This is a genomic window from Pseudomonas sp. R3-56, from assembly GCF_051132075.1.
Lineage (GTDB): Bacteria > Pseudomonadota > Gammaproteobacteria > Pseudomonadales > Pseudomonadaceae > Aquipseudomonas.
This window is the reverse complement of sequence record NZ_CP071657.1, coordinates 1,643,775-1,759,117: the sequence shown is the minus strand read 5'-3', so window position 1 is coordinate 1,759,117 and position 115,343 is coordinate 1,643,775. Positions and strand designations below refer to the sequence as shown.

The window sequence follows — 115,343 nt, the reverse complement described above, 5'->3', positions numbered from 1 at the left end:
GTGGCATGGGCATAACTGGCGGTGTCGTTGCCAGTGCCGCCGTCGAGCAGGTCGTTACCGGTACTGCTGTAGAGCAAGTCATCGCCAGCCCCGCCATGCAAGGTGTTGTTGCCCGCGCCGGTGCTGAGGATGTCGTTGCCGTCGCCGGCGTTGAGCACGTTGTTGCCATTGCCGGCCAGCAGTACATCGTCGCCCGTGGTCCCCGTCAGGGTGTGGCCCGCCTGGTAGCTGATGCCCACCCCGGCGGAGTCACTGCCGCCGTGGTTGTCGCTGGCAGTGTAGCTGCCGTGATAATCGGGAGTAGTGTCCTGGGCACCGGCGTAGTTGACGGTCAGGGTCAGTTGGTAATTTTCCGAGGCATTGGCGTTGCCATTGCCGGGGTTGGGAATGTTGGTGACATGGATCTGATAATTGCCATCCGCCGCCGCGGTGAACGAGGCGCCATCGTTGATTGCGATGAAGGGGCCGCCGTTAAGCGAATATTCCATGGCGATGCGACCGGCCGTGAGATTGTGATCCAGGGTCAGGGTTTCGCCTTGCTTGAGGCTGATGTTGAGCCGGTCCTCATCGTTGGCGTTGTTGTTCGACACCGCTCCCAGCGCCCCGCTGACCACCAGCACTGCGGTCATGCTCGCGGTATTGGCGACGAAGGCACTGCGGTTGAGGCTGATCGACTGGGCGTTGTTGCCAGTGAAACTGGCGGTACCGGTGCTGCCGGTGAAATCCGCGCCCCTGGCCACCCAGCCGGTATTAAAACTGGTCGGCGATGCGGAGAGCGGGTCGCCGTTGGCGTCGCTGTCATTGCCCAGCAGCAGTTCACCCGGAACCACGATGTTGCCCGAGAGCACGTTGGTGATGACGTTGTCATCGACCGCCACCGGAGCGCTGTTGGGTTGGACTTTGATCACCAGGTTGGAGCCCGCCAGGTCACCATCGTTATCGCTGAGGGTGTAGCCGATGTTCTCGGTGATCAAGGTGCTGGTGGTGGTCTGGGAGGTGTAGCTGAACGCGCCGGTATCAAGATTCACCACGAGCATGCCGTCATGCCCGGTGGCGATGCTGACGGTGTTGGTCGCGGTGTTGAAGGTGCCGTGGTTGGCCCCGCCGCTGATGGTCAGCGCCCCCTGGCCACCGTTGGCATCGGGGTTGTAGCTGTAGGTCGTGCCGTCCACCACCAGGCTTTTGATAAACCCGCCGTCGGCGCCGAACGAGCCGCCTTCGCCAAACAGGCTGCCGGTAACCGGCACGCCTTGCACAGTGCCGGAAAGCACCGAATTGAGCTGGTTCAAGTCAGTCACCACCACCGCGTTGGTGTTGGTGTGGGTGCTGCCGTCGTAGGCCAGCGGGTCAAGATTGACGTTTCTGGCGCCGCTGCCCAGGCCGACGGCGTAATTCTTGATGCTGTTGGCGTCGAGGAAGGCCTTCCACGCGGCCTCGTCCGCCGGGCCGATATCGCCCTTGGTCGGCTTGCCGTCGGAGAAAAAATAGCCAACGTTCTGGGCGCCGGTCAGTTGCCCCGGTGTTGCGAACGCCGTCTTGGCCATCTCCACGGCCGCATCGTAATTGGTGTCACCGTGCGCCTTCAGCGCGGCGATCAGTGTCTTGGCGGTTGCCACGTCCACCCACACGGCACTCTGGCCGGTGGCGCTGCCGCTGAAGGTCACAAGCTGGACTTTCACGTCGCCCATGTCGTCGTATTTGTCGAGCAAGGCGCTGATCGCCTGTTTGGCCAGGTCCATTCGCGAGAGGCCCGGCACACCGGAATCGTCTTTCATGCTGCCGGACACGTCGAGCACGATCAGCAGGTTCGAATCGATCTCCACCGCCGTGACCGAACGCTCGGACGCGACAGCCTTGGGCACATCGTCGACGATGCTCACCACCAGGTTGCCGGTGGTGCTGTTGCCCAGGGAATCGGTGGCCTGATAGGTGAAGCTTTCGGTCAATACGTTCGGGCCATTGTTGGCATGCGGCGTGGTATTCGCCGGCGAGGTCAGCGTATAGGTGTAAGAGCCGTCGGCATTGAGCAGCAACTGGCCGTGGGCGCCATTGGCGTCTCCCACCAAGGCAAATGTCACGGCGCCGGTTGCACCGCTGACCGAACCGACCAAGGTGCCGGTGGCGGTTTCGCCGGTGCTGCCCGGCTCGCTGCCGGTGGCGGTGCCGGGGGCCAGGTCCTGGCCATCCTGTTTCAGGTCCAGGGCTTTTTCGTAAACGGTGACGTCATGATCGGTTTCAGCCACCAGGCAACTGTTGTGCACGTCGATGGTGATGGTCGTGGTGCTTTCATCCCCATCGGCGTCGCGCACGGTGTAGGTGAATACATCGGTGGCACCCGGTATGCCAACGGAGTCCGGATTGCTGTGATAGACCGCGTTGCCATTGGCATCCAGGGTCAGGTAGCCGTAGGTGCCGTTGATCTGGCTGTTCAGGCCGCCGTTGGCCGGGCTTGACGTATCGTTGCCGGACCGCACGCCGATCACCACGCCACCGTCGGCGCCGAGCACGTCGTTATCCAGCACGTTGCCGCTGACCGTCCCGCCCTCCACCACCGCCGCGGTATCACAGTGCGCCTTGGGCACATCGTCGACGATGTTGATAACGATGGTGCTGGTGACGCTGTTACCGAGTGAGTCCGTAGCTTGATACGTGAAGCTTTCGCTCAACACGTTCGGACCATCATTGGCGGCGGGCGTTGTCGTGGCGGGCGACGTCAGGGTGTAGGTGTACGAACCGTCCGGGTTGAGCAACAGTTGTCCATGGGCGCCAGTGGCATTGCCGATCAGGGCGAAGGTGACGGCGCCGACGGCACCGGTCACCGAGCCGACAAGGCTGCCGCTCGCGGTTTCACTGCTGGCATTCGGCGCACTGCCGGTGACGGTGCCGGGGGCCAGGTCCTGGCCATCCTGGTTGAGATCCAGGGCTTTTTCATAGACGCGGATTTCCTGGTCAGGGGTTGCGGCCAGGCAGCTGTTGTAGACGTCAATGGTGATGGTCGTGGTGCTCTCGTCGCCATCGGCGTCGCGCACGGTATAGGTGAACACATCGGTGGCGCCCGGTGCGCTGACGGCATTCGGGTTGCTGTGGTAGACCGCGTTGCCGTTGGCGTCCAGGGTCAGGTAGCCGTAGGTGCCATTGATCTGGCTGTTGAGGCCGCCTACGGCGGAGGTCGATGTATCGCTGCCGGCGCGTACGCCGATCACTGCGCCGCTGGCGGCAGGCCCGTCGGCGCCGCCCTCGTCGTTGTTCAGCACGTTGCCGCTGACCGTCGCGCCCTCTTCCACCGAGGCGGAGTCGGCGTGGGCCTTGGGCACGTCATCGACAATGTTCACGTCCAGGTTGCCGGTGGCCGTGGTGCCGTTGTCATCGGTGACCACCACGCTGAACTGCTCGCCCAGGCTGTTGGCGCCGTTGGCATTTGCATGCGCTTCGTTGTCGAGCAAGGTGTAGCTGTAGCTGACCACGCCCGTGGCGGCGTTGAAGCCGGTGACGGTCAAGGTGTTGCCCAACGCGGTGGTGATCGATTGCGGGAAACCGGCGGCGACGCCACCGCTGACCACAGTGATGCCGCCGACGCTCAGGGTTTGCACGCCGTCCAGCGCGGTGATGGTGAAAGTGCCGCTCTGGGTCAGCGCCGAGGTGTCCGGGTTGCTGCCGTCGCCGAGGTTTTTCTCCTGCACTGTCAGCTCGCCGCCCTCGGTGTCGAGGCCGTTGATGATCACCGGGTCGTCGTTGTTGTGCACTTGCAGCACCAGGTTGGCGGTGCTGGTGTCGCCGTCGGCGTCGGTCAGGGTGTAGGTGAAGGTTTCGCTGCCATTGCCGCCGCCGTGCAGGCCTTTGAAATCGGTGTCGCCAGGGTTGAGCGTGTAGGTGTAGGAGCCGTCGGCGTTGAGCACCAGCGTGCCGTAGGTGCCGGTGAAAGTGCCGGGAGTAATCGGCCCGGACGCCACCTGATCGGCGCCTTGGCTGTCGTTGGGCAGCACGTTGCCGGTCAGGGTCAGGTTGTTTTCCGAAGCAGTACCGGCGTTGCTGTCGTCCACGGCCTGAGGCACGTCATCGACAATGTTCACGTCCAGGTTGCCGGTGGCCGTGGTGCCGTTGTCATCGGTGACCACCACGCTAAACTGCTCGCCCACGCTGTTGGCGCCGTTGGCATTTGCATGCGCTTCGTTGTCGAGCAAGGTGTAGCTGTAGCTGACCACGCCCGTGGCGGCGTTGAAGCCGGTGACGGTCAAGGTGTTGCCCAACGCGGTGGCGATCGATTGCGGGAAACCCGCAGCGACGCCACCGCTAACCACAGTGATGCCGCCGACGCTCAGGGTCTGCACGCCGTCCAGCGCGGTGATGGTGAACGTGCCGCTCTGGGTCAGCGCCGAGGCGTCCGGGCTGCTGCCGTCGCCGAGGTTTTTCTCCTGCACCGTCAGCTCGCCGCCCTCGGTGTCGAGGCCGTTGATGATCACCGGGTCGTCGTTGTTGTGCACTTGCAGCACCAGGTTGGCGGTGCTGGTGTCGCCGTCGGCGTCGGTCAGGGTGTAGGTGAAGGTTTCGGTGCCGTTGCCGCCGCCGTGCAGGCCTTTGAAATCGGTGTCGCCAGGGTTGAGCGTGTAGGTGTAGGAGCCGTCGGCGTTGAGCACCAGCGTGCCGTAGGTACCGGTGAAAGTGCCGGGAGTAATCGGCCCGGACGCCACCTGATCGGCGCCTTGGCTGTCGTTGGGCAGCACGCTGCCGGTCAGGGTCAGGTTGTTTTCCGAGGCAGTACCGGCGTTGCTGTCGTCCACGGCCTGAGGCACGTCATCGACGATGTTCACGTCCAGGTTGCCGGTGGCCGTGGTGCCGTTGTCATCGGTGACCACCACGCTGAACTGCTCGCCCAGGCTGTTCGCGCCGTTGGCATTTGCATGCGCTTCGTTGTCGAGCAAGGTGTAGCTGTAGCTGACCACGCCCGTAGCGGCGTTGAAGCCGGTGACGGTCAAGGTGTTGCCCAACGCGGTGGTGATCGATTGCGGGAAACCGGCGGCGACGCCACCGCTGACCACAGTGATGCCGCCGACGCTCAGGGTTTGCACGCCGTCCAGCGCGGTGATGGTGAAACTGCCGCTCTGGGTCAGCGCCGAGGCGTCCGGGTTGCTGCCGTCGCCGAGGTTTTTCTCCTGCACCGTCAGCTCCCCGCCCTCGGTGTCGAGGCCGTTGATGATCACCGGGTCGTCGTTGTTGTGCACTTGCAGCACCAGGTTGGCAGTGCTGGTGTCGCCGTCGGCGTCCGTCAGGGTGTAGGTGAAGGTTTCGCTGCCGTTGCCGCCGCCGTGCAACGCAACGAATTGCGGGTCGCTGGTATTCAGGGTGTAGGTGTACGTACCGTTGGGGTTGAGCACCAGCGTGCCGTAGGTACCGGTGAACGTGCCGCCGATGATCGGCCCGCTGTCGGGGCCGGTGGGTATGCGATCAGCGCCCTGGTCATCGTTGGGCAACACGTTGCCAGTGAGGGTGACGAGGGTCTCCGATGCGGTGCTGGCGTGGCTGTCATCGATTGCCTGGGGTACGTCGTCGGTAATGTTGACGTCCAGGGTTCCGTTGGCCGTATCGCCGTCGTTATCGACGGCCACGACCGGGAATTGCTCGCTGATGGTATTGGCACCACCGCCCGCCGGATGGGTTTCGTTGTCGGTCAGGGTATAGGTGTAGCTCACCACGCCAGTGGCGGGGTCATAGCCGGTGATGGTCAGCGTGTTGCCCAGCGCCGAGGTGACGGACTGCGGGAAACCTGAAGCCACGCCGCCAGCGATCACGCTGATACCGCCGATGCTCAGGCTGTTCAAGCCGTCGGGAGCGGAAACGCTGAAGGTGCCGCTTTGCACCAGCGCGCCAGGATTGCTGGCGGTTCCGTCGGCAAGGTTGGCCTCGTTGGTGCTCAGCTCTCCGCCGTCCACGGTCACGCCATCAAGGGTGACGGGGTTGTCCGGCGTTTCAGGAATGACCGGCGGCACGGTTCCATCGCCATCATCGCCGTCGTTGGCGTCCGGATCAGCCGCCAGCTCCAGTTGTGGAAACTCGGGAATCCCGTTGAACCCGGCGGTTGGGAAGCCAATCAGAGGATCAACCTCCCCGGCCACCTCCTCCAGCAGCACAAAGCTGTGCCCACCGCCCACTCCGCCCGGGTTGCCGCCCTCGGCGCCCGCCGCCGTGGCCTCGCCCGTCTGGGTCGGGTCGGCGCCGGCGGCGATGGCTTGCTGCAATTGCTGCACATCGGTCAGTTGCGCATTACTTGGCACTGGCGCTTCGGGCGTGTCGACAGGCGCTGCCTGGTTGGCGAGCAGCTGCGGGGTCAGGGTCAGGTCACTTTCGCGGCCCAAGGTCAGTTCCTGGCCGTTCTGCAAATGCACGGCTACTGCGCCCTCAGCGCCGGTGATCAGGTGCTCACCGGCGTACAACCGATCACCTTCGATCAACGGGCGCCGCAGCCCACCGGCGGCCTCTGCGAAAACCTGCCCTACGACCTTACTGACGGTACCGATGAGCGCTGCCATGTGCATTTCCTCCGTTGCCAACCGTAGTCGGCACCTGTGCTGAGTGAAGAAGCGAGACTTAGGCTGGCCGTCAGAATCTGGAAAATCTGCCAGCTTTCGCGAGATCGGAAGGTAGCGGATTTTCGCCGCAACGACAAAAAACCGTCACGCATGCCGCCTCGCTTTTAAATCTTTTTGCCCTTCTTCACATCGTTTCGAAATTTATCTGGAACTTTTTATTGACGTCTGGAATCCGTCAAGAGCCTTAAATACAAAGGCTTTCGCGTTGAACAATGTGCCGGTTTTTTCCTAGCTCATAGGTTTTTTTTGGAATAAGCGTTATGAGAAATTCTTCTTAGGATTTTCCTGGAATGTTCTTAGCTGTGTTGTTACAAGGTTGAAACGGTTTTGATCTTTTACACGTCAATATTCTGGCGACAACGAAGCACAACAGACCTCAGGAGATGCATCCCATGCGCGTTCTTACCCCTCTCTGCAGCGCGGTTTTGCTGGCCATGGCCTGCTCTTCTCAAGCGCAGGCCATGTCCTTGACCGAAGCGATACAGAGCACCATCGCGACCCACCCGGAACTCGCACAGCGGGTGGACAGCCGTTTGTCGGCCAATGAAGACGTCAAGGTCGCCCGGGGCGGTTTTTTCCCGTCGGTGGATTTGAACGCCGGCTATGGTCGGGGCTACAGCGACAACACCAACACCCGGGCGCTGGGCAACCATCACACCAATATCCTCACCTACACCCAGTCGGAGCTGCGCCTGCGCCAGATGATCTTTGACGGGTTCAATACCGCAAACGAAGTGGAACGCACCAAGGGTGTGGTCAACTCCCGCGCCTATTACGCCCAGGGCACCGCGCAGGACCTGGCCCTGCGGACCATCGAGGTCTACCTGGAAGTACTCAAGCGTCGCGAGCTGGTAACCCTGGCCAAGAACAACCTGCAGGCGCACCTGCGCGTCAACGACCAGATCGGCCTGCGCACCGAGCGTGGGGTGGGCAGCACGGCCGACTCCGACCAGTCCAATGCCCGTCGGGCCCTGGCGGAAAACAACTACGACACCGCTCAGGTCGACCTGGCCGATGCCGAGGCGAACTTCTACAGCGTGGTCGGGCGCATGCCCGATGAGCTGGAAGCCCCGCCGTCGACCAAGGGCGAAATCCCGGTTGACCTGCGCGAAGCCCAGCAGAGCATGGTGGATAACAACCCGTACCTGAAATCGGCCCAGGCCGACATCCAGTCCGCCGAAAGCCAGTATGAAGTGGCGAAATCGCCGTTCTACCCGCGCTTCGATGCGGAAGCGGCGGTGGGCGCCAACAACAACCTCGGCGGCGAAGAAGGCCACGACAACAACTGGCGGCTGGGCGTGGTGATGAACTACAACCTGTTGCGCGGTGGTAGCGACAAGGCCCGGCTGGCCTCCAACGCCCACCAGATCAACCAGGCCATGGACATCCGCAACAACGCCCTGCGCCAACTCAACGAAGACACGCGCCTGGCCTGGAACGCGATGCTCAACGCCCGCAAACAGACCCCGACGGCCCGTGAGTACGCCGACACCACCGCCCGCGTGCGTGCCGCTTATCAAGACCAGTTCGGCCTCGGCCAACGGACCCTGCTCGACTTGCTCGACAGCGAAAACGAGCTGTACAACGCCAACCGTCGCTACACCGAGGTGCGCTACACCGAGGAATACTCCATGTACCGCGTGCTGGCGAACATGGGCCTGTTGTTGAGCAAACAGCGGATCGTGCTGCCGGCCGACGCCGTCGCCCAGACCGAAGTCAAGAACCAGGCACGGCTGCCGGAACTGAAGTAGTCCATGGGAGCGATCGACATGACCCGCATGGAACCGGTAATCCCCGGCGCCGACCCGCGCCTGAACTTCGATGACCCGTTGCTGGACGGCTTGTTGATCCTCTGCAAACTCCATGGCGCGACTGTCAGCCGCGCCAGCCTCAGCGCCGGGTTGCCAATGGCGCACCAACGCCTGAGCCTGGACCTGCTGCCTCGCGCAGCGGCCCGGGCCAGTCTGCAGGCGCGGCTGCTGCGTCGCGACCTGGCGGACATTTCAGCGCTCAATCTGCCGGTGATGCTGATTCTGGCCGGAGGTCGCTGCGCGATATTGCGCCGCTGGGGTGACGACGGCCAGGCGCTGATCCTGCCCAGCGAAGCCGATGGCGGCGAACAATGGGTCAGCCGCCAGGAGCTGGCCGCCGACTACAGCGGCCAGGCCTTGTTCGCCCGACCGCGCCACGAACTGGAAGATTTGCGCGCGCCGCTGGTGCCGCGAGTCGAGGCCTGGTTTCGTGACACCTTGAAACTGTCGCGCTGGCTGTACAGCGACGCGATCCTGGCGAGCTTCCTGATCAACCTGCTGGGATTGATGGTGCCGCTGTTCGTAATGCAGACCTACGACCGCGTGGTGCCGAACCAGGCCACGTCGACATTGTGGGTGCTGGCCGTCGGGCTGCTGATTGGCACCGGCTTCGAACTGGTGTTGCGGGTCGTGCGGGCTCATCTGCTGGACAGCGCCGGCAAAAAGACCGACGTGATTCTCTCCGCCACGCTGTTCGAACGCATCACCGGCATGGCGATGAAAGCCAAACCGGTGACCATTGGCGGCTTCGCCCAGAGCATCCACGACTTCCAGGGCCTGCGGGAATTTCTTACCGCCGTGACCCTGACCAGCCTGATCGACTTGCCCTTTGCCGTGCTGATGCTGGTGGTGATCGGCCTGCTTGGCGGCTGGCTGGTGGTGATACCCGTGGTGGCGTTCCCGATCACCGTGGTTTTCGCCATGATCATCCAGGCGCGCCTGCGCGACACCGTGCAGAAAAGCCTGGCCCTCGGCGCCCAGCGCCAGGCCTTGCTGATCGAAACCCTCGGCGGCCTGGAAACCCTCAAGGCCTGCAGCGCCGAAAGCGAACGCCAGCATCAGTGGGAAAGCACTCATGGCGCCCTCACCCGCCTCGACAGCCACGCCCGCAACCTTTCGGCGCTGGCAACCAATGGCACGCTGTTCCTGCAACAACTGGCCGGCATGGCAACCATCGTCGCCGGCGTCTACAGCATCATTGCCGGCAACCTCAGCGTCGGCGCACTGGTGGCGACCTACATGCTCGGCAGCCGGGTCCTCGCGCCGCTGGGCCAGATCGCCGGGCTGATCACTCGCTACCAGCAAGCCCAGCTCACCATGCGCAGCACCGATGCCTTGATGGCCCTGCCCCAGGAGCGCGACGCCAGCCAGCGTCCGCTGGAGCGCACCCAATTGCAGGGCGCCCTGGATGTCAGCGGCGTGACCTTCCACTACGACGGCCAGAGTACTCCGGCGTTGGCGAACGTCAGTTTCAGCCTCAAGCCTGGCGAGCGCGTCGGGATCATCGGCCGCAGCGGCTCGGGCAAAAGCACCCTGGCGCGCCTGGTGATGGGTTTTTATGCCCCGCAGGAAGGTCAGTTGCTGCTCGATGGCCTGGACCTGCGGCAACTGGACGTCGCCGACCTGCGTCAACAGATCGGCTACGTCGCCCACGACCTGCCGCTGCTGGCCGGCAGCCTGCGCGACAACCTCACCCTTGGCGCCCGCTACATCAGCGACGGCCGCATGCTGGAGGTGGCGGAACTCACCGGCGTGACCGAACTGGCGCGCCAGCACCCGCAAGGCTTTGATCGCCCGGTCGGCGAGCGCGGCCAGCTGTTGTCCGGCGGCCAGCGCCAGGCCGTGCTGCTGGCTCGGGCCCTGCTGCTCGACCCGCCGATCCTCTTGCTCGATGAACCCACCAGCGCCATGGACAACAGCAGCGAAGATACCTTGCGGCAAAAACTTCACACCCATGTGCAGGGCAAGACCGTGCTGCTGGTCACCCACCGTACCTCGATGCTGAGCCTGGTGGATCGCCTGGTGGTGCTGGAAAACGGACGGATCGTGGCGGACGGACCGAAGGACGCGGTGATCGATGCGCTGCGCAAAGGGCGGGTGGGGTCTGCGGCGGTGTAGAAGCCGACACATATCCTGTTTGGTCCGGGGAAACATGGCGAGGGAGCTTGCTCCCGCTGGGCTGTGAAACAGCCCCAAGGCCATTCACCTGGTTGTGTCAGGCAGACCGCGTCGGCAGGTTTTACGACGGCTTCGCCGCCGAGCGGGAGCAAGCTCCCTCGCCACAAAAAGCAGCACTGTGAATCTATTAATCAACGGGTACCGTCCATGCCAGCTCAAACACCTGATTCAGCCGCCCGAAGCTACTTCGGCAGTTTCAGCAAAAGCGCCGAAAGCGAGTTCATGCCGGAAACTGCCAGCGCGACGTTGCAGGACTCGCCCCGGCGTTCGCGCATCACGGTGTGGCTGGCCGCCGGGCTGATTGTCAGCGGGTTGGTCTGGGCCAAACTGGCCGTGCTGCAGGAAGTCACCACGGGCGAAGGCAAGGCGATTCCATCAAGCAAGATCCAGGTGATCCAGAACCTGGAAGGCGGCATTGTCACCGAGATTTTCGTGCGCGAAGGCCAGATGGTGAACAAGGGCGAGACCCTGCTGCGCCTGGATGACACGCGGTTCCTGTCAAACAAGGGCGAGAGCGAGGCCGATCGTTATGCCCTCACGGCCCAGGTCGAACGCCTGTCGGCCGAGGCTGAAGGGCGACCGTTCGCGCTGTCGGCAGAGGTGACCGCCAAGGCCCCGCAAGTGGCCGAGGACGAACGTTCGTTGTATCAACAACGCCAGAGGCGCCTGGCCAGCGAGCAACGCACCCTCACCGAACAGCTGCGGCAGAAAACCCAGGAACTCGCCGAGTTTCGCTCCAAACAAGGCCAGTTCAGCTCGGCCCTGTCCTTGCTGCAGGAAGAAATGAACATGTCGGCGCCGCTGGTGCGCACCGGGGCGGTTTCACCGGTGGAAATCCTCCGGCTCAAGCGCAGCGCGGTGGAGGCGCGCGGCTCACTCAACGCCACCACCCTGGCGATCCCTCGGGCCGAGTCGGCGATCAACGAGATCAAGAGCAAGATCGACGAATCGGAGCAGTCCTTCCGCTCCGACGCGGCCAAGGAGCTCAACGAGAAACGCACTGAACTGTCGAAAATCACCGCATCGAGCATCGCCATCGATGACCGGGTGACCCGCACCACCGTGGTCTCGCCGGTGCGCGGGGTGATCAAGCAGCTCAAGGTCAATACCATTGGCGGCGTGGTCCAGCCGGGCAGCGACATGGTCGAAATCGTCCCACTGGAGGACAACCTGCTGATCGAAGCCAAGGTCCGTCCGCAAGACGTGGCCTTTCTCCACCCGGGTCAGAAAGCCATGGTCAAGTTCAGCGCCTACGACTACACGATCTATGGCGGCCTGAGCGCCAAGCTCGAACTGATCGGCGCCGACACCATCACCGATGACAAGGGCAACAGCTTCTACCTGATCCAGGTGCGCACCGATAAAAACCATTTGGGCGGCGATGCCAAACCGTTGCTGATCATCCCGGGGATGGTGGCGACGGTGGACATCATCACCGGGGAGAAAAGTGTGCTGGATTACCTGCTCAAGCCGGTGCTGAAGGCGCGGACCGAGGCGATGCGTGAGCGCTGAGCCGGATTCCATTCAATCCGTGGCGAGGGAGCTTGCTCCCGCTGGGTTGCGTAGCAGCCCCGAGACCATTCACCTCGTTGGGTCAGGCAGACCGCGCCAGCAGGTTTTACGACGGCTGCGCCGCCGAGCGGGAGCAAGCTCCCTCGCCACAGGGTTCTTCTAACCTCCATGGTTTTTTTGGAAGATCTCCTCCCCCATCGCCGCGATCTGCCCCTCGATCAGCGCCTCGAACGGCCTCAGCAACGGCTCGAAACTTGTCGGTGCTTCGAGGATTTGCAGTGCCTGGACAATCGCCTCCACCGTCGACAACGCGCCCGGCCCGGGCGCCTTGCGCAAGCGGTAACGGGACACGCCGCCGTCGGCCAGGGTGACCCTCGGCAGCGCCGCCAGCAACGGGTTCAGGTGCAGCAGCTTGCGCGCCTTGCGCCAGGTGCCGTCGGGGACGACCAATAGCAGCGGGTCATCGCTGGGACCGTAGGCTTGCATCGGCTGCGCATCGTCGGCGGGAAACAACAACCGCGCCTGATAACCCGGTTGATCGAGCAACCTGGGCAAATCCTCGAACACCTCGCCGACGATCAATTCGGCGTTGTTCAGGCCCAACGCCGCCAACCGCGCCGTGTTCAAGGCATGGTTCACCTCGCTGGGATGCTGCAACAGCAGAACGCGGGTGCGGCTGTCGAGACTGGGGATCAATGGGCACAGGCAATGGCTTTGCGGGCGGTGGCAACGCGGGCATTGAATTCTGGACATGGTCAGGCCTGGTTCAGTTGAGCTTTGAGCAGATCACGGAAGGTCTGGATCAGCGGCTCGCGGCTGCGGCCACGGCGCACGATCATCGAAAACGGCGCCTGATAGCCAAAGGTTGCCGGCAGCAGCACGCGCAGATCGCCCTTGTCGACCCAGGCCTGGGCGTAGTGCTCGGGCAGATAACCGATGTAGGCACCGGACAGCACCAGAATCAGTTGCGCTTCCATACTTTCTACTGTCGCCGCGCTGTGCTTGAAGCCGTGGCGCGCCAGTTCGGCCTGGCTCCAGTAACCGCGCCCGACCATACGCTGCTGGGTAATGAGTTGCTCGGGGATGCGCCGTTCGTTGAATAACGGATGCCGGTTGCTGCAATACAACCAGTGCTGTTCGCGGTACAGCGGCATATAGACCAGCCCGCTCATGCGCGTGGAAAACGCGCCGATGGCCAGGTCCAGGCGATTGTCCTGCACGCCGAGTTGCAACTCGTAGGGGCTCATGACCGACAGGTGCAAATGCACCGCCGGGTGTTCCTGGCTGTAGGCGCCGATGGCTTCGGCGAATGGCAACGCCTTGTCGCTGACCGTCGAATCGATCACGCCCAGGTTCAGCGTACCGCGCAACTCACCCTTGAGCGCCGCGGCGTATTGCTCGAAACCTTCGAGCTCGCCCAACAGGCGCAGGGTTTCCTGATGGAACAGCTCGCCTTTGCTGGTCAGGCTGAACCCGCCCCGCCCGCGATGACAGAGCACCAGGCCCAGGGCCGATTCGAGTTGGCTCATGTAGGTGCTGATCGCCGACGTGGAAAGGTTGAGCTCGTGCTGGGCATTGGCAAACCCCTGGTGACGGACCACGCTGACAAAAATGCGCAGCAGTTTCAGGTCGGGTAGAGCGTTGGCCATGGGGGTATCTCCAGATCACACATATACAGAGCCTGCCGTGCTTTTGTGGCGAGGGAGCTTGCTCCCGCTGGGCTGCGAAGCGGCCCCAAAACCATTCACCTCGATGTATCAGGCAGACCGCGTTGGCTGGTTTTGCGATGGCTGCGCCATCGAGCGGGAGCAAGCTCCCTCGCCACAGAGGTTAATCGTCTGCCTCGGGATTGCGCTGCTGCGAAGTCTATCGCCCCACCCACCATTAGTTTAGAAAAATCTGAACTAAGTATTTGCCACCAGCGATTCTTCACCGCCAAGGCTTTTCGCAGAATCGGCCCCTAATAAATAAAACAAACGATGAGGCCCTACCCGTGGACAAGATTCTTCACCAACCACTGGGCGGCAACGAAATGCCGCGCTTCGGCGGCATCGCCACCATGATGCGCCTGCCCCATTTGCCCACCGCCGCCGGCCTGGACGCTGCCTTTGTCGGCGTGCCACTGGACATCGGCACCTCCCTGCGCGCCGGTACCCGCTTCGGGCCCCGCGAGATCCGCGCCGAATCCGTGATGATCCGTCCCTACAACATGGCCACCGGTGCCGCGCCGTTCGACTCGCTGTCGGTGGCGGACATTGGCGACGTGCCAATCAATACCTTCAACCTGCTGGACGCGGTGCGGATCATCGAAGAGTCGTACCACAAGATCCTCGAACACAACGTCATCCCCCTGACGCTGGGCGGCGACCACACCATCACCCTGCCGATCCTGCGGGCGATCCACAAAAAGCATGGCAAGGTCGGCCTCGTGCACATCGACGCCCACGCCGATGTGAACGATCACATGTTCGGCGAGAAAATTGCCCACGGCACCACCTTCCGCCGCGCCGTGGAAGAAGGCCTGCTCGACTGCGATCGCGTGGTGCAGATCGGCCTGCGCGCCCAGGGTTATACCGCCGAAGATTTCAACTGGAGCCGTAACCAGGGCTTCCGTGTGGTCCAGGCCGAAGAATGCTGGCACAAGTCTCTGGCCCCATTGATGGCCGAAGTGCGCGAGAAAGTCGGTGGCGGCCCGGTGTACCTGAGCTTCGACATCGACGGCATCGATCCGGCCTGGGCGCCAGGCACCGGCACCCCGGAAATCGGCGGCCTGACCACCATCCAGGCGATCGAGATCGTCCGTGGCTGCCAGGGCCTCGACCTGGTCGGTTGCGATCTGGTAGAAGTTTCGCCGCCGTACGACACCACCGGCAACACCTCGCTGCTGGGCGCCAACCTGCTGTACGAGATGCTCTGCGTACTGCCCGGCGTGGTCCATCGCTGAGGCGCCGCCATGAGCCATCGAGATCAGGTTCTCAAGGCCGCCGCCGAGCTGGTATCGGCCTTTGCCTGCAATGACCGCGAGGCTTACTTCGGCGCTTTCAGCGCCGATGCGAGCTTCGTGTTCTACACCCTCGAACAGCCGCTGCTGTCACGCGAGGCCTACCAGGCCTTGTGGGACCGCTGGCGCGCCGAGGATGGCTTCGAGGTGCTGCGTTGCACCTCGAGCAACGCCTTCGTCAGCCTGCAAGGGGACGTGGCGATTTTCATTCATGACGTGGCCACCGAGCTGCGCATGCAAGGGGAGCTGCACTTTAGCCAGGAGCGCGAAACCATCGTGTTTCGCCAAGAACAACAAGGCCTATGGCTGGCCTGTCATGAACATTTGTCCGCAATGCCGGAAGGGCTGCCACCCCCTTAGCCAAACAGGCGACGTTCACATCCGATGAACGCGCCTCGATGATCGGAGCAGATCATGAATAACAATAACGATAAAAGCCTTACGCAAATTGAAACCAACGGGGTCGAACAGATCCCCGACCACCAACGAACCGCCGGCCCGGGGGATCTGTTTCGACTGATCTTCGGCGGCGCCAACACCTTTGCCACCGCAGTGCTCGGCAGTTTCCCCGTGCTGTTCGGGCTGTCATTCCAGGCCGGGGTCTGGGCCATCGTGCTGGGGGTACTGGTCGGTTCGATTATCCTCGCGCCAATGGGCCTGTTCGGTCCGCTCAACGGCACCAACAACGCCGTGTCCTCGGGTGCGCATTTTGGCGTCCATGGGCGAATCGTCGGCTCCTTCCTGTCGCTGCTGACCGCCATCGCGTTCTTCTCGCTGTCGGTGTGGAGTTCGGGCGATGCGCTGATCGGCGGCGCCAAGCGACTGGTCGGCGTACCGGAGACCGACCTGAGCCTGGGCCTGGCCTACGGCCTGTTTGCCCTGCTGGTATTGACGGTGTGCATCTACGGCTTTCGTTTCATGCTGTGGGTCAACCGCATCGCCGTATGGGCCGCCAGCCTGTTGTTCCTTTTGGGCATCTTCGCCTTCGCGCCGAGCTTCGACAGCCAGTTCGCCGGCACGGTCAGCCTCGGCCAGCCGGGCTTCTACGCCGCCTTCATCGGCGCGGCGCTGGTGGCCATGAGCAACCCGATTTCCTTCGGCGCGTTCCTCGGCGACTGGTCGCGCTATATCCCGCGCAACACGCCCAAGTCACGCATCATGCTGGCGGTCATCGCCGCTCAGTTGGCCACGCTGATCCCGTTCCTGTTCGGCCTCGCCACCGCCACCATCGTCGCGATCATGGCGCCGGACTACATCGCCGCGAACAACTACGTGGGCGGCCTGCTGGCGGTCTCGCCGGGCTGGTTCTTCCTGCCGGTGTGTCTGATCGCGGTGATCGGCGGCATGTCCACCGGCACCACCTCGCTGTATGGCACCGGGCTGGACATGTCCAGCGTGTTCCCACGACTGCTGTCGCGGGTCAAGGCGACGCTGCTGATCGGCGTGCTGTCGATCGCCTTCATCTTCATCGGGCGCTTCGCCGCGAACTTGGTGCAGAGCGTCTCGACCTTCGCCGTGCTGATCATCACCTGCACCACGCCGTGGATGGTGATCATGATCATCGGCCTGCTGGTGCGCCGTGGCTTCTACTGCCCGGACGACCTGCAAGTGTTCACCCGTGGCGAAACCGGCGGGCGCTACTGGTTCAGCCATGGCTGGAACTGGCGCGGCCTGGGGGCGTGGATTCCCAGCGCACTGGTGGGGCTGTGCTTCGTCAACCTGCCCGGGCAATTCGTCGGGCCGTTGGGAGAGCTGGCCGGTGGCATCGACATAAGCCTGCCGGTCACCCTGGGGCTGGCCTCGGTGGTGTACCTGCTGTTGCTCGGGCTGTTTCCGGAACCGGCGGCGGTGTATGGGCCGCAGGATCCGCGAGGCAAGGATGCTGTCTCGCCGAGCGCTGAACCTGTGGCGAGGGGATTTATCCCCGCTGGAGCGCGCAGCGGTCCCAAACCCTGACACCTTGGTGTGCCTGACGGATTGAGTTGACTGCCAAGGGGGCTGCTGCGCAGCCCAGCGGGGATAAATCCCCTCGCCACGACGGCATCGCTCGACCCCATCTGTCCATGGCGCCATCTCGACTTCCTATAAAAAAAGACAACCGGAGACACGCCATCATGGCCTTGGATTTAATCGTCGTTCTCATCTATGCCACCGGCATGATCGCCCTGGGCTGGTATGGCATGCGCCGCGCCAAGACCCGCGACGACTACCTCGTCGCCGGGCGCAACCTCGGTCCGGGTTTTTACCTGGGCACCATGGCCGCCACCGTGCTGGGTGGCGCGTCGACCATCGGCACCGTGCGTCTGGGCTATGTCCACGGCATTTCCGGCTTCTGGTTGTGCGGCGCCATCGGCCTGGGCATCGTCGGGCTGAGCCTGTTTCTCGCCAAGCCGTTGCTCAAGCTGAGGATCTACACCGTGACCCAAGTGCTGGAGCGCCGCTACAACCCGGCCGCGCGCCATGCCAGCGCGGTGATCATGCTGGTCTATGCGCTGATGATCGGCGCCACCTCGACCATCGCCATCGGCACGGTCATGCAGGTGCTGTTCGGCCTGCCCTTCTGGGTTTCGATCCTGGTGGGCGGCGGCGTGGTGGTTCTTTATTCCACAATCGGCGGCATGTGGTCGCTGACCCTGACCGACATCGTCCAGTTCCTGATCATGACCATCGGCCTGGTGTTTCTGCTGATGCCAATGTCCATCAGTGACGCTGGTGGCTGGGACGCGATGGTAGCGGCTTTGCCGGCGCGTTATTTCGATTTCACCGCCATCGGCTGGGACACCATCCTCACGTATTTCCTGATCTACTTCTTCGGCATCTTTATCGGCCAGGACATCTGGCAACGGGTGTTCACCGCCCGCAGCGAAGGCGTGGCGAAAGTCGCTGGCACCGCGGCCGGCCTGTATTGCGTGCTCTACGGCCTGGCCGGTGCGCTGATCGGCATGGCCGCCAAGGTCTTGCTGCCGGACCTGGAAAACGTCAACAACGCCTTCGCCAGTGTGGTGCAAACCAGCCTGCCCAACGGCATTCGTGGCCTGGTGATCGCAGCCGCGTTGGCGGCATTGATGTCCACCGCCGCAGCAGGCCTGCTTGCGGCATCCACCACGGTGGTCCAGGACTTGCTGCCCCGCTTGCGCCAGGGCCGTGAAAGCGGCGACGGCGACGTTCACGAAAACCGTATCGCGACCCTACTGCTGGGCGCGGTGGTATTGGCTATCGCCTTGGTCGTCAGCGACGTGATCAGCGCCCTGACATTGGCCTACAACCTGCTGGTCGGCGGCATGCTGATCCCGCTGATCGGGGCGATCTACTGGAAACGCGCGACCACCGCCGGCGCGATCACCAGCATGTCGCTGGGCTTCGTCACCGCGCTGTTCTTCATGTTCAAGGATGGACTGGATGCGAACACGCCGATCTACTACAGCCTGAGCGTGGCGTTGGTGAGCTTCGTGGTGGTGAGCCTGCTGTCGCCACGGTCGGAGGTGGTGGCCAAGGCGGTTTGATCAGGTAGCAGAAGAGTTTTCTTCGAGGGGTATGGCGTCGGCGGCCATGCCCCTTTTTTGCCAAATCGATCCCCGTGGCGAGGGAGCTTGCTCCCGCTGGGCTGCGCAGCAGCCCCAAGATGCATCTATCACCACGGTGTGTCAGACGTGACGCCGGGGCCCGCTGCGCAGGCCAGCGGGAGCAAGCTCCCTCGCCACAGGAGGGCTCATGACACAAATAAAAAAGATCGCAGTCTCGGGCCGTTTCAATTGAAACGGCCCGAGACTGCGATCTCTCCAAAAAAGTGGGTTTACCGGCGGCGCGGCTGGCGGCGGCGTTGCTCGTCGTCGGTGCGGATCGGGATCGGCTGCATGGGCGGTTCGATCAGGCCGAGCGCGACACCCAAGTCGTGAAGCCAGTTCTGGATTTTCTCTTTCATCGTGGTGCCCCCTCAGGGTGGTGCGAGCGGCAGATTTCTGTGGCCCCTTCGCACTGATAATAGTCCGAAGTCCTACGCAATGCTCGTTACAGATTGCAATGATCTGTTACTGAATTGATCCAAATCCCACGCTGGGAGTTCAAGCCGATTGCGCCGTGATCATTGGCGCCCGCGGCCACGCTTGTTGCTGCAACTCGATCCAGGCTTTCAGGTTGGCGCCGACCATGCCTTTGCGCCACATCAACCACGTCGTCGCGCTGGCAAACGGCTCGGCCAACGCATGCACACTTACCCGTTCCCGACCCGGCAGGCTGGCGAGCATCGACTCGGACATCAGCGCCACTCCGGAGCCGGCTATCACACAGGCCAGCATCCCCTGGTACGACTCGATTTCCATCGCCCGGCCCATGGTCGCATGATCATGGGCGAACCAGGCTTCCAAGCGCATCCGGTACGAACAGCCACGCCGGAAGGTGAATACCGCACGGCCTTGCACGTCCAGCGCGCTGCGCACCGGTGGATGGTCGGCCTCGGTGATGAGCACCAGCCGCTCGTCGCACAACGGCACGCCATCCAGCCCGGCCAACTCCAGCGGACCGTCCACCAGCGCCGCATCGAGGCGATTGGTGAGCAGGCCTTCAAGCAATTCTCCACTCGGCCCCGATTGCACTTGCAGGTTCACCGCCGGGTAGGCCCGGTGGTAAGCCGCCAGCAAGTCCGGCAGATGGGTCGCCGCCGTGCTGTACATCGTGCCCAACACAAAATCCCCGGCCGGCTGGCCGCCCTGCACCGCCGCATGGGCTTCGTCATGCAGGGCGAACAGCTTGGTCGCGTAGTCCAACAGGACTTTTCCCGCAGGCGACAACCGCAAACGCTGACGCTCGCGCAGGAAAAGATCCACGCCCAGTTGCTCTTCGAGCTGCTTGAGCCGGGTCGAGAGGTTCGATGGCACCCGGTGCAGGCGCTCGGCCGCCCGCGTGATGGAACCTTCCTCGGCCACGGCCTGGAAAATCCGTAACTGGCTGAACTCCACGACACTCTCCAAAAAAGAACAAGTTGCTCACTATTATTCATTTTTAATGAAAGTCAATCGGTTCTAGCCTGACGGTCAATCACCTCGACGCCGGAGATCGACCATGTCGCCCCTGATTCGCCTGCTCGCCAGCTTCATTGCCTTGATGATGGCCATGGGCATCGGCCGATTCGCCCTTACACCGCAGTTACCTCATTTGATCGGCGAAGGTCAGGTCGACTTGACCGCCGCCGGTCTGATTGCCGCCGCCAACTATCTGGGTTACTTCCTCGGCGCTCTGGACGCCATGTTCGCCCGTCGCGCCGAACAGGTTCAGCGACGGCTGTTGGGCGGCCTGTGGTTATGCGTGCTGCTGACGCTGGCGTCGTTCTGGGCCTGGGGCTTCTGGCCGCACCTGGCGCTGCGCTTTGGCACCGGCGTGGCGAGCGCCTGGGTGATGGTGATGATCACCGCGTTGAGCCAACCCTTGGCGGCGGCAGCGGGACGGCCTCGGCTGGGCGCGTTGGTCTTTGCCGGGCCGGGCATGGGGATTTTTCTTACGGGCTTGCTGGCCCTTGGCTCGAACCTGTTGGGCCAGACATCCGCCACCTTGTGGCTGGTGTACGCCGGCGCGGCGCTGCTGATGTTGCTGGTCATCCTGCCGGCCCTGCCGAAACCCGCTCCGGCGGCCACTCTCGCAGCGCCAGTCGTCACTTCCGGCAGCAGCGGCATCGCCCGGCTCTGCGTGGTCTACGCCTTGTATGGCGTGGGCTACATCATTCCAGCGACGTTCCTATCGCAGATGGCTTCGGCGCAATTTCACGGGCAATGGCAGGCCGACCTGTTCTGGCCCTGCTTCGGCCTGGCCGCCGCCACCGGTGTGCTGCTGGTGAGCCTGCGCCGGCCAAACCCGAACACCACCAGTCGCTGGCTGATGGCGACGTTGTGGCTGCAAGCCGCTGGCGTGTTTGCCTGCCTGCTGGGCAGCGGCACGGGCCTGGCCCTGGGCGTGTTTCTCTGTGGCGCGCCGTTCCTCGCCTGCATGCAGCTGATGGTGATGCGTGCCCGGGAACTGGCCCCCCACGCGACCCAGCGCAACATCGGCCTGCTGACCGCGTGTTTTGCCATCGGCCAGCTCAGCGGCCCCCTGCTGGCGGCGCTGAGCAGCCATTTCAGTGGCGGCCTGCAACCGGCACTGATCGTCGCCGGCAGCGGACTGCTGTTGGCCGGCGGACTGTTGCTGCGGCCCGCCAGACGTGGCGCGGCGAGCCCCTGCGCGCAGACCGCCCTGCGCTGATCAGGCCTGGCCAGCCGGGTTGAACGAGGTATTCAGTTGTAGGGCTGGCTCACGCCGCGCCAAGGCGAAATACAGCACCCCGCCGAGGAAACAACCGGTGAACCAGGCAAAGTTGGCCATCGGTTGCAGCAGCGGCGTGAAGGTGATCGCCACGCCCATCAGCGTCGCCGGAATCAACGCTTTGACCGCCGTCCAGTTGATGCCGCCGCTGTAGTAATAACGCCCGCTCGGCCCATCATTGAACAGCGCGTCGACGTCGATCTGCTGCTTTTTGATCAGGTAGTAATCCACCAGCAAGATGCCGAACAACGGGCCGATAAACGCCGCCAAGACGTCCAGGGTGTAGTGGATTACTTCAGGATTGTTGAACAGGTTCCACGGCGTGATGAAAATCGAGGCCACCGCCGCGATCATGCCGCCGGCGCGCCAACTGATCTTGCTCGGTGCCACGTTGGCGAAGTCGAAGGCCGGGGACACGAAGTTGGCGACAATATTGATGCCGATGGTCGCGGTCACAAAGGCAAACGCCCCCAGCAACACCGCTACGTCGTTGTCGATGCGCGCCACGGTGGCGATCGGGTCATGGAGCATTTCGCCGAACACTGGCAACGTCCCGGACACAATCACCACGGTGACCAGCGAGAAGGCCAGGAAATTTACCGGCAGCCCCCAGAAATTGCCCCGTCGCACATCAGACATGCTTCGGCAGTACCGGCTGAAATCACCGAAATTCAGGGTCGGGCCGGAAAAATACGAGACCACCAGGGCTGTTGCCACGATCACTTGGCCGAACGCCTGCCAGCCAGACAAGGATTTCTCCGCCAGGGTAAAGCTGATGTTACTCCAGCCGGCCTTCCAGACGATCCAGCCGGCCAACAGGAACATCACCGCATACACCACCGGCCCGGCCCAGTCGATAAAACGACGGATCGACTCCATGCCCGTCCAGAACACCAGCGCCTGGACAAACCACAACCCGAGGAAACCGAACCAGCCCAGGTAGGACAAACCGGCAAAATGCGGCGTTGCGTAGGCTTCCATCGACGGAAAGAACCGCAGCACGACAATGATCAGCGCGCTGGACGCCAGATAGGTCTGGATGCCATACCAGGCCACGGCGATCAGGCCGCGGATTACCGCCGGAATATTCGCCCCAAACACGCCGAACGCCAGCCGGCATATCACCGGATAAGGCACCGCCGCCTGTTGGCTCGGCTTGGCGACCAGGTTGGCGATCAACTGCACAATGCAAATCCCGCCGAGCAGCGCAATGAGTACCTGCCAACTCGCCAGGCCCAGAGCGAACAGGCTGGCGGCAAACACATAGCCGCCGACGCTGTGCACGTCGCTCATCCAGAACGCAAAGATGTTGTACCAATTCCATTTCTGCGGCAGCGGCCCCAGGTCTTCGTTATAGAGACGGGGGCTATAGCCGTTGGGCAATTGCTCGGACATTGCGGGGCTCCTTTTGAGTACCGCCGTGCCCCCGAATTGATTGTCCACCACACTGCGCACGGGAGCCGGCATGGTTTGTATACGGGTTGCTACGCAGAATGCGTGCCACAGGCGCAAGATCCGAGACAAACCGCGGTTTGCAGAGCAAGGGAAGGCCGAGCGAGCACCGGCATGCGCCCACGAACGGGGCGCGGGTGCATGCTTAGGGTGCAGATTTTTTTGTATACAGATAGCAGGTAAGCACTGCTTTTGTGGTGAGGGGATTTATCCCCGCTGGGTTGCGGAGCAACCCCAAGACAGCCGTCTCAATTTTTCTGGCAGATCACGGTGAGAGGAGTTAGGGGCACTTCGTGCCCCAGCGGGGATAAATCCCCTCGCCACAGGAAACCCTGCCAAGGTTCCATCGCTTTAAGTGCGATCAGCTCAACTCAATACGATCCGCATGAATAACAATCTGCCCATTCTTGTACAGCGCGCCAATGGCCTTCTTGAAGTTGCCCTTGCTCACGCCAAACAGGCTGCTGATCAGCGCCGGGTCGCTCTTGTCGCTGACCGGCAGCGTGCCGTTGTTATCGCGCAACTTGGCGAGGATCTTCGCATTGAGGCTGGTCGCCGCTTCCTGGCCCACTGGCTGCAAGCTCAGGCTGATCTTGCCGTCCGGGCGGATTTCCTTGATGAACCCCTTCTCCTGCATGCCGGCGCGCATGAACTTGAAGATTTCGTTCTTGTGGATCAAGCCCCAATGCTTGTTGTTGATGATTGCCTTGAAACCCATGTCAGTGGCTTCGGCAACCAGCAGATCGACTTCCTGCCCTGGCGTGTAGTTGGCCGGGGTCTTGTCCAGATAACGGTCCAGGCGCGCCGTTGCGGTGATGCGGCGGGTGTGTTTGTCGAGGTAGACGTGTACCACGCAGTATTCGCCGGCGGTCATCTGGCGTTTTTCTTCGGAGTACGGCAGCAGCAGATCCTTGGGCAGGCCCCAATCCAGGAACACGCCGATGCTGTTGACCTCAACCACTTTCAGGCTGGCGAACTCGCCCACCTGGACTTTCGGTTTTTCCGTGGTAGCGATCAGTTTGTCGTCGCTGTCGAGATAAATGAAAACATTGAGCCAGTCTTCATCTTCACTCGGAATATCCTTGGGGATATATCGGTTAGGCAGCAGGATTTCGCCGTCCGCACCGCCGTCCAGATATAAACCGAAGTTGGTGTGCTTAACCACTTGCAAACTGTTGTAACGCCCGACTAAAGCCATTTCCAGATACCCTCATTACGTGGGCGGCATTCTACCCGGTTTTGCCGCGTGATTCGTGGTCGCCGGTGCAGCCATTGATTTTCCTGGGTTTTCAGTGAGGGAGCGGCCATTCGTCAGACGCCGGCTAGGGCGAATCGCCCCATTTCGAGCCCGAACCACGTCAAAGGTTGTTATTTAAAACAGTGGCTTAGGGCGATAAACGTACATAAATCGGTAATATTTCCGGCCTCGCTGCGCTATATTCCGGAGGGATATTTACCAAGCAATTGTCAAGTATTTCCTGTACGATGCCTGGCCCAATTAATTATCCATAGGTTAATGGCCGTCATGCGCGTAAAAGCATCCAACAGCAAAGCAAAGCCAGCTCCAGCCGTTGAAACCAGCGAGTCGATCAACGACCAGATCGCTGCGTTCCTCAAGTCCGGCGGTGAAATCCAGCAGATTGCCAAAGGTGTCAGCGGCCAGACCTTCGGTCCGTCCAAGCAGATCAGCCTGGGCAAGAAGTAATCCCCGTTTCACCTGGTCCCAAAGCGCTTTGAATCTCGAAGCGCTTGGACTGGAACCTCCCTCGCTTGATCCCCTTCACGCATAAATCGACGAACGGCCATCGCTGCCGGGTATTCGCCGGTATGCTTGCACCTCTCTAGCTCAAGCGTTTCAGCTTGGTTACGATTCCCTGCTCCTCGCTATTCATGGAGTGAAGCATGCGCATTCCTGTTGTCCTGCTGACGTTCAGCCTGCTCGCTTGCCCCGCTTCTTATGGGCAGGTGTTCCAGCGCGAGCTAGGCGACTTCGATCTCAAACTCGGCACCACACCCAGCCGCAGCATGGCCCAAGGCCTGGTCACGCCGTCGAGCACCGGCTCGTTCCACGGTGGCCTGGACCTGAGCCATGACAGCGGTTGGTATGTCGGCCAGTGGTCACCCAGCGCCGGCGTATCCGCCGACCTTGAGATCGATTCCTACATGGGTTTCAAACAACCCTTCGACCAGACCCTGGGCTATGAAGTCGGCTTGATCCACTACAGCTACCCTACCGTCGACACCCTCGACAGCCAGGAATTCTACGGCGGCCTGACCCTGCTCGGCAGCCGCTTCGGCGCCGCCTTGAGCAACGACCCGGACAAACAGAACAGCACCCTGTTCGCCGACCTGGGCGGCAACGTGCCGTTCGGCATTGGCATCAGCGCCAAATACACCACCCACCAGCTCAACTCGCCTGTTTCCGTGGATAACGGCTACGTCAGCAGCTTCAGCGACTGGTCGTTGAAAATCTCCCGCCCATGGAAAGGCATCGACCTGGACCTGATCTACAGCGACTCAAGCCTCAGCGGCAGCAGCTGCTCCGCCTACTCCGGCCACAACAGCGAATGCGACAGCTTGCTGACCCTCAAGATGGCCCATCCTTTTTACTAAGCGTTACTTATTAATCGGCTGAACTGCCGCGCGCCTGCCATGCTCAAACAAAGCACCTCCGCCTTCGCAAGGACTCGCTCATGTCGCGCTGGTTAACACGCACCGCCATGTTCATCGCCCTGCTGCTGACACTCACCGCTTGCAGCCGCGTCGGCCTGGCCTACCGCAACCTCGACCTGATCATCCCCTGGACCCTCAACGATTACCTGGAGATCAACGGCGAGCAGAAAGACTGGTTCAACGACCGCCTCAAGGAACACCTGAGCTGGCATTGCACCACCCAACTGCCGGGTTACCTGGATTGGCTCGATCGCCTCAAAACCATGGTGCAGACCGACCAGGTAACCGACGAAGCCCTGCAGCAACGCACCCGCGAAGCCAAGGCCGCGATCGCCGAAACCGCCCGGGAAATCACCCCATCGGCCACCGAACTGTTACAAGGCCTGAGCGATGACCAGGTGGCCGACATGGACGCCGCCTTCATCAAGGATCAACGCAAACGCCAGCGGGACTACCTCAAGCCGACCTTGCAACAGCAGATCAAGGAACGTGCCGAGCGCATGGAAAAACGCCTGAACGACTGGATCGGCCCGCTCAACGACGCCCAGCGCCAACGCGTACAAGCCTGGTCCACCGCGCTTGGCGACCAGAATCAGCAATGGATCGCCAACCGCGCACACTGGCAGAACCAGTTCAGCGAAGCCGTCGCCCAACGCCACAGCCCCGACTTTCCAAAACGCATCGAGCAATTACTGGTGAACCGCGAAAGCCTGTGGACGCCGGCCTACCACGAGGCCTACAACAAAACCGAAGCCCAGGCCCGCAGCCTGTTGGTGGACCTGATGGCACAGAGCACCCCGACGCAGCGTGAACAGCTGTTGAAGAAGATTGACGGAGTGAAAAAGGATTTCAGCGATTTGAAGTGCCTGAAAGCAGCACGATCTTAAAGACCACTGAGATCCAATGTGGGAGCGAGCTTGCTCGCGATAGCGGTTCGACAGGCAACATATCTGTTGAAAGTTAGATCGCCATCGCGAGCAAGCTCGCTCCCACAGTGTTCAGTGAGCATATGTCAGGCAATCTGCGCCTTCGAAGCCAGATCATCAAAAGTAAACTCATCCAGCGCATCTTCCTGCTCATCCAGCACCTGGCGCGGATGATCATTACCCGGAATGCTGCTGTCGATCAGGCTCAACAACCGCGAGCCACGTGGCGTCAGCACAAAATTCTCGCCATTGCCGCCCTCTTCCTCCGGCCGCGGCTCGATATAACCACGCTCCAGCAGCAGTTTTTCATACTCCCCGGCAACCGCTTTCAGATGATCGAGGTTCTCGATGTCCTCGCCCTGAGCTGCCTTTTGCGCCGCGTACTGCTCCGCATAGGGCCGAGGGGTAAAACTGTGGCCGGCGCCGTTTTGCACTTCGTGCAGCAACCGTTCGATCAAGTCCCAGTTATAAGTCGTCATCCTGGTCCATCCTCTAGAGAGTGAGATGCCTACTCAGTTTGTGACCGAGGCGGTGCGGCGCCGTTCAGCCGGGTTTACCGGCGGCGTCTTTCCCACGCCGACCAACGGTTTGTCGAATCCGCCGGCCGCCAAACGACTAGCCAGTGCAATCGCCGATCAATGAGTCTCTGAGGAGAAGCCCCATGAACATCGAGCACCATCCGGTCGTCTCGCGGGAAGCCTGGCTCGCCGCCCGCCGCGAACACCTCGCCCACGAGAAAGCGTTAACCCGCGAACGGGACAAACTCAGCGCCGAACGCCGCGCTCTGCCCTGGGTAAAAGTCGAAAAACCCTACCGCTTCCAAGGCCCCCACGGCGAACTGAGCCTGGCCGACCTGTTCGGCGGCCGCAGCCAACTGATCATCTACCACTTCATGTTCGGCCCCGGCTGGACCGAGGGCTGCCAGGGCTGCTCGTTCCTGTCCGACCACATCGACGGCGCCAACCAACACCTGGCCCACCACGACGTCGCCGTCGTCGCCGTCTCCCACGCCCCGTTCGCCGAATTCCAGCCATTCAAACGGCGCATGGGCTGGGCCTTCGACTGGGTCTCCTCGGCAGGCTGCGACTTCAACTACGACTTCGGCGTAAGCTTCAACGCACAAGACAGCGCCGCCGGAACAGCCACCTACAACTACGAAAAAACCGACAGCGCCGAAAGCGAACTCCCAGGCCTGAGCGTCTTCTATCGCAACGAAGCCGGCGACATCTTCCACACCTACTCCACCTACGCCCGCGGCCTCGACATCCTCGTCGGCACCTACAACTACCTCGACCTCACGCCAAAGGGCCGCAACGAAGCCGAAATCATGGACTGGGTGCGCCACCACGATAAATACCAGGAAGCCAAGCCCCACAGCTGCTGCCATGGCTGACGCGCCAACCACCCGAAGTCGAGCACCGCCCCGTGGCGAGGGAGCTTGCTCCCGCTCGACTGCGCAGCAGTCGCCTTCTGTGCCTGGACGCAAATAGCGGAGCAATGAAGGGAGGCGACTCGTAGCGAGGCCATTTCCTAGCGCGAATAGTTCATTCCCGGCGGCCCTGCTGGGCCTGCATGTATTGGCGAAGGAGCTGATTAATGCGTGTCTGATAACCCGTGCCCTGCCCTTTGAACCACTCCAGCACATCAGCATCAAGGCGAATAGTCACCGCCTGCTTTACCGGTACCCGAAGCTCGGCACAGCGGAAGAAATCCTCACCCAGTTCCGGGATATCGCTGGTATCAATATCCGCGTCATTCAACTTGGCCAAGCGCTCCCAGTCAGTTTTCGACGTATTCGACATAACGTGTGGCCTCCGTTTCGTGGCTTTTCGGGCGAAGAGATGCGGAGCACATTGCCCCGCCGTTCGATGTACACAATCACGAGCCGAACAGTGCCGATCGTTCGACGCGGAGCCCCTCCTCTGGGCAAAGACTACTGGTGAAACCGGCCTTCTGAAATCAGACGCATCCCGTATGGAAGTACGAAAGATCCTGCACAGAGGTTGAAACATCCTACGAAACGGACAGATAACAACAGCTCGCAATGGACACGGAAACTTGTTCACCATCACAACGAATACCAAGACGCCAAGCCCTACGGCTGATCCGGTTAAGAACAATCGCAAATCAAGCACCGCGTCCGTGGCGAGGGAGCTTGCTCCCGCTCGACTGCGCAGCAGTCGCCTGCTTTAAGCCGAAAGATGCCAAGCGAAACGCCCTACATGAAGCTCGGAAAACGGTGTCTTGTGGCGATGGAGAAGGTCGGCCTATAGTCCTTCGTCGCCCACAAGGCGACTCGGGTTTGGCGACCCGATTACAGAGAATGCGAAAGCTACCGGCTGATTGCAGGTACCGACGCATCCGCAAAGCCGCTATATTCCACGGCGGCTGTGCGCGGGAGATCTTCGGATCTGCCGGTTTTCTCTGTTACCGGTTCGCCAACCTGCGCACAGCCACCACCCAATCGTTTGGCGACGACTGAGTGATGGCTTCACCCAATCAAACAGAGATATTCAAAATGAATCGATACATGCCCATCACTGGCGTCGACTGCACTCCCGCCACCCTGCTCATCGACACCGAAGCCCCACTCGATGTCCTTTTCGAAACCGCCGACTACCGCATCCGTTGCGTAACCCAAGTGCTGGAAAATATCGCGTTCCGCTCAGAAATCAGCTCCGATACCGTCGTGCTATCCGACTTTTGCAAGCTGTTGACGATTTCTCTGCGCGATGGATGTGACGTGATGGATGTGATCGGAAGACGGTTGCGGGCGCAGGCTGCCGGATAACGAAAACGGGCGACCTTCGGGGTCGTCCGTTTCACTTTCTGGGCACACGCTTGGCAGTCAGAGCCGCGTCATCGAACCGCCCACCAGAAAATGTAGGCGTGGAGACCACAAAATGACTGAGAGATTTACCAGATTCGATCTTGCGAAATACCTCAGCACTCCCGAGGCCATCGCGGAGTTCATGAGCGATGCCCTGGAAACCGGCGATGCAAGGTATATCGCCAAAGCGATGGGGGTAGTCGCACGAGCCAAGGGGATGACCGAATTGGCCAGGGAAACGGGCCTGTCGCGCGAACAGCTATACCGTTCCTTTTAGCGAACATGGTAATCCCACTCTGAAAACAATGCTGGCGGTTATGAAGGCACTTGGCGTCGACATGACGGCTCGGCCACACACACGCATTCGGGTCGTAAGAGGAAAAGAAAAAGGACACCCATTGGGACGGTCCCTGTCAGTAGAAAATAAATCCGTCCCTTTTACCTCATTTTTTCTCGTCCCCTTTTCTTATGTCCACAGAAAAAAAACCGTGCGATTTCTGCTGTCGGGACCAGGTAACATGTCTAAATACCAGACTATGGATATATGCCGGCCCGCTCAAGCTCACAGAAAAAAAATTCCATACCCTCACGTATGCTACCTGTATCTTTTCGTATCACAGGTCCATTGCTTGCCGACAAATTTAAAACAAATGTATAAATATCAGACTCTCTTTCACCATCCACTTTAAATATGAAAAACCCCTTACTCTTCATCGCCACCAACTCTAATATTTGAATAAACTCCTCCAACCCAACGCTATTCATACTTGGAGAGCCGAAACGGGCCGCATACTTTTCACATAGCTCATTAGAAGACATCAATCCAGCCCTCTTAATGCTTTCAAAAAGGGGACAGATTTATTTTCCGTTCTTCCCCCTTGGCCGCCCCTGACCTCGTTGTTCTACCCGAATACCAACAATTCGCTCTACCTCATCAACGAAGCGCCCTGTCCCGGTCAACTGACCTCGCTGCAATGCATCACGGATCAATCGGACCTGCTCTGTAGGTATGGCCTCATGCACGAAAGCCTTATATCTACGACGCCGCTCCACAGTCGTAGCGCCTAGAGCAACGAAGCAGGGATCGACATCCAGCCATCCGCTGTCAGGCCCATCACCCAACCGGCTTCCGTAGCTCGACCATTGGTAATCTGCTACGTCGGCCACCATTTGAGCGCGTACAGGATTCAATTCTATGTAACGACAACAGGCAAGGAGATAAGCATCTGACTGCACGACACTGGATTTGTAACGGCTTTCCCATAGCGTACCGGAGCGCCCTTCCAGCCGATTGCGGTAACGTGTGGCACGTGCCGCTAAAGCCTTCATCATCTGCCCCAACCCAGCGATCGACTCACCCGGGGCCAGCAGCAGATGGACATGATTGGTCATCAAACAATAGGCGTAGACCCGAACTCCAAAAGCATCCTTGAGCTCGCGCAGATCCGCCAGGTAGCGTTGATAATCCTCGGGAGCCGCAAAAACCACCTGACGGTTATGGCCGCGCTGCACGATATGGTGTGGATAATTCGGCAAAACAATACGTCCCATCCTGGGCATATTTGACCTCTCCTCCGTGGAAGCTTTCAGCGTAGCAAAGGTTCAGAAAATAAATCTGTCCCCTTTTTCCTTTAGACACCTGAAGCATCAATGACACCAGTATAGCTAGCGACTAAGCGTATATGTTCAAGCATTAGCTTTTCGTCTTCATCACTACTGCTACCCAACCCAAACTCAGGCAGCTTAGAGTACGCACCGCTGAGCTCTTCAAAAACATCATCTGTGAAAGGATCATTCCTAGCAAACTTCACCCCCCCCATTATCGCCACGAAAAATAAAGCGGTGAGGGCCTGAACCCTTACCCGGTGCGCTTTGGAATGCAAAAACGCATCCATCTCATCGTAAGCGTAAGCAAAGGCCTGATAGATTGTAAGACCTTTATTATGAGTAGCTTCACTATACGAAACCTGCATCTCATACAACATATCGGAATAACTCAAAGGACCTCCAATAAAACTCAATCACGCGTAAATACATTCAACTGGATATTTGGATAAAGCTCCCTAAATTGTAAGATCACCCCTGTACAGCTAGGACAAACTGCTTTTTCAGAGAGCAAGTTTATGCGCCCTGTTGCGCTAGTATTCTGACCAAGCCTCTGCGCAACTGTTTCCAAGATCTTAAATTCAGTATCCGCATCTCTCAAATATGCACCCGGCCCACCTATATATTTTGAAGTTGCGCTATCCGGCTTCAGAACCCAACTATCTAAGCTTCCATTTGGCTTTGGTAGAAAATCGTCGACACGCTGATCGTACCCGCTAAAAGACTTCATCAGCAATTGTTCACTGGATAGGGCAGGTATGTTGATTTCTGCAAAAGCAACATTACCTCTGTCAGGTAAATCCTGCCGGACATCCTGAACTGCTCCTATTAGCCGATTACGAATATCTGGAGAACTGTTGTTATCGAGATACACCAATACGGGTTTAGGCCCTTGCCCCACAATACCTACAGGTGTCTTCCCGGTTGTTAATCCAGAAAGCCCACCTTCCAGCGCAACCCCAATACCAACGCCTATAGCAGTGCTGGAGGCCTCATTCGACTGTACGACCGCAGCACCGCCACCCTGCATAATATGCAAGTTGTCCAAGTACCCCTTCAGCCGAAGCTCCTCCGGAATACTCAGGACTGCGTTCCAAGCCTCCTGCACCTCAGCCGCCGCACAGCTTGGACAGTTGGCCGCTCCCATTGCCCAAAGCGCCGCCTTCGACGGACCGCTTGCCATGCCTTCCACCGCCAAGGCAAAACCTTCCTGGCTACCTCGTCCCTTGGCGTCAAGCACTTCACGCATGTATCGTGCATCGGTTCGGTAGTCTAGCGGATCAACCAATGCGACGTTCTTGAGCATTTTATCGAGTGCGGTTTTGTCTTTAAACAACTCGACCAGGCCAACACGCTCATTGTTGTAATCGGCCAACGACACCTTGAACAGCGTGTCGCTCTTGTACTGGTTCAACTCCACTCGAAGATAATCTGCTGCTCTCGCCGTCTTACCTTCCGTCAGCACACTGTCCCAACCACGGTCCACCATGGCGGCAGCAGTGCGCAGCAGTTCCTGCTGTGCCTTCTCTTCGGTTAAGCCGTTCTGCGCAGCGTATCGCTTTACTCGCTCTTTATCGCTGGCAAATTCGATTTCGTCCGGGTGCAGTTGACGGTTGTATTGCGTACTGTTCTGCGCAGCCCATGAACCGGTTTGCAAGTCTGCCGCATCACCACCGCCTGCTGCGGCCGCAAGTACCCCGATCAACTGAGAGTTCATCACCAACAATCTTTGCTTCTGGTCAGGCTGCATGGCGTCGTATTGCTTGGCCAGAGTATCAACCAGAGCCTCGTTCAAGCCGGCAGCCAGTGCGCCAGTCTTGAAATCACCTCCAGCTACCTCAGCTGCGAGACCACCCATAACTGCATGCAAACCAACCTTAGCTAGACCGCCTTCCTTTAAATCGAACCCTTTACCAAGATCCCCTACCAGATTGAATCCCGCCGCAGCAAAGGTATTCGCTAAACTGCTACGCAGGGCATCGTCGAACTGGCTATTACCACCGAGCGCCCGGTCCAGCAAAGTTGACGTACCGTTCTGCAGCAGTTGGTTGGCACCAAATCGGCCAATACCTTCCAGGCTCCCCAAACCGCCTTGCGTAATTACCTTGCCGGCGTTAGGCAAGACGCCCTCCACCGTGGTGGTGGTACCGGTCATCTTGTCGAAGATGCTGGCTGTCAGACCCGCCGTTACCCCCGACACCACGTAACCGCGCAAGGCGTCCGAAGAAGTTACGTCCTTGAACACCGCTCCCAGGTTGCCACCGTTATTGATAAAGCTGATGGTGGCGTTGCTCGCGGCGCCGGTTGCGATAGCGGTGAGCGCCACGTTGGCCCAACCTGCGGCCACTGTTGAGCCAGCCAATGCGCCGCCGGCCACAGCTGATGTGGTAGCTGTTCCGGCTGCGGCCAAGGCTGCACCTGAACCAGCTGCTGCAGAACTCCCGGCCATGGTGCCAATCAAGCCACTGGCCGCGCCAGCAGTGAAGTAAACCACGAGAATAGCGATGATCATCTGCACAGCCGGCCCCATCCCGGAGTGGCTGTATTTGTAAGAGTCGTGAACCTCCTTGACCTTGCGCCAATCCACGTCGCCGCGTTTCTCGGCTTCGGCCAACCACGCCAGTTGCGGGTCCGCATCGACCATGGCTTTGATCGATTGGTGCACGCTCTCTTGGCTGACCTGCTTAATATCAATGTTCAGCCCATCGACAGCTTTGATCGCGATAGCACCAGCAGCAACCATCTGGGTCTGACGCAGGGTTTCGTCGGTACTGCCTTTACCCGACATTGAGCTCCAGGCCATGCTGCCTTTGCTTTTTGCATGGTCTTCTTTGTGCAAATCCTTCAAAGCTTCGAAAGTAATCGCGCCACCACTGTCGAGCGAAATATCCCCACCACTCTCCAGTTTCGCCACCTGATACCGCTGATCCCCCCCACTGACCAACTTCAAATCCCCCCCAGCGCTGATCTCGCTCCCGATGTTTTTCACATCCGTCACTTCATCGCGCTGAGTCTTCTTGCTCCCCCAACCGCCTTTCTTCTCCATGTCATACAGCGTGTAGTCGGAGTTCTGTGCGGCCAGCAGTTGCAGTTTGTTCTGCGCCACCAGATACGCTTCATTCGCGGCGCTGATGCGGCTGGCGATCAGGGTCATGTCGTTGCCGGCGCCCAGCACGACGTCGCCGCCGGCTTTCACGGTGGTGGCGACCTGGCTGACGTGGTCTTCCTTGCGGGTGACGCTTGAGCCTTTGTTGTACGAATGCACTTCATCCGCCGCCGACGCCAGGGTCATGTCGCCGCCGGCGCTCATGTCTACGTCGCGCTTGGCTTCGAGTTCGCTGGCGATGGCTGTCAAGTTGCGACCGGCCGTGACGTCCAAGTCCCGGCCTGCCGTCACTTCGGAAGCGAGCTGTTTGATCGCCGAGTCATCGTGATCGCCGTGGTCGGTGATGCGGTCGGCTTTCTGCGCCGAGACGATGTTGACGTCGCGGCCGGCTTCGAGGGTCAGGTCGTTGCCGCTGCGCACGACGCTGCCGATGGTGTTGAAGTCGCGTCCGGCGTCGATGCTCAGGTTGTTGCCGGCCTCGATCCGGGCGGCGCTGTCGGCAAAACCCATCGACCATGACCAGGCGCCGTTTTTGTCGTCGTAGTTGGTCACCGTGTGTTCGTTGACCACGTCGCCCCGCGCCGTGGTGAGCGACACATCGCGCCCGGCGATGATGCCGCCGGCCTTGTTGGTCAGGTCGTTGCCCGCCAGCAGGTCGAGGCGGTTGCCGGCTTCCATCAGGCCGCTGTTGGTCAGGTCGTTGGCGGCGGTGGCCGAGAGGTTGTTGCTGGCGCGCAGGGTGCCAGCGTTGCTCAGGTCCTTGCCGGCGATCAGCGTTACGTCCTGGCCCTGGATCAGCGCGCCGTTGGCGGCCAGGCGGTTGTTGGCGTTGGCCAGGTACAGGACCGGCGTGAGGACTTGCTCGCCGTTGACCTCGACGTTTTCCATCCAGACGATGTCGTGGGTCAGGGCGGCGACTTGTTCGGAGGTGAGGCTGACGCCCACGGACAGGTCGAGCGCCTGCTTGCTGGCGAGGGCGTTGTTCATCAGGTACTTGAACATGCCCTCGTTGGAGGTTTGGCCTTCGAGGAAGCGTTGCCCGGTGCGGGCGATGACGGCTTGCTGCACCAGGCGTTGTTCATAGAGGCCGTCGCCCAGGCGCTTGGCGCTCTGGTCGGGGTCGTAGCCGAGGGTCTGCAGCAGGTAGTCCGAGCTCATGAATTGCTTGAGTTCGGTGAGCGCCGGGTTGGTTTCGATCAGGTATTTGTGCGGGTTGGAGGTGACCGTCGCATTGGGCAGGGCTGCCACGCGCGCCACCGTCTGGCTGGCAACAGGCTTGGGAATTGCCACCGAAACATCAGTCGCACCAGCGCCTCCGATGGCGGTGCCTTCGTGGGTATGTCCAGGCAACTGAGGCATGCCCGTAGCGGGGTCCGTCGGGATTGCGGTCTGGATGGTTGAGGCGCCGACGGTAATGTCAGCACCTTCGCGAGCCAGTAATTGCAACTGCCGATCGGCCGCCGAAACCTGCCCGACGTCAGCAATCTGAAGGTTGCGCCCGGTGAGGGCCGGTATACCGGTGGTCCGGTCCGAGGCGCTCACGCTGGCGCCGCCTATCGTCCAGGTGGATGGCACCACCGGCGCCTGAGAGGCCGGCGCACTGCTGGTGCCCTGTCCGCTCAAGCGGAACAGGCCATTCTGGCCTTGGGGCATGACAAAGCCCGGCAAAGCCAGCGGGTCGATCCGTTGCTGGGCCAGGTCAGGTGGAAGCTGGCTGTTGAGATGAACAATGAACGGCGTGGTTGCCCGCAGCGTGCCGGTGTCGTCGACCTTGCTGTCGCTGGTGAGAATTGGCGCGTTGACGGTTTGTACGCTGTTGTTCAATGACGTTGAGGCAATGATCGTGGTGCTGCCGCCGGACTGAATCACCGCGTTGACGCTTTTGCCGGTACTGGCCGTCTGCGTTGCGGAGAAAACGCCGTACCGGGTGACTTCCACGGGCACGGGCATGTTTTTCGACGGGTCGTAATCCGGATTCAGCTCGGTGCTCAATCCGCTTTCCTGCTGGTAGAAGTAGCCGCCGTCGGCCCGTCGGTACAGCGGCACGTACTTGGCGCTGTATTTGTTGTATTCGTTGACCGCACCGCCCGGACCGATCAGCCCCAGGTAGATGCTGCCCGGCTCCCTGTCGGCCGGGTTCCGGTAGTTGCTGCGGTAGGTGATGGTCTCGAGGTTGACGCCTTCGTTCTTGAACGTATCGACCGTGATGTTGATGTTCTTCGCTGCCGACACCGAGCTGTACTGGTTGAGGAAGTTCGAGCCGGTGACGGTCAGGTTGCCGCCGGAGGTGATGAAGGCGGTCGGCGAATCCTTGTCGAGCGTGGTTTCGTAGACTTCATTGACGTAATACCAGACGTTCCACTCGTCCGAGCAATGGCTGCAACTGTGAGTGATGTAGCCATTCACCCGTTGCTGCGTGTACGTCAGCTCATCTTTGCGGTTGGTGATGGAAGTGGCGAGCAAGCGCATGTCGCCCGCGCTTTCCAGGGTGCCGGAAATGTTTTCGATCACATCTGCCCGGGCGCCTGCCGCGTTTCGGGAGATGGTCAGGTCACCGAAGCTGTAGATGTCCGCGTAGTTGTTTTTCAGCGTATCGCTGCGCAGTTGCATGCCCGCGCCGCTGAAGATCAGGCCCCTGTCGTTGAGCAATTGCGTGGCGTTGACGGTGAGGTCCTGGGCGCTGCCCAAAGTGCCGTAGTTGTTCAAGGACGACGTATTGAGCAGCAAGTCGTCATTGGCCGTCATGCGTCCACGGTTGATGATCGAGCCAGCGGTGATGTCGGTCGATCCGCCCCCGGTAATACGGCCGGCGTCAGGCAAGGACACACTGGCCGCTTTCAGCGAAAGACGCCCCAGGCTGCTGACTCGGCCAACACCCGAATAGGTCCCGCCCAGGCTCAACTGCAGGTCGCCATCACTGGCGATCAAGCCGTTGTTCACCCAATTTCCACCGGTACCCTCCAGCCGCGTCGAAGCCAGCAACTGGCCGGTTTCCGTCTGGGTGAAGTTGTTGACGTTCACGTTCAAGCGCCCGGCCTGGATGGCCGTGGTGTTGGTCCAGGTATCGGCGTTGAGCGTCAGGCCGCCGCGGGTGACGAGGGTGCCGCCGGCGCCGGTGACGTTCGGCAGGGAGATGTCGAACGTGCCGTCGCCCAGGTGCAGCAGCTGGCCGCCGCTGTTGAGAAAGCTGTTGGCGGCCAGGGTTAGGTTGGTGTTGGCCGTCTCCAGACTACCGTTGCGGTTATCGAAAAGACTGCCAATCTGGAAATCCGTCGTTCCGCTGGTACCCAAAGCGCGCAGTTTGCCGCCCTGGTTATCCACGCTCGCCGCGCGCAGCGCCATCGTGCTGTCGCTTTCGAGGATCCCACCGGCGTTGGTCAACACCCCGCTCAAGCCCAGCTCGATACGGTTGCCGGCGATCTGGCCGGCGCTGTTATCCAGGTTGGCGCCGCTGACATTGACCAGCCCGGTGGCGTAGAGGCCACCGTTGCGGTTGTTCAGGTCGGCGGTGTTGATGATGACATCGCCGGCCTGGGCCGCGATTCGTCCGCCGTTGTTGTTCAGGCCGGCCAAGGCGCGGATGTTCAGGCGCTGGCCCTGGATCACGCCGCCCTTGTTGTTCACGTCCAGACCGTTGCGCAATACGCCCACGGTGCGCGCTTCAATCGCGCCTTTAAGTGCGGCAAGGGTGCCGCCGCGGTTGTCGATGCTGGCGGCGCCAACGCTGACGTCGCCGGTCTGGGCGATGAGTTTGCCGCCCTGGTTGTCGAGGTTGCCGCTCAGTTCGAGGTCCAGGCCGGTCTGGCCCTGCATCTCGCCCTTGCCGTTGGCAAGGCTTGCGGCAGTGAGTTCGACATCAGCCGTCTGGCTGTAGATCAGGCCGTTGGTATGGTTCTGCACGGTGCCGGTGGCGGTGATCGCCAAGGCATTTTTTGCCGCGAGGGTGCCGGTGTTGCTGTTGTCCAGGGTGCCGGTGAGCAGGGTCAGTTGATCCTGGCTGGCGATCTGGCCGCCCTGGTTGTTGATCGCGGTCGCGCCTTTTACGGTCAGCGGACCGGCGCTGGCAAGCTTGGCGCCGCTGTTGTCGAGCACGCCATTGAGGTTCAGGTTGACGGCTGCGTTGCCGATCAGGCTGCCCTGGCGGTTATTCAACCCGGCGGTGTCGACTGTGAGTGCTTGCTGAGCATTGACCGCGCCACTGACGTTTGCCACGGAAGTGGCCTTGAGGGTCAGGCCCGCGCCGCTGTCGATCAGGCCGCCCTGGCCGTTATCCAACGCGCCGCTGAGGGTGAGGCTCTGCGCACCGCCGCTGCTGAGAATGCCCTTGGTGTTGTCCACCGAACCGGCCGTCACGCCCAGGCTGCCCTGGCTGACCAGCGCCCCGCCGTTGCCGTTGAGGAGGTTGCCCAGCAGGTTGAGGTTCACATTGCCGTTGCGGCTGGACAGTGTGCCGTTGTTGCGGTTATCCAGGCTCGCGCCGTTGACCAGCAGCCCCTGCCAGCCGGAGATCAAGCCGTTCTGGTTGACCAGCGCCTGGCCGTCGAGGCCCAGGTTCTGGCTGCTGATCAGCTTGCCGCCGCTGTTGTCCAGGGTCCGGCCTTTGAGGTTGAAACTCTGGCTGCTGGAGATTTCGCCGCCCTGGTTGTTCAGGTCGCGCAGGGCATTGAACGTCAGCGGACCTTTGCCGGTGATCAGGCCGTTGCGATTGTTCAGGTCGCCGTTGCCGAGGTTCAGGGTGACGGCTTTTTCGCCGAGCAGGCGGCCGCCGTCTTGCGTCAGCGATGCCAGGGTCAGGTTGATGTCGCCCTTGGCCGACACTTCGCCACCGTTGCTGGAATCCAGGGAATCGGCGCCGAGGCTGAGGTCGCCTTGGGCATTGATCAGGCCGTTGGCGCTGTTGTTCAGGGCTATGGCGTTGAGGACCAACGCACCGCCGGCCAACACGCTGCCGCCCTGGTTGTTCAGATCGCCACCGTTGAGGGTGAGCAGTTGCGCAGCGCTGATCAGGCCTTGGGCCTGGTTGTTCAGTTGTTGATCGACAGTCAGTTCAAGGCCGCCGCGGCTGGTGATCGTGCCGCCATTGTTGTTCAGGTTTTGCGCCTTCGCATCGACGCTGGCCGCGCCGATCATCCCCTTGACGTTGTTCAGCGCCTGGGCGATGCGCAGGGTCAGGCTTTGGCTGCTCAGCAGTTTGCCGCTGTCGTTGGTGAGGTTTTGCGCGGCCAAGGTAAAGGCTTGCGCACTGGAGATTTCGCCGCCCTGGTTGTTCACGCCGTTGAGGTTTTTCAGCAGCAGCGTGCCCGGTGCATTGATCAAGCCGTCCTGGTTGTTGAGCTGGCCGTTGTGCAGGTCCAGGCTCAGCGAGGTGTTGCTGAACAGCTGACCACCCTGTTGGTCCAGGCCAGTAACCGACGCGGTCAACGCGCCTTGGCTGCCGATGCGGCCGCCGTCCTGGTTGGTGACCTGGGCGGCCGTCAGGTTCAGCGTGCCGCCACTGTTGAGCCGGCCCTTCTGGCTGTTGTCGAAGGCACCGGTGGTGACGTTTACCGCACCTTTACCGCTGAGGTTGCCCTGCTGACGATTGTCCAGCGCCGCGCTGGTGAGCAGCAACGCGCCGTCGGTGAGCAGTTCGCCGCCCTGGTTGTCGACGCGACCCAGGCTGTGCACGGTCAGGTCTGCCGCGCTGGACAGGCTGCCGCCGGTGTTCGTCAGGTTGGCGGCGCTGACGTTCAGGGTGCCTTCGCTGCTGAGCTGGCCTTGGGTGTTGAGCAGGTCGCGGCTCAGGTTGATGCGCTGATTCTGCAGGCTGACCAGGTAGCCGCCGCTGTTGTCGAGCGAACCGCCGTTGAGTTCCAGTTCGGTCTTGGCGCTGAGCAGGCCTTTGGTGCGGTTGAGCAATTTGTCCACGGTCAACTTCAGCGCTTGTCCGGCGAACACCTGGCCGCCGTCGCTGTTGTCGAGGTTCTGGCTGACCAGCGTGACGTCGGCGTTACCCGACAGCTCACCGCCACGGTTGTCCAGCTCATCCACGTCGAGATCCAGCGCTTTTGTCGCGCCGACCAGGCCGGCCTGACGGTTGTCGAGGCTGGAGGCCTTCAGCGTCAGGGCGTCGGTGCTGATCAACGTGCCTTGACGGTTATCCACCGTGTTGACGCTGGCATCGAGCCCGGTCTTGCCGGCGATACTCCCGGCGCGGTTGTCCAGGCGATCGGCAGCCAACAGCAGCGCGCCGTCGGCGATCAGTGAGCCGCGCTGGTTGTCGAGCAAGGTGTCAACAGTCAGGTCGAGTCGGTCACGGCTGCTGATCAAGCCATCGCTGTTGTCCAGGCGGTTGCTGCGACTGTCGAGCGAGGCGGCCGAGATGACGCCGCGGGCGTTGTTGAGGACCTGGGCGGTTCTGAGCATCAGGCCTTGGCTGCTGAGCACTTTACCGCCGCTGTTATCCAGGTTTTGCGTCGCCAGGGTGAACGCCTGTTTGCTGGAAATTTCCCCGTTCTGGTTATTCACGTCCTTGAGGTTGCTCAACAGCAACGCGCCCGAGGCGTTGATCAAGCCGCCCTGGTTGTTCAACTGGCCCTGGTTCATGTCCAGGCTGAGGCTGGTGTTGCTGAAGAGTTCGCCGCCCTGTTGATCCAGGCCGGTGATCGACGCGGTTAAGGCTTGGCTGCTGGCAATACGGCCGGCGGCGTTGTTCACCTGCGTGGCGTTGAGCGTGAGGGTATTGCCCGAGGTCAGGAGCCCGCCCTGGCTGTTGTTGAGGGCCCCGGTGGTGACCTGGGTCGCGCCCTTGCCCGAGATCAGGCCTTTCTGGCTGTTGTCCAGGCTGGCGCTTTTGACGGTCAGTGCGGCGTCGGTGCTGATGGAGCCGCCCTGGTTGATCAACCCTGCACCGCTGGCAATCGACAACATCGCGGCGCTGCTCAGGCTGCCCGCGGTGTTGTCGAGGCTGCCCGCCTCGACAGTCAACTCGCCTTCGCTGCTGATCAGGCCTTTGCTGTTCAACAGTGAGTTATCGAGGGTGATCACCAGTCCGTTGAGGCTGTTGAGCAGGCCCTCGCTGTTGTCCAGCGAGCTGCCGCTCAAGGTCATGTGGCCTTGGGCATGGATCAGCCCTTTGCTCTGGTTGATCAACTCGGCAACTTTCATTTCCAGGTCAGTGCCGACGATGAGCTTGCCGCCCTCGCTGTTGTCCAGCCGCTGGCCGCCTATCGTTGCGCCAAGACCGGCGGACAATTCGCCGGCCCGGTTATCGATCTGCCCGACCTGCAGATCCAGTGCCTTTGTGGTGCCGACCAAACCGCCGTTGCGGTTATCCAGTGTGTCGGCACTCAGGCTCAGGTTGCCTTGAGCGACCAGCGCACCGCCCTGCTGTTGCAGGGCGCCGAGGTTGGCAGTGAGTTGGCCTTGGCTGGAGATGCGACCGAGGCCGTTCTGTACTTCATTGGCTTTCAAGGTCAGCGGGCCGACGCTTGTCAGCAACCCCGCGCGGTTGTCCAGGCGCGCGCCGTCGAAGGAGACGCTGCTTTTGCCGGAAATGACCCCGGCCTCCCGGTTGTCCAGTTGATCGACCGTCAACTGCAAGGCCTTGTCGGCACGCACGTTCCCGCCACGGTTATCCACGGAGTCGCTGTGCACGCTCAGCAGATCATTGCCGGCCAGACGACCGCCGCGGTTGTCGAGATGGCCGGTTTGCAGGTCAATCTCCCCCTTGGCAACCACTTCGCCCTTGTTCTGATTGTCCAGCACACCGCTGATGCGTGCGGTCAGGCTGCCGTCGCTGATCAACTGGCCGCCGGCGCTGTTGTTCAGGCTGGCCGCCTTGATCGCCACAGCCTTGCCCGAGCCGAGCACGCCGTTGCGGTTGTCCAGCGCACCGCCCACGTTAATGTCCAGGGCGTTATCGCCGAGCACCTGGCCGTTGCTGTTGTTCAAGGCCAGCGCGTTGAGCCGGGTCAGGCCGGCGCTGGAGATTTCGCCATCGAGGTTGGTCAATGTGCCGTCGATGTTTACGGTCAGGTCTGCATTGCTGCTCAGGTTGCCGCCGCTGTTGTCCAGGCTTGTGGCGTTCAGACTGAACGCCTGGTTGCTGGAGATTTCGCCGTCGCGGTTGTTTACGGCCGCGAGGTTTTTCAGCAACAGGCTGCCGGGGGCATTGATCAGCCCGCCCTGGTTGTTCAACTGCCCGTGGTTGAGGTCGAGCGCAACGCTGGTGTTGCTGAACAACTGGCCGCCCTGTTGATCCAGGCCGGTGACACTGGCGTCCAGCGCCTTGGCACTGGCGATGCGGCCGGCGGCGTTGTTCACCTGGCCGGCCTTCAACTGCAGCGTGTCGCTGCTGATCACGCTGCCCTGCGCGTTGAGCAGTTGCCCCGCCAGGTTCAGGTTCAGCCCTTGCTGGGTCGAAAGCGAGCCCTGGCGGTTGTCCAGCGACGCGGCGCTCAATTGGGCGTTCTTGCTCGCCGTGAGGCGCCCGCCCTGGTTGTTTATCTGGCCGCTGGCGCTGATGTCGAGCATCTGCCCCGCCGCCGCCAGACCCGCGACGTTATCCAGCGAGGCAACGCGCAACGTGACGTTGCCCAAGCTGCTGAGCTCACCGGCGTTGTTGATCAACTGCCCGACATTGGCCGTCAGGTTGCCGTTGCTGCTGACGGTGCCTTGGGTGTTGAGGAGTTTGTCGGCAGTAACGCCCAGCGTGCCGCTGCTCAGCACCCGGCCTTTGTTCTGGTTGTCCAGCGTTCCGGCTTTTACCGTGGCGGTTTGCCCGGCGCTGAGGGTGCCGCCCTGGTTGTTCAGCGTTTGCGCAATGTTGGCGGTGAGGTTACGGCTGGCGACGATGCTCTTGCCGTTGTTGTTCAGGCTTTGTGCCGTGAGGCTCACATCGCCCGAAGCATTACGCGTGTTATCCGCATTCACCCCGGCTTCGATAACGCCATTGTTGGTTAGCTGCCCACCGGCATTCAACGTGATGCTGTCCCGAGCGGCGAGGGTTTGTTGGTTAGTCAGGTTGCCCTGGGTCTGGGCGCTTAGGGTCGTGCCGGCATAGACCGGCCCCTTCGCGTCAAGACTCGCCGCCTTGACGTTGACCGCCCCGCTGGCCGAGGTATCGACCATGCTCAAATGCCCATTGGCATCGAGCTGGATATCGCCGCCACTGGCAATCAACTTGCCGTCCAGCTTCACCCCAACCCCAGCCTCGGTGCCCACCAGTTTGATCGCGCCGGCGTACATCCCGCCCAGCGCCGAGGAGTCGATCGCCAGTTCCGGCTTGGCGCTGCCGTCGTCGGCGCGGGCAGTAGCCTTGAGGGTGTCGGCGTTGACGTCGTTGCGCCCAGCGACAATCGTCAGGTTCCTGGCCTGGATCTCAGCGTTGATTTTCGCGCTGCGGGTGATGATTTCGAAGTGGTCAACGTTGGTCGCGTTAAGACCGGCGCCTTCGATGGCGACGCTGCCCTGGTCCACTTGATAACGATCCAGCCGACCGTTTTCGACGATTGGTTTGCCGGTGCTCAGGGTCACTTTCGGGCTGTTGATAAAACCGCAGCCATTGCAGCTGATGCCGTAGGGGTTGGCGACGATGACATGGGCCGATTGCCCGGCCACTTCGGTGTAGCCGCGCAACTGGCTGGGGCTGCCGCCGTTGACTTCGTTGAGGATGGTCGTGGCGGCCGCGCCTTGGAGGTTCGGGTTGCCGACGATGATCCCGCCCAGTTGCGTGGATTGGGTGCGCGAGGTGGCGTTGTTGAGGATTACGCCGTTGCTGCCGACGTTGTAGTCCTTGAACTGGTTGTGGGACAGACCGTTGGCATTCGGCTTGGCGATGTTGACGATGGGCACGCCATTGCCGGCCCGGTCCAGGCCGGTGCCCGGGGCGCTGACCACGATGCCGTCGGCCTGGGCCCACATCGGTTGCCAGAACATGACGTTGGCCAAGAGGAACGCCAGACCGCGCTTGGGCATGCCGAGAAACCGCTCGCGGTTTTTCAGGGCAGCGGAAGGTTGGCGGGCCAGGAAGGCGTGTTGGCGGTCGTCCATGATCAGGTCTCGTTGCAGCAGATTAAATGGATACGTCTACGCGGAAGTAGATCGGCGCTTCGCGCTCGGTCAGGGCATCCGGACGTTCCAGGGAATGGGCGAAGGTGACGCTGGCGCTCAGGTGCTGGCCACGTGCGAACAACTCCAGCGAGTTGCTCGACATACGCCCGTGCTGATCGTCGTTGTAGCGATCGCCACGGATCACGCCTTGGTCATAACCAAGGCTGGTGCCGTATTCGGCGAACACCGGGCGCAGCCATTCCAGCGTCACCGGGCGGCTCCAGCGCAGGTCGTTGCGCCAGTAGCCGCCGCTGTCGCCGGACAACGATTGGTCCTTGTAGCCACGAATCGACGACTGCCCGCCAAGGCTCATGCGTTGCGGGCTGAACAGCACGTCTTCGCTGCGCTGGCCGGTCATCAGGCTGCTGAAGCTGAACGACTCGCCCCACACCTTGAAGGGTTGCAGGTAGCTGGCGGTGGCCGTGTACTTGCGGTAACGCGCGTCGGCCTGGCCGGGGCCCGGGTCGTTATCACCCTGGGCATCGAAGGCGCCAATGCCTTGCTGCACGCCCAGGTCCAGGTTGACGAAGGCGTTGCCGATCCGGCGGCCATGGTTGATGCCAAATTGGCCTTCGCTGAGGCGATTGCTGCTGACATCGAGCTTGCTGTCTTCGATGAAGTTGTTGGTGCGCAGGTACGCCAGGCCCGTGTTGAGGGAGGTCTTGCTGACGGCGTCACGATGGATCACCCGCTCGACGCGCAGCTGATGGTTCTGGCTGTCGCCGGTCTGCTTGAAGTTGAAGCCGTTGGCCGGGATCTGCGAGCGATATTCGCTCTGGCTGTAGGTGTAGCTGAAGTTCCACCAGCCCCAGGGCAGGTTGTAATAAAGCATGGCGTTGTTGGAGGTGTGCTGGTGGTCGGTCATCGCGTCGTGACCGCCGCGCAACATCAACTGGTCGGCCAACCCCAGCGGGCTGTCCCATTCAAAGCTGGTGCCCCACTGTTGCTCGCCGGTGCTGCGCTGGCCGTCGTTGCTGCGGGACAGGCCGGCACGCCAGGGCTTTTGCGGGTCGTTGGTCACCTGTACTTCACTGCCACCGACGTTCTGACCGGGGGTCAGCTCCATTTTTGCCTGGTTCGAGGGCAGGCGATTGAGCTGGTCCACCAGTTGTTCGATTTCCCGCAGGTTGACTAACTCGCCGGTCTTGCCGGGAAACGCCATCGCCAACTCCAGCGGTGACAACCGGCTGTTCTCGGCGCCCTTCAGGCCTTCCAGACGCCCTTCCACCACCAACACACTCAAATGCCCGGCGGACAGATCCTGTTGCGGCAGGTAGGCGCGGCTGGTGACCAGGCCTTTCTCGATGTAATGGTCGGTGATGACTTTGAGCAGTTCGTTAAGCTGCGGCACGCCCAGGCATTGGCCGATGTAGGGCTTGAGCAACTGCTCGCGCTCGCTGGCGGACAGGCTGTCGGCGCCTTTGAGTTCGATGGTCTTGATCGTGAAACAGCGGGTCTCGGCAGGCGTCGTCGGCTGGGCCGGTTGCGCCTCCTTGCCGGGCAAGTCCTTGAGTTCCTCGAGACGCCGGCGTTGCTCTTCGAGCAAGCGGTTCTGGCGCTCGCGGATCAGGTCGGTATCACCGGGCGTCGGCGCGGCGAGAGCAAGGGTAAGCGGAGAGAGGCACAGCAAAGCCAGGCACAACCTCGCCCAAGGGGCGGGTGAGAACATGTTCGATCCCTCGAAATCAGTGGCATCAAAATAGTGGCGCGATATTAATGAGCCATCATTTTGACGTCAACCAACCGTTCGAGCTTTGAGCGGGGTGTCGCGACCATTCATCCGAAACCAGACGATCCTGAAAATCGGGAAACCTCGTTACCGGGAACCGCGCAAATGAACTTTCCCTGGCAGCCCGCCCTCAACCGTCTACCTGCCCAACAAAGGAATACGAGGCCCGAGCCATGAAAAACCTCATCCAACTCACCCTCGCCGCCACCCTCACCTGCGCCCTGCCCGCCTGGGCGACTTGCACCCCCGAAGAAGCGACCATCAAGCGCGAGCAACTGGCGGATAAGGTGACCAAGCTCACCGAACAGGATCCGGCCAAGGCCAAGGAAATGAATGAAGAATTGCAGGCGATGAACCTGGAAACGTCCAGCAAGGACGTACCGGACAAATGCCAACTGATCGATAAGCGCCTGAAGGAGCTTGAAGAGGCGCAGAACAAGGCCGAGTAATCGGCCTGGCGCGGATAAGAAAGGACTGCCCAGGCCGGTCGGGGTCGCCGGTCAATTCGCCGGGAGGCCGAGCGCAACCTCGGGCTGGGCCAACCTCAGGAACCGGATCAAGGCTTCGCGTTGCGCCAGGGCATCCTGTCGCCCCAGCTCGATCAGTTCGCTGCAATAACCTTTCTCGAACAACAGATAACTCAACACACTCGCACCGCTGGTCTTGGTCGCACCCGGCCCACGCAGAAATACCCGCAACGCGCGGGGCAGCTCCTGGCGATGGCGCGCGGCAATTTCGTCGATCGGCTGGCTTGGGGAAATCACCAGCACCTCCACCGGTGCCGCGCCGAGGGCGTGGGCCGGCATATCGTCTGGCAGCATGTGGCTGAACCTGTTCAGGCGCTCAAGCAGCTCGATGTCGCTTTCCAGGCTGTCGATGAACGTGCTGTTGAGCATGTGGCCGCCGATCTGCGCCAGGGTCGGTTGCAGGCCGGTGTAGCTGCGTTCCAGTGGATCCTGGGCCGACACGCCGCGCGGGTTGCCGCTGACGCCGATGACCAGCACGCGGTTGGCCCCCAGGTGCAGGGCCGGGCTGATGGGAGCCGATTGGCGCACCGCGCCGTCGCCGAAATATTGCGGTCCGATCTTCACCGGCGCGAACAGCAAAGGGATCGCCGAGCTGGCGAGCAGGTGTTCCACCGACAGCTGCGTGGGCACACCGATACGCCGATGACGCAGCCAGGCGTCGATGGTGCCGCGGCCCTGATAGAAGGTCACCGCCTGGCCGGATTCGTAGCCAAAGGCAGTAACCGCCACCGCGCGCAACTGGTGCTCGGCAATCGCCTGCTCGATACCCGCGCCATGGAATTGCGCCTGGAGCAGTTCGCGCAGCGGCGAACTGTCGATCAGCGCCACCGGCAGCTTGGCTCCCAGGCCGAGCAAGCTATGGCCGATGAACCGCGTCGCCTGGCCCATGACCCCGCGCCAGTCGCTGCGCATCACCTGGTGGCTGCGCACGGCTTGCCAGAAGGCCGTCAGGCGCTCGATGGCGGTCTTGAAGTCCATCGCCCCGCTCGCCAGGCTGACCGCATTGATCGCACCGGCAGAGGTACCGACAATCACCGGAAACGGGTTGCGACCACCCTCCGGCAGCAACTCGGCAATCGCCGCCAATACACCGACCTGATACGCCGCTCGAGCCCCGCCGCCGGAAAGAATCAAACCTGTTACCGGTTCAGCTGGGGTCATCGCGATACTCCGTGTCCAGTCATAGGGCTATGATCAACCGCGTTTATCGTACAGCTTCGGCTCGCCGGGCGGCCGGGTCTTGAAGCGCCGGTGGGCCCAGAGGTATTGCTCGGGACACTGGCTTACCGAGCGCTCGACCCATTGGTTGATGCGCAGGCAATCAGCCTCTTCGGTCTCGCCGGGAAAATCCTCCAGCGGCGCCTGGATCACCAGACGATAGCCGCTGCCATCGGCCAGGCGCTCCTGAACGAACGGCACGACCAGTGCCTTGCCCAGGCGCGCGAATTTGCTGGTCGCGGTGACCGTGGCCGCCTGGATGCCGAACAGCGGCACGAACACGCTTTGCTTGGCGCCGTAGTCCTGATCCGGTGCGTACCAGATTGCCCGGCCGGCGCGCAGCAATTTGAGCATGCCGCGCACGTCATCACGTTCTACCGCCAGGGAATCGAGGTTATGCCGTTCGCGGCCCCGGCGCTGGATATAGTCGAACAACGGGTTCTTGTGCTCGCGATACATGCCGTCGATGGTGTGCTGCTGGCCGAGCAGCGCCGCGCCGATTTCCAGCGTGGTGAAATGCAGCGCCATCAGGATCACGCCCTTGCCGTCGCGCTGGGCCTGCTTGAGATGTTCCAGGCCTTCGACATGGGCCAGCTTCGCCAGGCGCGAACGCGACCACCACCAACTCATGGCCATTTCGAAGAAGGCGATGCCGGTGGAGGCGAAGTTTTCCTTGAGCAGACGCTTGCGCTCGGCGGCGGATTTTTCGGGGAAACACAGTTCCAGGTTACGACTGGCGATGCGCCGTCGGTCGCCGGCCGCCCGATACATCAACGCCCCCAAGGCGCGACCGATCCGCAACAGCAGCGGATAAGGCAACTGGATGATCAGCCACAACAGCCCCAGGCCGCACCACAGCAGCCAGAAACGCGGATGAAAAAAAGCAGCTCGAAAACGCGGGCGATCCATTACAGCTTCCATTAATACCTGGGCCGCGCATTCTACATCGTTCGACCCGGCTTGCGGCTCGCGGACGATCTCGTTATAAGTCTCGGCACTTTTAGTGACAAGCCGTTGTACGCCGACCATGAGCCAAACCGAACCGCTAGACCAAGATCCCGTGTTCCAGCTGAAGGGCAGCATGCTCGCCATTACGGTGCTGGAGCTGGCCCGTAACGACCTGGAAGGCCTTGACCGGCAACTGGCGGCGAAAGTCGCCCAGGCGCCGAATTTTTTCAGCAATGCCCCGCTGGTACTGGCGCTGGACAAGCTGCCAGCCGGTGAGGGCTCGGTCGACTTGCCGGGGCTGATGCGCGTTTGCCGCCAGCATGGGCTGCGCACCCTGGCGATCCGCGCCAGCCGCATCGAAGACATCGCCGCCGCCATCGCCGTGGACATTCCGGTACTGCCACCCTCCGGCGCCCGTGAACGCGTGCTGGAGCTGAGCCCGGCGGAACCGAAAAAACCGGAAAAACCGCCGGAGCCGACCATCAAGCCGACCCGCGTGATCACCTCGCCGGTGCGCGGCGGACAGCAGATCTACGCCCAGGGCGGCGACCTGGTCGTGGTGTCCTCGGTCAGCCCGGGTGCGGAACTTCTCGCCGATGGCAACATCCATGTATACGGCCCGATGCGCGGCCGTGCGCTGGCCGGTGTCAAGGGTGACACCAAGGCAAGGATCTTCTGTCAGCAGTTGAGCGCTGAACTGGTCTCTATCGCCGGGCAATACAAGGTTTCCGAGGACTTGCGGCGCGACCCGTTATGGGGTGCCGGGGTCCAGGTAAGCCTGTCGGGCGACGTGTTGAACATCATTCGGCTTTAACGGATACTGCCGCATTTTCCAAGCATCTCTAAAACCTAGCGAAAACGGCTTGAATGACGTAGGAAAAAGGACCAGGCACTGTTTACCCAAGGTAGACCCCGCCCGCATCCGATTCCAGCCAAGCCTGTCCAGTTGCAGCAGTTTTTCCAGAGATGTTTTTCAGGGGCTGACAAAGTCCTTTTTCCTTAGGGGTGAAACACCTTGGCCAAGATTCTCGTGGTTACATCCGGCAAGGGTGGTGTGGGTAAGACCACCACCAGCGCCGCTATCGGTACCGGCCTCGCCTTGCGCGGCCACAAAACAGTCATCGTCGACTTCGACGTCGGCCTGCGTAACCTCGACCTGATCATGGGTTGCGAGCGTCGCGTGGTCTATGACTTCGTCAACGTGGTCAATGGCGAAGCGAACCTGCAGCAGGCCCTGATCAAGGACAAGCGCCTTGAGAACCTCTACGTACTGGCCGCCAGCCAGACCCGCGACAAAGACGCGCTGACCCAGGAAGGCGTGGAAAAAGTCCTGATGCAACTCAAGGAAGACTTCGAATTCGTGGTCTGCGACTCCCCGGCCGGTATCGAGAAAGGTGCCCACCTGGCCATGTACTTCGCTGACGAAGCGATCGTCGTGACCAACCCGGAAGTCTCGTCGGTACGCGACTCCGATCGCATGCTCGGCCTGTTGGCGAGCAAATCCCGGCGCGCCGAGAACGGCGAGGAGCCGATCAAGGAGCACCTGCTGCTGACCCGCTACAACCCGCAACGCGTCAGCGACGGCGAAATGCTCGGCGTCGAAGACGTCAAGGAAATCCTCGCGGTGACCCTGCTGGGCGTGATCCCGGAATCCCAGGCGGTACTCAAGGCTTCGAACTCCGGCGTGCCGGTCATCCTTGACGACCAGAGCGACGCCGGCCAGGCGTACAGCGATGCGGTCGATCGTCTGCTGGGCAAAACCGTCGAGCATCGATTCCTCGACGTCACGAAGAAAGGTTTCTTCGAGCGCCTGTTTGGAGGTAGGTAATGAACCTTTTTGACTTCTTTCGTGCCAACAAAAAGCCAAGTACCGCCTCGGTCGCGAAAGAGCGTCTACAGATCATCGTGGCGCACGAACGCGGCCAACGCAGTACCCCGGACTACCTGCCTGCCTTGCAGAAGGAACTGGTGGAAGTGATCCGCAAGTACGTCAATATCGGCAACGATGACGTGCATGTCGCGCTGGAAAGCCAGGGCAGCTGCTCGATCCTGGAACTCAATATCACCCTGCCGGATCGCTGATCGACCCAGCAGGTGCCACGGCGGCTCGGGCCTTTCTCCCCCTCACAGGACAAGGAGAAGGGTTCGAGCCGCCGTTGGCGTTTGTTACGAGACTGTTCAATGCCCCTGTCCAACATCCGCATCATCCACCAGGACGCCGCCGTACTGGTGGTCGACAAGCCGACCCTGCTGCTCTCCGTGCCTGGCCGGGCGGACGACAACAAAGATTGCCTGATCACCCGCCTGCAGGAAAACGGTTATCCGGAAGCGCGAATCGTGCACCGGCTGGATTGGGAAACGTCCGGCATTATCCTGCTGGCCCGTGACCCGGACACTCACCGCGAACTGTCCCGGCAATTTCATGATCGAGAAACCGAAAAAGCCTACACGGCATTGTGCTGGGGCCAACCGGAGCTGGACAGCGGCAGCATCGACCTGCCCTTGCGCTACGACCCGCCGACCAAACCCCGCCATGTGGTCGATCACGAACAGGGCAAGCATGCCTTGACGTTCTGGCGTGTACTGGAGCGTTGCGGTGATTGGTGTCGGGTCGAATTGACGCCGATCACCGGGCGCTCGCATCAATTGCGCGTGCACATGCTCTCTATCGGCCATCCGCTGTTGGGCGACGGGCTCTATGCCCACCCGCAAGCCCTGGCCGCCTGGCCACGGCTGTGCCTGCACGCGAGCATGCTCAGCTTCACCCACCCGCAAAGCGGCGAGCGCCTGCGCTTCGAGTGCCCTGCACCGTTCTGAAAAACACCTCCGACACAGTGGCGAGGGAGCTTGCTCCCGCTGGGTTGCGTAGCGACCCCTTTTTGGGCCTGCTGCGCAGTCCAGCGGGAGCAAGCTCCCTCGCCACAGTTCCGCCTGGAATGCTCACCTACGCTGCTAATACGGTAAACTCCCGCCCATTGCTGTCTGGAGTTCTTTATGCGTGCACAGTTGAACCAGGGCCTGATCGATTTCCTCAAGGCCTCCCCTACCCCGTTCCATGCCACCGCCAGCCTTGCCCAGCGCCTGGAAGCGGCGGGTTACCAGCGTCTTGATGAGCGCGAAACCTGGGCCACCGAGGCCAATGGTCGTTATTACGTCACGCGCAACGATTCCTCGATCATTGCCTTTAAACTGGGCCGCAACTCACCGCTGCACGACGGCATCCGCCTGGTTGGCGCCCACACCGACAGCCCCTGCCTGCGGGTCAAGCCGCAGCCTGAACTGCAACGCCACGGGTTCTGGCAACTGGGCGTGGAAGTCTACGGCGGCGCACTGCTGGCGCCGTGGTTCGACCGCGACCTGTCCCTGGCCGGGCGGGTGACCTTCCGCCGCGACGGCAAGGTCGAGAGCCAGTTGATCGATTTCAAGGCGCCGATCGCCACGATCCCGAACCTGGCTATCCACCTCAACCGTGAAGCCAACCAGGGCTGGGCGATCAACCCGCAGAACGAACTGCCGCCGATCCTCGCCCAATTCGCCGGTGACGAACGCGTTGATTTCCGTGCCGTGCTCACCGACCAACTGGCCCGGGAACATGGCTTGAACGCCGACGTGGTGCTCGACTACGAGTTGAGCTTCTATGACACCCAAAGCGCAGCGGTCATCGGTTTGCACGGTGACTTCATCACCGGTGCGCGCCTAGACAACCTGCTGTCGTGTTATGCCGGCCTGCAGGCCTTGCTGACCGCCGACACCGAAGAAACCTGCGTGCTGGTGTGCAACGACCACGAAGAAGTCGGTTCCACCTCGGCGTGCGGCGCCGACGGTCCGATGCTCGAACAGACCCTGCGCCGCCTGCTGCCCGAAGGTGAAGAGTTCGTACGCACGATTCAGAAATCCCTGCTGGTTTCGGCGGACAACGCCCACGGCGTTCACCCCAACTATGCCGACAAGCACGACGCCAACCATGGCCCCAAGCTCAATGCCGGCCCGGTGATCAAGGTCAACAGCAACCAGCGCTACGCCACCAACAGCGAAACCGCCGGGTTCTTCCGCCATCTGTGCATGGCCGAGGAAGTGCCGGTTCAAAGCTTCGTGGTGCGCAGCGACATGGGTTGCGGCTCGACCATCGGCCCGATCACCGCCAGCCAGCTGGGCGTACGCACCGTCGACATCGGCCTGCCGACTTTCGCCATGCATTCGATCCGCGAGCTCTGCGGCAGCCACGACCTGGCGCACCTGGTGAAAGTGCTGAGCGCATTCTACGCGTCTCGGGAATTGCCGTAAGCCTTTGTGTGGCGAGGGAGCTTGCTCCCGCTGGGTGGCGCAGCCGCCCCAGATCCGCGACTGAACGCGGATTTTGCCAGTGCTGCGCACTGGAGCGGGAGCAAGCTCCCTCGCCACAAGAGCATGCGTCACGGTGTGTGCATACCCGCCTTCCTCGCCAAACCCCAACTAGACTGACCTTATCCCTCCCGACAAGGCTGTCGCCATGATCTCCATGACCTCGTTCAACGCCATGCTGGTGCCCATCATCGCCGGCATGATCCTGCTCGCCATCGGCTTCAATTTCCGCGACAAGAACGTCGGGGTATTTGCCATGTGGATCGGCATGTTGCTGATTCTCGTCACGGTACTGTTCAGGATCCTGGCCAAGCTCAACGACGTCTCCTGAGCGCGCCTCAGGCCGACTGTTCCGGCACGTCCACCCCGACATGGATCGCATCGTGGCGCCAGAACTCCAGGTCGCAATCGATCAGCCGCTGATGCTGGTCGTAATTGACCCGGGCAATCCGCAGGCCGGGGCTGCCGACCGACACTTTCAACGCCGCCGCGGCTTCCGGCTGTAGCGATGTCGGCACGATTTCGAATTTCACCCGGCCGTAGCGCAGGTCATAGTGGCGAGCGTACAGCTCGGTCATCGACTGGTTGAGATCAAATTCGAGGATGTCCGGGAAGTAGGCGGGATTCAGGTAGTGCTCGACGTACAGCACCAGGCGTTCGTCGATGCGCCGGGTGCGGCAGATCTGGATGACGCTGGACAGCGCCGGCAATTGCAGCCAGGCACAGACCGCCGCCGAAGCGGGTTGCAGGCGGGCCGAGATCACCTGGGTCGACGGCACTCGTCCCTGGGCACTGACCATCGCGTGGAAATGACTGCGCTGCATCAGGTTGTAGGCCAGCCGTGGTGGCGACACGAACCAGCCCCGGCGCTCCTCCCGGTAGATCTGGCCCTGGGCTTCGAGCTGCAACAGCGCCTCGCGCACGGTAATCCGGGTGGTGCCGAACAGTTCGCTGAGCTTGCGCTCGGCCGGCAACTTGCTACCAGGCGCCAGCAAGCCGTGATCGAGCTGCTCCTGCAGCACCTGCCCGATGGTTGTCACCGCTTTGGTTGTCTCAACGCGCATCAACGTTACCTATCTGGACTAGACCAGCACTGTTTCGGGGCAGGATTCGATCACACATCAATCCACGGCTCATGCCTGCAAGCCTAGGCACTGCGCATGACTGATAGATGACACAACCGCTGAACGGTCAACACATCGGCTTGCAAATTAACGGCCAAGGCCTTGCAGATCAGCTGCTTACTCATGGTCTACGCTTATGACGCAGCGACGCTTCATGAGCCCGACGATTGCTGGCGAACCCTGCATCGACATCAAAATGTCATGGGACGCGCCTACATTGGCTCAGGTATTGCTGACCTAGACCAACACCATCGCAATCGCAGCGTTGAAAACGCCCATAGGAGCTTCGGATGAAACAGCTTTTCCTGGCATCACTGTTAGGCTCGACCATTGCCATGTGCACCGCCGCCATGGCCGCTGATACCGATCTGAAAACATTGGAAGCCGCTGCGAAAGCGGAAGGCGCCGTCAACAGCGTCGGCATGCCCGATGACTGGGCAAACTGGAAAGGCACCTGGGACGACCTGGCCAGGCTCTATGGCTTGAAACACATCGACACCGACATGAGCTCGGCCCAGGAAATCGCCAAGTTCGCCGCCGAGAAAGACAACGCCAGCGCCGACATCGGCGACGTCGGTGCCGCCTTCGGTCCGATCGCGGTCAAGCAAGGCGTCGTCCAGCCCTACAAACCAAGCACCTGGGAACAGATCCCGGACTGGGCCAAGGACAAGGACGGCAACTGGGCCTTGGCCTACACCGGCACCATTGCGTTCATCGTCAACAAAAAACTGCTGCACGGCTCCGAAGTGCCGACCAAATGGGCCGACCTTAAGAGCGGCAAGTACAAAGTTTCCATCGGTGACGTGAGCACCGCCGCCCAGGCCGCCAACGGTGTGCTGGCTGCGGCCCTGGCCAACGGTGGCGACGAGAAGAATATTAAACCGGCCCTGTTGTTGTTCGCCGATATCGCCAAGCAAGGCCGCCTGTCCATGGCCAACCCGACCATCGCCACGATGGAAAAAGGTGAAGTCGAAGTCGGCGTGGTCTGGGACTTCAACGGCCTGAGCTACAAGGCCAAGATGGCCAGCCCGGATGACTACGTCGTGCTGATTCCGTCCGACGGCTCGGTGATCTCCGGCTACACCACCATCATCAACAAATACGCCAAGCACCCGAACGCCGCCAAGCTGACCCGAGAATACATCTTCAGCGACGCCGGCCAGATCAACCTGGCCAAGGGCAACGCCCGGCCGATCCGCGCCGAGCACCTGAAACTGCCGGAAGAGGTCCAGGCCAAGCTGCTGCCGAACGAGCAGTACAAAGGCGTGACGCCGATCAAGGATGCCGACGCGTGGGAGAAGACCTCCAAGGCGCTGCCGCAGCAGTGGAATGAAGAAGTCATCGTCGAGATGAAGTGAGGCGCTAGCTCCCGCTTGGAGATCCACCTGGAAATCCAACTGTGAGAGCAAGCCTTGTGGGAGCGAGCTTGCTCGCGATGAACGATGACACGGTCCCGCAGTTGAACCGTGTCGTCTTCATCGCGAGCAAGCTCGCTCCCACAGGGCCTGCTTCCACAATGGACTTCTGTGAACCCGATATCTCAGCGACACCTGCCCGGAGTCCCGGTCCCCATGAAGCACAACGTCATCCTGGTGGTGCTCGACGGCCTCAACTACGAAGTCGCCCGGCATGCCATGGGACATTTGCAAGCGTATGTCGGCGCAGGACGCGCGGCGCTCTACACACTGGAATGTGAACTACCCGCCTTGTCCCGCCCACTCTACGAATGCATCCTCACCGGCGTCGTGCCCATCGACAGCGGGATCGTGCACAACAATGTCTCGCGCCTGTCGAACCAGCGCAGCATTTTCCATTACGCCACCGACGCCGGCCTGAGTACGGCGGCCGCGGCCTATCACTGGGTCAGCGAGCTGTACAACATGTCACCCTTCGTCGCCGGTCGTGATCGCCATACCGAAAACCCCGACTTGCCGATTCAATACGGACATTTCTACTGGAATGACCACTACCCCGATTCCCATCTGTTCGCCGACGCCGAACACCTGCGCCAGCGCTACCTGCCAAATTTCCTGCTGGTGCACCCGATGAACATCGACGATGCCGGTCACAAGCACGGCCTCGACACCCCGCAGTACCGCAACAGCGCCCGCTCGGCGGACATCAACCTGGCGGTTTATCTGCAAGCCTGGCTCGACGCCGGTTATCAGGTGCTGGTGACTTCCGACCATGGCATGAACAACGACCGCTCCCACAACGGCCTGCTACCGGAAGAACGGGAAGTGCCGCTGTTTGTCCTCGGCGATGGCTTCAGCCTTGACGCCAACGCGGCCCCTCGGCAAACCGAACTGTGCGGCACCATTTGCCAACTGCTCGGGGTCGCCCACGACAAACCCTATTGCCAGGAGTTGCTCAAGTGAATGCCATGACGCGCGGCAAATGGCTGGCAGTGTTGTGCCTGGTGCCCTTCGCAATTTTTTTCATTGTGTTCCAGGTCGCCCCGCTGCTCTGGGTGCTGGTCAACAGCCTGGAATCGGAAGAGTTCGGCTGGGGCCTGGCCAACTTCAGCAAGATCTTCAGCTCGAAATTCTACCGACAGGCGATCCAGCACAGCCTGGAAATCAGTTTCTGGTCCAGCGTGTTCGGCATCATCATCGCCGTGCTCGGCAGCTACTCCCTACGCCGCGTCGATTCGCGGCTGCGCAACTTCGTCAACGCCTTCGCCAACATGACCAGCAACTTCGCCGGCGTGCCCCTGGCCTTCGCGTTCATCATCCTGCTGGGGTTCAACGGCAGCATCACGATCATGCTCAAGCAAGCGGGGATCATCGAGGATTTCAACCTGTATTCGAAAACCGGGCTGATCATTCTCTACACCTATTTCCAGATCCCCCTCGGCGTGCTGCTGCTTTACCCGGCCTTCGACGCGCTGCGCGAAGACTGGCGTGAGTCGGCGTCCCTGTTGGGCGCCAGCGGCTGGCAGTTCTGGCGGCACATCGGCTTGCCGGTGCTGACCCCGGCGCTGCTCGGCACGTTCGTGATCCTGCTGGCCAATGCCCTCGGCGCCTATGCGACGGTCTATGCGCTGACTACCGGCAATTTCAACGTCCTGCCGATTCGAATCGCGGCGATGGTTTCCGGCGACATTTCCCTCGACCCGAACATGGCCAGCGCCCTGGCCGTGGTGCTGGTGGCGTTGATGACCCTGGTGACCGTCATCCATCAGTTGCTGCTCAAGAGGAGCTACCATGTCTCGCGCTGAATCGGGCCCGGCCGGGTTCTATCATCGAGCGGTGGTGTACCTGCTGTTCGCTATCCTGCTGCTGCCGCTGGCCGGTACGCTCATCTATTCCATCGCCAGCAGTTGGTCGGCGACCGTGCTGCCCAGCGGCTTCACCTTCAAGTGGTACTTGCAGCTGTGGAGCGACCCGCGCTTTCTACACGCCTTCGGCCAATCGCTGATTGTCTGCGTGGGCGCGCTGGTGCTCTCGGTGGTGCTGATCCTGCCGCTGCTGTTCGTGGTGCATTACCACTTCCCAAAACTCGACGCGCTGATGAACATCCTCATCCTGCTGCCCTTCGCGGTGCCGCCGGTGGTGTCTTCGGTGGGGTTGTTGCAGCTCTATGGCTCCGGGCCGCTGGCGATGGTCGGCACACCGTGGATCCTGATTGGCTGCTACTTCACCGTCGCCTTGCCGTTCATGTACCGGGCGATTACCAACAACCTGCAAGCCATCAACCTGCGCGACCTGATGGACGCCGCCCAACTGCTCGGCGCCAGCACTTTCCAGGCCGCGTTGCTGGTGGTACTGCCGAACCTGCGCAAGGGCCTGATGGTGGCGCTGCTGCTGTCCTTCTCGTTCCTGTTCGGCGAGTTCGTGTTTGCCAACATTCTCGTCGGCACCCGCTATGAAACCTTGCAGGTGTACCTGAACAACATGCGCAACAGCAGCGGTCATTTCACCAGTGCGCTGGTGATTTCCTACTTCTTCTTCGTACTGGTCCTGACCTGGGCGGCCAACATCTTGAACAAGGACAAAAGCCAATGAGCTATGTCAGCGTCCAACATTTGCAGAAAGGCTACGCCGGCACGCCGGTGTTCAGCGACATCAACTGCGAAATCCACAAGGGCGAATTCGTCACCCTGCTCGGCCCTTCCGGGTGCGGCAAGTCCACGCTGCTGCGCTGCATTGCCGGCCTGACAGCGGTGGATGCGGGCCAGATCCTGCTGGACGGCCAGGACATCGTGCCGCTGAGTCCGCAGAAGCGCGGGATCGGCATGGTCTTCCAGAGCTATGCGCTGTTCCCCAACATGACCGTAGAGCAGAACGTCGCCTTCGGCCTGCGCATGCAAAAGGTCGACGCTTCGGACAGTCGCCAGCGTGTGCTGGAAATTCTGCGACTGGTGGAGCTGCATGACTTTGCCGCCCGCTACCCCCATCAACTGTCCGGCGGCCAATGCCAGCGCGTGGCCCTGGCCCGCTCCCTGGTCACCCGGCCGCGCCTGTTGCTGCTGGACGAGCCGCTGTCGGCGCTGGACGCGCGGATCCGCAAGCACTTGCGCGAACAGATCCGTCAGATCCAGCGGGAACTGGGCCTGACCACCATCTTTGTCACACACGATCAGGAAGAAGCCCTGACCATGTCTGACCGGATCTTCCTGATGAATCAGGGAAAGATCGTACAGAGCGGCGATGCCGAGACCCTTTACACTGCGCCCGTCGATGTCTTTGCCGCCGGCTTCATCGGCAACTACAACCTGCTCGACGCCGACGCCGCGAGCAAGCTGCTGCAACGCCCGGTGAACGGTCGCATCGCCATTCGCCCGGAAGCCATCGAGCTGAGTCGCAACGGCGAACCAGACGCGCTGATCCGCAGCCACAGCCTGCTGGGCAACGTGATCCGCTACCGGGTCGAGGCCCGCGGCGTGGAACTGGTGGTGGATGTGCTCAACCGCTCGGCTGCCGACCTGCATCCCGATGGTGCACGGCTGGCACTTTCCATCGATCCATCGGCGCTGTGTGAGGTAGCCTGATGGTCTGGTTGATTTTGAAGATATCTTGAAAAGGGAAGCGCGTTGATGGCTCTGGCAATTTTTGATCTGGACGAAACCCTGATCCACGGCGACTGCGCCACCCTCTGGAGCGAGCAGATGGGGCGCCTGGGCTGGGTCGATCCCGAGTCGTTCATGCGCCGCAACAACGAACTGATGGACGCCTACAGCCACGGCAAGCTGCGCATGGAAGAGTACATGGACTTCAGCCTGGAACCGATGATCGGCCGCACGCCGGAAGAAATCGAACACCTGGTGGCACCGTGGGTGGAAGACTTCATCGAACCGATCATCTTCAGCGACGCCACCAAGGCCATCGCCGAGCACCGCAAGGCCGGTGACCGGATCCTGGTGATCTCGGCCTCGGGCACGCACCTGGTCAAGCCGATCGCCGAGCGCCTGGGCATCGATGAGATCCTCGCGATCGAGCTGGACGTCGCCCATGGTGTGTACAGCGGCAAGACCGTGGGCACCCTGACCTATCGCGAAGGCAAGATCGCCCGACTGCTGGATTGGCTGGACGCCGAGGAAGAAAACCTGGAAGGCGCGAGTTTCTATTCCGACTCGCGCAATGACCTGCCGTTGCTGCTCAAGGTCGATCACCCGCACGTCGTGAACCCGGACCCGGTCCTGAAGGCCCACGCCGAATCGGCCGGCTGGCCGATTCATACCTGGAAATAAACACCGGGCGGCAAGAACACCCCAGTCCCTGTGGCGAGGGAGCTTGCTCCCGCTCGGCTGCGAAGCAGTCGTAAAGCTGGCTGACGCGATCCTTCCGAACAGTCGCGTCGTCCGGATTGGGGCGGCTTCGCCGCCCAGCGGGAGCGAGCTCCCTCGCCACAGGGGACCGACTCCCGATCAGCTCAGGCTGTCATCGACCACCAGGACCAATTTCCCGGACACCTGATTGGTCGCCAGCTCGGCAAACGCCGCCTCGGCATCGCTGATCGCAAACGTCCTGGCCAATTGCGGGCTCAGGCGCTTGTCGGCGAACAACGGCCACACCTGCTGCCCCAACTCGGCGATCAGGTCGGCCTTGAACTGATCGTTGCGACTGCGCAAAGTCGAACCCAGCAACTGGATACGCTTGCCCAACACCTGGGCCAGATCGAGTTCGGTGGTGCGCCCGCCCATGAGCCCGATCAATACCCAGCGCCCGTCAACTGACAAAAGTTTCACGTTGAGGCTGGCGTAGTTGGCGCCGACCGGATCGAGGATCACGTCGAACGGCCCGAAGTCGTTCAGGCTGTTGATGTCATCGGTGCGCACCACGCCGCCCTGGGCACCGAGCGCTTCGCAATAGGCCAGCCGCTCGGCCGAACCGACGCTGACCCAGCACGGGTTGCCGAACGCCTTGCACAGCTGGATCGCGGCCGAACCGACGCCGCTGGCGCCGGCATGCAGCAGCACTTTTTCACCCGGCCTGAGCCCGGCCAGCTGGAACAGATTCAGCCACGCGGTGGCGTAGACCTCAGGCAGCGCGGCGGCTTCGGCCAGTGACAGGCCTTCCGGCACGGGCAACACATGCCGACCATCGACCACCACTTCCTCGGCCATTGCGCCGCCTGCCAGCAAGGCGCAAACCCGGTCGCCGACCTGCCAGGAGGAACCCGGCCCGACTTCACTGATCACCCCGGAACATTCCAGTCCCAACACCTGGCTGGCGCCGGGTGGCGGTGGATAATGCCCGGCTTTCTGCAACAAATCGGCCCGATTCAGGCCAGCGGCCGCCACACGGATGCGAACTTGCCCGGCATCACACGCCGGACTTGGCTCATCTGCCCATACCACTTGGCCTTCAACGCCTTGCAATGCTTTCACGGTGCCTCCATAGTGAGTCTCGACTGGGCCCGCTGCTGTAACAACGCCGGGCTTTCTTGCATTATGCGCCCGGGCCACATGGAACCGGCGACTTCAAAGACGGCCTAATATGCGTGATCAATTGTCCCTGCGTCGAATCAGCATGAAGCACTTTTTCCCCAGCACTGCACTTGCCCTCTTCATTGGCCTTGGCGCTTCAGCGCTCTCGAACACTGCGTTCGCGGCCAACAGCTGGGACAAGCTTCAGCCCGATCGCGACGAGGTGATCGCCAGCCTCAATGTGGTTGAGTTGCTCAAGCGCCATCACTACAGCAAGCCGCCACTCGATGACGCGCGCTCGGTCATCATCTATGACAGCTACCTGAAGCTGCTTGATCCGTCGCGCAGTTATTTCCTGGCCAGCGACATCGCCGAATTCGACAAGTGGAAGACCCAGTTCGACGACTTCCTCAAGAGCGGCGACCTCAACGCCGGGTTCATTATCTACAAGCGCTACCTGGACCGCGTCAAGGCGCGCCTGGACTACGCCCTTGCCGAGTTGAACAAGGGCGTCGACAAGATCGACTTCAATGCCAAGGAAACCTTGCTGGTCGACCGCAAGGACGCCGCATGGCTCAAGAGCACCGCCGAACTCGACGACCTGTGGCGCAAACGCGTCAAGGACGAAGTGTTGCGTATGAAGATCGCCGGCAAGGATCCCAAGCAGATCCAGGAAACCCTGACCAAGCGCTACAAGAATCAACTCGCGCGCCTGGACCAGACCCGTGCCGAGGACGTCTTCCAGGCCTATATCAATACCTTCGCGATGTCCTACGATCCGCACACCAATTATCTGTCGCCGGATAACGCGGAAAACTTCGACATCAACATGAGCCTGTCCCTGGAAGGCATCGGCGCGGTACTGCAGAGCGATAACGATCAGGTCAAGATCGTGCGCCTGGTGCCGGCGGGCCCTGCCGACAAGACCAAGCAGGTCGCCCCGGCGGACAAGATCATCGGCGTGGCCCAGGGCAACAAGGAAATGGTCGACGTGGTCGGCTGGCGCCTGGACGAAGTGGTCAAGCTGATCCGCGGCCCGAAAGGTTCGGTGGTCCGCCTGGAAGTCATCCCGGCCAGCAATGCGCCGAACGACCAGACCAGCAAAGTCGTATCCATTACCCGTGAAGCAGTGAAGCTGGAAGAACAGGCCGCGAAAAAATCGGTCCTCCAGCTCAAGCAGGACGGCAAGGACTACAAGCTCGGCATCATCGAGATCCCGGCTTTCTATCTGGACTTCAAGGCTTTCCGCGCTGGGGATCCGAACTACAAGAGCACCACGCGCGACGTCAAGAAACTGCTCACCGAACTGCAGAAGGAAAAGGTCGACGGCGTGGTCATCGACTTGCGCAACAACGGCGGCGGCTCGTTGCAGGAAGCCACCGAACTGACCAGCCTGTTCATCGACAAAGGCCCGACCGTGCTCGTGCGTAACGCCGATGGTCGGGTCGATGTGCTCGAGGACGAAAACCCCGGCGCGTTCTACAAGGGACCAATGGCCCTGCTGGTCAATCGCCTGTCGGCCTCGGCCTCGGAGATTTTCGCGGGCGCCATGCAGGACTACCACCGCGCGCTGATCATCGGCGGCCAGACGTTCGGCAAAGGCACCGTGCAGACCATCCAGCCACTGAACCACGGCGAACTGAAACTGACCCTGGCGAAGTTCTACCGCGTTTCCGGGCAGAGCACCCAGCATCAGGGCGTGCTGCCCGACATCGATTACCCGTCGATCATCGACACCAAGGAGATCGGCGAGAGCGCCCTGCCCGAAGCCATGCCGTGGGACACCATCCGGCCTGCAATCAAGCCGGCCGTGGACCCGTTCAAGCCGTACCTGGCCCAGCTGAAATCCGAGCATGACGCCCGCACCGCCCAAGACGCGGAGTTTGTGTTCATTCGCGACAAGCTGGCCCTGGCGCAGAAGTTGATGATGGAAAAAACCGTCACCCTCAACGAAGCCGAGCGCCGCGCGCAGCATGCCGACATCGAAGCCAAGCAACTGGCCATGGAAAACCTGCGTCGCAAGGCCAAGGGCGAGGAGCCCCTCAAAGAGCTGAAGAAGGAAGACGAAGACCTGATCACCGAGCCGGAAAAAACCAAGCCGGAAGACGACGCCTATCTGAGCGAAACCGGTCGGATCCTGCTCGATTACCTCAAGCTCAATACGGCGGTCGCCAAACATTGAGGTGATGGCCTTTTAATGGTGGTGCTCGTCGGAGTGTCATCAAACTGACATCAGTCTGTCGTGAAATACAGGACCGGGCGCACCCCACCAGGGGTTGTGCCCAGTCCTTTTTTTATCGCCAGAGATCGCCATGACCACGACAGAACAGCTGAGTGCCTTGAGCTCAATCCTGAGTCAAAGCGGTTTGCACAGCCTGTTCCAGCCGATCATCTGTCTTTCCGAACGACGCATCCTCGGCTATGAGGCCCTGACCCGCGGCCCGTCGAACAGCCCGCTGCACTCCCCCATCGCGTTATTGTCCGTGGCGCGCCAGGCCGGACGCCTCAGCGAACTGGAGCTGGCCTGCCGACGCAGCGCTTGCCAGCGCTTCAATGAACAGAAGCTGCCGGGAAAACTGTTCCTCAACGTCTCGCCAGAATCGCTGCTCGAATCGGCCCACCAGACCGGCCGCACCCTGCAGCTGTTACAGGACTTCGGCATTCCGCCCAGCCAGGTGGTTATCGAACTGACCGAACAAACGCCTATCGATGACTTCCAGCTGCTGCAAACCGCCCTGCATCACTATCGAGCCATGGGTTTTTCCATTGCCCTGGATGACCTTGGTGCCGGGTATTCAAGCTTGCGGCTGTGGTCCGAATTGCGACCTGACTACGTGAAGATCGACCGGCATTTCATCGATGGCATTCACCAGGACGCACTCAAGCGTGAATTCGTCGGTTCCATTCTCAAGATCGCCCAGGCTTCACGGGCCCAGGTGATCGCCGAAGGGATCGAATTGCCGGAAGAGCTCGCCGTGTTGATCGAAATGGGCGTCGACCTGGTCCAGGGCTACTTGCTCGCCCGGCCCCAGGAGCATCCATCCCAGGACGCCAAGGCATTGATGCCCCGCCAGGACAGCGGCGTGGTGCCGCTGGGCGATGAGGTCAACGACCTCACTGCGCTGCTCAACGAACAACCGGCAGTCGCCCACGACACACCGACGGCAGCGGTACTGGAAGCGTTCCGGCGCCAGGCCAACCTCAATTCCCTGGCGGTGCTGGACGACCGTGACCAACCGTGCGGCATCGTCCATCGCCATTCGCTCTCGGATGCCCTGCTCAAGCCTTTCGCCACCGACCTGTTCGCTCGCAAGCCCATCAGCCGCCTGATGAGCGATGATTTCCTCGCGGTTGAACTGAGCCAGTCACTGCAACAAGTCAGCCGCCTCATCACCAGCCGCGCCCGCCAGCGCATCGAAGAAGACTTCATCATCACCCTCAACGGCGGCTACCTGGGCCTGGGCCGGGTGATCGACGTGCTCAAGCTCATCACCGAACTGAAGATCCAACAGGCGCGCTACGCCAACCCGCTGACTTTGCTGCCAGGCAACGTGCCCATCCAGCAGTGCCTTACACGCCTGCTGCAGCAGCGCCAGGAGTCGGTGATCTGCTACGTCGACATCGACAGTTTCAAACCCTTCAACGACATCTACGGCTACGGTCGCGGTGATGAAGTCCTGCTGTGCCTGGCCCAATGCCTGAACGAACGCATCGATCCCAGCCGCGATTTCGTCGGCCACATCGGCGGCGACGACTTCCTGCTGGTCCTCGGCCCGGACGACTGGCGCAAGCGCCTGACCCAACTGCTGAGCGACTTCCAGAACCACTGCCGCCGCTTCTACCGGCCCGAGCATCTGGAAGCCGGATGTTTTACCGCGTTGAACCGACAGGGCATACGACAGGACTTCGCCTTGCTGTCGTTGTCGATCGGGGTGGTACATCTGCGCGCCGAGGCCTGTGCAGAGCTGGATGCCAGCCAATTGGCGGAAATGGCTTCGCAGGCCAAGCACCATGCCAAGGAGATCGTCGGGGGGAGTTTGTATTTGATTAACGGGCTGGTTGAGCAGGCGCCCGTGGCGGAGCTGGGTTTCTCAGCGTGAGCTTCAGGTGAAAACCCTGTGGGTGATAATCACGCTGTAAGTGGTGATCATCCCGTGGCGAGGGAGCTTGCTCCCGCTGGGCTGCGTAGCAGACCCTCTGGGCAGCGCCTCGGTGTGCCTGCTTGATCGAGCAGACTGGTTTGGGGCGGCTTCGCCGCCCAGCGGGAGCAAGCTCCCTCGCCACGAAAAAAACGATTTCAGGGTTTCTTGCTCTCGAGCGCCTTGAGCTTGATCTCGGCCAGCGGATGCCCGGCCTTCGCGGCCAAGGCCCACCAACGCGCCGCTTCGTCCGGATCCGGCGCCTTGGTGGTAGAGCCTGCCAGGCTGATGACGCCGACCTGGTAGGCGGCCTTGCCGTCACCGGCCAGCGCCGCCAGGCGGAGCAAGCGAATGCCTTCTTCCCGTGCGCCGAGCCCTTGGCCGCGAAACGTCAGGATATGCCCGTAGAAGCTCTGGGCGCCGACGTCGCCCAGGTTCGCCATGCGCGCAAACTGGCCTTCAAGCCAGGCCCAGCCGCGGGGCTGCCGAACCAGCCATGACCAACGGAACAATCGGCGCGCCAGCCAATAACCGGCCCGGGCCTTGATCCGCCAGAGCACTCAGGCCTCCGCCGATTCGGGATACTCGTATTCGAACACCCGGACCACTTCCGACGCATGCCAGGATGCAGCGGCGACGCCGTCGGAGGGGCCGGAAAAGCGCCCGAGGCGTTCAACACATTCGAAAAAACCAGTGCGTGGCAGGCGACTGGCCCCTTGGCTGATGACCAACGAACTGCGCAATGGCTGTTCGGCCCGGGCGTCCAGCGCCGCCAGGTGTTCGAGTGCGGCGGTCAATGTCTGCATGGCCGGGCTGGGCAGCTGCAAGCGCTCCAGCAAGGCGCGGTACGTCAATAAATGGCGCTGGCGACGCGCCTGGTCCAACTCACCCAACAACCCGTCCCAATGTTGCCGACTGATGCGTACACTCACGATTCATCCCTCCAACCCGGCACCGTCAGTTCCCAGGCCAGACTGCGCTTGATCGCGGCATCGGGCTGACGCTCGCCGCTTTCGATCATGGCCAGATAAGACGGGCTGATGCCTACCGTGCGGGCCAGCGCCTCGATGGCGATGCCCTTCCCTTCGCGCAAACTGCGTAGTTGATCCAGGCCAGGGAGAACCTGGCCGGGTGCCGCCGCATGGCGGACCGTGGCTTCCTGCGGTGCTTGATTGATGCCGGCTGCCTTCAGCAGCGCCTGGTACTGATCCCACGGCAAAACCGCGTACTCGGGCTCTCCGTCGCGCGTGATTATTTGAATATCCATGATTACCCCGTAGGACAACAACACTTAGCAAGTAAGCTTTTTCTTGGAAGTGTAATCCTAATAGCAGCCAAGGTCGCGGGGCGATGAAATCTCGCAGGGAAACGGGCCAGGTCAGCTTTTCTTCGGCCCTTGCAGCTGGAGTTGTTCCGGGGTGTCGGGAAGCCTTTCAACCCGCGCGAGCTTCTCCGGCGACTGCTGTCCGCGCCAGGCACGGAAGGCACCCAGCTCGTCGTCGAGGGTTTTCATGATCCAGGCCAGCACCGCGATGTCGTCGAACATGCCTAGCATGGGCAGCAAGTCCGGGATCGCATCCAGCGGGCTGAGGAAATACATGAGGCCCGCCACCACCGAGAGCATCGATTTGGCACTCACGGCGCGGTATTCGCCCCGCCAGTAAGCCAGGCACAGAGCCTGCAGCAGACGCAGGTCCTCCTTGAGCTTGCCGAGGCGACCGCCCTCCCGGGCGCCCTTGCTGGCAACGGCGAACAGCAGCGTGGGCAGTCTGCCGCGGGCCAGGAGCCGTCCCGCCAGGGGAAGAAATCGCGCGAAATTCCACGGGGTCTTCATTTTTTCTCCCACTGAAATGTTATCCACACAAATTGTGGATAACCTTGTGAACAGAGCTGCATTTCAACGCTGCGCCCCCCGTTTCATAAGGGCCGGGCTTAGATCGGGCGTTTTTTACTCACATAAATAAACGGCAACCACCTACCCGACGGGTCGACCGCATCCAGCACAGCGCTGTACTGCCTATGACTGTAGCTTGCCCTGCGCGTTCGGTTTTTTTGCCTCGTCGAATGCCAGATACAAAAACGCCCCGCATGAGCGAGGCGTTTTTATCAAGACAGGCGCAATTACTTGGCTGCGCCTTCTTTTGCCGGATCCTTGATTGCCAGCAGTTCCAGGTCGAATACCAGGACCGAGTTGGCAGGGATCGCCGGGCTCGGGCTCTGGGCGCCGTAGGCCAGGTCGCTCGGGATGTACAGCTTGTACTTCTCGCCGACGTGCATCAATTGCAGGCCTTCGACCCAACCCGGGATCACACCGCTGACCGGCAGGTCAATCGGGCTGCCACGCTCCACGGAGCTGTCGAACACAGTGCCGTTGGTCAGCTTGCCGGTGTAGTGAACGGTCACCACGTCGGTCGGCTTAGGCTGCGCGCCGCTGGCCTTCTTGACCACTTCGTACTGCAGGCCGGAAGCGGTGGTGGTAACGCCGGCCTTCTTGCCGTTTTCCTCAAGGAATTTCTTGCCGGCGGCTGCCGACTCTTCACTCATCTTGGCCATGCGCTCTTCGGCACGTTTTTGCAGTGCGGCAAAGGCTTCGACCAGTTCTTCGTCTTTCAGCTTCTGTTCTTTCTTGCCGACGGCATCTTCGATGCCCTGGGCGACTGCTTTGGAGTCCAGGTCATCCATACCTTCCTGAGCCAGGCTTTTGCCCATGTTCAGGCCAATACCGTAGGAAGCTTTCTGCGCCGGGGTTTTCAGCTCTACGCTGGTCTGCGAGTCACAACCCGCGAGTACCAGGCCAACCAGGGCTACCGCCGCCGCCAACCGATGCTGTTTCATGCTATTTCCTTGTTCATGCGCCTAAAGGGCAATCGAGTAAAGCCGCGAGCTTATCAGGCGGCCACGACCAATGGCTACCGGCATGTGAGCCACAAAGCGATGATAAGTTCAGGTCGGCAAACGCTTTTTGATCCTCGGCAGATGAAGCATCTGTCATCTGTTTCATACACGGCCAGATCGGCCGCTACTCGTAGCGCGGGGTAATGGCCACTTGCCGGCCAAGCGGCGCTGAGGCATAAGGGCATATTAAAAAAACAAGGACGTAAACCGTGCGCCTCCTCTCTCGCTTTTTATTGCTGATCCTCGCACTGGTCATCGTGGTCGTGGCCGTGGTGCTTTATTACGTGGCCAACCCGCGCCTGCCGGCCTACACGCCTGTCCAACAGGTGCACTACCTGGACCAATGGAGCGCCGCCGAGCGACAGACTTACTATTTCACGCCTCAGGGCACTCAGGTCAAAGGCCTGCGTTACGAGTGGTTCACCGCGCTTGAATTGCCGTTCTCGCAACAGCGCTTCGCTTCGCCGGAATACCTGGCGCGCTTCGGTTTTCTGGTCGATCCGGCGCAGAAAGCCACGCCACTGAACCCCGGCAACTTACCGGTGGGCTTCACCCGACACCAGAACGCCGACAGTAACGAGCAATACCTCGACATCACCTGCGCCGCCTGCCACACCGGCGAATTGCATTTCAAGGGCCAGGCGATCCGGATCGATGGCGGCTCGGCCCAACACGTATTGCCATCGACTGTTCCGACATTGCGCGGCGGCAGTTTCGGACAGGCACTGGTGGCAAGTCTCGCCTCGACTTACTACAACCCATGGAAATTCGAACGCTTCGCCCGTCAGGTGCTGGGCAATGACTATGACGCTCGCCATGAAGAGTTGCGCAAGGCCTTCAAGGTTTCCCTGGATGCGTTCCTGCGCACCGCCTGGAACGACACCCATCGCGGTCTCTATCCCACCGAGGAAGGCCCGGGCCGTACCGACGCCTTTGGCCGTATCGCCAATGCCAGCTTTGGCGATGCCATTTCGGCGGAAAACTACCGGGTCGCCAACGCACCGGTGGATTACCCACAGTTGTGGGAAATGTGGACGTTCGACTGGGTACAGTGGAACGGTTCGGCGCAGCAGCCGATGGCCCGCAACGTCGGCGAGGCGCTGGGGGTTGGCGCCACGTTGAGTTTCTTCGATGCGCAGGGCAAGCCGCTGCAAGGCGATGCGCGCTATCCTTCCAGCGTGCGGGTGCGCGACCTGAACAAGATCGAAGAGACCTTGCAACTGCTCAAGCCACCCGTATGGCCGGAAGCGTTGCTGGGTTCGATTGACAAGCCCCTGGCGGCAAAGGGCAAGGCGTTGTTCGAAGAAAACTGCGCCGGCTGCCATGTGCCCAAAGTCGTCCAGGGCCCTGACCGGCCGGTGCAACAGTTGCATATGCTGCCAGTGAAGGTGATCGGCACGGACCCGGGCACCGCGAACAATATTGCCGATCACCGTTTCAACCTGACCAGCCTGCAATGGGACCCGGCCGAACTGGCGAAGCTGGAAGTGCAACTGCACCCTGCCCCGACAGAGCCGCTGGACCTCAGCCAGATCTCGGTCGCCAAGGGGCTGGCCTACGTCACCGCATTCGTCGAAAACCGCGCTTACCGGGATGCCGGCGTCACGCCGGTGGAACGTCCGGCGCTGGACGGTTTCGGGCTGCCCATCGGCGTCCGTGAATTACGCGCCTACAAGGCCCGGCCATTGGCCGGCGTGTGGGCAACACCGCCGTTCCTGCATAACGGCTCGGTGCCGACGATCTATGAGTTGCTGTCGCCGCAGGCCGAGCGGGCGACCACCTTCTATAAGGGCAGCTTCGAATACGACCCGCGGCACCTGGGCTATCGCACCGAAGCGTTTGCCAATGCCTTCCTGTTCGACACCCGCATCACTGGCAACCGTAACAGCGGCCATGAATTCCGCGCCGGCGAACGGGGCAATGGGGTCATTGGCCGTTTGCTGCAACCGCAGGAGCGCTGGGCGTTGCTGGAGTATTTGAAGGTGCTGGGCGGACCGCTGGAGTCGCAACTGTGATGATCAATCATTCAGGTAAAAGGATTGCACCATGCTCATAAAGCTCTGGCTGCGCCTCGGCGCCTTTCTGGGCAAGACGCTCCTCTGGCTGCTGGGCATCGGCCTGCTCGGCTGGGCCCTGGCCACGGCCTGGTTCGCCTGGCAACACAGTGGGCCGGTCCCGGACAGGGAGCAGATACCGCCCGGTGAAAGCGCCATGACCCAGGACATCATCCAGACCGCCATCCGCATCGTCGACCAGCACCGCGAAGGCACGCGCTACCTGCGCGATGCCCATGCCAAGGCCCACGGCTGCGTGATGGCCGAAGTCCAGGTGCCCGGCGATCTGCCGGCACCGTTGCGCCAGGGCGTATTCGCCGAACCGGGCAAGACCTGGCAGGCGACGATCCGCCTGTCCAACGGCAACGCCTATCCACAGTTCGACAGCCTGCGCGATGCACGTGGCATGGCCATCAAGCTGCTGGATGTTCCTGGCAAGCAATTGCTCGCTGACCGGCAATCGCAGGGCGAGCAGGACTTCGTGATGTTCAATCATCCGAACTTCTTTGTCAGCGATGTCGCCGAATACCGTCAGAACGTGGCGGCCCAGGCTGACGGAAAAAAGGCGATGGCTTTCTTTCCGAGCCTGGATCCACGCAGTTGGCAGATCCGTCATCTGTTCATCGCCCTGGCGACACTCTCCCCGCCTCCGGCGAGCCCGACCCAGACCACTTATTTCTCGGTATCGCCGTACAAGTTCGGCGCGGCCAATGCCAAGTTTCGCGTCGCGCCGGATCCGGACAGCTGCCCAGCCTACACCCTGCCCAAGCAGAACCAGGACCTGCCGAATTTCTTGCGCAGCGCACTGACTCAGCAGTTATCCACAGACCGCGTGCCAGCCTGTTTTGTGCTGCAGATCCAGCGTCAGGACCCGGGCAAATACATGCCGATCGAAGACACCAGTATCGAGTGGCAGGAAAGCGATGCGCCATTCGAGACGGTGGCGCGAATCAAGGTGCCGGCCCAGGATTTCGATACGCCCAAGCTGAACCTGGCTTGCGACAACCTGTCGTTCAACCCGTGGTTTGGGCTCGAGGCGCATAAGCCTATTGGCGGTATCAACCGTTTGCGTAAAGCGGTGTATGAGGCGGTCAGCGATTATCGTCATAGTCGGAATGCTGAGCAGTAGGTGGTGGTGGGTGTGGTGTGGTGTGGTGTGGTGTGGTGTGGTGTGTATATCCGTTTCTGCGGAAACGACTGCTTATGGTTTCGCCCTTACGGCGAGTCACTTTCAAAAAGCGTGAAAGTAACCAAAGCGCTTTTGCCCCACCACTCGGTGCCTCGCTAAGGCTCGGCATGCCCGCACTCCGGCATTGCTCCGTGGGCCCGCCGCGAAGGGCCGTCCCTGGCCCAGCGCGGCTATCCCGGCATCCATGCCGGGATGCCCACTCCACAATGCCTGCGTTCGGCCATCGTGGTTAACGGGGCGCCGAAATCAACGTCCACCGCGAGGCGGCCTTCGAGCCGACCTGGTTTTGGTTGACCGTGTTCATCCTGTGGGAGCGAGCCTGCTCGCGAAAGCGGTGTCATGGTCGAATGAAGACGCTGGATGTGCCGGCCTCTTCGCGAGCAGGCTCGCTCCCACAGTTGGATCGGAGTACGACCGGGAGAGCCAGGTCGGCTTTAAGGCCGCCTCGCGGTGGACAGTGGTGGGGCAAAAGCGTTTTGCTTACTTTTACGCTTCATAAAAGTGAGTCGCTGTAAAAGCGAAACCGCCAGCGGCCATTACCGCAGAAACGGATATACACACCACACTGAGAAAGACAGATATCGAAAGCAAAAAAAACGGCGCCTTCCCTCTCTTAAAGGAAAAGCGCCGCTTCTGGCGGGTACCTGGCGTTCAGCGTTCCAGATACCAAATATGGCGCAGCGGACGGGACTCGAACCCGCGACCCCCGGCGTGACAGGCCGGTATTCTAACCGACTGAACTACCGCTGCGCGTAACATTGAAAGTTTGGTGGGTGATGACGGGATCGAACCGCCGACATTCTGCTTGTAAGGCAGACGCTCTCCCGGCTGAGCTAATCACCCTGCACTTTCGATGCGGGGCGCATTCTCTCACAGTTTTTTATAACGTGCTGATTTAATTGATAAATCCAGCAAAAAATGTGATTCACGCGCACCACAGAAACTCCAGACAGCAAAAAGCCCGCGTTAGCGGGCTTTCTGTGGCGACCTGGCGTTCAGTGTTCCAGGTTACCGAATATGGCGCAGCGGACGGGACTCGAACCCGCGACCCCCGGCGTGACAGGCCGGTATTCTAACCGACTGAACTACCGCTGCGCATAACACTTGAAGCGAATGGTGGGTGATGACGGGATCGAACCGCCGACATTCTGCTTGTAAGGCAGACGCTCTCCCGGCTGAGCTAATCACCCTTCGCTTTCGGTGTGGCGCGCATTCTACGGAGCACTTCCTAAGCTGGCAAGCACTTTTTAATTTAATTTTTTCAGGCCTTCCAAAGGCTTAGCGAAGGGTTGGCCTATGGCGCCGCGAAGAGAATAATGCCCCCCTTTGTATAAAGGAGAGACTCACCCCATGTGGTTCAAGAACCTGCTTATCTATCGCCTGACCCAAGATCTGCCTGTTGATGCCGAGGCGTTGGAAACTGCACTGGCGAGCAAACTGGCACGCCCCTGTGCAAGCCAGGAGTTGACCACTTACGGTTTCGTCGCGCCATTTGGCAAAGGTGAAGACGCGCCCCTGGTGCATGTCAGCCAGGACTTTTTGCTGATTGCCGCACGCAAGGAAGAACGCATCCTGCCGGGCAGCGTCGTCCGTGACGCGGTCAAGGAAAAGGTCGAAGAGATCGAAGCCGAGCAGATGCGCAAGGTCTATAAAAAGGAACGGGACCAGATCAAGGATGAAATCATCCAGGCCTTCCTGCCTCGCGCCTTCATTCGCCGTTCCTCCACGTTCGCCGCGATCGCGCCGAAACAGGGCCTGATCCTGGTCAACTCGGCCAGCCCGAAACGCGCCGAAGACCTGCTTTCGACCCTGCGCGAAGTCATCGGCACGCTGCCGGTGCGCCCGCTGACAGTGAAGACGGCCCCGACCGCGATCATGACCGACTGGGTCAAGACCCAGAAAGCCGCAGACGATTTCTTCGTGCTGGACGAATGCGAACTGCGCGATACCCATGAAGATGGCGGCATCGTCCGTTGCAAGCGCCAGGACCTGACCAGCGACGAAATCCAGCTGCACCTGAACACCGGCAAGGTGGTGACGCAACTGTCGCTGGCCTGGCAGGACAAGTTGTCCTTCGTCCTCGACGACAAGATGGTGGTCAAGCGCCTGAAGTTCGAAGACCTGCTGCAAGACCAGGCGGAACAGGACGGCGGCGACGAAGCCCTCGGCCAACTGGACGCCAGCTTCACCCTGATGATGCTGACGTTCGGCGAGTTCCTGCCGGCGCTGGTTGAAGCGCTGGGTGGTGAAGAGATTCCGCAAGGGATCTAAAAGTAGCGGATAGCCCTTGTGGGAGCGAGCCTGCTCGCGAAAGTGGTATGACAGCCACAGCGATGCTGACTGACACCCCGCTTTCGCGAGCAGGCTCGCTCCCACACGGGTATTCGGTGTTTTTTATAACAAGGATCAGATCATGCGTGCACTGGCTGCATTGAGCCGCTTCGTCGGCAATACGTTCGCTTACTGGGTGTTGCTGTTCGCCGTCGTGGCGTTCTTTCTGCCGACCTGGTTCATCGGCCTCAAAAGCGCCATTGTGCCGCTGCTGGGCCTGGTGATGTTCGGCATGGGCCTGGCACTGAAGCTGGAAGACTTTGCCGAAGTGGCTCGTCGCCCTGGACGGGTGGCCCTGGGGGTGATTGCCCAGTTCGTGATCATGCCGGGGACAGCATGGCTGCTTTGCCAGGTATTCAGCCTGCCGCCGGAAATCGCCGTCGGCGTGATTCTGGTGGGTTGCTGCCCGAGCGGCACGTCCTCCAACGTGATGACCTGGCTCGCCCGCGGCGACCTGGCCTTGGCCGTAGCGATATCCGCCATCACCACCCTGCTTGCCCCGCTGCTGACCCCGACGCTGATATGGCTGCTGGCCTCGGCCTGGCTGCCGGTGTCGTTCTCGGCATTGTTCTGGTCGATACTGCAAATTGTGTTGCTGCCCATCGCACTGGGTATTGTTGCCCAACGTTTGTTGGGTGCGCGGGTCCGTCATGCCGTAGAGGTGCTGCCGCTGGTATCGGTGGTCAGTATCGTGATCATCGTTGCGGCGGTGGTTGCAGCCAGCCAAGCGAAGATCGCTGAGTCCGGCCTGCTGATCATGGCGATCGTGATCCTGCATAACAGCTTCGGCTACCTGCTGGGGTATTTCACCGGTCGGCTTTTCGGGTTGCCGTTGGCCCAACGCAAGACGTTGTCGCTGGAAGTCGGCATGCAGAACTCGGGCCTCGGTGCGGCATTGGCCAGCGCACACTTTTCGCCGCTGGCGGCAGTGCCCAGCGCGCTGTTCAGCGTCTGGCACAACATTTCCGGCGCCCTGCTCTCGACCTGGTTCCGGCGCATGAGCGAAAAACAGGACCGCGAAGAGCTCGCCCGACAAACCGTGGACTGACCGGCGGACTTGACCGAATAGTCAGCATTGGGCACTCTTGCGCCCAATGCGGGGACGACCCCGCAACGCCATGAAGTTTTTATCCGGGGACGACCCCATCCATCGATGAGGTGTGTGATGTCCTGGATCATTCTGTTTTTCGCCGGCCTGTTCGAAGTCGGCTGGGCTGTCGGCCTGAAGTACACCGACGGCTTCAGCCGCCCGCTCCCTACCGCACTGACAATCGCCGCCATGGCGATCAGCCTCGGCCTGCTCGGCCTGGCGATGAAGGAGTTGCCGCTGGGCACTGCCTATGCCATCTGGACCGGGGTCGGTGCCGTCGGCACGGTGATCGCCGGGATCATCCTGTTTGGCGAGTCGATGGCGCTGATTCGCCTGGCCAGCGTTGCGCTGATCATAGCCGGGCTGGTCGGGCTCAAGGTCAGCGCTTAAGCCACTACACCTTCGCGAGCAGGCTCGCTCCCACATTAGATCAAATGCCTTTGTGGGAGCGAGCTTGCTCGCGATTGCGGTCTGTCAGCAACATTAATGTCGACAGGTATATGGCCATCGCGAGCAAGCTCGCTCCCACAGGTTTTTGGTTTATCTGACCGCCCCGCGCAACTCCCCGACCAGTGCCTGCAACTTAGCCGGCTCCGCCGCCTCGACCGCCACCGCCGTCCCCGCCACCAGCGTTACTCGCGACCAGAACCGCCGAAACAGCCCCTTGCTCGGATCGCGGCTGAAAAAGCTGCCCCACAAACCCTGCAATGCCAAGGGAATCACCGGCACCGGGGTTTCCTGCAGGATGCGCGTCAGCCCGCTCCTGAACTCGTTGATCTCACCGTCGGCGGTCAACTTTCCTTCAGGGAAGATGCACACCAGCTCACCGTCCTTCAAGTACTGGGCGATGCGGCTGAAGGCTTTTTCATAGATGTGGATATCCTCCTGGCGCCCGGCAATCGGAATGGTCCCGGCGGTGCGGAAGATGAAGTTCAGGATCGGCAGGTTGTAGATCTTGTAGTACATCACAAAACGAATCGGCCGACGCACCGCGCCACCAATCAGCAAGGCATCGACAAACGATACGTGATTGCACACCAGCAACGCTGCGCCCTCATCCGGGATCGCTTGCAGGTTGCGATGCTCCACGCGGTACATGGAATGGCTGAGCAGCCAGATCATGAAACGCATGCTGAACTCGGGGACGATCTTGAAAATGTAGGCGTTGACGCCGATGTTCAGCAGCGACACCACCAGGAACAGCTGCGGGATCGACAGCTTGGCCAGGCTCAGCAGGACGATGGAAACGACCGCCGAGACCACCATGAACAAGGCGTTGAGAATGTTGTTGGCGGCGATCACTCGTGCCCGCTCGTTTTCAACGGTGCGCGACTGGATCAATGCATACAGCGGCACGATGTAGAAACCGCCAAAGATACCCAGCCCGAGGATATCGATCAGCACCAGCCAGGCGTGGCCGAAACCCAGAATTTGCAGCCAGCCATGGCCGTCGACGCTGGCGGGGATTCCACCGGAATGCCACCACAACAGCAAGCCGAACACCGTCAGCCCGAACGAACCGAACGGCACCAGGCCGATCTCCACTTTGCGCCCCGAGAGCCTTTCGCAGAGCATCGAGCCCAGGGCGATCCCCACCGAAAACACCGTCAGGATCAGCGTTACGACGGTTTCGTCGCCGTGCATCCATTCCTTGGCATAGGCCGGGATCTGGGTGAGATAGATCGCGCCGACAAACCAGAACCAGGAATTGCCGACAATCGAGCGGGACACCGCCGGGGTCTGCCCGAGGCCCAGCTTCAGGGTCGCCCAGGACTGGCTGAAGATGTTCCAATTCAAGCGCATCTGCGGCGAGGCTGCCGCCGCCCGTGGGATGCCGCGGCTGGCCAGGTAACCGGCCACGGCAATGCCGACAATCGCCACCGAGACCACGGGCGCGTAATTGGCCGAGGACATCATCATCCCGGCGCCGATGGTACCGGCGAGGATCGCCAGGAACGTCCCCATCTCCACCAGGCCGTTGCCGCCGACCAGCTCATCCTCACGCAGGGCTTGCGGCAGGATCGAATATTTCACCGGCCCGAACAGCGCCGAGTGCGTGCCCATGGCGAACAGCGCCACCAGCATCAGCCACAGATGATCGAACAGGAAACCCACCGCGCCGACCGCCATGATCGCAATTTCGCCAAGCTTGATCAGGCGAATCAACGCATCCTTGGCGAATTTTTCGCCGAACTGGCCCGCCAGCGCCGAGAACAGGAAGAACGGCAGGATGAACAGCAGCGCGCAGAGATTGACCCAGATCGAGCGATCACCCTCGATGGTCAATTTATAGAGGATGGCGAGGATCAGCGACTGCTTGAAGATATTGTCGTTGAACGCGCCGAGGGACTGCGTGATGAAGAACGGCAGGAAACGCCGCGTGCGAAGCAAGGTGAACTGCGAGGGGTGACTCATCTTCCATGTTCCTGAGTGGCTTGGACGCTTATTGGAATGACGCTTTTTCGATCCAGGCCACACATTACCTGTCTTTGACGATTATTTCCCCAGCCCCGCAATACAAGGCGACACGAACAACTCACCGTGCCAGGCGCCCAGCACCGTGCGCCGAACGACGATCAGCCACATCACCGCCAGCATCACCACCAATGCGCAACCCAGCAGGTTGAAAAATACCAGCCCCAGCACGCTCGCCAGTTTCAGCGTGGTCAGTGCGTACACGCCCAAGGGAAAGGTGAAACCCCACCAGCCGAGATTGAACGGGATGCCTTCGCGCAGATAGCGCCCGGTGATCAACAGCGCCATCAACATCCACCACAAACCCAAGCCCCACAGGGTGATGCCGGCCACCAGCCCCAGCCCCGAGGCAACCTCGCCCACGCCTGGCAAGCCATTGGCAGCGAAAATCATCGGGGCCTCGCCTCCCAGCAGCAACATGCCCAGGGCGCCCGTGCCGATGGGGCCCAGGACCAGCCAGCTCGAAGCGGCCATGTTTTCATGCGGCAGTTTGTGCAGGGCCATGCGCAGCAGCAGGATGGTCAGAATGCTGAACGCCACCGGTAGCGAAAATGCCCACAACACATAGCTAGTGACCAACGTGACCAGTTGCGCATGGGCGTCGCCAAGGTGTGGCGCCAACAGCCCGCCACTGGCAGCGGCAACCTCGGCGGCCACCACGGGCAGCAGCCACACGGCGGTCATCTGGTCGATGCGGTGCTCCTGGCGGGTGAACATCAGGAACGGAATCAGCACGCCGCAGGCCAGCGACATCGCGACATCGATCCACCACAACACTTCTGCCACCGCTACCACGCCATCCCCCCAGCGCGGCAACCCGAACACCAGAAAGCCGTTGATGATCGTCGCCAGGCCCATGGGAATGGTGCCGAAAAACATCGAGACCGTTGAATGGCCGAAAATTCGCCGGGCCTCGTTGAAAAAAAGCACCCAGCGAGCGCTGTACAACCCGGTGAACAGTGCAAACAGGAGAATGTTGAACAACCACAGCCCTTCAGCAAATGCGTGCAATCCGGGATTGCCGCCTGGCACTTGCGCCAGGGCCAATGCCAGCACGCCAGTCCCCATGGTGGCGGCGAACCAGTTCGGGGTGAATTGTCGGACGACCTCCAGGGGTCCGGCCAAGTGGCTCAGCGGGCGTAAACGGTTTTTCGCAGCGCAGCAAGTCATGGTCAATCCTCGTTATCGGATGAGGTAAAGCCATGCTAGAACTGAAAAGAATATCTATATAACGGGTAATTTCTCTATATCTATTCTGTTTTACAGATAAGCGCTCACGACCCCACCCCCTCCGCCAGCGGTTTTGCAGGCTGGCGCAGCAAGCCCGCCAGCGCACCGACTGCCATCACAATCAGCACGACGCCGTAGCCATCGGTGGTCGGAATCAGCCCGAAAATACGCGTGAGGTTTCCCGCCAACAACGAAGGCAGGCTGAAGGCCAGGTAACTGAGCACGTAGAACGCCGACATCAGGCCGGCCCGTTCGTGGGGCAAGGCCAGCGGCATGATGCTGCGCAGGGCGCCGAGGAATCCCGCGCCAAAACCGCTGCCAGTGATCAAGGTGCCAATGAAAAACCACGGCAGGCTGGCCGTGTGTACGGCGGTCAATACCAGGCCCAGGCCGAGCACCAATAGGCTGGCGCCAAGCCGCAGCATCGTTCTTGCCGCCCGGTTACGCAGCGTGTAGATCGACAAGGCACCACTGAGGGTGAGCACAGCCACCAGCGCGCCGCCAATCAGGTTTGATGTCGAACCGGTCGCGGCCCGCACCAGTGATGGCGCGAGGGACAAATAGAATCCGCCGACCGCCCAAGCCGCCAGGTCCAGAGGCAATATCAGCCACAAGGCGCGCCGGGCCTGGACAGGTACATGCAAAGTCGGGCGCAACGATCGCCACGCCCCGGGCTGCGGTCTGACGCTTTCCGCCAGGCGCCACAGGTAAATCGCCTGGAAGAGAAACAATGCCAGCAGCAGCCAATACGTCAATTGCAGCGGCATCGGCGCGAACTCAGCCAGCAGGCCGCAGCCCATCGCGCCACACGCCATGCCGAGCAATGGCGCCACGCTGGTGATCAGCGGCCCCTGCTGACGATCGAAGTCCAGCAACGCCGCTCCCAATACACTGGTGGCCATTCCGGTGGCAAAACCTTGAATCAAACGCGCACCGATCAACCAGGCGACGCTGTCGGCGTTGATAAACAGCAGCATCGCCAGCATGTTGAGCAGCAATGCCGCAAAGATCACCGGCTTGCGACCGAGGTAATCCGACAGCGAACCGACGACCAGCAAAGCCGCCAGCAGACTGAACGCGTACACGCCGAAGATCAGTGTCAGGATCGCCGGGGAAAACTGCATATGTTCCTGGTAGAGGTGATACAACGGCGTCGGCGCGCTGGACGCCGCCAGGAAGCCGAGCAAGGTGAGCGCCAGAAATATCAGGCTGGCGCGGGTCGAAGCTGGACGAGACATGGGCACGCTCCACAAGGCATTCACAAAAGCTAATTTTTTGCTTTTACGGAGTGTGCTACTGGCATGCGCTTAAAGCAAATTCTTTGTGTTAAGGTCCGATTCATGGCTATTAAAGAAGGTTTACGCCCCGGCGGCAGAAGCGCCCGGGTCCAGGAGTCAATTCATTCGGCCGTTCGCGCGTTATTGCAGGAGCAGGATCGCGCCAGCCTGACCGTGCCGCAAATCGCCGCGCGTGCCGGGGTGACGCCGTCCACCATTTATCGGCGCTGGGGCGATCTGCAAGCGTTGCTGGCGGATGTCGCCATCGCACGCATGCGCCCGGACGGCGAGCCGGCCAATACCGGCAGCCTGCGCGGCGACTTGCGTGCCTGGGCTGAGCAGTACCTGGATGAAATGAGTTCCGAGCCCGGCCGCAACATGATGCGCGACATCCAGGCCTGCGCCACGCCGGGTTATTGCGTGGGCATTATCAGCGGTCAGTTGCAGATCATCCTGGACCGCTATCCCGATGAGCCGAATCCGGGCATCGAGCGGCTGGTGAATGTGATCGTGGCGCCGACGGTGTTTCGTATCCTGTTTGCCACTGCACCGCTGGATGTCGAGGAGTTGTATCGGTTGGTTGACATAGCGTTGGGTCAGTAAAGCCGCTTTCGCGAGCAGGCTCGCTCCCACCTGGGATTTCCAGCGGGCACGCGATCTGTGTGCCCCGCAGATCCACTGTGGGAGCGAGCCTGCTCGCGAAGAGGCCCAAAAGAACACCCGATAACCCGAGCACTCCACCCCACCCGCGACACCCCGCCGCGCCCCGACCTTGGTCGACACTGACGAACCCGAGCGGGCATGCGAGACTGTCGTGCCGGGCCCGAGCCCGGGGATATTTGTCCGGGAGTTTCCATGTCGCTGTCCAGCGGGCTGATTGCCGTTGTCGCCCTGGCCTATATGGCCATCATGTTTGCCATCGCCTTCTACGGCGACCGACGCAGCACGCCGTTGCCGCCGCGCGTGCGGGCCTGGGTCTACAGCCTGTCGCTGGCGGTCTATTGCACCAGCTGGACTTTCTTTGGCGCCGTGGGCCAGGCCGCCGAACAGCTCTGGTCGTTCCTGCCAATTTACCTCGGACCGATCCTGCTGCTGGTGTTCGCGCCGTGGGTCCTGCAGAAAATGGTGATGATCAGCAAGCAGGAGAACATTACCTCCATCGCCGACTTCATCGCCGCCCGCTACGGCAAGTCGCAGTCCCTGGCGATTGTGGTCGCCCTGATCTGCCTGGTCGGCGTGCTGCCCTACATCGCCTTGCAGCTCAAGGGCATCGTGCTCGGGGTGAACCTGCTGATCGGCGCCGGCGCCGACGCCATGGGCACCCGGGCCCAGGACACCGCCCTAATCGTCTCGCTGATCCTGGCGCTGTTCACCATCGTCTTCGGTACCCGCAACCTGGACGCCACCGAGCACCACCGCGGCATGGTCCTGGCGATTGCCTTCGAGTCGCTGGTCAAGCTGTTCGCCTTCCTGGCCGTCGGCGCGTTTGTCACGTTTGGCCTCTATGACGGTTTTGATGACCTGTTCAACCAGGCGATGCTGGCGCCCCGCCTGGAGCAATACTGGAAGGAAACCATCAACTGGCCGTCCATGGTCGTGCAAACCGGCGTGGCGATGATGGCGATCATCTGCCTGCCCCGGCAATTCCATGTGACCGTGGTCGAGAACATCGACCCGCAGGACCTGCGCCTGGCCAAGTGGGTGTTTCCCGCGTACCTGGCGCTGGCCGCGCTGTTCGTGGTGCCGATCGCCCTGGCCGGGCAGATGATGTTGCCCAGTTCGGTGCTGCCGGATTCGTTCGTCATCAGCCTGCCGCTGGCCCAGGCCCACCCGGCCCTGGCGGTGCTGGCGTTCATCGGCGGCGCGTCGGCCGCCACCGGCATGGTGATCGTGGCGAGTGTCGCCCTGTCGACCATGGTCTCCAACGACATGCTGCTGCCCTGGCTGTTGCGCCGCAACAACGCCGAGCGGCCCTTCGAGGTGTTCCGCCAGTGGATGCTGTCGGTACGCCGGGTGAGCATCGTCGTGATCCTGCTGCTGGCTTACGTCAGTTACCGGCTGCTGGGGTCGACGGCGAGCCTGGCGACCATCGGCCAGATCGCTTTCGCCGCCGTGACTCAGCTGGCGCCAGCCATGCTCGGCGCGCTGTACTGGAAACAGGCGAACCGACGCGGCGTGTTCGCCGGTCTCGCCACGGGAATTTTCCTCTGGTTTTATACGCTGGTGCTGCCGATCGCCGCCCACAGCCTGGGCTGGTCACTGAGCAGTTTTCCCGGCCTTGCCTGGCTGCACGGCAACCCGCTGGACCTGCCGATTACTCCGCTGACGCAAGGGGTGGTTTTGTCCCTGGCCGGCAATTTCATCCTGTTCGCCTGGGTCTCGGTGTTGTCCCGCACCCGCGTGTCGGAGCACTGGCAGGCCGGGCGCTTCATCGGCCAGGAAATCAGCGCCCGCCCCAACCCTCGTTCGATGCTCGCGGTACAGATCGACGATCTGCTGCAGCTGGCCGCCCGGTTCGTCGGCGAAGAGCGCGCGCGGCAGAGCTTCATCCGTTTCGCCTACCGCCAGGGCAAAGGTTTCAACCCGAGCCAGAACGCCGACAGCGAATGGATCGCCCACACCGAGCGCCTGCTGGCCGGTGTGCTGGGCGCCTCTTCGACGCGGGCGGTGGTGAAGGCGGCAATTGAAGGGCGGGAGATGCAACTGGAGGACGTCGTGCGGATCGCCGACGAAGCGTCCGAGGTGCTGCAGTTCAATCGCGCGCTGCTGCAAGGCGCCATCGAAAACATCACCCAGGGCATCAGCGTGGTCGACCAGTCCCTCAGGCTGGTGGCCTGGAACCGTCGCTACCTTGAGCTGTTCAATTACCCCGACGGCCTGATCAGCGTCGGCCGGCCGATCGCCGACATCATCCGCTACAACGCCGAACGCGGCCTCTGCGGCCCCGGCGAGGCCGAGGTCCACGTTGCCCGGCGCTTGCACTGGATGCGCCAGGGCCGCGCGCATACCTCGGAACGGCTGTTCCCCAACGGCCGGGTGATCGAGCTGATCGGCAACCCGATGCCCGGTGGCGGCTTTGTCATGAGTTTCACTGACATCACCGCGTTCCGCGAAGCCGCCCAAGCCTTGACCGAGGCCAACGAAGGGCTGGAGCAACGGGTGGCCGAGCGCACCCGGGAACTGTCGCAGCTGAACCTGGCGCTGACCGAGGCCAAGAGCACCGCAGAAGCCGCCTATCAGTCCAAGACCCGCTTCCTTGCCGCCGTCAGCCATGACCTGATGCAACCCCTGAATGCCGCGCGGCTGTTCTCCGCCGCGCTGTCCCACCAGCATGACAGCCTGCCCGGCGAAGCCCGGCAACTGGTGCAGCACCTGGACAGCTCGCTGCGTTCGGCGGAGGACCTGATCACCGACCTGCTCGACATCTCCCGCCTGGAGAACGGCAAGATCAACCCCGATCGCAAGCCCTTCGTGCTCAACGACCTGTTCGATACCCTGGGCGCCGAATTCACCGTGCTGGCCCAGGAGCAAGGGCTCAAGTTCCGCGTTCGTGGCTCGCGCCTGCGGGTCGACAGCGACATCAAGCTACTCCGGCGGATCTTGCAGAACTTCCTCACCAATGCCTTCCGCTACGCTAAAGGTCCCGTGCTGTTGGGCGTGCGCCGCCGCCAGGGCGAGCTGTGCCTGGAAGTCTGGGATCGCGGCCCCGGCATTGCCGAAGACAAACAGCAGGTCATTTTCGAAGAGTTCAAACGCCTCGACAGCCATCAGACCCGCGCCGAAAAAGGCCTCGGCCTGGGCCTGGCGATCGCCGACGGCCTGTGCCGTGTGCTTGATCACGGGTTGCGCGTGCGTTCCTGGCTGGGGCGCGGCAGCGTGTTCAGTGTCAGCGTGCCGTTGGCCAGCACCCAGGCCGCTGCCCCCAGTGCCGCGCCCGAGCCCAACGGCCAATTGCCGAGCGGGGCTCAGGTGCTATGTGTGGACAATGAAGACAGCATCCTGATCGGCATGAGCAGTTTGCTGACGCGTTGGGGGTGCCAGGTCTGGACCGCGCGCAACCGCGAAGAATGTGAGCGTTGGCTCGCCCAGGGCGGGCGTCCGCAACTGGCCCTGGTGGATTTTCATCTGGACGACGGCGAGACGGGCACCGAGCTGATGGCCTGGCTGCGCACGCGCCTGGGCGAGCCGGTGCCGGGGGTGGTGATCAGCGCCGACGGCCGGCCGGAGACGGTGGCGCAAGTGCATGCGGCGGGGCTGGATTACCTGGCCAAACCGGTGAAGCCGGCGGCATTGCGGGCGTTGTTGAGTCGGCATTTGCCGTTGTAATTCAGGAAGGGCAAACCCTCCGTGGCGAGGGAGCTTGCTCCCGCTTGAGTGCGCAGCACTCATAAAAGAGGGGCCGCTGCGCAGCCCAGCGGGAGCAAGCTCCCTCGCCACAGGGGTTCGGTTTCAGGCCTGGAGTTCTACTTCAGCCTTGGGTGTCCGTGCTGGGTTCTTCCGCCACCTCAGGCAACCCATCCACATCCGCCATCGCCCGCTCCAGCAGCTCCGTCGGCAAGCTCTTGCTCGCCCGGGCGCCGAGGAGTTTCAGTTGTTCGCTGCGGCTGATCAGGTTGCCGCGCCCTTCCGTCAGCTTGTTGCGCGCGGCGCTGTAGGCTTTGTCCAGTTGCTGCAGGCGATTGCCGATTTCATCGAGGTCCTGGATGAACAGCACGAACTTGTCGTACAGCCATCCGGCGCGCTCAGCAATTTCCCGGGCGTTCTGGCTCTGACGCTCCTGCTTCCACAAGCTGTCGATGACCCGCAATGTCGCCAGCAGCGTCGTCGGGCTGACGATCACGATGTTGCGGTCAAAGGCTTCCTGGAACAGGGTCGGCTCGGCTTGCAGCGCGGCGGAAAACGCGGCCTCGATCGGCACGAACAGCAACACGAAATCCAGGCTGTGCAAACCGTCCAGGCGCTTGTAGTCCTTGCCGGCCAAGCCCTTGACGTGGGCTCGCAACGACACGACATGCTGCTTGAGGGCGAGCTGGCCGATGGCGTCATCTTCGGCGGCGACGTATTGCTGGTAAGCCGTGAGGCTGACCTTCGAATCGACTACTACCTGTTTGTCGCCGGGCAGGTAAATCAATACGTCCGGCTGGAAACGCTCACCGTCCGGGCCCTTGAGGCTGACCTGGGTCTGGTATTCACGGCCCTTCTCCAGGCCTGCGTGTTCGAGCACCCGCTCGAGGATCAGTTCGCCCCAGTTGCCTTGGGTTTTCTGCCCCTTGAGGGCACGGGTAAGGTTGGTGGCTTCATCACTCAGGCGCAGGTTCAATTGCTGCAAGCGCTCAAGCTCCTTGCCCAGGGAGAACCGCTCGCGAGCCTCGGCCTGATAGCTTTCCTCAACGCGTTTCTCAAACGACTGGATGCGCTCCTTAAGCGGATCGAGCAATTGCCCCAGGCGCTGCTGGCTGGTTTCGGCGAAGCGCTGTTCACGTTCGTCGAAGATTTTTCCGGCCAGCTCGGCGAACTGCGCCCGGAGCTCGTCGCGAGAACCTTGCAGGTCATTGAGGCGCTGCTGATGGCTTTCCTGCTGCTCGCGCAGCTCGGCGTGCAACGAAGCCGCCTGGGCATCGAGCCGCCGCAGTTCCGCTTCCTTGTTGGCCCGTTCGAGATTCCAGGCGTGGGCCGCGTCCCGAGCATTGTCGCGCTCGATCTGCAGCAATTCGACTTCGCGACTGGCCGCCGCGAGCTCGGCCTGTTTGGCGGCATTGGCCTGACTCAGGTCACTGATTTCGTCGCGGCAGGCATCCAGCTGGGCGTTCAACCCATCGTGGGCCATGTGCGCGGTCGCCAGGCGTTCTTCCAGCAGGGCGAGTTCGGTCTGCGCCGCGCTGGCCTGGCGTTGCAGATGCCAGGCCAGGGCCAGCAACGGCAGCGCAGCGCCCGCCAGACCAAGCAACAGGCTGGTGAAATCCATAGCCATGACAGTTTCCGCGGATGAAATAAAGCCCGAAGGTTAACCAAGCAACCCGGCGTTGCCCAGCTCAGTCTTCGATTTCACCCAACGCCTGGCGAGCGCGGTGATCACCTGCCCGGGCAGCCTGGCGCAGCAGGTCCTGGCCAATACGCCGGTCTCGCGCGTTACCGCATTCGCGGCACATCAGCTGGCCGAGACGGCTCTGGGCCGCCACCACGCCTTCACGGGCCGGTTGCTTGAGCAGGCGGCCGGCCAGGTGCTTGACGCTAGGGCTGTCCCCCAGGCGCGGACTGTCGAGTAACCATTCGGCCACGCGCATCGAAATACGCTTGGGTGGGGTAACACCCTGGGGTGTGGAGGTAACAGGATTTGATACTGAGCGGAACTTCATAACGCACTACGGTGACAGGTCAGAAGGCGCGCCACTCTACTCCTTTTTTCGTACGGGTAAAGTCGAAAAAAACCGGCACGCCCGTCCTAGAGCAAGCGCTTGGGACAATCCACAGAAGCTGTGGATAACTCAGTGGACAACCTACCCTGAACTCGCCGCAAGCCCTGTGGAACGGGGCCTGCGCTCAAACTGACGATTTTTTCACCAGCTAAAAAAAGCGATGTTTTTCATTGACTTAAATTTTGGATACAGGCACCCACCTCAGAATGCTCCTACATGACAGTTCGGTGACAAGCCTCGTCGCAAGTGTGCACAAGTAACACGCGAACGGTTATATCGCCGCGCTTTTTGAGGCATTCGCAGAGGTGGGACCTGGGGATAACCCGGGAGAGTGCCTTGGCTGATCGCCCGGGCTCGCCAGCCACGCAAGGCAGAGCGCGGCGTCCCACTGGTCGGGTTTGAATATTTATTGATCGATGGCCTTCCCTTCGGTATTCCGATCCGTTAGTATCCGCGGCGTTAGTACCAAGCTGAAAGTCAATTCCGGGTCGAACACATCTCCACGGTCAGCCACCCTCAAGGGCAGCCCCACCGATAAAAAGAGACCGACCCCCTCGATGGTTTCCAGGTAAATCTTGCGTCAGCACTGCCTTTGATCGAATGCAAAGGGTGTCTGCCAGGCTCGTTACTCTGACCGAACCAACCTGCAAAATTGATCAGGATCTTCACCCCGGGCCCAGAACCTTTGCCCTTGATGTGTTGCCTGCCCTCCTAAGTACCTACCTGCCAGCCCAAGCGCGCCTTTTTATAGCGCTCAAACTGGCTGCTTTGTTCCAGTCGGGTTCTTCGTTCGACCAATGGTGGTCGACGTTACTGGAACGTTTTAACGCGGCACGGTTCTTAACCGTGTCATTTGCAGGAACACCCATAACATGTCTACTCAAATCCATACCCAGGATGCCATCCGCACCCTGACCAACGCTTTTGCACCAATGAACTGCCTGATCATGGCCGCTCGCAAAGGCTGCTTCAGCTTCACGCTGGTCAACGAACACGGCATCGCCCGTCACAGCGAACGCCTGTATCCCGACCAGTACTCCAGCGCAGAACCGCTGCAGGCCGTGATCGAGCGTACCCGTCAGGCACTGGTTGCCTGAGACGCCCGGAAAGCTGAAACCGAAGACCCCGCCCCGAAAAGCGGGGTTTTTTATTGCCTGGCATTTCTCGATAAAGCGCAACGGCTTAAGTACAAAGCGCTATAACGACCATAACCGTTCGATGAAGATGGTTTAAAAACAGTCCTTTACAGCAGGGATATGACACTACACTTCAAGTCAAGCGGCCTGATCCGCTTCCGGCGGAGCCTGAACCGATCCACTGCTGCCAAGGCCACATCTTCAGGCTTCGCCCCTTTTCCCGTCTCGAGGGTTTTATGGGTATCGCTGCCAGCGAACTGTGTCGATACGTGATCCGTCCGACGCTCCTCTACCTGGGGAGTCACAGCAGGACGGCGGAGACCTTGCTGCTGGGCATTGCCGCCAGCCAGTCCGGGCTTGGCGCGGCGTTGCACGATCGGCGCGGGCACGGCTTGTACCGCATCACCGAACCTCGCCACCGAGCCTTATGGGACGAATATCTGGCGCTGGACCCGGAGCGGGCCAGCCTGGTACGCGGCCTGGCGAGCCAGCATGCGTTCCTGAGCGGTCCCCATCTGGAACTGACCGTCAACCTGCGCTACGCCACGGCCATCGCCTGGCTGCTGGTGGAGGAGCAGGCCACACCGCTGCCCGAGGCCGGCGACCTGTTGGGCATGGCGCGGATCTGGCGGCAGACTTTTCACCCCCAGGGACGCCTGCGGGATTTCACCTGTGCCTGGCAAAACTGTGTTTCCCCACTGAATCAGGTCGCTTGCTGAATGGAAAATCAGAAAGTTCCTACAACTTCAGTGAATTTGGTCAGATTGTCCTACAAAACCCCTCTAAATCAAGCCATACAAGCTATAGCGCTTGGAGGAAAATGTTGGTAATTTTCGCGTCGGTGATCACCTGGAGTTCTAACAATGAAAAAAATGATGCTCAAAACCACCCTTGGCCTTGCCGTTACCTTGGCATCCACCCAACTCTTTGCCAGTGGTTTTGCCCTGAACGAACAAAGCATCAGTGGCATGGGCACTGGCTTCGCGGGTCGTTCTTCTTCTGCCGATGATGCAAGCACCGTGTTTGGCAACCCTGCCGGTATGTCGCGCCTCAAGCGCGAGCAAGTGACCGGCGGCTTCGCCGTGATCGACGCGTCCACCGATATCAACGATGCCAGCGGTACCCGCTCCGGCACCAACGACGGCGACATGGTTCCGTTCACCGGCGTTCCGATGGGCTACTACGTCAAGCCTATCGATGACAAATGGGCATTCGGCCTGGGTGTCTACGCCCCGTTCGGCCTGATCACCGATTATGAAAACAGCTTCCAGGGCCGCAACTTCGGCAGCAAGAGCGAAGTGAAGGTCGTGACCTTCCAGCCAACCATCAGCTACGCCTTCAACGACAAGGTTTCGATTGGTTTCGGCCCGACCATCAACCGTATTTCCGGCTCGCTGGAATCGGCACTGACCACACCGTTCTCGCCTAACGACGGCAACGTCAAGATCAAGGGCGATGACATCGGCTACGGCTACAACATCGGCTTGATGGTCCAGGCTACCGACAGCACCCGTGTCGGCCTGACCTACCACTCCAAGGTCAAGTACAAGCTCGAAGGCCACACCGAAGTGAGCCCGGGTGCCGGTACGCCGGGCTTCCTGTTGAGCCGTGCACGTTATGACGCTTCGCTGGACATCACCACGCCTGAATCGGTGGACTTCTCGGTTACCCAGGAAATCAATGACGCCTGGACCGTCTATGCAGGCAGCACCTGGACCCGCTGGAGCCGCCTGAAGGACATCACCGTCGATAACGACCTGACCGGCGGCGGAGCCCTGAACCCAGCCCTCTTCGGCACCATCACCGAAGAACAGAACTGGCACGACACCTGGGCCTACGCCATCGGTACGTCCTACCAGTTGAACAAACAATGGGTACTGCGCACCGGCCTGACGTTCGACCAGTCGCCTGCCAACAACGAAGACCGCTCGCCACGCATCCCTACCGGCGACCGGACCATCTTCAGCCTGGGTGCCGGTTGGAGCCCGACCGACGACCTGACCATCGACGTGGCCTATTCCTACCTCAAGGAAGAAAAAGTCAACGTCAACCGCAGCAACGCCTTGGGTCAGGCCTACAACGCTGAATACGAAAACAGCGCCAACGGTTTTGGTGTCGGTGCAACCTACCGCTTCTGATGATTCACGGCGAAGCTGAACACTTCGCCAGCTGAAGCGAAAAAAAGCCCCGCGCTCTGCAAAGAGGCGGGGCTTTTTCGTGGCTGGCGGTCAGGGTTTCGAAGCGATGGCCGTTTCCACTGCCTTGATGAAGTCCGGGTCGTCAGGTTTGATCCGGCTGGAAAAACTGCCGACCACCCTGCCCTGGCGATCTACAACGTACTTGTAGAAATTCCATTTCGGCGCGCTGGACTGTTCGGCCAGGTGCCTGAACAAGGGGATCGCGTCCGCGCCGCGCACTGGCTGCGGCTCGGTCATGGTGAAGGTCACGCCGTAGTTGACGTAGCAGACCTTGGCCGTCTCCGCGCCATCCTTGGACTCCTGCTTGAAATCGTCAGAGGGTACGCCCAGCACTTCCAGCCCTTGCCCCTTATAGTGCTGGTTCAGCGCTTCGAGGCCTTTGAACTGCGGTGCAAAACCACAGAAGCTGGCGGTGTTGACCACCACCAGGGGCTTGCCGCCGAAGCGCTGGCACAGGTCGATGGTTTCCTTGGCCCGCAGCTTGGGCAGCGAGCCCTCCAGCAGCGGCGGACAATCAGCCGCCCAAACTTGCCCGGCCGCAGCCAGCAACAGGGTGGGAACAGCAAGCCAGCGCATCAGCATGTCGGATTTTCCTTGAAAGCCTGTCAGACCAGGACGTTACTCCGCCCGCCCGACGCAGTCCATTGTTCAGCAGTTACCCATGCCCAATTGCATCAACGCCAACCCGCCCTGGTGCCAGCCCCACCAGGCGAAGGCCAGCAACAGCGCGGCGCCGGCCGCGACCAACCACGGGCCGACGCGGCTCATGCGGCACCGGCCTGTGCTTGCAGCCGCGCCACCGGACGCTCGCGCACCGGCCAGTTCAATGCCGCCGCCAACAGGCTGAGCAGGATCGACACTTGCCAGATCAGGTCATAGCTGCCGGTGCGGTCGTACACCACCCCGCCCAGCCAGCCTCCCAGGAACGATCCCAACTGGTGAAACAGGAACACCATCCCACCAAGCATCGAGAGGTTTCGCACACCAAACAGGGTCGCAACCGTACCGTTGGTCAACGGCACCGTCGACAGCCAGAGGAAGCCCATCGCCATGCCGAAGACATAGGCCGTGGTCGTGGTCACCGGCAGCCAAAGGAACAGGCCGATCACCACCGCCCGCGCCAGATACAACGCGGTCAGCAGCCGCGGCTTGGACATCCGTCCACCCAGCCAGCCGGCCGTGTAGGTGCCGAAGATATTGAACAACCCGACCAGCGCCAGCACCGTTGTGCCGACACTGGCCGGCAAGTGCTGATCGACCAGGTAGGCCGGCAGGTGTACACCGATGAACACCACCTGGAAACCACAGACAAAAAAGCCCACGGCCAGCAGCCAGAACCCCGAATGACTGCAAGCCTCGCGCAACGCTTCGGACAGCGTCTGCTCATGCCCGGACAGCGGCGCCGGTGCGTCCTTGAGCATGCTCACCAAAGGCACGATCAGCGCCACCAACAAGCCCAGCGCCAGCAGCGCGGCGGACCAGCCGAGCCAGCCGATCAGGCCCAGCGTGCCCGGCAGCATGGCGAACTGGCCAAAGGAGCCGGCGGCGCTGGCGATGCCCATGCCCATGCTGCGTTTTTCCGCTGGCACGGCCCGCCCGACCACGCCGAGGATCACCGAGAACGAGGTACCGGACAGGCCGATGCCGATCAACAGGCCGGCGCTCAACGACAGCGACCAGGGCGAGTCGGCCATGCCCATCAAGACCAGCCCGAGCGCGTATAAAACGCCACCGATCAGCACCACTTTCGCCGCGCCGAAGCGATCGGCCAGCGCACCGGTGAACGGCTGCGCCAGGCCCCAGATCAGGTTCTGCAAGGCAATCGCGAAGGCAAACACCTCGCGGCCCCAGCCGAAATCCGCGCTCATCGGCGCCAAAAACAGGCCAAAGCCATGTCGCACACCCAGCGATAACGCCAGGATCAGCGCGCTGCCCACCAGGACCCAACCACAGGTACGCCACATCGATGTCATTATTGTTCTCCGGTCGCGGGTATATACCCACTTATCAGCGGACGAACCGGCATCACGCCAATTCATCCAGCAAGGCCAACAGGGTCGCACGCTTTTCCGCGCCCAGCTTGTCGATCAGTTTCTGTTGCGCCGTTTCCCAGGCCGGCTGCGCCGCCGCCAGTCGGGCACGCCCGGTCTCGGTGAGCTCGACGATACGGTTACGCAGATCCTCGCCCTCGGCGAGCTTCACCAAGCCCTCGCCTTCCAGCACCCGCAAGTTGCGCCCCAGCGTGCTGCGGTCCAGGCCCATGGCCTCGGCCAGGGAAGAAATGCTCGGCTGGTCCAGACGCGCCAGGTTGTTCAGCAAAGAATACTGGGCAACGTTGATCCCGAAGCCGTCGAGGGCGCCGTCGTAATACCTGCTGACGCCACGGGCAGCACGACGCAGGTTGATGCACAAACATTGAGAGGCAAGCATGGTGCGTGTATATACCCGCGATTAAGTTAACGCAAGTTAATTCAAGGAATGTCACTGCCCCAACACACGGCAAGCAAGTCCCAGCGATATGTCCTACAAGCTGCGTGGCCTCGGCCTGACAGCCTTTTCCCAGTGACCTGCTTAAAGTCCGCACCTGTCAATCCTGACAGGTTCCGCCAGGATTGAATCCCGATATAAGGAGGTATCCCCAGTCCTGACCCAGGCCTGGGGGGCGCCGTGCAAGCGACAGCAGGACAGCACCGCGTCCACGCCATCAATGATGATGAATGGGAGATTCAATCATGTACCAAGCCAGCACTGTTTCAAGTCGTTCGCCAGCAGGCTCTACCCACCTGCGCGGCGCAGAAAGCAACGAAGCCCAAGCCGTGCGCCTGACGAACCGGGAGAAAGAATTCCTGCAATGGAGCGAGATCGGCAAGTCTTCCTGGGAAATCGCCAGGATCGTCGACTGCAGCGAAGCCAACGTCAATTACCACTTCAATAACATCCGCCGGAAGTTCGGCGTCAGCTCGCGACATCTCGCCGGGAAAATTGCCCGGGAGCAAGGCTTGATCTGATGCGGTGTCTCGACGGCGGTATGGATGTGAAGTAACCCTGTCGAGGTAACAATGCCCCTGAATGCCCCGTATTCAAGTTGCAACACGGCCAGCCCTGAAGCGTGGGGCAATGCACCCATGGCGTACAGGCCTCCGGTTGATCGATCGTTGCGCATCATCCTCGCCGACGATCACCCCGTGGTACTCGTGGGCATGGAAATGGCGCTGTCGAGCCCGGCCTTTTCAATAGTCGCCAAGGCCCACAACGCCGATGAACTGATCGAGCACCTGAAGCGCACACCCTGCGACCTGGTAATCACTGATTACTCGATGCCCGACTGCCGCTTTCCCGACGGCCTGACCTTGATCGGTTATCTCAAGCGACACTATCGCCACTGCCCCTTGATGGTGATCACCATGTTGCGCAACCCCTCGGTGCTAAGAGCATTGCTCGACGCCGGCGTAGATGGGTTGTTCGACAAGCGCAGCCCATTGGTCAATCTCAAGCAAGCGGCCCTGACAATCACCCGGGGGCACCGGCATGTATGCCCTGCGTTCAAGGGCATTCTCGAGGCCCAGTCCTCGCCAACTAAAGCCACCGCCGGCGCGTCAAACAGTCTTTCCAACCGGGAACTGGAAGTGGTGCGTTTGTTTGTCCGGGGTTTGTCGGGCAGGACAATTGCAGCTCAGCTGAACCGCAGCGAGAAAACCATCAGCCGGCAAAAGCGCACCGCCATGGACAAGCTGGGACTTGAACATGACGGTGGGCTGGTGGAGTTTGCCCGGATGAGTGGGTTGGGGTGATCCCGAGGTGCTAGGTTAAAATCCGACATCTTCCCGTAAAGAAGTGTGTCCTGAGGAACGCACCATATACCTTCTGTTTTTATTATTTATGACCTTATTTCGAGTTGCCGCAACTGTGCGTTAATTCGAGCTTCATTGTCATAAAAGTCGTCCTGCGCGAATTGGCGTCTGTTCTTTCGCGCATTTTCCGTTAGTTTCTGTTGGAGCTTAGCCGCCTTATCCGGGTTCGAATACTTAACCTCATCTGGGACTTTTTTAACCTGAGCCTCCGGTCGCAAAAACTTTGAACCCCTAGCCGCATTTTTTGATGGAGTGCGTATGCCTGGCTTTGGCGGAGATGCCGAAGCAGGCATTACTCTTCTGGGTGCGGGTTTAAATAGCGTTAAGTCTAGATCAGCGTCGATTTCATCCACAGGCCTACCATAGGTTCTAGAACTAAGCGCTTCATCGGGCAGTTTGGTTGCCGGTCGAGGGGCGAGATCGGCAACGGGGTCTTTGCCGGGAAATTTCGATTTCTTTACGATGCCTAGCTTCTGTCCGATAAATCTAAAAAAGCCCATCACTGACCAATGCCCGTCAGGATCACTTTGATTGACCGGATCGCCCAGGCAATACGCATACGCATTCACCCCCCCATCCCCAAACGGACTCCAACTGTCCGGGCTGTGAAACCTCATCAACCGAGGATTGAACGCCCGGTAGCCATTGCCCAGCAAATACCAGCCGGTTTTATCCCGGATTTCACCGTTGTAGCCTGGACGTGACGCAACCGACTGCGCTACATCGCGATAGCCGTAGGCGCTGTAAGCGATTTCACTCGCCTTACTACCGTCGACCTCTCTCAACACACTGCCGCCATAGTCACCGGCCAGCAATAACGACTTTGAGTAAGCGCCCTCCTGCCACTCCGCAACCGCCATGCCATCAGCCGACACGTAAGTCCTGCTCTGCTCAGCGCCGACGGAGTTGACCGGTTTGCCCTGGCGATAAAATTGTTGCTCCCGGTCGCTATCGCCGCCGCTAGCCGCCAACTGATCGCCGCCGTCATAACCATAGGAGCGACTCCCGTCGGAACCGGCGCCACTCACCTCGACCAAACGGGACAGAAGATCATAAGCAAGGGCCCGGCCTGCTTCGTCTTTGATCAGGTTGCCGTTAGCGTCGTATTCCAAGGTGATATCCGGATAGTCATCATGGGAATTGACGATTCCCGTCAATTGAGTCGGATCCTCATTGATGTATTCAAACCGGGCTCTGTTGGTTTCGGTTGTCGCCCCTTTAACGAAGGTCGTGCGGACATCTTCATGATTATCCAGCGCATCGAAGAAGAACAGTTGCCTGGTAATGGCGTTGCCGGCGGGGTCCACCGGGGATTGCGGACCTTTACACGAATATTCTTCGAGTCGCCCGCGCAGCTCGTACCGATAGTTTTCATCGCGCAACAAGGTCTCGCCCGGCGCCGAGCCTTCACTCAGTTCACGCTGCTCAACCTGGTCGAGATTGTTCCATACCTGTTTCAACCACGACTTGCTGCCGTTGAAATCGAACATACGCAGCGTTTCGCGCCCCAAGGCGTCGTACTCAAGCTGGATGCTCACCTTACTGTTCGAGCCATCAACGGTGGAAATACGCTCCGTCAGTCCCTGGTCGTTATACGTGAAGTCGCTCCTCACGTAGCCGCCGGTGCCCGGCACACCCAATTCGGTGTAGGCCAGCTTGCCGGTACTTCGATCGTATTCGGACAACTGGACCTGACCGAGCACGTCGTAGTACCGGATGATCCTTCCGAGCCGGCTGTGGACGTACGTCATTGCGTAGGGGTCGGTGACATCGGTGACTTTGCGTGTCTCCGTCTTGATCTCGCCCCGGACGTCGTAGGTACGCGCCAGTTCGATGTCGGTTTCTGCCGAATTGAGCAGCCGGGCATCCTGGAAATCGTAGCCGTAAATGGCTTCGATCGGCGCAGGAACCTCCTGCAGGCGCTGGATGGTTGCCTCCCCCGCCACAGCCTTGCGAGTGAGCGGTTCATCTGTCAGCTCGTAGGCATATTCGTAATGGATCACATCGCCGCTGGGCTGGATGACCCGATTGGCCTTGGTGTAGCTGGTGTCGTACTCGTGCCGAGTGACTCGGCCCCCGGTCGTCGATTTAACCAAGCGCTCCAGGCTGTCGAAAGCCTGCGTGCCGAGGACCTTGTCGTTGACCTTGATCAGCGTCGGCAGATCGCCACGGCTATGGCCGGCGTATTCACGGACAACTTTGTCCTTTGTCGGCAACGTCGATTCGAGCATGCGATCGAACGCATCGTAGAGATAAAACGTTTCGTAACCCGCCGCGTTTTTTTCCAGAGCCGTACGGCCCAGGCCATCGTAGGAATAGCCATGGACGCTGACGGACGCCTGCGCGAGGTCGAACCGCTCGACTTGCACCGGCTTTTCCAGGCGATTGGTGGTGGTGACGGTCTTGCCCATGCCCTGCGTCCACTCTGTGCTGGTGAACTTGATAGGGTCCTGCAGAGTGTGTTGCGTAACGCCCGCTGCATCGGTACTGCTCGACTGCTCGCCCCAGTCATCGAAGGTATAGGTGGTCTTCAAAACCAAGGGTTCGAGTTCCAGCCAATCGATTTCGTGTTCTTCGGTCAACTGCCCCAAAGCGTTATGCGTCGCCCGGTAGGTGTCGCGATATTCGCCAGCGGAGAAGTCGGAATCCTGCTGCTCCTCGCTGACGGGCCGATTCAACCCGTCGAACCAGGTACGGGTCTTGACCTTCTTGACGTTTTCCATCTCCTGCCAAGCCTGCCCGGCCGCCAGCGCCTGGCCGCTGTCCGACGGGCGAACCAGCCTGTACGTGTAGGAACGCGTGGCGGCATAGACAGGATCGTCGGGGGCAACGGTTTCCGTCACTACACGCAACAGGGCATCGTAGGTGTTACGAATGCGGATGTCCTTGTCCTGGCTGAGCAGAGGCTCACCGTTGAGCAGCGAACGCTCCGTACTGACAACCTTGACCAGGTTGTCATGCCCGGTAAAGGTCTCGGTCGTGGCGAACGCGGTTTCACCCAAGAGGACCTCTGAAGCCTTGTCCGTTTTGTTCTTCCTGGCCTTTTCCTCATCCGTCTTGATGCTGTACTGATAACCCGTCGTCGAGACGTACGATTGATCTACGCCAACCCGCTCGACAGTTTCCAGTTGAATGAGCCCATGTATCAAAGCGTCCTGCGGCGTGTCGAAATATCCGGAGCGGGTGGTTTCCAGCAAGACTTCCGTCTGGTCGACTTGAAAAAGGGCCTGCTCGGCGACAACCGCCCAGGGCTCCTTGATGACGCTTTTGGCAAGCGTCGGCAGCTCGATGTAACGGTATCGGGTTCGTAGCGTCGGCGCGCCGGCCTGCACATCGGGGACCCGCGACGGATCGGTGGTCGGCGTGATAGTTGTTTGCTCGACATGCCGGACGAACCCGTAGGGATCCTTCGGGCACTGGCCGACAGCGCCCTCGGCCGGGTAGTAAGTCGTCGTCTCGGTAACGCCGCTGGCCTGGACACTCAAGGTCTGGTTGCCATGGATGTCGTATTCGCTCAGTTCGACGTCCTCGCGCCATTCCCTTGAATCATCGGTCAGCTCCCAGCGCGTGGCCGCTTCCTTCAGAAGCTGACATTGGCGTGGCTGCTGGTCGAAAGGCGCCTTGGGGTCATCGTCCACATAATAACGATTGCTGAGAATCTGCTGGTGTGTGCCCTGGAGAGTCGTCTGCGATACCAGCAAATGGAAGCGGTTGAAGACGCGAGTCACGCTGCGTCTCGCGTTCGTTCCAGCCAGCAGCTCCTCGGTGGTTTGATATTCATAGGCTTCGAGGACTTTATAAAGGTTATCCAGGCCGTCGTCCGTCCAGTTGACGCCGCTTCCGTAACCCAGGAAGTTATGCCCATCGGCTCCGTAGCTGTATCGAACCTCAACGGGCGCCTGACCGGCGCCGGGCTCGGTGATATGCCCGGTGACCCTGGGCAACTTGCGTTGCTCATTGCCGTTGCCCGGGAAACCATGCCCCTCGTCGCCATACAGCACCCGCTCATGGCCTCCGAGCGGAGTCCAGACCTCGCTGATGACGTCCTTCTGCGAGTCATACTCGAAACGCCAACCGGCGGCCTCCACCGTTGGTAACGTGATCCTGTCGACCCGGTCATTCTTCAGGTTCAACACCACCTCGGCCAGCGGATTATCGCCGACAGGCGCAAAGCCGATCCTGACGGCATGCGTCTCGGTGTCACGGACCACTTGCAACAACAGGCCATTGCCGTCCCGAATGGCACTGAGCATCGGCACATCGTTGACCACGATGTAGTCCAGGCTGATTTCGTGACCTTGCGGTGAAAACATCCGGACAGGCACGGCCGTTTCCGGCGAGGCTCCCTTGAGCTCCAGCCACTCGACCAAGCCGGATTTATGCACGATCTTGAATGAGGGATCAGGGCCAGAGCTCGCATAAAACTGGAAATTCTCGATCTTTTGCTCTTTCATCCGTCGGCGATTGGCAACGCCTTCGTAGGGGCCGGTCACTTTAAAGGTCTCGCCCGAGTACACCGAGACGACCTGGGTACTCGGCGTGTATTGGCTCAGTTGCAGATTCCAGCCTTTGCCATAACCACTGTTGATCGTGTTCATCGGGTTATAGCTGAGAATCAGCGGCACCGATGGGCCGCGCAAATGGTTGCTGAGCAGCTCACGCAGCGACAGGGAAACGGTATAGGTGCCGGTTCGTGGGTCTACGCCCGTCTGGATGAAACTCATGAAGTTGAAGGCGTTGGAATGCACGGCGGTGGAAGCAGTCATCATGGACCTCGCAGATAAGCCAGGTGAACGTCACTGTTCATGCTGTGCAATGCGACGGCTGCCGCATTGCACAGCAAAGCGGTCGGGCTTCAGTTTTTCCTGCTACCGAGAGAGACGTGTAATCGATTGCGGTCGCCCGCCCTGAAGCCAATTGAAAGCGCGTGATGGTTGCCTTCGTTGTCGGTCAGGTAGACCTCCAATGGAGTTTTCTCCATAACGTGCAAGGGCTCATGCGCGTCGCGGCGAACGTTGGCGTAATGGTCACGTCGGAACAGTCCGACCCTGAACCCCCCCTCGTCCAGGGACTGGCCCTGGACCATTTCAGGCTTGGGTTGTTGGGCCAGTTTGTCGATCAACAGCGGGTCGTAACGCATGACGTTTTCGTCGTCTTTTTTCAGCGGATGGTTATAGCCATAGCCGGTATAACTGAACATGGTTTCGTTGTTGACTTGACTTTCCCATTGCACCATCGACAAATATTTACCGCGCACCTCTGCCGCCTGGAAATTCACACCCACCCGGCCTTCGCGCATGTAAGAGAGGTCCCAATAGTCCGTGGTGTTCAAGTAAAGATCGAAATCGTCGTCGCCCTCCGAATCACTTCCTCCACCGCCCTCCACACGCTTGCGCCTGATCTCGTAGTGGTCGATTGTCGGTGTAGGCGGGGGGACGGGTTTTAGCGTAACGATGCCTACCTCAGGGCTGAGCTTATCCGACCTGTACGGAACACCCTGGCTGCTTTCGAAACTCGCGTAGAAGCGGGTAACCTCCGAAGTGGCACGGCTGAGCATGTAAACACTCACCCTGCTCGATTCGGCACGCTTGCCAGGGGACAGTGCATTTAAATCCGCATAGGGTTTGAAACGATTGGCGGTACGCGTCTGCGCCCATAACATGTCGGGCAGCGGAGCGTCCCCGCCCACGATGCCTTCCTGCAATGCAGGAAGCTCCGGGACCATCTGGTTGGAGTTAACGTGATAGATCTTTAGCGACGCCTCCTCGTCGGAGGTCAGCCGTGCCCCGTCGGTTTCAATGAATGCTTCCAGCTGCACTTGTTGATAACCGTTGGAAAACATTGCCTCGGAACCGAGGGTGGTCAGATGGAATTTGGTCAGGCTTTCCCAGCCGGGTTCTTCCTGGTGGGCTGCGAGTTTTACAATGCTGTAGCCTGCAAAAAAGAGCGTTCCAGCCGCATAAATCTCGCACCTGACGACATCGAAAGAACGAGCAGTCGCCACGGGCGCAGTGTAGACCCCTTTTTCATCTACCGTGCCGTCGCCGATTACCGTCCAAATACGCTCGATTCCCACCGGGGCAGGAGAGTTTTCGGTGAATGTCAGCGTTGCGGAGCGTCCCACGCCACCGACGAATCGCGGCTCTATCCCAAGCGTTGGTGCGGCTCTTGTCAGTACCACCGAGGCCGTGACAGATTCACCCGTGCCATCCTCGACGACAATCGGGTCAACCACGGTGAATTCGGGCAGGTTAAGCAATTTGCTGGCCGGCGGTGGTGTATAGATCGCCGTATCGTCCTGGACCACCAACGACCCATAAATCGGTTGCTTCCAGGTCAGTTTCGAGCCACTGAGGGCCGAGGCGACAAAGGTCACGGTTTTTGTCTGGTTGCCCTCGATACGTGCCGCGGCTTCGGGAGAAATCGCCATTGCCCGGGTCGTGACCAGCAACAATGCCCGTACTTCATGGCTTTGTTGCGTCTCGGGATCGACATAGGAGGCTGTGACGAAGTTGCGCACCAGCTCCCGGCCCAACGTTTCCCGGGAGACGGGCTGGTAAAGCCCGTTATCATTGATGGTGCCCGCCGACGTATTCGAATTGAGACTCTTGACCGTCCAGCTGACGCTTACCGGCGCGCCATTGAGAAACGCCTGGTATTGAACGGGCTGGCCTCCAGCCTTCACCACCTGGACTTCAGGGACAATAGTCATTGACGTCCTGGAGGGGTCAAGACGACCGAAGATCACCAGATCCTTGGGCTCCTCACGGGAAACTTCAACGAACACATTTTGCTCTCCGGGAAACAACAGGCTCTGGATCAGCTCGAGCTTGTCATCATCCGACCGCGCCACATATTTTTCCGCCAGGACCATGGTTGCCGAAAAATCGCCGTCCGGGATCAGGTACGGGAAACGTTCCGGCGAAGGAATGTCCCCGCCCATTTCGTCGCCCTTGAGCTGCACCATGACCACCACCGCGCCGTCAGGCGCGTTGGCTGCTCCCGCCAGTTCGGCACCCGGCGCACGTTGCGTCAGGACCATGAAGCTCGTCGGGGTCAGGTCGCTGCGGCCATTCAAGTCGAGAATGCCCAGCACATACACTTGACGCTCGGGCGGCAACTGTTTGAAGGCGGCATCGAAGTACGCGCCGATCTTGACCCGGCTGGCCACCGGCCCTGCGAGATTGCAGGAGAACTTCACCCCCTTGGACAAATCCAGCGTCACCCTGCCCAGGCGATCGACCTCCCCCACCACCAGCGACAGATCCAGCTCCACCGTTAATGTATAACCATGGGCTTCGCTGATATCGAACTCATACATCAAGCCGTAGGTATCTTCATAAGCGGCAAAGTTTCCGCCCAACAGACTCAAGGTCAACGTCGCTCGGGAGTTGCTTATATCGGCGGGTTCGAACGACAGCAAGGGCTTGCCCAGCATGATATTTTTCAACTCGCCGTACTCGGTTTTCGAGTCATTGAGATCCATCCGACCAGAAAACACCGGCAGGTAATTCGTACCGTCGTATTTTTCCAGCCATTGCTGTTGGAGCACCCGATTAAGCCGCTCGCGATTGAAGGCACACACGGCCCCCCAGCCCTGGGTAACCGAATATTCCTTCATTTTTGCCACGATATCGGCACGTGAATTACTGACCATTTCGATTATCCTCTGCGAGGGTGGCAATGCGCTGCAGACAGCCTTTGATTTCTTCGCTGGCATTCGCGGACGGATTGATTGCCTTGAGCTCTTCGGAGACCGCATCCAACAGGCCGTTCAACGTCTCAAGGCCTGGAAACTGATCAGGTTCTATAGGCGGCTTGGGCCGCAACGGCGAAAGCGGCAACGGCAAAATGGTGAAACCGTCGAACTTGATTCCCATAAAATCAAGAATCACGGTAATCAGCACAAACTGACTGGTAGTGGATTCGCTTGCGGTGAAAATTCCAGTAGCTGCGTCGACTTTCCCGGCATCTGCGGGTATACATTTCCATTCCAATGGGCCGGTGAGCACCTGCCCGTTAAGTTTGACAACCAGTTTTGCCTGGTTCCCCGTCCCCCCCTCAAAATCGGCCTCGATAACTAAAGGTTGTGCCCGATACTTGACCACCATCAGGGTTCTTTGCTCTTGATTGGTTGCTGTATTTCTAACAACCACTTCATCTATTGCGAAAGATTCGATGGGGGGGGCTGCTGGTGCCAACGGAGCGGTGTACACATTTTTTCCTTCTGAATCTGCGCTAGAAGGAATGCTTCCGCTGCCGTCTACCCTCCAAGCCAACGTGCCGTTCATGGTGTGCGCCGACAACTCGCGAGTCTCTGGTGCCACCGAGGAAGAAGCGTTGCAGATTTCGATGAGCGGATTCAGTGTGATGGTCCTGGCCAGGACCGAAACCAACGCCCTGCTGGTGTGGCCGCCCCCGATGGACGCGGTCACTTTGACGCGCATATAGGTCCCATCAATATCGGTTAAGCCTGGAGCGGTATAGAGGCCCTGTGAATTGATGGAACCGACGCCAAGAGTGTTGCCCTCGAGATCTTCGACACTCCAGTCGATGCTGCCCTCGGGAGTCGGGTTTACCGAAAACTGACGGGTCTGGTCGTAACCCAGCATGATTTCCATGGGGTCGATGGCAAAAGTGGTCAGGCGGGGGCTGATTGCGCCGAAAAGGGCCAGGTCTCCTGTTCGGTGAGCCTCGCTTAGTTGTACGGCGTCCGATGAATTGAAGATGAGTGTATTCAATAAAAAGATATCAATTGGTTTTGCCTCTTTCCACTTATCTACGACCGAACGGGCCATACCAAAAAACATGTCACGCAAGTGACGACTCTGAAAAAACTCCAATACTGCTTCAGGATAATCCTGAGAAGGGTAATGAGCGCCGACAACGACATCGAATTTTATCTCCAACTGTTGCGTCTCAGGATTGACGATAAAATCAACAAAAGCGTTGGCGTTAAAACCCACCGCCTCCGAATAATTTACACCATCATAAGAAAACGACAACCGACTACTTCTCGAGTGCTGTCCCATCGAAACCGTAAGTCGAGGCGGGTTCATTCCGTTCCAAAAAAAAACGTAAAAATTGCTTCTTTCTTCGTATAAGGACAAACCACTGAAGGTGAATCGTGTTTCCTGCCCTCCGATCGGAGCCGAAAATTCCGCGCCAGCAAAAAGTGTATGATTGTTTCTTTCTATTTCTACCCTTTCTGTAAATCCCAATTCGTTTTTGTATACCTTGAAAGTATCGCCTTCAAACCCCATAGTGTTGTAAATGCTTTTCATAAGTACTTCAAGCAATAAAAATTCGGAACTGATCAGCATCATCGCATTAAGATCAGGCCGATCACTGGGAAGTGGATACAGCCAATCCTCTCCAGGCGTAGCGCCTTGCAGGGAGCCCTCCATGGCGATACGAACTTCAAGCGCCCCGTTACCAAAATTCGCCGCTTCGCGTAAATTGCCACCTGCCTCCATGACGGTCCGCAACTTAATTGACGCCGGTTTGATTATTTCCTGGGAGGCTTTAGCCAATATGCCCAGATGGAATTGGCGTTTCTCCTCCGGCGCTTCACGAAATTTGCGTTTGAAGAAAGCTCCGGCCTTCTTGCGCTGATAGGCAATACGATCAGAGGTTTCCTCCCAAATATAATGTTGTGAGACCGGATCTCCCGGATCCAACTGCACCTTACCCGCACTATTGAGGTCTCCTGGAACATCCTTTAGCTGAACCCGGTCGGCTTCGAGTTTTGGATTGTCCAAAGGATCATAGGAGCTGATCCTGGTGATCTGAGCGAAACCCTGGGTGTCGTCCAAGGTAATGTCCTTGCCGCCTAGGATGGCCATGCTCATCATGACCTCGCCGGTATTGTCCGGGTTGTTATGAAAACTCAAACGTGGCGTATCGGTGACGTAATCGAGCTTCCACCGCCAGGTGCTTTCACTTGTCCCGTAGGCCTCATTGATAGGCGGCATTACAGACTTGCTATGATGTTTTTCGATGTATTCTTGCAGCAATAGCTGGTTACACTTATCGCGGTCATATGCGACCAAAGCATCCCAATCATTCGTACGAGGCTTCAATTCAGCCCATTTCAGGTATTCGCTCAGTGTTTTGCGTTCTGCGGCCATGATATTCATCCTCTGCGATTAATTGGTTTTCCCTGCACCCACATCTCTTAAACTTGAACTCAACGAGCCTTTGGTATTTCAATTGCTATCAGGCTAAGCCAGCGTAAACCTTGCCGGACTAAACAACGTCTCCGCACCTGGCTCGTAAACTATCTTGACCTGCACATTTACAGCGCCCGGTTGAAAAGCACTGAAACTGGACTGCGCAAGTCCTTTTTCGATCTTTCTATTTGTAACGTCCGCAGCGGTTACGGGGTACTGTTCAAGAATGGCGACAACCAATGTATCTCCAGCGCTGTTCTTGCCATGAATATGAGCATTTACGATTTGACCCTCACGCATATAAAGCCATGAGGGAAGCGTGAATAGTTCACCTTCACTGGGAATCCGGCTCACGTAGATAGTGCCGTTGTACATCTGGGCTTGTTTCGACTGGATAGTCAGGTAACGGTCTTTCTCGATCGGCAATATCCGCACCGTGAAAACTTCCGACGGTACAGCGGCAGGCTCGCCCGACTGCTGTACGGTGTAATAAACCCGCACAGCCTTACCCAGATTCGAGGGAATGAACTGCGGGAGAATGTTATAGGTTCGCCCGCTCATCGGAACCGTCGCGATGTATTTGCCGCCGGTGCCATAACCTTCCCAGTGCACTTGGACGAGGTCCTCGGGACCATAGTTGGCCAGCGGGTCTATCGAGAGGTTCACGCCGGAAATGGCCTTTTGCGTGACATCCAGTATCCCTTCGCCCTTCGCCGGATCGTCAGGATCGGGGAGGGCGTCGTGGACGATGACCATCGGCAAGTGCAGGGGCTCTCGTACATTGACCGAATAAGGTTCCGCGGAGCGCGCCGTTCCTTGCCAGGCATACTGGTAGCGTAAGTCGATCGCTCCACCCTGGCTGGCGGCGACCCACCCGGCGTCCAGGTGCAACTCGAAAAACCCTTTGCCCAGCGTCGACACATCAACACGGGCACGCAGGATCACCGGAGCCACATCCGCGAGTGATGAAGAGACATGACAGAGGAGCTCATCTCCCACTTCCATGCCGGGGTAGCCAGCGATGCGCAGCAGCAAGCCTTGCGGGAACAAGGCGGGGTTGAGCGTGCCGCCGTCGTGCCCATCGATTTCCAGGCGGGGCAACCGGGCCGAGGTCGCTGCCAGGAGCTTGAATGTCTGCGCAGGGGACTGGGTGGTTTCTGCCGGGGCGCCGGCATATTGGATGCCGTAGTGCACCTGCGTGGATCCGCCTTCGAACCGCAGCAGATCGGAGCGATTCAGGAACAGACCCAAGGGTTTGCCCACCTCCTCCTCCCTGACCGCCTGTGGGTATGCGAGGGCAGGCAGATCTTCAACGCCCTCAGGGTCGAACCGACGGCAATACAGGGTCACCGTGTCTCCGGCGGCCATCGCCTGGTAAGGCGCTACCCAAGGTTTAAAACTGGAAGGTCCATCCATATCCAGAGACAGGTGCAGATCGTGCGATTCGCGGATCTGCAACACCGGCAGGGTCGCTACCGACCGTGGACGTTTGCCAACATAGAAAAACAGGCGAAGCGATTCATCTCCAGGCGTGCCGCCAGGCTTTCGCACACGATACGAATAAAAAACCGTACCGTTGCGAAGAGCCTGCAGGAGGCTGTTTTCGATCAACACCGGCATGCCGTCCGGTGTAATTTCATCCCCGATCACTTCGACTTCGTCGTTGGACTTATCGACAATCTCACCGAATTCGCCGCAGCCGAACCAATTGACAACAATGAAGTCAGCGTCGGCGAGGCCGTCGTATTTAATGAATGTTTCAAGTTCTTGCGCACCCAGTTCCTCAAGGTCAACGGCGTTATCCGGGCCTAATAAAGGAATGGTCGGTGCCGGATTGGAAAGCGTCATCGCCATGTTCGGGTTCCTTGGTAGGGAGATGATTGAGTAATCCACAGAATTACTGGCTGGGCTCAGGCATAGATTTACGCCTGAACAAAGCGCTTTGGAACTATCAGAACTGTTAGGCTTAGTCAGATTGAACGTTTGCGAATACAATGACTGCCAAACTGGCAAAACGAATAATCAATTATCGAAAATTACAACTTGATCTTCTTCTGGAAGCGGCTTGGGAGGGAGTGGCGAGAGTGGTAACGGCAAGATGGTGAAACCATCAAACTTTATTCCTGCAAGATCAAGCACTGCTGTGATCAACGCGAACTGACTGGTAGTGGTTTGACTTGCTGTGAAAAACCCTGTAGCCGCATTAATTTCTCCGGCGTCTGCTGGTATACACTTCCACTGTACCGGTACGGCTGGTATCTGCCCGTTAAGCGCGGCAACCAATTTCACTCGACTCCCAGCGCCCCCCTCAAAACTTTGCTTTATAACTAAACTCTGTGGTCGGTACTTGACCACCATCAGGGTGCTTTGCTCCTGTTGGGTTGTTGTATTTTTAACAACTACTTCATCCACCGTGAAAGACTCGACGGGTTGTACCTGCACCAACGGCGCGGTGTAGACATTTTTCCCTTCTTGACCCGCGGTATAAGGGATACTACCGCCGCCGACGACGCGCCAGTTCAATATGCCGTTCACAGTGTGGGCTGACAGTTCGCGAGTCTCCGGAAGCGTCGAGCTGGAAGCGTTGCAAATCTCGATTAGCGGATTCAGCGTAATCGTCCTCGCCACAACCGATACCAACGCCCTGCTGGTGTGGCCGCCCTTGGTCGCGATCACTCTGACCCGCTTGTAAGTGCCTTGGATATCACTCAACAGAGGCGCAGTGTAGACACCGCTTGAATTAATTGTCCCGGCGCCCTGAGTACTGCCGTCGAGATTCCGGACAGTCCATGTGACATTGCTCGTGACTGGTTTCGTCTTGAATGGATGAGACTGCGCATGCCCCACCAGGATTTCCACAGGGTCGATGGAGAAAGCCTCCAAACGAGGGTCAAGTGAACCGAAAAGAACCATGTCCCCTGTCAGGTTTAGGGTCTTGAGTCGTACGGAACTCTCGGAGTTGAAGATCAGAGTGTTCAATATGAACAGATCAATCGCCTCAAGGCTATTGAACATATCCATTAGTTTACCCGTTACATGAGCCTTAAAACCCTCGCCAAAGCCTGGTTTAATTGGCCCATTTCCATATAAATAGTCTCGCATGGCCGGAGGATAGGCGAGCGGCGACCTCTCAGCAGTTACTATCGACGAATCAAAGTTCAGGTCAATTTTAAGCTGACCCGACACCTCATCAAGCGAGAAAATATAATCGCTAATCATTTCAGTAAACGCTACGAACGAATGCAAAATTTGACCGTTCAACTTGGTGCTCACTGCCCTCCCCTGATCCTGAGTGCCGACGCGCAGTTTAAGACGTGACGAGCCGTCTGGCGCTGCCACAAGTGTTACAGTGAGCCTGTCTGCATCATCGACATACATTCTAATGTAGTAGCCATCAAAATTAAGCACATTATCCTTGGTATCAGTCACCTGAAATTCCGGAACTCGCAACGAAATGGGAGATACTGCGCGCTTGACCCGAATCGCGTCGACAAAGCCCTTACTGTTCAGGGCCCCGTCATATCCAACACCTTCTGCGCCAAATAATTTATCTACACCCTTGGCGATGATTTTGTTCATCAAGAACCGCGACCCCACGATCATCAACGCATTCAATTCAGGGTGATCACTTGGCAGGGGGTAAAGCCAATCCTGCCCCGGCCAGCCACCTGCCAGCTCGTCGTCCATAGCGATACGGATTTCGAGGGCCCCGTTGCCGTAGTTCACGGCGTTGAGCAAATTACCGCCCGCCTCCATCACGGTGCGTAGCCGGAAGGACTGGGGTTTCATGAATTCCTGTGAGGTCTGAGCCAATGTGCCCAGGGAAAACGTACGCTTCAGCGGGTCAGCGTTGCGGAACTTGCGCTTGAAAAAAGCCCCGGCCATCCGACGCTGTTTCTCAAGCGGATGCCCCGTTACCTCCCAGATACCCTGTTGTGCAACGGCATCGCCCAGATCCAGCAATATTTTGCCATCTTTACTCACCCCGCCCTGGACATCCTTGAGCCATACCCGCTCGGCTAGCAATTGCGGATGATCCAAAGGGTCCAGCGAACTGATTCTGCTGATTTGAGCGAAACCGGACGCGTCATCCAGCGTTACGTCCTTGCCGCCGATCACCGCCATGCGAATGTTGATTTCAGCCGACTCGTTGCCGGGATCGTTCTCGAAGCTCAGGCGTGGCGCATCGGTGACATAGTCAAGCAGCCAATTCCATGTGTTTTCCGATGATCGATACGCTTCATTGATCGGTGGCATAACCGAAGCGCGCTCGTACTTCCCAATATATTCCTGCTGCAGTACCTGATTGCACTTGTCCCGGTCATAAGCAACCAATGCACTCCAATCGTTGGTACGCGGTTTGAGGGCGGCCCATTGCAAATATTCCTGAAGTGTTTTCCGAGGAGCGGACATTCTGTTTACCCTCATTGCTCAGTGTTCAGGTAAACAGGTTTACTCCCCATCAGTAGACTTTGAAACTATCAGAACTGTTAGGTTTACCGAGGCGGAGTTTCTGCTAGCGTCGTCAGGTGAAAGCTACGTTTATGCGTAGCGAAGAAACCAAACAGATACTTAGTCCAAAAAGGGAATTCAGCAATGGGTCATATCCAGTTCTTTATCATCCTTCTAATAGGTGTGGGTTCCGCAGGTTGCGGGACGGTGGAAAACGCAACAAACGCCGCTGGAACCATTTTTATCAGGGAAAAAGACATCAGTAAGGAATGCAGTGTTCCAGCAACCCCAGGCGATCATGTGATATCAAACTACGACTGCACCAATGACCAAGCCTATACGGTTCGACTCTACGACATTCCCTCGGCGGTCAATATTACTTTTTTCGACGATAAAAACAGTGACGGCTGCCTGGATGGCGAGGGATGGGAAATTGAGGTTCGCACCATCAAGAACCCGACCACAACACCGCAGGAACCCCGGATGTCTCTTTCAGCAATGTACAGCCAACCGAACGGGGAGATCATTGAACCAGGCGTACTGAAAATACGGTCAAGGAATGGTGGTGATGTCAGCGGAAAACTATCGTGCGTACGCGTCGAAAACGATAAATAACTCTCCAGACCGAGGCTTCGTCCATGCCCGCTTCCACCGCCGTCCACTCCAACGCCTTCAACTTCCTCAGTTTTGTCCAGTCCGGAGTCGATGCCAGGACGGGCATGTATACGGTGTCGCTGTCTTTACCCGAAGTGAAAACCTGTGACCTCAGCGGCCCGGCGATTCCCCTGGTGCTCAACTTCAACCCTTTGAACGAAGTCGACAGCGGCTTCGGCCTGGGCTGGGACCTGGCCCTGACGCAGTATGCCCCGAGCACGCAAATCGTCTCGATCCATTCAGGGGAAACCTTCAAGGTCACGGACTTCCCCCCGGGGGACACGGGTCGCCTGCGAATGAAAGAGCAGAAAATCGAGAGTTTCCAGTTCTTCAAACTCACTAAAGAAAGCTATCAGGTGGTGCATAAATCAGGGCAGGTGGAGACTCTGGAACTCAAGGGAGCCACCCCGCAAGTGGCCGTGCCGGTGAGTATCCATTCAGCGCAGGGCCATGAGATCACGCTCGAGTACGACATCTTCAACGGGCGCCCGATGCTCAGCGTCATCCGGGACAGCAGCGGCAGGCTCCTGCAAGTCAGCCGCGACCGGGTAAAACACACGATCACCTTCAGCATCGGCTTCATCGGTACTACCCCTGCGGCACAGGTGCTCTTGAACTTGATAAATGATCGTATCGACAGGGTCACCCTGCCGACGACCGAAGGCGCCGGCTGGCGCTTTGGGTACCAGACAGTGCGCGAGCTGGCCTGTATCAGCGAAGTCTGGACGCCGCTGGGCGCCCACGAGACCATCCAGTACAACGATGCGGGCCATGGTTTTCCCGGCAGCGGCAACGAACAGCGCAAACTGCCGAGGGTGACCGACCATGTCACCGCCCCCGGCGGCGGCAACGCGCCCATCGTGGTGAAGTACAACTATGCCAGCGACGGGCATAACTTCCTCGGCTATGGCAGCGCCGTGAGCTGGACGGATGACGGCCTGGACAATCTGTTCAAGGTCAACGAACCCTACCGCTACAGTTCCACCGAAAGCCTGATGGCCGGTGCCAATGTCGCGCGCAGCGTGACCCGGACATTCAACCGCTTCCACCTGCAGACCGAAGAAACAACCGTGCAGGACAATCGGCAGAAAACCGTCCGCAGCCGTTATTACGCCGATGATGACGACACGCTATCTTTCGACGAGCAGCCACGGCAGTGCCAGTTGCCCCGGACAATTTCGACGCTGTGGTCGATCAACGACGACCCGCGTAGTTGGCGCCAGGACAAGCAGCTCAGCGAATTCGACATTTACGGCAACCAGACGCTGCGGGTCGAGCCCAGTGGTGTCAGCGAACACATTGCCTATTACCCCGCTGAAGGGGTGGCAGGGCAGTGCCCGGCGGATCCTTATGGGTTCGTGCGCCACGTGCGCGAAAAAACCTTCCTCCCCGCAAGCGATCCGACACTCGTGCCAGGACTGCAGAGCGGTGCATTGCCATTGCGTACCCGGTTTCGCTATGAAGCACTGCCGTCGCTGGGCAGCAGCACTATCCAAAAGCCCTGGATAGCCATGACACAAGAGCAACTGTTCGAACTGACCGGCACCAAAGACCCCAGCGAGCGCCAGCTCTCATCGACCCTCTTCGGTTACTTCAATGTTCCCGGCGACCCGTTGACCCATGGCCGGCGAGCCCGGCAGGCAATTACCCTGGGCAGCGACACCGGCCCGACCTCCTTCATCGACTACCGCTATACAAAAAATGCCGAAACCCGCTCGTTACAAACCGAGCAAACCTCCTCGACGGACTTCGACGATACCGTCATGACAGTGGTCGACGAACGTTCGATGCTCCACGGCGAACCCTTGCTGATCACCCAGGACGGCGTTCAATACAGTTACCGTTATGACCCGCTGAACCGGGTACTTAGCGAAACCCAGGCCGCCAACACCAATTACCCTGCAACGCGTCGCTACAGTTATCGCCTGATAAGGCCAGTCAATGCAGGCAGTCCTCCCGTTGCGGTCCAGGCCTATCAGCAAATGGAGGACGTCAAGGGTGTCAAGGTAAGGACTCACTTCGACGGGATGAGCCGGGTGGTACGCGAGGAACTGGAGGATCTGGACCATTCCAACGGCGCCTATCGCGATATCTACACAGCGAAGTACAACGACAAAGGCCTGCTGGTGGAAGAAACCCAAATCGACTGGCTGGAAACCGGTGATCTCCCCTTGACCACCACCTTCACCTACGACAATTGGGGGCTGCGCGACAGCTTAACCCGGCCGGACGGCGTAAAAACGCTGATGTTCAACGACCCCATAGCCTTTGCCAGCGAACAATGGATTGAAGGCACCGCACGCACCCGGACCATTACCAACCGATTCGAAAAAACCGTCAGCGTCGAACGGATCGGCGTGAGCGGGCAACGCATCAGCCGAACGGCCTTCGACTACGATGGCTTGGCCAACTGTGCGTCAAAGGTTGACGAGCTCGGCGGTATCACACGTTATAGCTACGATGCGTTCGCCCGCCTGGTTCGCACCACCCTGCCCGACCTGACCAGTGTCCATACTACCTATGCCCCGCACAGCCAGGCCGAGCTGCGGACCCGGATCGAGGTCAAACCGGGCCATTTCGACGGGGTCGCCCGCACGGTAGGCGAACGAACGTTCGACGGCCTGGATCGACTGACGCAGTTCAAAGTTGGGCCCCGGATCGAGTCGCGGGAGTACGAGGCTGGCTATCTGCTGCCCAAGCGCCGGATCACCCCGGCCGGCAACGCGGTCGAGTTTCAATACCAGCACGGCCTGATCGCGAAGCCGACCGTCATCACCGCAACGGACGACGAGTCTTCCTTCGACGTCGACGTGCTGGACGCCAGGCTGAACGGCTCGAAAAACAGCCAGGGCGCATATGCTTTTGCCTATGATGAGGTCGGACATCTGGAGGCCGAGACCTGGACCGATGCCCTCGACAACAAACCGTACACGACCCGCTATAGCACTTCCTTGAAAGGACGTCCGTTGAGCCGTACCGACGTTGGCGGCCACGATACGCACATGGAGTACCACCCGACCAACGGGCGGCTGCTGAGCATCGAGCAAAGGCAACTGAAGGCCTCATTCGAATACGACGCAATTGGCCGACTGTTCCGAACCGCCAGCCGCGACAGTGCCAGCCACAACACTCTGACCACTACCCTGGCGTTCGATGATGCGGGGCGCGAGATCCTGCGCACCTTGGTACTGCTCGACGCCCAGGACCAGCCCATTGAGGCCGAGCGCTCGATCGAATTGACCTACCAGGCCGACAGCAACGTGCGTAGCCGGCACCTGCGCGTAGCAGGGGCCACTGTTCTGCTGGAAACCTACAGCTACGACCTGCGCGGGCGCCTGGAACGCTACCGTTGCTCAGGCACTGAACTGCCAAAGGATCGCTTCGGCAACGCCATCCTCAGCCAGTACTTCGAGTTCGATACGCTGGACAACATTATTTACACGCGGACCGTTTTCAGCGACGGGCGACTGGACATAACGCATTTCAGCTTTGCCGAGGACGATCCCTGCCAACTGGTGGGCGCCAGCCACAGCCATCCTGATTACCAGAGCCTGGAAACCCGCTTCACTTATGATCTGGACGGCAACCTGAAGCAGGATGAAGCGGGACGACAGCTTAACTATGACAGCCAGGGGCGTCTGGTAAGTGTCGCCAGCCCTGACGGACAGCCCCTGAAAAATTATCGCTACGATGCCCACGACCACTTGCAGGCGATCACGCCGCAAGGGGATACGCAAACCCTGCGTTTCTACCAGGGAACACGGATCACCGACACGCTGCACGACAATGAGCATGTGCAGTTCCTCTATCACCAGGGCCAGCCCTTGGGCCAACAGACCCCCAGCGACGAAGGGCAAACGCTGTTGCTGATGACCGATGCCAAGCATTCGGTCATTGCCGAGAACCAGGGCGACCAGGTGCGCAGCGCCGTATATGGCACCTACGGCGAACGAGGCCCGGACTCGACACTGCAAAGTCTGCTGGCCTTCAACGGCGAGGCGCTTGAAAGCACTGGCTGGTATTTACTGGGCAACGGCTACCGGGCGTATAACCCGGGCCTGATGCGCTTCCACAGCCCGGACACCCTCAGCCCGTTCGGCGACGGCGGCCTCAATTGCTACATGTATTGCGCCGGCAACCCGATCGCCTTTGGCGACCCGACCGGGCACGCGCGTCAGGGGCAGATCATTAATAATATTTGGTTCAATGTTGGCGTCTCGACAGCCTCCGCTATCCTTGGCATCGTCCTGTCAGTGATAACGGTCAATCCAGGACCGCTGATCGCAGCCATGGCGCAAGTGGGCATCACGACCTCGGCCGCGGCCATCAGTACCACTGTGGCTGCGGTCAATATTGGTACATTTCAGGTGGGGATGGGCATGATGGCCGCTTCTATGTCTGTTACAGATGAGAATGCCAGCGAAGCACTCGGCTGGATAGGGCTGGGCCTGAGTGCGATAGCGCTTCCGCGATTCAAGTTGCCCAAATCGCCCGTGCCGCCCGTGCCGCCCGTGCCCGACGTCCCGAATCCGTTCACAATTCCGAGGGCAAAGCTTGGAAGAGTACCAGGCAGGTCCAGCGCCCAGCTGGATAACTCCGACGATTTTGCCGACCTTGATCTGGGGATGTTCGAACCCCGGCGCTCAGCTACCCCGGACAGTAGCATCGGTTCAACTCGGAGCCAGAACTCCAGAGCCACGCTTTCACCACAGACGCAGACAACAAGCTCGTCAAGTTCCGCCAGTCGCTCGGACACCGCTTCGATCAGCTCGTCTAACGGTGCTTTCCATACCCGCAGCAGGGCAAGTTCTTCCGCCTCGGACACTATAAGAAAGCCACCTCCAGCGCTGGCCGAACTGTTAGAAAGAGACCAAAAAATGTTGACGGACCATATAGTGCTGGGCGGCCAGCAATGGTGGAAGCCTAGACAAAGCGAACACAAAGCCGTAGTGCTCAGCCAAGCAGTGTGACCAAAGCCAGGCGCCCCTTGGGTCGCCTGGCTTTTTCCTTTTCGAAACACTCTTAAACACTCCCCCTGCCCTTGCCCCGGAATATGAGAGAACTCTCATATTCCCTGCCCTACCCCCTCCCTAGAATTCCCCACCGAGGCATGCCTGCCCGCGATAGTCCGCTATTCGCGACGGAGCAGCGCAACGCCTCGTCTATAGCCCACCGTTCATTGTTCAAGGATTCGATTAGATGAAAAAAACCCTCCTGGCAGCCTCCCTCGGGCTGATAACCGCCCTTGCCGGCGCATCCTCGTTCGCCGCCACCAGCAGCGGGCAGATCAACTTCACCGGTCTCATCAATGCCAATACCTGCCCGATCGAGCCCATCGATCCGGGCAGCGGCGCCCCGGGGCCCATCAATCTGGGTGAGGTCGCCGCCCTGGATTTCGCCGGAGTAGCCGATACGGAAGTCGGCGGCCGCGAGTTCGCGTTGCGCGTCAAGGATGGGACTGCCTGCGGCTTTTCCGCCGGTGATACAGCGGAGGTGACCTTCACCAGTACTCATGGAAGCGTCGGCACCGGTGGCAAGTACTACGGGATCCAGACCGGCGGTGCTACCGGCGTAGCGCTGACCATCAAGGACAACGATAACGCGCCTATCGACAGCGGCACGCCGTCCAAGGCCTATCCGCTGAACCCCACCGGCGAAACCCGGATGATCTTCCATGCCAAGTATCGCTCCATCAGCGCTACGGTTACTCCCGGCCCGGTGATTGCCAATATCAATTTCGTCGCCACCTACCCCTGAGATCCGCGGTTGGGTGCATAGCCATGCATCCGACCGCGTCGTTCACCGCCACGAACTTCAGCAATACCACGGGATGACCCAGTGTTTCGATCAAAAAGAAAATACCGCCGTGCCTGCACCTTACTCACAGGGACCGTGACCTTGCTCCTGGCCTACGCCCCCCTGAGCCAGGGAGCCCTGACGCTCAGCGCCACCCGGGTGATTTTCGACAGTGACAAACGCAACGTCTCATTGATCGTCGCCAACCCCAGCGACAAAGTCTTCGCGGTGCAGTCGTGGGTCAACACCAGCGCCGACGACACCACCACGATCGTACCGTTCGTGGCCTCGCCGCCGCTGTTTCGCATCGATCCTGGCAGAGAGCAGCAAGTGCAGATCAATGGCTTGCCCCACTCGTTGCCCAAGGATCGCGAGTCGTTGTTCTTTTTCAACGCCCAGGAAATACCCCAGGCCGAAACCGACCAGCGCAACGTGTTGAACATCGCCATTCGTACCCGCATCAAGTTTTTCTATCGCCCGGCCGAACTGAAGCAAACCCCGGCGGAGCGACTCCCGGACTTGCAATGGTCATTGCAATCGATCGATGGCACGCCAAGCCTGGTACTGAACAATCCCACGCCGTTCCACTTCACCTTCCAACGCCTGGAGATCAGCGCTGGCGGTCAATCGAAACGAATCGACAGGCCGGCCATGGCGGCACCCTTCGGGCATCAGATCTACCCACTGGCGGGTTTCAAGCCCGGCACCGACGCGCAGCTCTCGTTCACCACGATCAACGATTACGGCGGCATCACCGAGCCCGCCACCTTGCCCGTGCGGCAGCGCCCTTAACCCCTCCAGCCCGCAGTGTCAGGGAACATGCTCATGATCGGATTTTCAGCAGGCCGGCGCGTGCGCCTGCGGCTGGCGCATTGCCTATTGATCGGCAGCAGCGCAGTGCTTATCGAGACGAACCCTGCACTGGCGCAAACACCAGCACGGTTTCTTTCAGGCTTCATGCATCAGGGCCATGATCAGGATGCCGACGCCGGCCAGTTGGCCTTGCAAGCCATGGCCAACGAACAAGGCTTGCTGCCGGGTCGCTACCGCGTGCAGGTCAGGCTCAACCAGCAATACGTGGGCGAGCACGACATCGAGTTCATCAACGGCGGTTCGGCAGTTCTGTCGACCTGCCTGACGATGGACCTGCTCAATCAGTTCGGCGTGAA

At 60.3% G+C, this 115,343-nt stretch carries 82 protein-coding genes, 4 tRNA genes and 1 pseudogene (2 of these 87 cut by a window edge); 47 read left to right on the top strand and 40 right to left on the bottom strand.

From position 1 onward, the window contains the following. Positions 1–6,524 carry the 5' portion of a retention module-containing protein gene (locus J3P96_RS08085; RefSeq protein WP_434656439.1) on the bottom strand. 598 nt of this gene lie to the left of the window's left edge, so only the first 6,524 of its 7,122 coding nucleotides appear in the window; its start codon is at positions 6,522–6,524; its stop codon lies beyond the left edge, outside the window. 452 nt (positions 6,525–6,976) lie between these two features. Here J3P96_RS08085 and J3P96_RS08080 point away from each other — a divergent pair, with 452 nt between their 5' ends. From J3P96_RS08080 to J3P96_RS08070, 3 genes are all read left to right on the top strand, one after another. After that, complete coding sequence (locus tag J3P96_RS08080) at positions 6,977–8,335, top strand: TolC family outer membrane protein (RefSeq protein ID WP_305499524.1); 1,359 nt, start codon at positions 6,977–6,979, stop codon at positions 8,333–8,335. Positions 8,336–8,353: 18 nt separating this feature from the next. Further along, positions 8,354–10,513: a type I secretion system permease/ATPase gene (locus J3P96_RS08075; protein ID WP_434656437.1), complete on the top strand. Its 2,160-nt coding sequence runs from the start codon at positions 8,354–8,356 to the stop codon at positions 10,511–10,513. Positions 10,514–10,720: 207 nt separating this feature from the next. Continuing rightward, positions 10,721–12,085: an HlyD family type I secretion periplasmic adaptor subunit gene (locus J3P96_RS08070; RefSeq protein ID WP_434656436.1), complete on the top strand. Its 1,365-nt coding sequence runs from the start codon at positions 10,721–10,723 to the stop codon at positions 12,083–12,085. 159 nt (positions 12,086–12,244) lie between these two features. Here the strand turns inward: J3P96_RS08070 and J3P96_RS08065 are convergent, their stop codons facing one another. Then, complete coding sequence (locus J3P96_RS08065; protein ID WP_434656435.1) at positions 12,245–12,838, bottom strand: tRNA-uridine aminocarboxypropyltransferase; 594 nt, start codon at positions 12,836–12,838, stop codon at positions 12,245–12,247. A 2-nt stretch (positions 12,839–12,840) separates the two neighbouring features. After that, on the bottom strand, positions 12,841–13,734 hold the full coding sequence (locus J3P96_RS08060; protein WP_434572557.1) for a LysR family transcriptional regulator: 894 nt from the start codon (positions 13,732–13,734) through the stop codon (positions 12,841–12,843). A gap of 344 nt (positions 13,735–14,078) precedes the next feature. Here J3P96_RS08060 and speB point away from each other — a divergent pair, with 344 nt between their 5' ends. From speB to J3P96_RS08040, 4 genes are all read left to right on the top strand, one after another. Beyond that, the gene (speB, locus tag J3P96_RS08055; RefSeq protein WP_434656433.1) at positions 14,079–15,029 is read left to right on the top strand and encodes an agmatinase; all 951 of its coding nucleotides are present in this window, start codon (positions 14,079–14,081) and stop codon (positions 15,027–15,029) included. Between the two features lie 9 nt (positions 15,030–15,038). After that, positions 15,039–15,446: a YybH family protein gene (locus tag J3P96_RS08050; RefSeq protein WP_434656431.1), complete on the top strand. Its 408-nt coding sequence runs from the start codon at positions 15,039–15,041 to the stop codon at positions 15,444–15,446. 51 nt (positions 15,447–15,497) lie between these two features. Then, the gene (locus J3P96_RS08045; protein ID WP_434658123.1) at positions 15,498–17,042 is read left to right on the top strand and encodes a purine-cytosine permease family protein; all 1,545 of its coding nucleotides are present in this window, start codon (positions 15,498–15,500) and stop codon (positions 17,040–17,042) included. 158 nt (positions 17,043–17,200) lie between these two features. Then, complete coding sequence (locus J3P96_RS08040; protein ID WP_434601499.1) at positions 17,201–18,589, top strand: sodium:solute symporter; 1,389 nt, start codon at positions 17,201–17,203, stop codon at positions 18,587–18,589. A 290-nt stretch (positions 18,590–18,879) separates the two neighbouring features. On the opposite strand, the gene J3P96_RS08035 is transcribed toward J3P96_RS08040, so the two are convergent. Then, complete coding sequence (locus tag J3P96_RS08035; protein WP_256222727.1) at positions 18,880–19,008, bottom strand: PA1414 family protein; 129 nt, start codon at positions 19,006–19,008, stop codon at positions 18,880–18,882. A gap of 139 nt (positions 19,009–19,147) precedes the next feature. Continuing rightward, positions 19,148–20,041: a putrescine utilization regulator PtrR gene (ptrR, locus tag J3P96_RS08030; protein WP_434656430.1), complete on the bottom strand. Its 894-nt coding sequence runs from the start codon at positions 20,039–20,041 to the stop codon at positions 19,148–19,150. Between the two features lie 103 nt (positions 20,042–20,144). On the opposite strand from ptrR, the gene J3P96_RS08025 reads away from it, so the two are divergent. Next, positions 20,145–21,317 (top strand): YbfB/YjiJ family MFS transporter, encoded by a 1,173-nt coding sequence (locus J3P96_RS08025; protein WP_434656428.1) that lies wholly within the window; start codon positions 20,145–20,147, stop codon positions 21,315–21,317. Here the strand turns inward: J3P96_RS08025 and J3P96_RS08020 are convergent, their stop codons facing one another. Both J3P96_RS08020 and J3P96_RS08015 read right to left on the bottom strand, forming a co-directional pair. Beyond that, on the bottom strand, positions 21,318–22,772 hold the full coding sequence (locus J3P96_RS08020) for an NCS1 family nucleobase:cation symporter-1 (RefSeq protein WP_434656427.1): 1,455 nt from the start codon (positions 22,770–22,772) through the stop codon (positions 21,318–21,320). It abuts the gene before it with no gap. Between the two features lie 418 nt (positions 22,773–23,190). Next, a complete protein-coding gene (locus J3P96_RS08015; RefSeq protein WP_305499513.1) occupies positions 23,191–24,027 on the bottom strand; it encodes a CvfB family protein in 837 nt (278 codons plus the stop codon). A 318-nt stretch (positions 24,028–24,345) separates the two neighbouring features. Between J3P96_RS08015 and J3P96_RS08010 the strand changes: the two genes are divergently transcribed. From J3P96_RS08010 to J3P96_RS08000, 3 genes are all read left to right on the top strand, one after another. Continuing rightward, positions 24,346–24,534, top strand: a complete 189-nt coding sequence (locus tag J3P96_RS08010; protein WP_018607615.1) for a hypothetical protein — start codon at positions 24,346–24,348, stop codon at positions 24,532–24,534. Positions 24,535–24,731: 197 nt separating this feature from the next. After that, positions 24,732–25,442: a TorF family putative porin gene (locus tag J3P96_RS08005; RefSeq protein WP_434572544.1), complete on the top strand. Its 711-nt coding sequence runs from the start codon at positions 24,732–24,734 to the stop codon at positions 25,440–25,442. Between the two features lie 80 nt (positions 25,443–25,522). Continuing rightward, complete coding sequence (locus tag J3P96_RS08000) at positions 25,523–26,389, top strand: DUF6279 family lipoprotein (RefSeq protein WP_434656425.1); 867 nt, start codon at positions 25,523–25,525, stop codon at positions 26,387–26,389. A 125-nt stretch (positions 26,390–26,514) separates the two neighbouring features. On the opposite strand, the gene J3P96_RS07995 is transcribed toward J3P96_RS08000, so the two are convergent. Beyond that, positions 26,515–26,907: a transcriptional regulator gene (locus J3P96_RS07995; protein ID WP_434656424.1), complete on the bottom strand. Its 393-nt coding sequence runs from the start codon at positions 26,905–26,907 to the stop codon at positions 26,515–26,517. Between the two features lie 25 nt (positions 26,908–26,932). Between J3P96_RS07995 and J3P96_RS07990 the strand changes: the two genes are divergently transcribed. Next, positions 26,933–27,070, top strand: coding sequence for a hypothetical protein (locus tag J3P96_RS07990; RefSeq protein ID WP_434656423.1), 138 nt, complete (start codon positions 26,933–26,935; stop codon positions 27,068–27,070). Between the two features lie 19 nt (positions 27,071–27,089). Then, positions 27,090–27,821, top strand: a complete 732-nt coding sequence (locus J3P96_RS07985) for a DUF899 domain-containing protein (RefSeq protein WP_434656421.1) — start codon at positions 27,090–27,092, stop codon at positions 27,819–27,821. A 151-nt stretch (positions 27,822–27,972) separates the two neighbouring features. Here J3P96_RS07985 and J3P96_RS07980 read toward each other — a convergent pair whose 3' ends face one another. Further along, complete coding sequence (locus J3P96_RS07980) at positions 27,973–28,230, bottom strand: BrnA antitoxin family protein (RefSeq protein ID WP_434656420.1); 258 nt, start codon at positions 28,228–28,230, stop codon at positions 27,973–27,975. A 716-nt stretch (positions 28,231–28,946) separates the two neighbouring features. Between J3P96_RS07980 and J3P96_RS07975 the strand changes: the two genes are divergently transcribed. Further along, positions 28,947–29,219 carry a hypothetical protein gene (locus J3P96_RS07975; protein ID WP_434658120.1) on the top strand — a complete coding sequence of 91 codons (273 nt, stop codon included), beginning with the start codon at positions 28,947–28,949 and terminating at the stop codon, positions 29,217–29,219. 112 nt (positions 29,220–29,331) lie between these two features. Continuing rightward, positions 29,332–29,620: pseudogene (locus J3P96_RS07970) on the top strand (addiction module antidote protein); the annotation flags it as partial. Positions 29,621–29,792: 172 nt separating this feature from the next. Here the strand turns inward: J3P96_RS07970 and J3P96_RS07965 are convergent. From J3P96_RS07965 to J3P96_RS07945, 5 genes are all read right to left on the bottom strand, one after another. Then, positions 29,793–30,077 (bottom strand): hypothetical protein, encoded by a 285-nt coding sequence (locus tag J3P96_RS07965; protein WP_434658377.1) that lies wholly within the window; start codon positions 30,075–30,077, stop codon positions 29,793–29,795. Between the two features lie 39 nt (positions 30,078–30,116). Then, positions 30,117–30,818, bottom strand: a complete 702-nt coding sequence (locus J3P96_RS07960; protein ID WP_434656419.1) for a transposase — start codon at positions 30,816–30,818, stop codon at positions 30,117–30,119. A 71-nt stretch (positions 30,819–30,889) separates the two neighbouring features. Further along, on the bottom strand, positions 30,890–31,258 hold the full coding sequence (locus tag J3P96_RS07955; RefSeq protein WP_434656418.1) for a hypothetical protein: 369 nt from the start codon (positions 31,256–31,258) through the stop codon (positions 30,890–30,892). Between the two features lie 17 nt (positions 31,259–31,275). Further along, complete coding sequence (locus J3P96_RS07950) at positions 31,276–44,001, bottom strand: deaminase domain-containing protein (RefSeq protein ID WP_434656417.1); 12,726 nt, start codon at positions 43,999–44,001, stop codon at positions 31,276–31,278. Positions 44,002–44,023: 22 nt separating this feature from the next. Further along, positions 44,024–45,730, bottom strand: a complete 1,707-nt coding sequence (locus J3P96_RS07945) for a ShlB/FhaC/HecB family hemolysin secretion/activation protein (RefSeq protein WP_434572506.1) — start codon at positions 45,728–45,730, stop codon at positions 44,024–44,026. A 233-nt stretch (positions 45,731–45,963) separates the two neighbouring features. Between J3P96_RS07945 and J3P96_RS07940 the strand changes: the two genes are divergently transcribed. Next, positions 45,964–46,239 (top strand): hypothetical protein, encoded by a 276-nt coding sequence (locus J3P96_RS07940; protein WP_305499507.1) that lies wholly within the window; start codon positions 45,964–45,966, stop codon positions 46,237–46,239. Between the two features lie 51 nt (positions 46,240–46,290). On the opposite strand, the gene J3P96_RS07935 is transcribed toward J3P96_RS07940, so the two are convergent. Together J3P96_RS07935 and J3P96_RS07930 are read right to left on the bottom strand one after the other, a co-directional pair. After that, complete coding sequence (locus J3P96_RS07935) at positions 46,291–47,478, bottom strand: patatin-like phospholipase family protein (protein ID WP_434656415.1); 1,188 nt, start codon at positions 47,476–47,478, stop codon at positions 46,291–46,293. A gap of 33 nt (positions 47,479–47,511) precedes the next feature. Further along, positions 47,512–48,444 carry a lipid A biosynthesis lauroyl acyltransferase gene (locus J3P96_RS07930; protein ID WP_434572502.1) on the bottom strand — a complete coding sequence of 311 codons (933 nt, stop codon included), beginning with the start codon at positions 48,442–48,444 and terminating at the stop codon, positions 47,512–47,514. A gap of 118 nt (positions 48,445–48,562) precedes the next feature. On the opposite strand from J3P96_RS07930, the gene minC reads away from it, so the two are divergent. From minC to J3P96_RS07900, 6 genes are all read left to right on the top strand, one after another. Further along, positions 48,563–49,297 carry a septum site-determining protein MinC gene (gene minC / locus J3P96_RS07925; RefSeq protein ID WP_030142350.1) on the top strand — a complete coding sequence of 245 codons (735 nt, stop codon included), beginning with the start codon at positions 48,563–48,565 and terminating at the stop codon, positions 49,295–49,297. Between the two features lie 201 nt (positions 49,298–49,498). Then, a complete protein-coding gene (minD, locus tag J3P96_RS07920) occupies positions 49,499–50,311 on the top strand; it encodes a septum site-determining protein MinD (RefSeq protein ID WP_042728954.1) in 813 nt (270 codons plus the stop codon). Continuing rightward, positions 50,311–50,565, top strand: a complete 255-nt coding sequence (gene minE, locus J3P96_RS07915; RefSeq protein WP_039594520.1) for a cell division topological specificity factor MinE — start codon at positions 50,311–50,313, stop codon at positions 50,563–50,565. The genes minD and minE overlap by 1 nt, the downstream gene beginning before the upstream one ends. A 99-nt stretch (positions 50,566–50,664) precedes the next feature. Beyond that, positions 50,665–51,300, top strand: coding sequence for an RluA family pseudouridine synthase (locus J3P96_RS07910; RefSeq protein ID WP_018612476.1), 636 nt, complete (start codon positions 50,665–50,667; stop codon positions 51,298–51,300). 177 nt (positions 51,301–51,477) lie between these two features. Then, on the top strand, positions 51,478–52,767 hold the full coding sequence (locus J3P96_RS07905; protein WP_434572499.1) for a M18 family aminopeptidase: 1,290 nt from the start codon (positions 51,478–51,480) through the stop codon (positions 52,765–52,767). Between the two features lie 205 nt (positions 52,768–52,972). Next, the gene (locus J3P96_RS07900) at positions 52,973–53,155 is read left to right on the top strand and encodes a hypothetical protein (protein WP_305499501.1); all 183 of its coding nucleotides are present in this window, start codon (positions 52,973–52,975) and stop codon (positions 53,153–53,155) included. A 7-nt stretch (positions 53,156–53,162) separates the two neighbouring features. Here J3P96_RS07900 and J3P96_RS07895 read toward each other — a convergent pair whose 3' ends face one another. Beyond that, entirely contained in the window at positions 53,163–53,888 is a 726-nt protein-coding gene (locus J3P96_RS07895; RefSeq protein ID WP_434629121.1) for a UTRA domain-containing protein, read from the bottom strand. 350 nt (positions 53,889–54,238) lie between these two features. Here J3P96_RS07895 and J3P96_RS07890 point away from each other — a divergent pair, with 350 nt between their 5' ends. From J3P96_RS07890 to J3P96_RS07865, 6 genes are all read left to right on the top strand, one after another. Continuing rightward, positions 54,239–55,306: an ABC transporter substrate-binding protein gene (locus J3P96_RS07890; protein WP_434656414.1), complete on the top strand. Its 1,068-nt coding sequence runs from the start codon at positions 54,239–54,241 to the stop codon at positions 55,304–55,306. Positions 55,307–55,519: 213 nt separating this feature from the next. After that, positions 55,520–56,326, top strand: a complete 807-nt coding sequence (locus tag J3P96_RS07885) for an alkaline phosphatase family protein (RefSeq protein WP_434656412.1) — start codon at positions 55,520–55,522, stop codon at positions 56,324–56,326. 5 nt (positions 56,327–56,331) lie between these two features. Further along, positions 56,332–57,168 (top strand): ABC transporter permease, encoded by an 837-nt coding sequence (locus J3P96_RS07880; RefSeq protein WP_434574130.1) that lies wholly within the window; start codon positions 56,332–56,334, stop codon positions 57,166–57,168. Beyond that, positions 57,155–57,955, top strand: a complete 801-nt coding sequence (locus J3P96_RS07875) for an ABC transporter permease (protein ID WP_434572493.1) — start codon at positions 57,155–57,157, stop codon at positions 57,953–57,955. The genes J3P96_RS07880 and J3P96_RS07875 overlap by 14 nt, the downstream gene beginning before the upstream one ends. Further along, a complete protein-coding gene (locus J3P96_RS07870) occupies positions 57,952–58,941 on the top strand; it encodes an ABC transporter ATP-binding protein (RefSeq protein ID WP_434601528.1) in 990 nt (329 codons plus the stop codon). The genes J3P96_RS07875 and J3P96_RS07870 overlap by 4 nt, the downstream gene beginning before the upstream one ends. 45 nt (positions 58,942–58,986) lie before the next feature. Continuing rightward, positions 58,987–59,640 (top strand): HAD family hydrolase, encoded by a 654-nt coding sequence (locus J3P96_RS07865; protein WP_434572490.1) that lies wholly within the window; start codon positions 58,987–58,989, stop codon positions 59,638–59,640. Positions 59,641–59,817: 177 nt separating this feature from the next. On the opposite strand, the gene J3P96_RS07860 is transcribed toward J3P96_RS07865, so the two are convergent. Continuing rightward, positions 59,818–60,780, bottom strand: a complete 963-nt coding sequence (locus J3P96_RS07860) for a zinc-binding dehydrogenase (protein WP_305499489.1) — start codon at positions 60,778–60,780, stop codon at positions 59,818–59,820. A 142-nt stretch (positions 60,781–60,922) separates the two neighbouring features. Here J3P96_RS07860 and J3P96_RS07855 point away from each other — a divergent pair, with 142 nt between their 5' ends. Both J3P96_RS07855 and J3P96_RS07850 read left to right on the top strand, forming a co-directional pair. Then, complete coding sequence (locus tag J3P96_RS07855; RefSeq protein ID WP_434605186.1) at positions 60,923–63,001, top strand: carboxy terminal-processing peptidase; 2,079 nt, start codon at positions 60,923–60,925, stop codon at positions 62,999–63,001. A gap of 130 nt (positions 63,002–63,131) precedes the next feature. Then, the gene (locus J3P96_RS07850) at positions 63,132–64,919 is read left to right on the top strand and encodes a bifunctional diguanylate cyclase/phosphodiesterase (protein WP_434629110.1); all 1,788 of its coding nucleotides are present in this window, start codon (positions 63,132–63,134) and stop codon (positions 64,917–64,919) included. A gap of 197 nt (positions 64,920–65,116) precedes the next feature. Here J3P96_RS07850 and J3P96_RS07845 read toward each other — a convergent pair whose 3' ends face one another. The 5 genes from J3P96_RS07845 to J3P96_RS07825 all read right to left on the bottom strand — a co-directional run bounded on the left by J3P96_RS07845 (position 65,117) and on the right by J3P96_RS07825 (position 67,793). Next, positions 65,117–65,518, bottom strand: a complete 402-nt coding sequence (locus J3P96_RS07845) for a sel1 repeat family protein (RefSeq protein WP_434656411.1) — start codon at positions 65,516–65,518, stop codon at positions 65,117–65,119. After that, positions 65,519–65,890: a hypothetical protein gene (locus J3P96_RS07840; protein WP_003179080.1), complete on the bottom strand. Its 372-nt coding sequence runs from the start codon at positions 65,888–65,890 to the stop codon at positions 65,519–65,521. Next, entirely contained in the window at positions 65,887–66,225 is a 339-nt protein-coding gene (locus J3P96_RS07835) for a helix-turn-helix domain-containing protein (protein ID WP_305499486.1), read from the bottom strand. Before J3P96_RS07835 ends, J3P96_RS07840 begins: the two co-directional genes overlap by 4 nt. A gap of 111 nt (positions 66,226–66,336) precedes the next feature. Next, positions 66,337–66,792 (bottom strand): YkvA family protein, encoded by a 456-nt coding sequence (locus tag J3P96_RS07830; protein ID WP_434656410.1) that lies wholly within the window; start codon positions 66,790–66,792, stop codon positions 66,337–66,339. Between the two features lie 287 nt (positions 66,793–67,079). Beyond that, positions 67,080–67,793, bottom strand: coding sequence for an FKBP-type peptidyl-prolyl cis-trans isomerase (locus J3P96_RS07825; protein ID WP_305499483.1), 714 nt, complete (start codon positions 67,791–67,793; stop codon positions 67,080–67,082). A 269-nt stretch (positions 67,794–68,062) separates the two neighbouring features. On the opposite strand from J3P96_RS07825, the gene J3P96_RS07820 reads away from it, so the two are divergent. Then, positions 68,063–69,868, top strand: coding sequence for a di-heme-cytochrome C peroxidase (locus tag J3P96_RS07820; RefSeq protein ID WP_434656408.1), 1,806 nt, complete (start codon positions 68,063–68,065; stop codon positions 69,866–69,868). Positions 69,869–69,899: 31 nt separating this feature from the next. After that, positions 69,900–71,036, top strand: a complete 1,137-nt coding sequence (locus tag J3P96_RS07815; RefSeq protein ID WP_434656407.1) for a catalase family protein — start codon at positions 69,900–69,902, stop codon at positions 71,034–71,036. Between the two features lie 733 nt (positions 71,037–71,769). Here the strand turns inward: J3P96_RS07815 and J3P96_RS07810 are convergent. From J3P96_RS07810 to J3P96_RS07795, 4 genes are all read right to left on the bottom strand, one after another. Then, positions 71,770–71,846: transfer RNA gene (locus tag J3P96_RS07810), tRNA-Asp, on the bottom strand. A gap of 17 nt (positions 71,847–71,863) precedes the next feature. Further along, positions 71,864–71,939: transfer RNA gene (locus J3P96_RS07805), tRNA-Val, on the bottom strand. Between the two features lie 175 nt (positions 71,940–72,114). After that, a tRNA-Asp gene (locus J3P96_RS07800) sits at positions 72,115–72,191 on the bottom strand. 19 nt (positions 72,192–72,210) lie between these two features. Then, positions 72,211–72,286: transfer RNA gene (locus J3P96_RS07795), tRNA-Val, on the bottom strand. 160 nt (positions 72,287–72,446) lie between these two features. On the opposite strand from J3P96_RS07795, the gene rdgC reads away from it, so the two are divergent. From rdgC to sugE, 3 genes are all read left to right on the top strand, one after another. Then, positions 72,447–73,367: a recombination-associated protein RdgC gene (rdgC, locus tag J3P96_RS07790; RefSeq protein ID WP_305499478.1), complete on the top strand. Its 921-nt coding sequence runs from the start codon at positions 72,447–72,449 to the stop codon at positions 73,365–73,367. Between the two features lie 142 nt (positions 73,368–73,509). After that, the gene (locus tag J3P96_RS07785; protein WP_434656405.1) at positions 73,510–74,475 is read left to right on the top strand and encodes a bile acid:sodium symporter family protein; all 966 of its coding nucleotides are present in this window, start codon (positions 73,510–73,512) and stop codon (positions 74,473–74,475) included. A gap of 117 nt (positions 74,476–74,592) precedes the next feature. Next, positions 74,593–74,907 (top strand): quaternary ammonium compound efflux SMR transporter SugE, encoded by a 315-nt coding sequence (sugE, locus tag J3P96_RS07780; protein WP_305499474.1) that lies wholly within the window; start codon positions 74,593–74,595, stop codon positions 74,905–74,907. A 150-nt stretch (positions 74,908–75,057) separates the two neighbouring features. Here sugE and J3P96_RS07775 read toward each other — a convergent pair whose 3' ends face one another. The 3 genes from J3P96_RS07775 to J3P96_RS07765 form a co-directional block, all read right to left on the bottom strand. Next, positions 75,058–76,932 (bottom strand): MFS transporter, encoded by a 1,875-nt coding sequence (locus J3P96_RS07775; protein ID WP_434656404.1) that lies wholly within the window; start codon positions 76,930–76,932, stop codon positions 75,058–75,060. An 81-nt stretch (positions 76,933–77,013) separates the two neighbouring features. Next, positions 77,014–78,162: a TDT family transporter gene (locus J3P96_RS07770; protein ID WP_434656402.1), complete on the bottom strand. Its 1,149-nt coding sequence runs from the start codon at positions 78,160–78,162 to the stop codon at positions 77,014–77,016. 104 nt (positions 78,163–78,266) lie between these two features. Then, positions 78,267–79,460 (bottom strand): MFS transporter, encoded by a 1,194-nt coding sequence (locus J3P96_RS07765; protein ID WP_434656401.1) that lies wholly within the window; start codon positions 79,458–79,460, stop codon positions 78,267–78,269. Between the two features lie 102 nt (positions 79,461–79,562). Here J3P96_RS07765 and J3P96_RS07760 point away from each other — a divergent pair, with 102 nt between their 5' ends. Beyond that, positions 79,563–80,102, top strand: a complete 540-nt coding sequence (locus J3P96_RS07760; RefSeq protein WP_434656399.1) for a TetR/AcrR family transcriptional regulator — start codon at positions 79,563–79,565, stop codon at positions 80,100–80,102. A gap of 252 nt (positions 80,103–80,354) precedes the next feature. Then, positions 80,355–83,825, top strand: a complete 3,471-nt coding sequence (locus tag J3P96_RS07755; protein ID WP_434656398.1) for a hybrid sensor histidine kinase/response regulator — start codon at positions 80,355–80,357, stop codon at positions 83,823–83,825. A gap of 142 nt (positions 83,826–83,967) precedes the next feature. Here the strand turns inward: J3P96_RS07755 and rmuC are convergent, their stop codons facing one another. Together rmuC and J3P96_RS07745 are read right to left on the bottom strand one after the other, a co-directional pair. Further along, positions 83,968–85,356 (bottom strand): DNA recombination protein RmuC, encoded by a 1,389-nt coding sequence (gene rmuC / locus J3P96_RS07750; RefSeq protein WP_434631194.1) that lies wholly within the window; start codon positions 85,354–85,356, stop codon positions 83,968–83,970. A 175-nt stretch (positions 85,357–85,531) separates the two neighbouring features. After that, the gene (locus tag J3P96_RS07745; RefSeq protein ID WP_434572466.1) at positions 85,532–85,855 is read right to left on the bottom strand and encodes a sel1 repeat family protein; all 324 of its coding nucleotides are present in this window, start codon (positions 85,853–85,855) and stop codon (positions 85,532–85,534) included. 932 nt (positions 85,856–86,787) lie between these two features. On the opposite strand from J3P96_RS07745, the gene J3P96_RS07740 reads away from it, so the two are divergent. The 3 genes from J3P96_RS07740 to J3P96_RS07730 all read left to right on the top strand — a co-directional run bounded on the left by J3P96_RS07740 (position 86,788) and on the right by J3P96_RS07730 (position 89,189). Beyond that, on the top strand, positions 86,788–87,012 hold the full coding sequence (locus J3P96_RS07740; RefSeq protein ID WP_007898912.1) for a hypothetical protein: 225 nt from the start codon (positions 86,788–86,790) through the stop codon (positions 87,010–87,012). 275 nt (positions 87,013–87,287) lie between these two features. Beyond that, entirely contained in the window at positions 87,288–87,770 is a 483-nt protein-coding gene (locus J3P96_RS07735; RefSeq protein ID WP_434656397.1) for a hypothetical protein, read from the top strand. A 144-nt stretch (positions 87,771–87,914) separates the two neighbouring features. Further along, a complete protein-coding gene (locus J3P96_RS07730) occupies positions 87,915–89,189 on the top strand; it encodes an OmpP1/FadL family transporter (protein ID WP_305499461.1) in 1,275 nt (424 codons plus the stop codon). Between the two features lie 90 nt (positions 89,190–89,279). On the opposite strand, the gene J3P96_RS07725 is transcribed toward J3P96_RS07730, so the two are convergent. From J3P96_RS07725 to J3P96_RS07715, 3 genes are all read right to left on the bottom strand, one after another. Then, on the bottom strand, positions 89,280–89,831 hold the full coding sequence (locus tag J3P96_RS07725; protein ID WP_434656396.1) for a glutathione peroxidase: 552 nt from the start codon (positions 89,829–89,831) through the stop codon (positions 89,280–89,282). Positions 89,832–90,013: 182 nt separating this feature from the next. Next, on the bottom strand, positions 90,014–91,213 hold the full coding sequence (locus J3P96_RS07720; RefSeq protein WP_434658117.1) for an MFS transporter: 1,200 nt from the start codon (positions 91,211–91,213) through the stop codon (positions 90,014–90,016). Positions 91,214–91,274: 61 nt separating this feature from the next. Next, positions 91,275–91,679, bottom strand: a complete 405-nt coding sequence (locus J3P96_RS07715; protein ID WP_434656394.1) for a MarR family winged helix-turn-helix transcriptional regulator — start codon at positions 91,677–91,679, stop codon at positions 91,275–91,277. A gap of 302 nt (positions 91,680–91,981) precedes the next feature. Here J3P96_RS07715 and J3P96_RS07710 point away from each other — a divergent pair, with 302 nt between their 5' ends. Next, a complete protein-coding gene (locus J3P96_RS07710) occupies positions 91,982–92,257 on the top strand; it encodes a response regulator transcription factor (RefSeq protein ID WP_434601540.1) in 276 nt (91 codons plus the stop codon). Positions 92,258–92,308: 51 nt separating this feature from the next. Further along, complete coding sequence (locus tag J3P96_RS07705) at positions 92,309–93,040, top strand: response regulator (RefSeq protein WP_434656393.1); 732 nt, start codon at positions 92,309–92,311, stop codon at positions 93,038–93,040. Positions 93,041–93,126: 86 nt separating this feature from the next. Here J3P96_RS07705 and J3P96_RS07700 read toward each other — a convergent pair whose 3' ends face one another. The 5 genes from J3P96_RS07700 to J3P96_RS07680 all read right to left on the bottom strand — a co-directional run bounded on the left by J3P96_RS07700 (position 93,127) and on the right by J3P96_RS07680 (position 107,685). Then, on the bottom strand, positions 93,127–97,869 hold the full coding sequence (locus J3P96_RS07700) for an RHS repeat-associated core domain-containing protein (protein WP_434656392.1): 4,743 nt from the start codon (positions 97,867–97,869) through the stop codon (positions 93,127–93,129). Between the two features lie 86 nt (positions 97,870–97,955). Next, positions 97,956–100,757, bottom strand: coding sequence for a hypothetical protein (locus tag J3P96_RS07695; protein WP_434656391.1), 2,802 nt, complete (start codon positions 100,755–100,757; stop codon positions 97,956–97,958). After that, positions 100,747–103,230: a hypothetical protein gene (locus J3P96_RS07690; RefSeq protein WP_434656389.1), complete on the bottom strand. Its 2,484-nt coding sequence runs from the start codon at positions 103,228–103,230 to the stop codon at positions 100,747–100,749. Before J3P96_RS07690 ends, J3P96_RS07695 begins: the two co-directional genes overlap by 11 nt. A gap of 93 nt (positions 103,231–103,323) precedes the next feature. Further along, a complete protein-coding gene (locus J3P96_RS07685; protein ID WP_434656388.1) occupies positions 103,324–105,126 on the bottom strand; it encodes a hypothetical protein in 1,803 nt (600 codons plus the stop codon). Between the two features lie 168 nt (positions 105,127–105,294). After that, the gene (locus J3P96_RS07680; protein WP_434656380.1) at positions 105,295–107,685 is read right to left on the bottom strand and encodes a hypothetical protein; all 2,391 of its coding nucleotides are present in this window, start codon (positions 107,683–107,685) and stop codon (positions 105,295–105,297) included. Between the two features lie 183 nt (positions 107,686–107,868). Between J3P96_RS07680 and J3P96_RS07675 the strand changes: the two genes are divergently transcribed. From J3P96_RS07675 to J3P96_RS07655, 5 genes are all read left to right on the top strand, one after another. Beyond that, positions 107,869–108,339: a hypothetical protein gene (locus tag J3P96_RS07675; RefSeq protein ID WP_434656378.1), complete on the top strand. Its 471-nt coding sequence runs from the start codon at positions 107,869–107,871 to the stop codon at positions 108,337–108,339. 23 nt (positions 108,340–108,362) lie between these two features. After that, positions 108,363–113,348 carry an RHS repeat domain-containing protein gene (locus tag J3P96_RS07670; protein ID WP_434656376.1) on the top strand — a complete coding sequence of 1,662 codons (4,986 nt, stop codon included), beginning with the start codon at positions 108,363–108,365 and terminating at the stop codon, positions 113,346–113,348. Between the two features lie 229 nt (positions 113,349–113,577). Continuing rightward, entirely contained in the window at positions 113,578–114,135 is a 558-nt protein-coding gene (locus J3P96_RS07665) for a fimbrial protein (RefSeq protein ID WP_434656374.1), read from the top strand. Positions 114,136–114,276: 141 nt separating this feature from the next. Continuing rightward, positions 114,277–114,966, top strand: coding sequence for a fimbrial biogenesis chaperone (locus tag J3P96_RS07660; protein WP_434656372.1), 690 nt, complete (start codon positions 114,277–114,279; stop codon positions 114,964–114,966). A gap of 33 nt (positions 114,967–114,999) precedes the next feature. Next, positions 115,000–115,343 carry the start of a fimbria/pilus outer membrane usher protein gene (locus J3P96_RS07655; protein WP_434656371.1) on the top strand. The gene runs 2,158 nt beyond the window's last position, so only the first 344 of its 2,502 coding nucleotides appear in the window; its start codon is at positions 115,000–115,002; its stop codon lies beyond the right edge, outside the window.

What these genes read in the sequence shown, in the direction of transcription:
- J3P96_RS07980 (WP_434656420.1), bottom strand. Translation starts at nt 28,230, where the DNA reads ATGTCGAATACGTCGAAAACTGACTGGGAGCGCTTGGCCAAGTTGAAT.
- J3P96_RS07695 (WP_434656391.1), bottom strand. Translation starts at nt 100,757, where the DNA reads ATGGTCAGTAATTCACGTGCCGATATCGTGGCAAAAATGAAGGAATAT.
- J3P96_RS08080 (WP_305499524.1), top strand. Translation starts at nt 6,977, where the DNA reads ATGCGCGTTCTTACCCCTCTCTGCAGCGCGGTTTTGCTGGCCATGGCC.
- minC (WP_030142350.1), top strand. Translation starts at nt 48,563, where the DNA reads ATGAGCCAAACCGAACCGCTAGACCAAGATCCCGTGTTCCAGCTGAAG.
- J3P96_RS07705 (WP_434656393.1), top strand. Translation starts at nt 92,309, where the DNA reads ATGCCCCTGAATGCCCCGTATTCAAGTTGCAACACGGCCAGCCCTGAA.
- J3P96_RS07755 (WP_434656398.1), top strand. Translation starts at nt 80,355, where the DNA reads ATGTCGCTGTCCAGCGGGCTGATTGCCGTTGTCGCCCTGGCCTATATG.
- J3P96_RS08050 (WP_434656431.1), top strand. Translation starts at nt 15,039, where the DNA reads ATGAGCCATCGAGATCAGGTTCTCAAGGCCGCCGCCGAGCTGGTATCG.
- J3P96_RS07815 (WP_434656407.1), top strand. Translation starts at nt 69,900, where the DNA reads ATGCTCATAAAGCTCTGGCTGCGCCTCGGCGCCTTTCTGGGCAAGACG.
- J3P96_RS08040 (WP_434601499.1), top strand. Translation starts at nt 17,201, where the DNA reads ATGGCCTTGGATTTAATCGTCGTTCTCATCTATGCCACCGGCATGATC.
- sugE (WP_305499474.1), top strand. Translation starts at nt 74,593, where the DNA reads ATGTCCTGGATCATTCTGTTTTTCGCCGGCCTGTTCGAAGTCGGCTGG.
- J3P96_RS08070 (WP_434656436.1), top strand. Translation starts at nt 10,721, where the DNA reads ATGCCAGCTCAAACACCTGATTCAGCCGCCCGAAGCTACTTCGGCAGT.
- J3P96_RS07675 (WP_434656378.1), top strand. Translation starts at nt 107,869, where the DNA reads ATGGGTCATATCCAGTTCTTTATCATCCTTCTAATAGGTGTGGGTTCC.
- J3P96_RS08020 (WP_434656427.1), bottom strand. Translation starts at nt 22,772, where the DNA reads ATGTCCGAGCAATTGCCCAACGGCTATAGCCCCCGTCTCTATAACGAA.
- J3P96_RS07770 (WP_434656402.1), bottom strand. Translation starts at nt 78,162, where the DNA reads ATGACTTGCTGCGCTGCGAAAAACCGTTTACGCCCGCTGAGCCACTTG.
- J3P96_RS07975 (WP_434658120.1), top strand. Translation starts at nt 28,947, where the DNA reads ATGAATCGATACATGCCCATCACTGGCGTCGACTGCACTCCCGCCACC.
- J3P96_RS07680 (WP_434656380.1), bottom strand. Translation starts at nt 107,685, where the DNA reads ATGTCCGCTCCTCGGAAAACACTTCAGGAATATTTGCAATGGGCCGCC.
- J3P96_RS07735 (WP_434656397.1), top strand. Translation starts at nt 87,288, where the DNA reads ATGGGTATCGCTGCCAGCGAACTGTGTCGATACGTGATCCGTCCGACG.
- J3P96_RS07940 (WP_305499507.1), top strand. Translation starts at nt 45,964, where the DNA reads ATGAAAAACCTCATCCAACTCACCCTCGCCGCCACCCTCACCTGCGCC.
- J3P96_RS07855 (WP_434605186.1), top strand. Translation starts at nt 60,923, where the DNA reads ATGAAGCACTTTTTCCCCAGCACTGCACTTGCCCTCTTCATTGGCCTT.
- J3P96_RS07835 (WP_305499486.1), bottom strand. Translation starts at nt 66,225, where the DNA reads ATGGATATTCAAATAATCACGCGCGACGGAGAGCCCGAGTACGCGGTT.
- minE (WP_039594520.1), top strand. Translation starts at nt 50,311, where the DNA reads ATGAACCTTTTTGACTTCTTTCGTGCCAACAAAAAGCCAAGTACCGCC.
- J3P96_RS07905 (WP_434572499.1), top strand. Translation starts at nt 51,478, where the DNA reads ATGCGTGCACAGTTGAACCAGGGCCTGATCGATTTCCTCAAGGCCTCC.
- J3P96_RS07700 (WP_434656392.1), bottom strand. Translation starts at nt 97,869, where the DNA reads ATGATGACTGCTTCCACCGCCGTGCATTCCAACGCCTTCAACTTCATG.
- J3P96_RS07825 (WP_305499483.1), bottom strand. Translation starts at nt 67,793, where the DNA reads ATGAAACAGCATCGGTTGGCGGCGGCGGTAGCCCTGGTTGGCCTGGTA.
- J3P96_RS07690 (WP_434656389.1), bottom strand. Translation starts at nt 103,230, where the DNA reads ATGGCCGCAGAACGCAAAACACTGAGCGAATACCTGAAATGGGCTGAA.
- J3P96_RS07985 (WP_434656421.1), top strand. Translation starts at nt 27,090, where the DNA reads ATGAACATCGAGCACCATCCGGTCGTCTCGCGGGAAGCCTGGCTCGCC.
- J3P96_RS07875 (WP_434572493.1), top strand. Translation starts at nt 57,155, where the DNA reads ATGTCTCGCGCTGAATCGGGCCCGGCCGGGTTCTATCATCGAGCGGTG.
- J3P96_RS08035 (WP_256222727.1), bottom strand. Translation starts at nt 19,008, where the DNA reads ATGAAAGAGAAAATCCAGAACTGGCTTCACGACTTGGGTGTCGCGCTC.
- J3P96_RS07765 (WP_434656401.1), bottom strand. Translation starts at nt 79,460, where the DNA reads ATGTCTCGTCCAGCTTCGACCCGCGCCAGCCTGATATTTCTGGCGCTC.
- J3P96_RS07715 (WP_434656394.1), bottom strand. Translation starts at nt 91,679, where the DNA reads ATGCTTGCCTCTCAATGTTTGTGCATCAACCTGCGTCGTGCTGCCCGT.
- J3P96_RS08025 (WP_434656428.1), top strand. Translation starts at nt 20,145, where the DNA reads ATGTCGCCCCTGATTCGCCTGCTCGCCAGCTTCATTGCCTTGATGATG.
- J3P96_RS08010 (WP_018607615.1), top strand. Translation starts at nt 24,346, where the DNA reads ATGGCCGTCATGCGCGTAAAAGCATCCAACAGCAAAGCAAAGCCAGCT.
- J3P96_RS08075 (WP_434656437.1), top strand. Translation starts at nt 8,354, where the DNA reads ATGACCCGCATGGAACCGGTAATCCCCGGCGCCGACCCGCGCCTGAAC.
- J3P96_RS07890 (WP_434656414.1), top strand. Translation starts at nt 54,239, where the DNA reads ATGAAACAGCTTTTCCTGGCATCACTGTTAGGCTCGACCATTGCCATG.
- J3P96_RS07885 (WP_434656412.1), top strand. Translation starts at nt 55,520, where the DNA reads ATGAAGCACAACGTCATCCTGGTGGTGCTCGACGGCCTCAACTACGAA.
- rdgC (WP_305499478.1), top strand. Translation starts at nt 72,447, where the DNA reads ATGTGGTTCAAGAACCTGCTTATCTATCGCCTGACCCAAGATCTGCCT.
- J3P96_RS07850 (WP_434629110.1), top strand. Translation starts at nt 63,132, where the DNA reads ATGACCACGACAGAACAGCTGAGTGCCTTGAGCTCAATCCTGAGTCAA.
- J3P96_RS07930 (WP_434572502.1), bottom strand. Translation starts at nt 48,444, where the DNA reads ATGGATCGCCCGCGTTTTCGAGCTGCTTTTTTTCATCCGCGTTTCTGG.
- J3P96_RS07910 (WP_018612476.1), top strand. Translation starts at nt 50,665, where the DNA reads ATGCCCCTGTCCAACATCCGCATCATCCACCAGGACGCCGCCGTACTG.
- J3P96_RS07880 (WP_434574130.1), top strand. Translation starts at nt 56,332, where the DNA reads ATGACGCGCGGCAAATGGCTGGCAGTGTTGTGCCTGGTGCCCTTCGCA.
- J3P96_RS07710 (WP_434601540.1), top strand. Translation starts at nt 91,982, where the DNA reads ATGTACCAAGCCAGCACTGTTTCAAGTCGTTCGCCAGCAGGCTCTACC.
- J3P96_RS07990 (WP_434656423.1), top strand. Translation starts at nt 26,933, where the DNA reads ATGCCTACTCAGTTTGTGACCGAGGCGGTGCGGCGCCGTTCAGCCGGG.
- J3P96_RS07960 (WP_434656419.1), bottom strand. Translation starts at nt 30,818, where the DNA reads ATGCCCAGGATGGGACGTATTGTTTTGCCGAATTATCCACACCATATC.
- J3P96_RS08015 (WP_305499513.1), bottom strand. Translation starts at nt 24,027, where the DNA reads ATGGCTTTAGTCGGGCGTTACAACAGTTTGCAAGTGGTTAAGCACACC.
- J3P96_RS08005 (WP_434572544.1), top strand. Translation starts at nt 24,732, where the DNA reads ATGCGCATTCCTGTTGTCCTGCTGACGTTCAGCCTGCTCGCTTGCCCC.
- J3P96_RS07775 (WP_434656404.1), bottom strand. Translation starts at nt 76,932, where the DNA reads ATGAGTCACCCCTCGCAGTTCACCTTGCTTCGCACGCGGCGTTTCCTG.
- J3P96_RS07870 (WP_434601528.1), top strand. Translation starts at nt 57,952, where the DNA reads ATGAGCTATGTCAGCGTCCAACATTTGCAGAAAGGCTACGCCGGCACG.
- J3P96_RS07745 (WP_434572466.1), bottom strand. Translation starts at nt 85,855, where the DNA reads ATGAAGTTCCGCTCAGTATCAAATCCTGTTACCTCCACACCCCAGGGT.
- J3P96_RS07935 (WP_434656415.1), bottom strand. Translation starts at nt 47,478, where the DNA reads ATGACCCCAGCTGAACCGGTAACAGGTTTGATTCTTTCCGGCGGCGGG.
- J3P96_RS07740 (WP_007898912.1), top strand. Translation starts at nt 86,788, where the DNA reads ATGTCTACTCAAATCCATACCCAGGATGCCATCCGCACCCTGACCAAC.
- J3P96_RS08065 (WP_434656435.1), bottom strand. Translation starts at nt 12,838, where the DNA reads ATGTCCAGAATTCAATGCCCGCGTTGCCACCGCCCGCAAAGCCATTGC.
- J3P96_RS07950 (WP_434656417.1), bottom strand. Translation starts at nt 44,001, where the DNA reads ATGGACGACCGCCAACACGCCTTCCTGGCCCGCCAACCTTCCGCTGCC.
- J3P96_RS07725 (WP_434656396.1), bottom strand. Translation starts at nt 89,831, where the DNA reads ATGCTGATGCGCTGGCTTGCTGTTCCCACCCTGTTGCTGGCTGCGGCC.
- J3P96_RS07665 (WP_434656374.1), top strand. Translation starts at nt 113,578, where the DNA reads ATGAAAAAAACCCTCCTGGCAGCCTCCCTCGGGCTGATAACCGCCCTT.
- J3P96_RS07720 (WP_434658117.1), bottom strand. Translation starts at nt 91,213, where the DNA reads ATGTGGCGTACCTGTGGTTGGGTCCTGGTGGGCAGCGCGCTGATCCTG.
- J3P96_RS07830 (WP_434656410.1), bottom strand. Translation starts at nt 66,792, where the DNA reads ATGAAGACCCCGTGGAATTTCGCGCGATTTCTTCCCCTGGCGGGACGG.
- J3P96_RS07900 (WP_305499501.1), top strand. Translation starts at nt 52,973, where the DNA reads ATGATCTCCATGACCTCGTTCAACGCCATGCTGGTGCCCATCATCGCC.
- J3P96_RS07865 (WP_434572490.1), top strand. Translation starts at nt 58,987, where the DNA reads ATGGCTCTGGCAATTTTTGATCTGGACGAAACCCTGATCCACGGCGAC.
- J3P96_RS07945 (WP_434572506.1), bottom strand. Translation starts at nt 45,730, where the DNA reads ATGTTCTCACCCGCCCCTTGGGCGAGGTTGTGCCTGGCTTTGCTGTGC.
- J3P96_RS07785 (WP_434656405.1), top strand. Translation starts at nt 73,510, where the DNA reads ATGCGTGCACTGGCTGCATTGAGCCGCTTCGTCGGCAATACGTTCGCT.
- J3P96_RS07730 (WP_305499461.1), top strand. Translation starts at nt 87,915, where the DNA reads ATGAAAAAAATGATGCTCAAAACCACCCTTGGCCTTGCCGTTACCTTG.
- J3P96_RS08000 (WP_434656425.1), top strand. Translation starts at nt 25,523, where the DNA reads ATGTCGCGCTGGTTAACACGCACCGCCATGTTCATCGCCCTGCTGCTG.
- J3P96_RS07685 (WP_434656388.1), bottom strand. Translation starts at nt 105,126, where the DNA reads ATGGCGATGACGCTTTCCAATCCGGCACCGACCATTCCTTTATTAGGC.
- J3P96_RS07670 (WP_434656376.1), top strand. Translation starts at nt 108,363, where the DNA reads ATGCCCGCTTCCACCGCCGTCCACTCCAACGCCTTCAACTTCCTCAGT.
- J3P96_RS07760 (WP_434656399.1), top strand. Translation starts at nt 79,563, where the DNA reads ATGGCTATTAAAGAAGGTTTACGCCCCGGCGGCAGAAGCGCCCGGGTC.
- J3P96_RS07895 (WP_434629121.1), bottom strand. Translation starts at nt 53,888, where the DNA reads ATGCGCGTTGAGACAACCAAAGCGGTGACAACCATCGGGCAGGTGCTG.
- J3P96_RS08060 (WP_434572557.1), bottom strand. Translation starts at nt 13,734, where the DNA reads ATGGCCAACGCTCTACCCGACCTGAAACTGCTGCGCATTTTTGTCAGC.
- J3P96_RS07965 (WP_434658377.1), bottom strand. Translation starts at nt 30,077, where the DNA reads ATGTCTTCTAATGAGCTATGTGAAAAGTATGCGGCCCGTTTCGGCTCT.
- J3P96_RS07995 (WP_434656424.1), bottom strand. Translation starts at nt 26,907, where the DNA reads ATGACGACTTATAACTGGGACTTGATCGAACGGTTGCTGCACGAAGTG.